Annotated in this window: 83 protein-coding genes; 78 read left to right on the top strand and 5 right to left on the bottom strand. The window is 35.8% G+C overall.

Annotated features, from left to right (window positions below):
* Positions 1-424 precede the first annotated feature (424 nt).
* From M0051_RS07315 to M0051_RS07285, 7 genes are all read left to right on the top strand, one after another.
* Positions 425-1,513 (top strand): hypothetical protein, encoded by a 1,089-nt coding sequence (locus M0051_RS07315; RefSeq protein WP_306740880.1) that lies wholly within the window; start codon positions 425-427, stop codon positions 1,511-1,513.
* Entirely contained in the window at positions 1,510-2,712 is a 1,203-nt protein-coding gene (locus M0051_RS07310) for a hypothetical protein (RefSeq protein ID WP_306740879.1), read from the top strand. Before M0051_RS07315 ends, M0051_RS07310 begins: the two co-directional genes overlap by 4 nt.
* The gene (locus M0051_RS07305; protein WP_306740878.1) at positions 2,675-3,427 is read left to right on the top strand and encodes a WecB/TagA/CpsF family glycosyltransferase; all 753 of its coding nucleotides are present in this window, start codon (positions 2,675-2,677) and stop codon (positions 3,425-3,427) included. The genes M0051_RS07310 and M0051_RS07305 overlap by 38 nt, the downstream gene beginning before the upstream one ends.
* A 282-nt stretch (positions 3,428-3,709) precedes the next feature.
* Positions 3,710-5,113 (top strand): sugar transferase, encoded by a 1,404-nt coding sequence (locus M0051_RS07300; protein WP_306740877.1) that lies wholly within the window; start codon positions 3,710-3,712, stop codon positions 5,111-5,113.
* A gap of 226 nt (positions 5,114-5,339) precedes the next feature.
* Positions 5,340-6,131 carry a polysaccharide biosynthesis/export family protein gene (locus M0051_RS07295; protein WP_306740876.1) on the top strand — a complete coding sequence of 264 codons (792 nt, stop codon included), beginning with the start codon at positions 5,340-5,342 and terminating at the stop codon, positions 6,129-6,131.
* Positions 6,132-6,248: 117 nt separating this feature from the next.
* Positions 6,249-8,627: a tyrosine-protein kinase gene (locus M0051_RS07290; protein ID WP_306740875.1), complete on the top strand. Its 2,379-nt coding sequence runs from the start codon at positions 6,249-6,251 to the stop codon at positions 8,625-8,627.
* A 394-nt stretch (positions 8,628-9,021) separates the two neighbouring features.
* Positions 9,022-9,432, top strand: coding sequence for a BT0820 family HAD-type phosphatase (locus M0051_RS07285; RefSeq protein ID WP_306740874.1), 411 nt, complete (start codon positions 9,022-9,024; stop codon positions 9,430-9,432).
* Between the two features lie 118 nt (positions 9,433-9,550).
* Here M0051_RS07285 and M0051_RS07280 read toward each other — a convergent pair whose 3' ends face one another.
* A complete protein-coding gene (locus M0051_RS07280) occupies positions 9,551-10,864 on the bottom strand; it encodes a DEAD/DEAH box helicase (RefSeq protein ID WP_306740873.1) in 1,314 nt (437 codons plus the stop codon).
* 210 nt (positions 10,865-11,074) lie between these two features.
* On the opposite strand from M0051_RS07280, the gene M0051_RS07275 reads away from it, so the two are divergent.
* The 26 genes from M0051_RS07275 to M0051_RS07155 all read left to right on the top strand — a co-directional run bounded on the left by M0051_RS07275 (position 11,075) and on the right by M0051_RS07155 (position 47,397).
* Positions 11,075-11,275, top strand: a complete 201-nt coding sequence (locus tag M0051_RS07275) for a hypothetical protein (RefSeq protein WP_306740872.1) — start codon at positions 11,075-11,077, stop codon at positions 11,273-11,275.
* Between the two features lie 78 nt (positions 11,276-11,353).
* Entirely contained in the window at positions 11,354-12,799 is a 1,446-nt protein-coding gene (locus M0051_RS07270; RefSeq protein ID WP_306740871.1) for a site-specific DNA-methyltransferase, read from the top strand.
* Positions 12,800-13,027: 228 nt separating this feature from the next.
* Positions 13,028-14,050, top strand: coding sequence for an L-threonine 3-dehydrogenase (tdh, locus tag M0051_RS07265; RefSeq protein WP_373568306.1), 1,023 nt, complete (start codon positions 13,028-13,030; stop codon positions 14,048-14,050).
* A 315-nt stretch (positions 14,051-14,365) separates the two neighbouring features.
* A complete protein-coding gene (locus tag M0051_RS07260; protein WP_306740869.1) occupies positions 14,366-14,899 on the top strand; it encodes an RNA polymerase sigma-70 factor in 534 nt (177 codons plus the stop codon).
* An 84-nt stretch (positions 14,900-14,983) separates the two neighbouring features.
* Complete coding sequence (locus M0051_RS07255; RefSeq protein ID WP_306740868.1) at positions 14,984-16,159, top strand: FecR family protein; 1,176 nt, start codon at positions 14,984-14,986, stop codon at positions 16,157-16,159.
* A gap of 198 nt (positions 16,160-16,357) precedes the next feature.
* Complete coding sequence (locus M0051_RS07250; RefSeq protein ID WP_306740867.1) at positions 16,358-19,864, top strand: SusC/RagA family TonB-linked outer membrane protein; 3,507 nt, start codon at positions 16,358-16,360, stop codon at positions 19,862-19,864.
* Positions 19,865-19,887: 23 nt separating this feature from the next.
* Positions 19,888-21,396, top strand: a complete 1,509-nt coding sequence (locus tag M0051_RS07245) for a RagB/SusD family nutrient uptake outer membrane protein (protein ID WP_306740866.1) — start codon at positions 19,888-19,890, stop codon at positions 21,394-21,396.
* A 38-nt stretch (positions 21,397-21,434) separates the two neighbouring features.
* Positions 21,435-22,361 carry a hypothetical protein gene (locus M0051_RS07240; RefSeq protein ID WP_306740865.1) on the top strand — a complete coding sequence of 309 codons (927 nt, stop codon included), beginning with the start codon at positions 21,435-21,437 and terminating at the stop codon, positions 22,359-22,361.
* Between the two features lie 104 nt (positions 22,362-22,465).
* Positions 22,466-23,560, top strand: coding sequence for a TlpA disulfide reductase family protein (locus tag M0051_RS07235; protein WP_306740864.1), 1,095 nt, complete (start codon positions 22,466-22,468; stop codon positions 23,558-23,560).
* A gap of 319 nt (positions 23,561-23,879) precedes the next feature.
* Positions 23,880-24,767, top strand: a complete 888-nt coding sequence (locus M0051_RS07230; protein WP_306740863.1) for a serine protease — start codon at positions 23,880-23,882, stop codon at positions 24,765-24,767.
* Between the two features lie 27 nt (positions 24,768-24,794).
* Complete coding sequence (locus M0051_RS07225; RefSeq protein WP_306740862.1) at positions 24,795-26,129, top strand: TlpA disulfide reductase family protein; 1,335 nt, start codon at positions 24,795-24,797, stop codon at positions 26,127-26,129.
* Positions 26,130-26,632: 503 nt separating this feature from the next.
* The gene (locus M0051_RS07220; protein WP_306740861.1) at positions 26,633-27,181 is read left to right on the top strand and encodes an RNA polymerase sigma factor; all 549 of its coding nucleotides are present in this window, start codon (positions 26,633-26,635) and stop codon (positions 27,179-27,181) included.
* A gap of 233 nt (positions 27,182-27,414) precedes the next feature.
* On the top strand, positions 27,415-28,593 hold the full coding sequence (locus M0051_RS07215; protein WP_306740860.1) for a FecR family protein: 1,179 nt from the start codon (positions 27,415-27,417) through the stop codon (positions 28,591-28,593).
* Between the two features lie 121 nt (positions 28,594-28,714).
* The gene (locus M0051_RS07210) at positions 28,715-32,146 is read left to right on the top strand and encodes a SusC/RagA family TonB-linked outer membrane protein (protein WP_306740859.1); all 3,432 of its coding nucleotides are present in this window, start codon (positions 28,715-28,717) and stop codon (positions 32,144-32,146) included.
* 11 nt (positions 32,147-32,157) lie between these two features.
* Entirely contained in the window at positions 32,158-32,940 is a 783-nt protein-coding gene (locus tag M0051_RS07205; RefSeq protein ID WP_306740858.1) for a RagB/SusD family nutrient uptake outer membrane protein, read from the top strand.
* A 92-nt stretch (positions 32,941-33,032) separates the two neighbouring features.
* Positions 33,033-33,578, top strand: coding sequence for a RagB/SusD family nutrient uptake outer membrane protein (locus tag M0051_RS07200; protein WP_306740857.1), 546 nt, complete (start codon positions 33,033-33,035; stop codon positions 33,576-33,578).
* An 18-nt stretch (positions 33,579-33,596) separates the two neighbouring features.
* Positions 33,597-34,295: a DUF4843 domain-containing protein gene (locus M0051_RS07195; RefSeq protein ID WP_306740856.1), complete on the top strand. Its 699-nt coding sequence runs from the start codon at positions 33,597-33,599 to the stop codon at positions 34,293-34,295.
* Positions 34,296-34,393: 98 nt separating this feature from the next.
* Entirely contained in the window at positions 34,394-35,869 is a 1,476-nt protein-coding gene (locus M0051_RS07190) for a PKD-like family lipoprotein (protein ID WP_306740855.1), read from the top strand.
* A 138-nt stretch (positions 35,870-36,007) separates the two neighbouring features.
* Positions 36,008-37,180, top strand: coding sequence for a thioredoxin family protein (locus M0051_RS07185; RefSeq protein WP_306740854.1), 1,173 nt, complete (start codon positions 36,008-36,010; stop codon positions 37,178-37,180).
* Between the two features lie 381 nt (positions 37,181-37,561).
* Positions 37,562-38,176 (top strand): sigma-70 family RNA polymerase sigma factor, encoded by a 615-nt coding sequence (locus tag M0051_RS07180; RefSeq protein ID WP_306740853.1) that lies wholly within the window; start codon positions 37,562-37,564, stop codon positions 38,174-38,176.
* 71 nt (positions 38,177-38,247) lie between these two features.
* Positions 38,248-39,405, top strand: a complete 1,158-nt coding sequence (locus M0051_RS07175; RefSeq protein ID WP_306740852.1) for a FecR family protein — start codon at positions 38,248-38,250, stop codon at positions 39,403-39,405.
* A gap of 278 nt (positions 39,406-39,683) precedes the next feature.
* Positions 39,684-43,112, top strand: coding sequence for a SusC/RagA family TonB-linked outer membrane protein (locus M0051_RS07170; RefSeq protein WP_306740851.1), 3,429 nt, complete (start codon positions 39,684-39,686; stop codon positions 43,110-43,112).
* A gap of 145 nt (positions 43,113-43,257) precedes the next feature.
* On the top strand, positions 43,258-44,694 hold the full coding sequence (locus M0051_RS07165; protein WP_306740850.1) for a RagB/SusD family nutrient uptake outer membrane protein: 1,437 nt from the start codon (positions 43,258-43,260) through the stop codon (positions 44,692-44,694).
* Positions 44,695-44,706: 12 nt separating this feature from the next.
* Entirely contained in the window at positions 44,707-45,936 is a 1,230-nt protein-coding gene (locus M0051_RS07160; protein ID WP_306740849.1) for a hypothetical protein, read from the top strand.
* Positions 45,937-46,009: 73 nt separating this feature from the next.
* On the top strand, positions 46,010-46,186 hold the full coding sequence (locus M0051_RS19755; RefSeq protein WP_373568304.1) for a PLDc N-terminal domain-containing protein: 177 nt from the start codon (positions 46,010-46,012) through the stop codon (positions 46,184-46,186).
* A 2-nt stretch (positions 46,187-46,188) separates the two neighbouring features.
* Entirely contained in the window at positions 46,189-47,397 is a 1,209-nt protein-coding gene (locus M0051_RS07155) for a thioredoxin fold domain-containing protein (RefSeq protein ID WP_306740848.1), read from the top strand.
* A 293-nt stretch (positions 47,398-47,690) separates the two neighbouring features.
* On the opposite strand, the gene M0051_RS07150 is transcribed toward M0051_RS07155, so the two are convergent.
* Together M0051_RS07150 and M0051_RS07145 are read right to left on the bottom strand one after the other, a co-directional pair.
* Positions 47,691-48,080, bottom strand: coding sequence for a hypothetical protein (locus tag M0051_RS07150; RefSeq protein ID WP_306740847.1), 390 nt, complete (start codon positions 48,078-48,080; stop codon positions 47,691-47,693).
* A 197-nt stretch (positions 48,081-48,277) separates the two neighbouring features.
* Positions 48,278-48,775 carry a rhodanese-like domain-containing protein gene (locus tag M0051_RS07145; RefSeq protein WP_306740846.1) on the bottom strand — a complete coding sequence of 166 codons (498 nt, stop codon included), beginning with the start codon at positions 48,773-48,775 and terminating at the stop codon, positions 48,278-48,280.
* 240 nt (positions 48,776-49,015) lie between these two features.
* On the opposite strand from M0051_RS07145, the gene M0051_RS07140 reads away from it, so the two are divergent.
* The 41 genes from M0051_RS07140 (at position 49,016) to M0051_RS06945 (ending at position 108,152) form a co-directional block, all read left to right on the top strand.
* Positions 49,016-49,594 (top strand): RNA polymerase sigma-70 factor, encoded by a 579-nt coding sequence (locus tag M0051_RS07140; RefSeq protein WP_306740845.1) that lies wholly within the window; start codon positions 49,016-49,018, stop codon positions 49,592-49,594.
* Positions 49,595-49,741: 147 nt separating this feature from the next.
* A complete protein-coding gene (locus M0051_RS07135) occupies positions 49,742-50,914 on the top strand; it encodes a FecR family protein (RefSeq protein WP_306740844.1) in 1,173 nt (390 codons plus the stop codon).
* Between the two features lie 154 nt (positions 50,915-51,068).
* On the top strand, positions 51,069-54,668 hold the full coding sequence (locus M0051_RS07130; protein ID WP_306740843.1) for a SusC/RagA family TonB-linked outer membrane protein: 3,600 nt from the start codon (positions 51,069-51,071) through the stop codon (positions 54,666-54,668).
* A gap of 20 nt (positions 54,669-54,688) precedes the next feature.
* Positions 54,689-56,236 carry a RagB/SusD family nutrient uptake outer membrane protein gene (locus tag M0051_RS07125; RefSeq protein WP_306740842.1) on the top strand — a complete coding sequence of 516 codons (1,548 nt, stop codon included), beginning with the start codon at positions 54,689-54,691 and terminating at the stop codon, positions 56,234-56,236.
* 25 nt (positions 56,237-56,261) lie between these two features.
* Positions 56,262-57,146 carry a putative zinc-binding metallopeptidase gene (locus M0051_RS07120; RefSeq protein WP_306740841.1) on the top strand — a complete coding sequence of 295 codons (885 nt, stop codon included), beginning with the start codon at positions 56,262-56,264 and terminating at the stop codon, positions 57,144-57,146.
* Between the two features lie 5 nt (positions 57,147-57,151).
* Positions 57,152-58,378 (top strand): DUF4302 domain-containing protein, encoded by a 1,227-nt coding sequence (locus M0051_RS07115; RefSeq protein ID WP_306740840.1) that lies wholly within the window; start codon positions 57,152-57,154, stop codon positions 58,376-58,378.
* Positions 58,379-58,454: 76 nt separating this feature from the next.
* Positions 58,455-58,832 (top strand): hypothetical protein, encoded by a 378-nt coding sequence (locus M0051_RS07110; protein ID WP_306740839.1) that lies wholly within the window; start codon positions 58,455-58,457, stop codon positions 58,830-58,832.
* 83 nt (positions 58,833-58,915) lie between these two features.
* On the top strand, positions 58,916-59,323 hold the full coding sequence (locus M0051_RS07105) for a hypothetical protein (protein ID WP_306740838.1): 408 nt from the start codon (positions 58,916-58,918) through the stop codon (positions 59,321-59,323).
* Positions 59,324-59,607: 284 nt separating this feature from the next.
* Positions 59,608-60,165, top strand: a complete 558-nt coding sequence (locus M0051_RS07100) for an RNA polymerase sigma factor (protein ID WP_306740837.1) — start codon at positions 59,608-59,610, stop codon at positions 60,163-60,165.
* A gap of 243 nt (positions 60,166-60,408) precedes the next feature.
* On the top strand, positions 60,409-61,596 hold the full coding sequence (locus tag M0051_RS07095; protein WP_306740836.1) for a FecR family protein: 1,188 nt from the start codon (positions 60,409-60,411) through the stop codon (positions 61,594-61,596).
* A gap of 294 nt (positions 61,597-61,890) precedes the next feature.
* Positions 61,891-65,355, top strand: coding sequence for a TonB-dependent receptor (locus M0051_RS07090; protein WP_306740835.1), 3,465 nt, complete (start codon positions 61,891-61,893; stop codon positions 65,353-65,355).
* A gap of 12 nt (positions 65,356-65,367) precedes the next feature.
* Entirely contained in the window at positions 65,368-66,867 is a 1,500-nt protein-coding gene (locus tag M0051_RS07085) for a RagB/SusD family nutrient uptake outer membrane protein (protein ID WP_306740834.1), read from the top strand.
* A 168-nt stretch (positions 66,868-67,035) separates the two neighbouring features.
* On the top strand, positions 67,036-68,175 hold the full coding sequence (locus M0051_RS07080) for a TlpA disulfide reductase family protein (protein ID WP_306740833.1): 1,140 nt from the start codon (positions 67,036-67,038) through the stop codon (positions 68,173-68,175).
* A gap of 9 nt (positions 68,176-68,184) precedes the next feature.
* Complete coding sequence (locus tag M0051_RS19750) at positions 68,185-68,418, top strand: peroxiredoxin family protein (RefSeq protein WP_373568305.1); 234 nt, start codon at positions 68,185-68,187, stop codon at positions 68,416-68,418.
* A gap of 35 nt (positions 68,419-68,453) precedes the next feature.
* Positions 68,454-68,585 carry a hypothetical protein gene (locus M0051_RS07075; RefSeq protein ID WP_306740832.1) on the top strand — a complete coding sequence of 44 codons (132 nt, stop codon included), beginning with the start codon at positions 68,454-68,456 and terminating at the stop codon, positions 68,583-68,585.
* 203 nt (positions 68,586-68,788) lie between these two features.
* Positions 68,789-70,000, top strand: a complete 1,212-nt coding sequence (locus M0051_RS07070) for a thioredoxin domain-containing protein (RefSeq protein ID WP_306740831.1) — start codon at positions 68,789-68,791, stop codon at positions 69,998-70,000.
* A gap of 212 nt (positions 70,001-70,212) precedes the next feature.
* A complete protein-coding gene (locus M0051_RS07065; RefSeq protein WP_306740830.1) occupies positions 70,213-71,796 on the top strand; it encodes a DUF4369 domain-containing protein in 1,584 nt (527 codons plus the stop codon).
* Positions 71,797-71,925: 129 nt separating this feature from the next.
* Positions 71,926-72,300 (top strand): hypothetical protein, encoded by a 375-nt coding sequence (locus M0051_RS07060; RefSeq protein WP_306740829.1) that lies wholly within the window; start codon positions 71,926-71,928, stop codon positions 72,298-72,300.
* A gap of 471 nt (positions 72,301-72,771) precedes the next feature.
* On the top strand, positions 72,772-74,397 hold the full coding sequence (gene glpA, locus M0051_RS07055; protein WP_306740828.1) for an anaerobic glycerol-3-phosphate dehydrogenase subunit A: 1,626 nt from the start codon (positions 72,772-72,774) through the stop codon (positions 74,395-74,397).
* 7 nt (positions 74,398-74,404) lie between these two features.
* Positions 74,405-75,646 (top strand): glycerol-3-phosphate dehydrogenase subunit GlpB, encoded by a 1,242-nt coding sequence (glpB, locus tag M0051_RS07050; RefSeq protein ID WP_306740827.1) that lies wholly within the window; start codon positions 74,405-74,407, stop codon positions 75,644-75,646.
* A gap of 7 nt (positions 75,647-75,653) precedes the next feature.
* Positions 75,654-76,913 carry an anaerobic glycerol-3-phosphate dehydrogenase subunit GlpC gene (gene glpC / locus M0051_RS07045; protein WP_306740826.1) on the top strand — a complete coding sequence of 420 codons (1,260 nt, stop codon included), beginning with the start codon at positions 75,654-75,656 and terminating at the stop codon, positions 76,911-76,913.
* Positions 76,914-77,163: 250 nt separating this feature from the next.
* Positions 77,164-78,561 (top strand): MFS transporter, encoded by a 1,398-nt coding sequence (locus M0051_RS07040; protein ID WP_306740825.1) that lies wholly within the window; start codon positions 77,164-77,166, stop codon positions 78,559-78,561.
* A gap of 310 nt (positions 78,562-78,871) precedes the next feature.
* Positions 78,872-79,444 carry an RNA polymerase sigma-70 factor gene (locus tag M0051_RS07035; RefSeq protein WP_306740824.1) on the top strand — a complete coding sequence of 191 codons (573 nt, stop codon included), beginning with the start codon at positions 78,872-78,874 and terminating at the stop codon, positions 79,442-79,444.
* Between the two features lie 77 nt (positions 79,445-79,521).
* Positions 79,522-80,532: a FecR domain-containing protein gene (locus M0051_RS07030; protein WP_306740823.1), complete on the top strand. Its 1,011-nt coding sequence runs from the start codon at positions 79,522-79,524 to the stop codon at positions 80,530-80,532.
* A 236-nt stretch (positions 80,533-80,768) separates the two neighbouring features.
* Entirely contained in the window at positions 80,769-84,122 is a 3,354-nt protein-coding gene (locus M0051_RS07025) for a SusC/RagA family TonB-linked outer membrane protein (RefSeq protein WP_306740822.1), read from the top strand.
* A 323-nt stretch (positions 84,123-84,445) separates the two neighbouring features.
* Positions 84,446-85,828, top strand: a complete 1,383-nt coding sequence (locus M0051_RS07020) for a DUF6242 domain-containing protein (RefSeq protein ID WP_306740821.1) — start codon at positions 84,446-84,448, stop codon at positions 85,826-85,828.
* Positions 85,829-86,003: 175 nt separating this feature from the next.
* Positions 86,004-89,111, top strand: a complete 3,108-nt coding sequence (locus tag M0051_RS07015) for a TonB-dependent receptor (RefSeq protein ID WP_306740820.1) — start codon at positions 86,004-86,006, stop codon at positions 89,109-89,111.
* A gap of 8 nt (positions 89,112-89,119) precedes the next feature.
* Complete coding sequence (locus M0051_RS07010) at positions 89,120-90,550, top strand: RagB/SusD family nutrient uptake outer membrane protein (RefSeq protein ID WP_306740819.1); 1,431 nt, start codon at positions 89,120-89,122, stop codon at positions 90,548-90,550.
* Positions 90,551-90,684: 134 nt separating this feature from the next.
* Positions 90,685-91,836, top strand: a complete 1,152-nt coding sequence (locus M0051_RS07005) for a thioredoxin domain-containing protein (protein ID WP_306740818.1) — start codon at positions 90,685-90,687, stop codon at positions 91,834-91,836.
* A 39-nt stretch (positions 91,837-91,875) separates the two neighbouring features.
* Positions 91,876-93,135 (top strand): thioredoxin family protein, encoded by a 1,260-nt coding sequence (locus M0051_RS07000; RefSeq protein ID WP_306740817.1) that lies wholly within the window; start codon positions 91,876-91,878, stop codon positions 93,133-93,135.
* Between the two features lie 87 nt (positions 93,136-93,222).
* Complete coding sequence (locus M0051_RS06995; protein WP_306740816.1) at positions 93,223-94,359, top strand: TlpA disulfide reductase family protein; 1,137 nt, start codon at positions 93,223-93,225, stop codon at positions 94,357-94,359.
* Positions 94,360-94,433: 74 nt separating this feature from the next.
* A complete protein-coding gene (locus tag M0051_RS06990; protein WP_306740815.1) occupies positions 94,434-94,952 on the top strand; it encodes an SRPBCC family protein in 519 nt (172 codons plus the stop codon).
* Between the two features lie 208 nt (positions 94,953-95,160).
* Positions 95,161-95,634: a protein-disulfide reductase DsbD domain-containing protein gene (locus tag M0051_RS06985; RefSeq protein ID WP_306740814.1), complete on the top strand. Its 474-nt coding sequence runs from the start codon at positions 95,161-95,163 to the stop codon at positions 95,632-95,634.
* 523 nt (positions 95,635-96,157) lie between these two features.
* Positions 96,158-97,096, top strand: a complete 939-nt coding sequence (locus M0051_RS06980; RefSeq protein ID WP_306740813.1) for a phosphate/phosphite/phosphonate ABC transporter substrate-binding protein — start codon at positions 96,158-96,160, stop codon at positions 97,094-97,096.
* Positions 97,097-97,104: 8 nt separating this feature from the next.
* Positions 97,105-97,740 carry a 4Fe-4S dicluster domain-containing protein gene (locus M0051_RS06975; protein ID WP_306740812.1) on the top strand — a complete coding sequence of 212 codons (636 nt, stop codon included), beginning with the start codon at positions 97,105-97,107 and terminating at the stop codon, positions 97,738-97,740.
* 16 nt (positions 97,741-97,756) lie between these two features.
* Positions 97,757-98,773, top strand: coding sequence for a 4Fe-4S binding protein (locus M0051_RS06970; RefSeq protein WP_306740811.1), 1,017 nt, complete (start codon positions 97,757-97,759; stop codon positions 98,771-98,773).
* Between the two features lie 471 nt (positions 98,774-99,244).
* Positions 99,245-101,242, top strand: a complete 1,998-nt coding sequence (locus tag M0051_RS06965) for a thioredoxin family protein (protein WP_306740810.1) — start codon at positions 99,245-99,247, stop codon at positions 101,240-101,242.
* A 376-nt stretch (positions 101,243-101,618) separates the two neighbouring features.
* The gene (locus tag M0051_RS06960; RefSeq protein ID WP_306740809.1) at positions 101,619-104,420 is read left to right on the top strand and encodes a pitrilysin family protein; all 2,802 of its coding nucleotides are present in this window, start codon (positions 101,619-101,621) and stop codon (positions 104,418-104,420) included.
* A gap of 131 nt (positions 104,421-104,551) precedes the next feature.
* A complete protein-coding gene (locus M0051_RS06955) occupies positions 104,552-105,832 on the top strand; it encodes a serine dehydratase subunit alpha family protein (protein WP_306740808.1) in 1,281 nt (426 codons plus the stop codon).
* Positions 105,833-105,883: 51 nt separating this feature from the next.
* Positions 105,884-106,840 (top strand): thioredoxin-disulfide reductase, encoded by a 957-nt coding sequence (trxB, locus tag M0051_RS06950; protein WP_306740807.1) that lies wholly within the window; start codon positions 105,884-105,886, stop codon positions 106,838-106,840.
* A 196-nt stretch (positions 106,841-107,036) separates the two neighbouring features.
* On the top strand, positions 107,037-108,152 hold the full coding sequence (locus M0051_RS06945; RefSeq protein WP_306740806.1) for a PLP-dependent cysteine synthase family protein: 1,116 nt from the start codon (positions 107,037-107,039) through the stop codon (positions 108,150-108,152).
* Positions 108,153-108,740: 588 nt separating this feature from the next.
* Here the strand turns inward: M0051_RS06945 and yccS are convergent.
* Positions 108,741-110,888, bottom strand: coding sequence for a YccS family putative transporter (yccS, locus tag M0051_RS06940; protein ID WP_306740805.1), 2,148 nt, complete (start codon positions 110,886-110,888; stop codon positions 108,741-108,743).
* A gap of 69 nt (positions 110,889-110,957) precedes the next feature.
* Between yccS and M0051_RS06935 the strand changes: the two genes are divergently transcribed.
* Positions 110,958-111,179, top strand: coding sequence for a hypothetical protein (locus tag M0051_RS06935; protein WP_306740804.1), 222 nt, complete (start codon positions 110,958-110,960; stop codon positions 111,177-111,179).
* 32 nt (positions 111,180-111,211) lie between these two features.
* Positions 111,212-111,886 (top strand): putative quinol monooxygenase, encoded by a 675-nt coding sequence (locus tag M0051_RS06930; protein WP_306740803.1) that lies wholly within the window; start codon positions 111,212-111,214, stop codon positions 111,884-111,886.
* A 460-nt stretch (positions 111,887-112,346) separates the two neighbouring features.
* Here the strand turns inward: M0051_RS06930 and M0051_RS06925 are convergent, their stop codons facing one another.
* Positions 112,347-112,985 (bottom strand): hypothetical protein, encoded by a 639-nt coding sequence (locus M0051_RS06925; RefSeq protein ID WP_306740802.1) that lies wholly within the window; start codon positions 112,983-112,985, stop codon positions 112,347-112,349.
* A 481-nt stretch (positions 112,986-113,466) separates the two neighbouring features.
* Between M0051_RS06925 and M0051_RS06920 the strand changes: the two genes are divergently transcribed.
* Together M0051_RS06920 and M0051_RS06915 are read left to right on the top strand one after the other, a co-directional pair.
* Complete coding sequence (locus M0051_RS06920; RefSeq protein ID WP_306740801.1) at positions 113,467-113,610, top strand: hypothetical protein; 144 nt, start codon at positions 113,467-113,469, stop codon at positions 113,608-113,610.
* Positions 113,611-114,287: 677 nt separating this feature from the next.
* Positions 114,288-115,172 (top strand): hypothetical protein, encoded by an 885-nt coding sequence (locus M0051_RS06915; protein WP_306740800.1) that lies wholly within the window; start codon positions 114,288-114,290, stop codon positions 115,170-115,172.
* Positions 115,173-115,343: the final 171 nt, after the last annotated feature.

The following is a 115,343-nucleotide window of genomic DNA, read 5'->3' as shown; positions in this document are numbered from 1 at the left end:
AGAGTTGTTGTGTTGTAGGAGTTTAATGTAAAAAATGACTGTGTAAATGGGCAAAACATGCATGTAAATGCATTTGGAGTGAATGTAAGTGTATCTGTAGTAGCATTAACAGGACTTGTTGGCAGATGAAGTATATTTGTAGCGCATGCACGATAACAAAGTAGTAGTGTCTCTTAATAAAACAGCAATGTCATTAGGCAAATCACGAATGTCTTAGTACAAATCAACAATGTTTTTGCGTAAAACAAGCGTGTTACTTTACAAAACAGCAATGTCTTTGTATAAAACAAGCATGTCGTTTCATAAAACAGGGATATCATTAAGCAAAACATGAATGTAATTGAGTAAAACCGCAAGAATGTTTCATAAAGCAGAACAATAAATGCTTTAGAGAACATGTAAAACCAGAAAAAAACTTCAGAGAATGATATCATTATGCCTTACGTTGGATTATGAACTGTTTGGATCGGGAAGAGGTGATGTGTTTACGCATATAATAGAGCCTACCAACCGCTTGTTGGCCATTTGTTCTAAGTATGGAATGAAACTCACCATATTCTTCGAGGTGGTAGAGTATTGGAAACTGAAGGAAGTATATGAGAGCGGTGAGTCGATGGGATACGAAAGAAATCCTGCCGAAGCCATGGCCAATCAGATTAAGAAAGCATATCAGTTAGGGCATGATATTCAACTGCACATTCATCCGCAATGGGTTGATGCCAAATACGAAAACAGAGAGTGGAAATTAAATATGAAGTTTTGGCGTTTGCCAGAGGTTCCCGATCATGCTAATGAGGAGATTAGCATGGGATTGGACGACTTAATCCGAAAAGGCAAAGAGGAGTTGGAAAATATGCTGCACCCCATTAATCCATCATACAGGTGCAATGTGTTGCGGGCAGGAGGTTACAATATCGATCCATCGGAACGATTGTTGAAAGCATTAAAAGAGAATGAATTTATAGCCGATAGCTCGGTTTATTATGGTGGCAAAGCCGAGAGTGAGCTGTCGAAATACGACTATACCCGTGTAAAGAAGGAAATTCCTTATTGGTTTACCAATGGCTCTTTGCTAACTGCCAGCAAGAATGAAAAGGAGTTTATGGAGTTGCCTGTTTTTGCAAAAAAAATCAGAAGAATTTCAAAGTATGATTTGGTGAGGATTTGTTCTGCTTTAAAGAACAAGGCGAATTCTATTGAAAAGTTTAAGAACAACAGCACAAAAAAAACGAAATGGGAAACCATACAATTTTTAATGGATAAAGAAGCCGTTACATGGGACTTTTGCCTGTTTTCGAAATCGAAAATGCGGAAGTTCCTTAATGCAGCCTTCAAGATCAAGAAAAGCTCCAGTTCAGTGTTTCATCCTTTTGTATTGGTGGGACATCCGAAAGATTTCTACTACTCCGATGCTATTGATTTTTTGGCAAAGAAAGCATCAGGGGGTAAGTTAAAGTTTTTCACCATTGGTGAAGCCATTGCTCAAATCAAAGAAACACACACGCAGAAATGATAGCAGAAAGTCTCGAAAAACTACGAGCATATATAGAAGACCAAGAATACAAAGGTTGGGATCCTTACGATGGATTAAACTCCAAACTTTTTCAGTCGATTCCTTTTTTGAACAAGAGTAGACTAATGAGGTTGATATGGATCCAGGCCTTTAAAAGAAATCCAGTGAATTTCCGGGATCTTGCAGGGATTAAGAAAGCTTATAATCCTAAAGGTCTTGGTTTATTTCTTAGTGGTTATTGTAAGCTTTATCAGCTTGATCGCACACAGGAGGTAAGATCCCGGATCCTTTTATTAAGTAAGAAGGTATTGGAATTGCAATCGACAGGATGGTCGGGGGCGTGTTGGGGATACAACTTCGATTGGCAGGCCAGGGCTTTTTTTCAGCCCAAAGGAACACCTTCGGTTGTAGTTACTTCATATGTTACCAACGCTTTGCTGGATGCCTACGAAATATTGGGCGATAAAGAGTTGTTGGAAACAGCCATTAGCGCAAAAGATTTTATTCTGAACGATTTGCATCGTACTTACGATGGGAATGGGGATTTCTGTTTTTCCTATTCACCTCTGGATGATACAAAGGTGTTTAATGCTTCATTACTGGGAAGTAAAACTTTAGCTCGAATTTATTCTATTACAAACGATGAGTTGTTGGCTGAAGAAGCTAAAAAGTCGGTTCAGTTTAGTATTAATTATCAACATGCAGATGGATCGTGGGCATACGGAACCTTACCGTATCATCAGTGGGTTGATAATTTCCATACTGGATTTAACCTGGAGGCCTTAGCCGATTATCAGAAGTATACCAAGGATGAATCATTCCATAAGAATATAGAAAAAGGATTGGAATATTACCTGAATCATTTCTTTACGGAAGAGGGGATTCCTAAATACTTTAACAATTCAACTTACCCTGTAGATATACATTGCCCGGCACAGTTGCCAATTACCTTAAGCAAGATTGGTGCTTTTCAATCACAGAAGGAATTGATTGATCGGGTATTGAATTGGACCATATCAAACCTGCAAAGTCCTGAAGGATATTTCTATTTCAGAGCAGGAAAAAACTTTAAAACCAAAATACCATACATCCGCTGGGCTCAAGCCTGGATGTTTTTGGCTTTATCAACTTATATGTTATCAACTTTAAAAACACCGGAATATGAGAAAACGAGTTACAATAATGAATTCGCCGGTTGATGTTTTAACAATGCGCGAAACCATTGATCTTATCGATGATTCCATTCGTGAAAGAAAATCAATTCAACACATTGTAGTTAATGCAGCCAAGCTGGTTAATATGCAAGAAGATAAGGAATTGTATCAGTCGGTAGTTGATAGTGATATTATTAATGCTGATGGAATGGCAGTGGTATGGGCTGCGAGTTTGTTGGGTAAACCATTGCCCGAGCGTGTGGCAGGAGTTGATTTAATGCAAGAATTGGTAATTCTTGCTTCCGAGAAAAAGTATAAGATTTTCTTTTTTGGCGGAAGGGAAGAAGTAGTTTCCGAGGTAGTTAGGAAATATACTACGGTATTTGGAAAGGAAATTATTGCAGGATATCGCAATGGATATTTTAAAAAAGATCAGGAAGCCAATATCGCAGCACAAATTGCAGAATCGAAAGCTGATATTTTGTTTGTAGCCATTAGCTCTCCAACCAAAGAGATTTTTTTAAACACCTATAAAGAAAGATTGAAAGTACCTTTCATTATGGGTGTAGGTGGATCGTTTGATGTAGTTGCAGGTAAAGTAAAAAGAGCACCTGTTTGGATGCAAAAAACAGGTTTGGAATGGTTCTACAGGTTTTTGCAAGAACCCGGTAGAATGTGGAAACGATATCTGGTAACCAATTCGTTATTTATTTACTATGTGCTGAGGGAGAGGGTGAGAACAATTTTCAGTGATCAGTAAACAGTGAACAGTTATCAGTTGTGCGATTAAATAGATATACAAACCATTAATTTTCAAATTCACCCCTTCTAGGGGAGATGGCGATAGCCAGAGGGATGTGTTTTTATGCGATAACTTATCGTTACACCCTTTAGTCTGTCGACAGTTTCCCTAAAAGGGAAACACTCATCTAGAAACGCAGAAGCTTAAATTGAAATGGAGTCAAGCTATCCTTTTGTTAAGCGTAAAACAATATAAAACAACCATAAATAAATTCACTTTAAAACCTTAAATAAACCAAGAATGATTAAAGGAAGAGAAAAAACACTGGCAAGGATAAGCACCATAGTTCAGGTTGCTTTATCCTTAGGCTGCTATTGGTTTGTTGCTTGGGCAACAAACAATTATTTGCGGCCAGTTGAAATTGCTACTCACGATACCAATATTGTTTATTTAATGATTATTGCAATATGGTACACTCTTATTAAGGAATTCAATTTGGGAAAAATGCTTAGGGTAAAAACCTACTCCGAATTGTTTGCCGAGTATTTTGCCATGGTGTTCATCAGTTCAGGCTTGTTGTATTTGGGAAGTTTGTTTCTAACCGATACCGTTCCTGTATTAATTCTTGCATTGTTTGCCTGTTTGAATATGGTAGTCTTGTTCAGCTTCAGGATGATGAGTTATACCATTTTCAAGAAAATTAGAGGAAAAGGATACAATACACGCAATGTATTAATTGTAGCTGATGATGAATCATACCTGCACTTTATTGATAGAATGCTTTTTATTCGCGATTGGGGATATCGTGTATGGGCAATCATGTCGGATGGGAAGCACATTAAAAACAAATACGATTCTCACGTAAGAGTATTGCATGAACATTTTCAATTGAATGAGATTATTGATGCCAATGTAGTGGATGAGGTAATTTACTGTAAGGGAAAGTTTAATAACGACGAAGTGCGAGCATTAATCTATGCCTGTTCGGAAGTTGGAGTAACCTTTAGGGTATATTCCGAGCTTTTAAGTGTGGTTAGTATGCGTTCTCATTTGACTTACTTTAAAGAACTTCCGTTTTTGACATTTGCTAACAATACCAAAAACTACTTTGCTTTAAAAGTGAAGGAGATTCTCGATTTTGTATTCTCATTCTTCATTGTTGTTTTAATTTCTCCTGTTTTAATGGGCATAGCCATTGCAATTAAAATTGAGGATGGCGGTTCCATCTTTTTCAAACAGGAAAGAGTTGGCTTAAACGGACGATTGTTCAAGTGTTTAAAGTTTAGAACAATGGTCGAGAATGCAGAAGCTCTTCGAGTGAAACTGGAAAATATGAATGAACAATCGGGACCTGTTTTTAAGATTAAAAACGACCCTAGGGTTACCCGTGTCGGAAGGTTTCTGCGTAAAACTTCATTGGATGAACTCCCACAATTCTTTAATGTGTTAAAGGGTGAGATGTCAATTGTAGGGCCTCGTCCACCAATTCCTTCTGAGGTAAAGCAGTATCAACGCTGGCAAAGACGCCGATTGAGCATGAAGCCAGGAATTACATGTATCTGGCAAGTTTCAGGAAGAAACAACATTCCATTCGACGAATGGATGCGATTAGACATGATGTACATAGATACTTGGTCGTTAAAGCTTGACTTAATGCTTTTCCTTAGCACCATTAAAGTGGTTCTAACAGGGGATGGGCAGTAAATAGCGAACAGTTATTAGTTACTTTATTAATAGTAAGCTACCCAAGTTTTCTTTTTAGGGTAGTCTTTCAGCACGCAGAGAGAATTAAATAAGATCTCCTGTAATTTACTCTCTCCAATCTTTTTGTAAGGCATTCTTTCTTACAAGTATGAGCAGGTATTTCCTGATTCATAATTTATTCCCGATAGTTATCGGGACCGAAATGAATAAATAAAAAACCAAGACCATGAATAGAAAATTAATAACCCTTATGAGCCTTGTTATAGTAATGAGTCTCATTTCCTGTCGATCGAATAAAGATCTTGTGTATTTGCAAGATGTTGATGCTGAAGTTTTGGCTCCTGAATTTGTAATGAAGGTGCCTGAATACAAAATTAAAACCAACGACAATTTGTTTGTTAGTATAAAGTCGATGAATCCAGAGATTAGTCAGCTTTACAATCCTGCGCAGGCCATAGGAAGTCAACAAGGAACTCAAAATCTTTATAGCCAATTGCCCGATCAGTATTTGAATGGATATCAGGTAGATTCCAATGGGAATATATCATTGCCCATAATTGGAAGCATTGGTGTTGCAGGATTAACACAAAAAGAAGCTCAGGCAAAAGTGCAAGAACATGCCGATGAGTATTTGAAAGATGCAAGTGTAAAGGTGAAGCTTCTGAATTTTAGAGTGACTGTTATGGGAGAAGTAACCACTCCCGGAGTTTATTACAATTATAACAGCAGCTTAAGTATTCTGGAAGCACTAAGTATGGCCAATGGAATTACTGATCACGCCAGAATAAACAGGGTATTGGTAATTAGAAGCAATAATGAGGAAAGTAAAACTTACCGATTGGATTTATCGAGTAAGAATTTTCTAAAATCGGAAGCTTTCTTTATTCAGCCCAACGATGTGATTTACGTTGAGCCTCATAAGATTAAAAATACTAACATGAACTCTAATGTATACAGCTTGTTGCTTTCAACAGTATCAACCGCTGTACTGATTACCAGTTTAATAATTTCCAATTAAGATAAAATTGTTATGAAACGAGCCATAAGAAATATTTCTCGCACAGAGGAATGACAAAATTGGCGAGTTCCTCCCGATAGTTATCGGGATGGCAATTGAAATGTAAATTCAAGACATATGAAATACGTAGATGAAGTAATGGACTATTTCGACAAGAAGGACGGTCCTGACGTAAAAGATTTCCTCTACAGAATTTTATCTAAGTGGAAGATATTTTTAATCTGTGGAGTAATGGGAATTTGTATTGCCTATTTGGTAAGCAAATATTCAACCCCTGTTTATATGATGCGAAGTAGCTTATTGGTGCATGTAGATCCTGATGAAACGAGTGCAAAGCAAATGTTCGAAGGGTATCAACTGCGAGATAAAGCAAATATTCAAAATCATGTGGAAATTCTAAAGTCCTTTACCATAAACCGAAAAGCAATGGAGAACCTGGGGTGGACACAATCCTGGTACAAAAAAACATGGTTTATGAACAAAGGATTGTATCGAGATGAGCCTTTTGAGGTTATTCAACACGAAGGTACAAACCTTACTGATATTCCTATATTTATTGAACAGGTTGATGGACATACCTATAAAATAAGAGTTGATGGCGAAGCTGAATACAATGGTGATGTGGTAAAGGTGAAGTTTGAAAAGGAAGGGTTTTTTAATCAAGCTTTTAAGAACAAGTTCTTTCATTTCACGATCAAGCCTAAGAAAAGGAAAGTAGACCAGGAAGCAAATCATTACTTTGTGTTTAATGATTTGGATAAGCTTACGTTGAAATACATGGAGAGCATGGTAATTACAGTTGCCGAGAAGAAAGCCGAATTGATTCACCTGAGAATAGATGATTCAGAACCAGCCCGTGGTGTGGATTTCCTGAACGAACTGAATTGGGTTTACCTGCAGTTTAGGCTAATTGAGAAAAACAAAAAATCAGAAAATACAGTTCGATTTATCGATTCACGATTAGAAGGGATTGTGGATTCATTGCAATTGGCAGGTCAGAGTTTTACCAATTTCCGTTCCAGAAACAGGATTGTAGACCTGGGACAAGAAGCAGGAGTGGTAGTGGCTAAGATGGAAGAGTTGGAAACCCAACTTTCTCAAGCACAGATCTCATTGGAGTATTATAAAAATTTACTTCGAAACTTGGGCGATGCCAACCAGATGAAGCAAGTTGTAGCTCCTTCGGTTGCAGGAATAACCGATCCAACATTGGATGCTTTGGTTACTAAATTGACGGATCTTTATGGAAAGCGTGAAGTGCTTTCCTATAGTGTTCAGGCAAAAAATCCAAGTTTGGTTATTCTAAACAAGGAGATAGATGTGATTCGTCAAAGTTTGGATGAAAACCTAAAATCTTTGGTAGCCAATTCTCAAATTGAGGTTACCAGCCTTAGCGAACGAATGTCGAAGGTGAGAGATCAGTTGGCGCGTATGCCTAAAAATGAGCAAAAGTTTATCAATATGAAGCGCAACTTCGATTTGAACAATGAGTTGTATACATTCTTGCTCAAGAAGAGAGCTGAAGCTGCTATTGCAAAAGCTTCAAATGTTTCTGATGCTCAAATTATTGATCCTGCGCGATTGGCCACAATTATCAAGATTAAACCAAAACTTGCCATAAACCTGTTAATCGGGATGATTTTGGGTTTAGGATTTCCTTTTCTGATTATTATCCTACAAGAGTTTTTTAACGATAATATCCAAAGTAAGGAAGAGTTGGTCAAGAAAACACATTTGCCTGTTTTGGGAACTATTGCTCATAATCGTTATCCTAACAATTTGCCTGTTTTCCACCAACCACGATCGGCAATTTCGGAGTCCTTCAGGTCACTTCGAACCAATTTAAACTATGTTCTTCCCGATCAGCCAACAAAAATAATTGGAGTTCATTCAACCATTCCTTCGGAGGGTAAATCATTTGCTACGGTTAATCTTGCCAGTATTGTTGCTATGAACAACAAGAAAGTTCTTTTGATAGGAGCAGATATGAGAAAGCCTAAGGTGGAGAAAATGTTTGATTTAGAGAATAAAGTTGGCTTAAGTACTTATTTGATTCGATACAATAAGTGGCAAGAAGTGGTGCAAAATACACACATTAAGAATTTGTATTGCGTGACTTCGGGTCCTGTTCCTCCAAATCCTGCAGAATTGCTTGAAAATGGACGTTTGGAGATGTTTTTGAATGCGGTAAAAGGTAAGTTTGATTATGTGTTTATTGACAATGCGCCAATATCAATGGTTACTGATGGGTTCATTACAGGAAAGTTGGCAGATGCCAACCTGTTTGTATTACGACAAGGATTCAGTCATAAAGAGCAAATCAATTTTGTGAATCAAATTGCAGAAAGAGGAACTTTGGATAATGTATCTTTGATTCTAAATGATGTAACATCAAATGGAGCTTATGGGAACTATATCAATGGAGAAGGATATTATTATGAGGAACCGTCGCCAGGAATTGTTCGCAAGCTTTGGGAAAAGGTAAGTAATAATTAAAAATAAACTAAGGTTCGATATTCATCGGACCTTTTTTTAGTTATAAGAATTGAGAGTAACTGTGTATTCAATCCTATAGTTTGATTATCTTGTTTAGTCCTCTAGCTGGAAGGTTTTTTACTTTTCTCATTAGAAGAGAAAAGTAGACAAAAGAATCAAGTTAATAGGGTGTTGCTCGCCTTTCTAAATGAGCTTTATTTTTCGAATCGCGTCCGATTGACGGCTCCCGATCGAAATTAACTGCAATTATATTTTATACCCAAAACTTTGTAAGTGTATCGTAGAATCTTCATTACTTAAAACTCCTGTAAAAATTTTTTCTTGTAATTACTCTTAGAAAGCTAAGATTAATTCTATAAATTTAGAGGAGTATTATTCCCTAATTAAGAAATTTATGATTATTGCTGTTGATTTTGATGGAACCATAGTGCAACATAAATACCCTCAAATTGGAGCTGAAATTCCTTTTGCAATAGAAAGTTTACTTGAATTGCAAAAAGAAGGACATCAGCTAATTCTTTGGACTTACCGAACAGGAGCTTTACTGTATGAAGCTGTGGATTATTGCGAAAGCAAAGGCTTAGAATTTTATGCTGTTAATAAGAACTATCCTGAAGAGGAATTTGATGAAAGTGTAAGTCGTAAAATTTATGCCGATTTGTATATTGACGATAGAAATATTGGGGGCATTCCTGATTGGGGAAATATCTATAAGATGATTTCAACAAAAGAGGAGGAATACCCACCAGAGAAAAAATCAGGTAGTTCGTTTACCCGATTTCTTGATAATTTATTTGGAGAATAAAAGGTCAAATAGTCAAAAGGTAAAAAAGTGAAATCGTAGATCCCCGACTTATCTCGATAGTTTTCAAATGACAAATGTTTTTGCTGATGGCTGTAAGCTGTCTGCTGAAGGCTATAATTTATCTTGAAACTTGAATTTTAATCTTCTTTTTCTTTACTCTTTCATTCTTCAATTTGTTCACTAGCTTTTTTCCTAGGCCTCTCTTTACAGCGACGAAAGAAGTATGATCCAGTACATCAATTTTTCCAAGTTCGTTTTTTTGTAAGTTTCCTTTTTTAAAGAAAAAGCCAACCAAATCTACTTTATTGATTTTCTCTTTCTTTCCTAAGCCAATATAAAGGGTTTCCCAAATGGGAGCGTTGGGGATTTGAACTTCACTTTTAATAGAAAAAACCGGAATATCATCAGAAATAAATTCAGGAACTTTTTCTTCTTCGGCCAATACTATAAAAGAATTTCCTTTTGCATGCATTCGGGCAGTTCTACCATTTCTGTGAATAAATGCTTCCTCTACTTTTGGCAGTTGGTAATGAATTACATTTTGAATTTCAGGGATGTCCAAACCTCTTGATGCCAAATCGGTGGTAATTAACAAGTGGTTGCTACCATTTCTGAATTTGATTAAAGCACGCTCCCTGTCAGCTTGCTCAAGCCCTCCATGAAAAATATCGCAACTGATATTTTGTTCCTTTAACAAATCAGCAATCCGTTCAACCGCATCTCTATGATTGCAGAAAACCAAGCCAGGTTGATCTCCAATAGTACAGATTAATCTGTACAAAGCATCCAATTTGTCTTTGTCATCAGCCATGACCTTACGTTGTGTTAAGGCAATGGCTTTTTGCTTTGGCAGAAAATTAATTTCCTTAGGAGAGTTCATTCGTGCAAATTCAGGAATTTCAATTCCCTGTGTAGCCGATGTAAGAACCTTCTTCACATTTCGAGGCAATGATTTAATTACCTCAGTCATTTCTTTTTGGAATCCCAATTCGAGAGCCTTATCGAATTCATCAAGAATCAGAAATTTAATTCCTGAGGTATCAAAGTTCTCTCTGCGAATGTGATCGGCAACTCTACCAGGAGTTCCAATTAATACAGAGGGTGGATTTTGCAAATTGTTTTTTTCAATTCGCATGGAGTGACCACCATAGCAGCAATTCACCTTGTAGGAAGTTCCCATATCCTTGAAAACTGATTCAATCTGCAAAGACAATTCCCGGGCAGGAGAAAGAATAAGTGCTTGAACCCCTTCTTGATCGGCATCTAAATCTTTCAACATCGGCAAAAGAAATGCCAATGTTTTCCCTGAACCCGTAGGGGATAATAGGATTAAATCATTTGATTTTACCCACGATTTGGCACAAACATTTTGCATCTCATTCAATTTCTGAATGCCCAGTCTCTTTAAAATATCTTCAGTTTTTATTTGCATGGCGCAAAGGTAATAACAATTGGCAGTTATCAATTAACAGTTATCAGTAAACAATGAATTACAAAAAACATTAGACCTTCTCACTCTTCAAGACTCTTTGACTGTTCGACTTTGTATGTAACAATTAAATCAATATTAATTAACCTCTGTGAAACATCTCCTAGGAATGCCTTTCGTAGATTAGTATTAACGAAAATACAATGTAAAATCATGGAAGTGTATAAAGAAGGAATGTACAGAATTGAGGTAATTAATCTTGAAGGTGATGTTGTTTACTTGAGTCTTGACTCTTTGAATCGATTTTGTGAAGAATCTTTGCCGGGAAATTTACCGGAAGATGCTTATACGATAAGAATTACTGGTAATGATGATTATTTGTATGAGAAGCTAACGGTAGCCGAGGACTGTTAAAATACGATATAATCAAATTTTTTTACCAATGGGAAATGTATTAGGTTTGCGTTACAGATTATCGCTTACCTAAAAACCATGACCAATAAAACATCACTTTTAAGTTCATATAAAAAGCAAAAACAACTGAGGGAATTGAAAGGAATTTTGCCAGAGGTTTTTGAAGGAGGTGTATTGGATATTCAAAAGTTGAAAGCTTTTGTTGGTGAAGATGGTTTTATTGATCACGCAAACTATGAACTTTCATGGTACGATAAGAAATTAGCACTGGACTCTGCCAAAGCAAATTGCAATGCAAAGCTTGTTTTCATAGAAGAAAAGTCGATTTTACCGAATAAATCCAAAAACCTATTTATTGAAGGGGATAACCTGGATGCTCTCAAACTCCTTAAAGAGGATTATCAAGAAAAAATAAAATTGATTTATATTGATCCTCCTTACAATACCGGTAAAAACTTTGCTTTTAGCGATAATTACCACTTGGCAGCAGATGATTATCTTGAATATTTAAATCAATTTAATATTGGTAGGGTTGATAAACTTACCCGACACAGAATTGAAAGTGGTGAAATTCACACCCAATGGTTGAATATGATTTTTCCTCGTTTGATACTTACCAAAGATCTTTTGACTGAGGATGGAGCTGTGGTAATCTCGATTGATGAGTCGGAGAAAAACAATTTACAGTTGATTTGTAATGAGGTATATGGGGAAGAGAATTTTGTGGGTTGCTTTATTTGGGAAAACCGAAGTATTAGCAATGATTCGGCCAATTTGTTCTCAACAATTCATGAGTACATTCTTGTTTATGCCAAGGATAAATCAAAGCTAAAGTTTAAGGGAGAAGAAAAGGATTTTTCGAATTACTCCAATCCCGATTGTGATGCAAATGGAGAATGGATTCCTGATAACCCAAGCGCTGCAAGTGGCAATGAAAATTCAAGATTTCCGATTGTGAATCCCATTACAAAGGAAGAATATTTGCCACCCAATGGCAGGTATTGGGCTTTTTCAAAGGCAAGAGTTGAAGAGTGGATCAAAATAGGGAAAATGGTATTCCCAAAGGAAAGAGGGAAGCGATTTTTACTCAAGAAATATCGAAGTGAATTAAAAAGTGAGCAAAAGCCACTCTCATCAATCATTACAGATATTCCAGGTTTAAAGGGAACAAAGGAGTTGAAAGAATTGTATCCAGAAGGCATTCCATTTAAACATCCAAAACCTACTGACTTATTAAAATTACTTTTCGATCAGTTATCGGGTAAGGAAGATACTGTATTGGATATTTTTGCGGGTTCGGCAACCACGGCTCATGCTGTTTATAAAATCAACCAGGCTCAGGATTCAAATCGAAAGTTCATCTGTATTCAAAAGCATGAAAAGCTTGCGGTGAATTCTGCAGGCTACAAATTGGGATTTTCTTCGATTAGTGATATTGCAATCGACAGAATTGGAAGAGCAGGAAAATTGCAGTCTGTGAATAATTCTGGTGTAAATTATTTTAAAATTGAATATTCAAAGTAAATATTACTGTAATATTTAAACTTTCTCCGCGATTTCAACTAAATCTTAAGCTGCAATTCAGAACATTCAGTTTTATTTACTTAATAGATAATGCAAGGCTTGAATTTAAGGTCAAGTTTTTTTACTTTGTGTGAGGCTTTTTTACAGATATCGATTAATTAAATCTGTAGAAAAGAACAATTTAGATTATTAACAAAAACAACAAACACATACATCATCATGGCTAAAATGAAAGCTCTTGTAAAATCCAAGCCGGAAAAAGGTCTTTGGATGGAAGAAGTTGATATTCCTGAAGTAGGAGTAAACGACGTTCTTGTAAAAATTAAAAAAACTGCAATTTGTGGTACCGATTTACATATTTATAAGTGGGATGAATGGTCGCAAAATACCATTAAACCAGGAATGATTATTGGTCACGAATATGTTGGTGAAGTTGCGCAAGTTGGAGCTGGTGTTACTGGTTTCGAAATTGGCGATCGTGTAACAGGTGAAGGTCACATTGCTTGTGGACACTGTCGTAACTGTAGAAGAGGTCGTAAGCATGTTTGTGAAAATACAGTAGGTATTGGTGTGAACATCGATGGTATTTTTGCAGAGTATGCTTCTATTCCAGCATCGAATTTGATGAAAATGAGCGATAAGATTCCTGATGAGATGTTGGCCATTATGGATCCATTCGGAAATGCTACTCACACAGCTCTTTCATTCCCTTTGATTGGAGAAGATGTATTGGTAACTGGTGCTGGATTAATTGGTAGCATGTGTGTTGCTGTAGCAAAATTTGCAGGTGCAAGATATGTTGTTGCTACAGAAACTAATCCTTTCAGAATTGAGTTGGCTAAGAAAATGGGTGCCGATCGCGTTATCAATCCAATGGAAGAAAGTTTGGATGATGTTATCAAGGAACTAGGTATGATTGGTTTCGATATAGGTTTGGAATGTTCTGGTGCTCCAGCTGCTTTCAACGATATGGTTGGACACATGTACAACTCAGGTAAGATTTCATTATTAGGAATTTTACCATCACAAACCACTGTAAACTGGACTGATATTATTTTTAAGAGTCTTCAGTTGAAAGGGATCTATGGTCGTGAAATGTACGAAACATGGTATCAAATGGAACAAATGCTTATGAGTGGTTTGGATCTATCACCTATGATCACACACCGTTTTAAAGCTGATGAATTCCAGAAAGGTTTCGAAATCATGGAAAAAGGAGATTGCGGAAAAGTAATCCTGGATTGGGAATAAGAAAAATCGTTATATGAAATAAAGGAGCCCGGACAAAATGTCCGGGCTTTTTTTGTGCTATAAAATCAGTATTGATTTCTACTGAGAGCTGATTTAAGAATACATTCTAAAAATTTACTATGGGTAATTTCAGAAATGTACTAGAGTAAAATTTCAATTAAAGCAATCAGCTGACATCCTAATCGTTTTATTTGGATAATGCTTGAATTTGCTGCCTACTTTCAAGAAAATTTACTCTTTTTTTTTTCACCCATTTCTAATTTTGCTTGTGTTAGTCCTCAAATGATTATAAATACAACCTAAACCTAAACCGACTTGGCACGATCACTTATAACTCAACCAATTTTTGAAGAATTGTTCAAAGAGCATTATCGAAGTTTATACTATCATGCATACAGCATATTAAACGACACCGAGCAATCAAGAGACTTGGTGAATGATGCCTTTGAAGAGATCTGGATACGGAGAAATAAATTAGATATATCTTATTCGCTAAAGTCTTTTCTCTACAATACAGTTAGAAATAAATGTATTAATTATCTAAGAAAACAGGAAGTAGAAAAAAAATACATCAACAGAAAAAAACACGACATAGATGAGGAAGAGGAGTATAAAGATTATGACTCTGCTTTATTGGAAATCATGAAAGCCGTTGAACAACTCCCAAGGCAAAGTAGAAATGTGTTTAAAAAGTGTTTTATCGAAAATTTAACTTACAAAGAAGCTGCCGATGAATTAAATGTTTCTGTTAATACCATAAAAACACACGTTACAAATTCATTAAAGCGTTTAAGAAGAGAATTAAATAGAGAAATGTTAATGTTATTCTTCTTTTTTCAAAAAAAATGAAAATAACTCACCCTATTTTAATTTTTATTGTGATAGTGTATAAAACAAGTCATAGAAAGAGTGATAAGATTGTAGATAACAAGGATGAAACACGATCATAAAAGAATAGAAGAAGTTTTTCAGATTCTAAGAAATCCCAAAGAAATGCAGGTGGATTTTTTAATGAAGTATAAGGATAATCCACAAATGATTGAATTGTACGAAGAATTAAGAAAATATAAAGAAGCTGGATTTCTATTGGAGCAGACAGATGAACCGAACGTAGGTTTAGAATGGCAAAAGCTGAAAAATAAACTTCAAAACAAAAAAAAGTATAGAATCAACCTGACAATTGCAGCAAGTATTGCAGTGCTGATTGCCTGTGCATTTGCATTGTTTTTCGAAAAAACAAGTTGGGAACAAGAAGAATATATCGTGCGTTCGAATCGTATCGTAAAAGGAGGGAGTAAAGCAGTATTGATTACTTCCAATGGGAATGAGTATGAGTTGGAAAAACTTAAAGATTTAGTTATCAGTGAAAAGCAAGGAATACAGATTATTACTGACTCGGATAATTTAATTCAATATTGCGAAGATCAGAAAACTAAAGAACTGGAAAGTGAGGAGCCCATTTATAATACTTTAAAAGTACCCCGTTTAGGCGAATATGAGCTGGTACTTTCGGATGGTTCTAAAGTGCATTTAAATTCAGAATCAGAGCTAAAATATCCTGTGAAATTTAGTGGTGAAGAGCGTATTGTAGAGCTTATTGGTGAAGCGTATTTCGATGTTACATCAAATGCTGAAATACCTTTCGTTGTAAGAACCAATAGAGTTGACACGCGTGTGTTAGGTACAAAGTTTAATGTAAATGCCTATCCAGCTGAAGATATGGATGTCACACTTGTAGAAGGAAAGGTAGAGTTATATTCGAAGAAAAAATTAAACAAGATTGTACTGCAGCCAGGAGAGAATGCTCTACTACAAACGGGGGGGAGCAAAATGCAAGTTTCAAGCGTTGATGTTCGAAAATTCACAGCTTGGCGTGATGGTTATTTCTATTTCGAGAAAGAGCGATTGGAAGATATTTTCATAAAACTAGAAAGGTGGTATGATTTTAAAGTTTTCTACCAAAATCCTGGCGTGAAAGACTATGAGTTTAGAATGAGAGCCGATCGTGATGCAGAATTTCAAGATATTGCAAAAAGGTTGGAGAAAACGGGTCGTATCTCAATACAGATAAGTGGTAATGCAGTTATCGTTTCTGATGTAAATCGCTAAGATATATATAAATAAGTATAAAAAAAGGGATAGTTGGAGCTATCCCTCAATAATGTTCATCGTTGGAGCGATGAACCATTGTTTAATTTCATTTACAAATTTATGAAAAAAAATCTAACCTGCTTTTCTTCTGGGTGGAAGAAAAGAAAAAATCGGCAGTTATTTATGCGTTTAGCTGTATTAAAATTAGTGTTACTGATGAGTTTAGCCACTGCCTATGGTAGAGTGAACTCACAAATGATGATTTCGAGCTTAAAGCTTAATAGTGCTGATTTATCAGAAGCTCTAGAAGAAGTTGAAAAGTTAAGTCAATACGATTTTGTATTCAATTACAATGATGTAAAGGGATATGAGGTAACAGTTGACCTTGAGGATATTTCCTTGGAAAAGTGCCTTGACGAAGTACTATGTGGTCATCCTTTCCAGTATAAAACAGAGGATGATTTGGTAATTGTTTCCTATAAAGAACCGACTCTCAGGCCTGTAGTGCAACAGAAAAAGATTTCTATAAAAGGTAAGGTGACCGATGAAGAGGGAGTGGGATTACCAGGTGTTTCCGTTGTTGTGAAAGGAACCCATGTTGGAGTTGCAACCAATATCGATGGGGAGTATAATATCAAGGTGGACAATAGAAATGTAACCTTGGTTTTCTCTTTCGTAGGTATGGAAACACAAGAATATAAACTGAAGAAAAGTAATGTTCTGGATGTGAAATTAAGTGCTGATCAGGGACAATTGGGCGAGGTTGTTATTACCGGTTATCAAAACTTAGATGGAAGAAAGAAAACCGCTTCGATTGCTAGTGTTGATATGAGTGAAATAAGAAAACGCGTTGAACCATCTGTTGATCAACTTTTACAAGGTCAAGTGGCTGGTATGACTATTATGAATTCTTCTGGAGCTCCTGGTGCAGTCCCCCAAGTTAAAATACGTGGTACATCTACAATTTCGGGTAACACTCAGCCTCTATGGGTTGTGGATGGGATAATTTTAGATGACCCGATTAATGTTGATGTTAGTGACATTCTTGGGAATAGGAATTTGATTGCATCGGGTATTGGTGGTATCAATGTTTCTGATATTGCTTCTATTAATGTTTTGAAAGATGCATCTGCAACAGCTTTGTATGGTACTCGTGCTGCTAATGGTGTTATTGTTATTACATCGAAAAGTGGTAAAGCTGGAAAAACACAAATTAAATATTCTGGGAGTACAACATTATCGATGCGGCCAAGAATTGAAGATGCCTATATGATGAACTCTCAACAACGTATGGAAGTTAATCAAGAAATGACAGATGCTGGATATTCCTACATTAACTCAAATGATAAAGGTGAATATGGGGATGCATCCGATTTTGAAAAGTATGTAATTGATCTTCAGGATAAAACGATTACCAATGAGGAGTTCGCTTTAAAGATGAAAACGTTGGAAACTGCTAACACGGATTGGTTTAAACATTTATTTAGAAACTCGATCACTCAGAGCCATAGTCTAAGTATTTCGGGAGGTAACAAAAGAACAACTTTTTATGTTTCAGGTAGTTATAGAGATCAGCAAGCTACTGCAAAAGGAGTTGGCTTAAAATCGTATACCGGAAAAATTAAGGTAAGAACGAGAGTAAGAAAGAATATTAGATTAAATGCCCAGTTGGATATTACTTCAAGAGATAATACCAGTTTCTTTTCAGCAAACTCTAGAGAGAATCCATATGAAGCCGCTGTTAATACGACTAGAACGCAGAGACTTTATGATGAAAATGGGGATTATAATTACATGTATATTAATGATCTTAAGTTTAACTACTTAGAGAATAGAGCTGCTTCTTGGAGAAACTCAAACTCGTTTATGCTTAAAGGTCAGGTAAGTACAGAATGGGAGATGTTTAAAGATTTCCGTTGGACATCTACATTTAGTTTTTCTAAGGAAAGCACAACAGAAGAAGATGTTGCTAAAGAAAACAGTATTTATGTTAGAACTTCAAAGAAAAATTTCCTTAATCCTGAATTTGAACCCTTGTGGATTGATGGAGGCTTTTTTCAGGGAAAGAATACAAACAGACATTCTAAAACCGTAAGAAATCAAATTTCTTACAATCCTGTAATTGATGATGATCACGAGATAAATGTTATGTTGGGTACTGAAATAAATACCAATGATTATCTAGGTAATACAAATAGCATACATGGTTATACTCATGAACGTGGGCAACAAATGACACCACAGTGGGATTTTATTAAGGATATGGGAAGGCCTTATTGGTATAAATCTTCTAGCAAATCAGCCAGCATTTCTTATTATGGAGTTTTTGGCTATACTTATAAAGAAAAGTACACCTTAAACTTTAATGCAAGGAGAGACGGGTCTAATAAGTTTGGAGTTAAAAGCAATGATATATTTAAACCCTTATGGTCAGCTGGTTTTAACTATCAAATGAAAAAGGAATATTTTCTTGAAGATGTAGATTGGTTATCCTATCTAACATTAAGAGGGTCGTACGGAGTTCAGGGTAATGTTTCATCAAGTGCATACTCTAAAATAATTACAAGTATATCTCCATATAATAGACTAAAAGAACAAACTCAATTGCGAATTAATGCACCTAAGAATCAGAACTTAAAGTGGGAGCAGAATTATTCCAGTAATTTGGCTCTGGAATTTGGTTTGTTCGATAGAAGAATAAGGGGGACTTTCGAGTATTATTATAAGAGAGGTGAAGATCTATTAGGAAATAAGCAAGTTTCTCAAATTATTGGCTTTTCAAACATGACAGTGAATTGGGCTTCAATGGAAAATAGAGGTTTGGAAGGAAGTTTGTATGTGAAATTAATAGATAAAAAAGATTTTGACTGGTCGATAAATGTTAATGCAGGCTGGAATAAGAATAAAGTTCTAGATGTTTATTCAAACCCAGATTATGCAAATATCACAAATGCATCAAGAGGTTCATATGGTAATTCGGCAGTTATTGGGAAACCTATCTCTGGTCTTTATTCGTTTCGTTTTGCTGGTTTAAATGAAGAAGGTAACCCTACCTTTTACACCGGAAAATTTGATGATGAAGGAAATGAATTAACTGCTTTAAAAAGTATTGTTGATACTGATGCATTAAAATATGAAGGACCAATGGCTCCCACAATTCAAGGTGGATTTAATACAACAGTTTCTTATAAGAACCTTAGCCTATCTTGTTTGTTAATTGGTAGCTTCGGTAATGTTGTAAGAATGAGAGAGCTTCAAGGAAGTAGCCTCAATGGGTTTACGTTCCCTAATCCTGAAAGAAACTTACCTAGAGAATGGGTGAATCGTTGGAGAAAACCTGGTGATGAGAATTTTACTAACATCCCAAAATTTCAACATTTAAGAACTAACGAGCATTTGAATGGCCACCCCTCTAACACATACATGTATAATAATTCTGATTTAAGAACTGTAAAAGGTGATTTTGTTCGTTTACAAAGTTTATCTCTTTCATATAATTTATTTACCGATAGGTTAAGAGAAATGGGCATTCAAAATATACAGTTTAGTTTGATTGGGAATAATCTTCATGTATGGAAGAATTCAAAATTGAAAGGGCAGGACCCAGAAGCTAACATGGGGCTGTCGAATTATGGCAGACCTGAAAGAGGGAAAATCACTTTTGGAAATACCTACTTACCTGTTCCAAGAACTTATTCTTTCTCGGTTAATGTTAGTTTTTAATTTGAATACATAAATCATTTGATATGAAATATATAAGAAATATATTATTGGTATGTGTACTGTATTTATCACTTACTTCATGCGAACATTTGTTGGAAATAGACCCAGTAAACAGTATGGTACCCACAACTGTCAGCGATTTTGAGCAGGTACTTCTGAGTGGATACCCTGACCGTGAATTCTTTATGACAACTGAACTGTCTACTGATAATGTTGAGTTGAATTTTGCATCAACCTTGGAATTAAGTGATGTCAATTCTTTATGGTTTACATGGGCTGAATCTCATCAGGCTGAAGGTGTAATACAAGACCCAATTTGGGGAGAACTATACCGATCTATATATAATGCAAATTCGGTAATAGATGAGCTTGATTTATTGGAAATTTTACCTGAGGAAAAGGAATTATTTGATATTGTAAAAGGAGAAGCTCATGCAGTTCGTGCACTAGCCTACTTTTATTTGGCAAATTTTTATGCTGAACCCTATTCTAAGGAGAAAGAAAACATGGTTTGTGTGCCATTAATTACAACAGCTAATGGTCTTACCGACAGGATACAGAATAATACACGTGAAAGCATTGGTGTAATATGGAAGCTCATTGTTTCCGATTTGGAATTAGCCTCTAAATTGTTGAAAGGGAAATCATTTGATTCAAAATTCCGTTTCAATTACTATTCAGTGGAAGCTTTGAAATCTAGAGTGCATTTGTTTATGGGAGATTACGATAAAGCCATTAGTTCCGCAGATGTCGTAATAAATAAGTATAAGCTTTGGGATATGAATGAAATGCCTGAGCTTGCCCAACAGCAAGAAGAATCGATAGAATCTATGATTAATTATGAGTATGGATTCATTAACACTGATTACAATAAAGAAATTCTATTTTATTGGTGTTCTAATGGAGGTGCTACCGGTGCAAGAAGAAATATATTTTATTATTCACAAGGTATTGAAAAACCTTCTGATGAATTAATCGATTCATACTATATGTTGAAAGATGTATCTAATCCCGTAAGTGATACGATTCTGGATTATAGGAAATATATTTTTCTTCGAAATGTGGATAAATCAGATCCTAAGTGGAAAGAATATGGAACAAAATCGTATAAAATGTATCCAAGCCAGGGCGATAATGTTACAGCTTATATTGGTTTAAAATTAGGTGAGGTAATTTTGAATAGAGCTGAAGCTTATGCACGAAAAAATTTAAACACTGAAGCTCTTGATGATGTGAAATTGTTAATGAAAAAACGAATTCTAAGTGCTGATTACCCAATTTATGAGGCTTTTATTGATGCAGAGGAAGATGTATTAGGTAGAGTACTGCTGGAAAGAAGAAAAGAAACAGCTTTTGATGGAGGTTTAAGATGGATGGATATTAGAAGATTAGTTGATAGAAGAACTGAAATAATTCATACCGACAAAGAACAGAATGAATATATATTAAAAGTCGACGATCCACGTTACGTTTTGCAAATTCCACGTTCAGAGCAAAAGTTTAGTCCAAATATGGAATTGAATCCGAGATAATAAATTTAAAAATTACTTGTTTTAGAAAAAAAAATATTATGAAACAAAATTTTAGTTATTTATTGATATTAGCACTTTTTAGCTTATGTTTCATTTCTTGTGAAAAAGAAGACGAAATCGTTCCAACTGAAGATATAGCTATAGAACAACTTTTTAAACCTTCTGCTGATGCACATTATATGGAAGACTCATTATACAATAAGTTCAATGTGTGGGTGCGGACTAGTTTTGAAAAGGAAACAGACGTTACTAACTCTCCACTTTATAAGAATATTTCAATTAGAACTATTTTAAAGGTAGATGATGAATACCTAGAGAGTGCTTACAAGTATTATTCGACTTTACTGGAGAATTTCCCCCCATCTTTTTGTAAATTATACTTACCCTCAGAAATATTTATCGTGAAAGAGGCTTCAGGAGGATATGGACCTGAACTTAATACAAACATTGGAAGAAGTCGATTTTTAACCATGTGGCCCAATTCGCATCCTAGTGTGTGGTGGATAGAAAGAGAGGAGATCGATTTGAACGACTATGATAACCATTATTATAAAGATAAGGGACTTGCTTCCGATGTTTGGAGTAAACTTGTAGATATTAGTGGTCAGCTTCTTGAATATTCTAAGGAGGTTGAGGATGCTGGCTGGTCTTATTCTAAAATATATAGAGAAGAATTACTGGCATTGCCTTGGAGAGAAAGAGCACCTTTACGTGCAAAAATTGAAAATGAGGGGGGCTTTACTTATTGGTCAGGAAGTTTGTCTTTTAAGAGTGATATAGGTGGATGGATGAAATTAATTGCTCTCAATTCATATGAAACCATTAAGAGTCGGCATTTGGATAAGTCTGAAGCAAAAGCTAAAAAGTATAAAGCGGTTATAAAGTACTTTAATGATTTGGGCTGGGATATTCAGGCTACTGGTAACAAGTATGAAGAGTTGAATAAATTGTATCGTAATAATTAGTAAATTTTAAATAAAAACCATTAAGTCTGCCTTTTAAACGCGTTAATGTTCTAGGAGGCAGACTTTTTTCTTTTTTGCTAAAAATATCAGAAACATATAAAACTATGAGTCTTATTAAAATCTTTACAGCAGTATGCTGCATTTTATTACTTTCTTGCTCCCAAGTTAAAACAGATGGGTTTAAGATAAGTGGAAAAACAAATTATTTGGGTAAAGTTTACTTGAACGAAACCAAAGGCTACCAACTAATTCCCATTGATTCTGTTAATATAGAAATGGGAGAATTTGTTTTTACAGGTAGTGCTGAAAATTGTGAACAGTACTTTTTAACTTTTGAGAAGAAAAAGGGTGCTTTTGGATTTTTTCTATCAAATGAGAAAATAGCAATAAATATTTCTGATGAGCATCCATACTTTAGCAAGATCACAAAGTCGCCATTGAATATAGAATACCAGGGGTTTACAAATAAGATGAACGAATTGGTAAAAAAGCAGTCGGAAGAAAGGAAGAAGTATTATGCCGAAAAAGAGCAGGGGCGTCGTGATTCCTTGTTGACAATTCTTCAAAATTATGGGAAAGGACAAATCGAATTAGCCAAACAAACATTCGAGAGCAATAAAGAAAAGCCATATGCGTCAGCAATATTAGCCAATTATTTAAAGAATTATTTTTCTCATGAGCAACTGGATTCCATTGTACAAACAATGTCGGTGGAAGCAAAAAGCAACAAAATTACCAAGCAATTGATTGTTGAAATCGAGGCTCATAGAAAATCTGCCGAAGGACAGCCATATATTAATATTGCACAAAATTCTCCAGAGGGAAAGGTGGTATCACTGAAAGAAGTAGTGGCAAAAAACAAATGTGTACTAATCGATTTTTGGGCATCATGGTGCAGTCCATGTATTGCATCCCTGCCTGAAATGAAAGAAGTATATGCAAAATATAAGGACCAAGGTTTTGAAATTTATGCCGTTTCCATTGATAGCAAAAAAGAAAATTGGTTGAAAGCCATAAACAAACACGAGCTATCGTGGATTCATGTTTCTGATTTAAAAGGTTGGGATACACAAGCAAAAACCGATTATGCAGTGAATGGCGTACCAACGACAATTTTGATTAATAAAGATGGAATTATTGTAGCCAAAAACATGCATGGGAAAGAATTGGAAGATAAAATTGTAGAGTGCTTGGAGTAGCAAATTAAAAGAGATATTAATTTTATTTACTACTTCTATAAATAGGCTTCATAAATAGTATACAAATATGATAATAATCGTTATCGTAATATTGCTTGCCCTTATTCATAATACACATGCAATTGGCAGGAAGTTGGACAAAATTATAGAAGGATTAAATTCCATTAAAGACCAAAATAATAAAGTTGACGACCACTAATACATTCGAACTTGTGTATTGGTGAGAAAATAAGGGTTGGTGCAAGTCAAGAACACAAATTTTAAAGTGACTAATTTTTATAGCAGTAGTCATTAGGCTACTGCTTTTTTATAATATCATATGAAACATATAACCGTAATAATACTATTAATAGTATGTAATGGCATCTGCATAGCTGACAATTTGCATGAGCACACTACCAAAAGAAATGCAATTGAAAAAGAATTCATTAATGACAATTTTTACATTAACAGTTTAAAGCTAAAGATTGCAGAATTTGCTTCTGATAGTAGTACTGTGTCTGTAGAAACCATTGTAAGTCAATTAAAAAGAGCGAAATGCAAGATTCAGCTTGAAACTGAAAAATCTACTAGTTCATTTAGTTATAATGATTTAAAGCATAGTGTGCTTGCCATTGGAGAATTGTACAAATGCAAAAACTGTCCGGCTGGACATATCTCATCGGCTTCAGCTTTTGTTATCTCCGAAGATGGTTTATGTGTTTCAAATTATCATGTTTTCGATGTTTTATCTGAGCAAAAAGCAATGGTAATGGGCTTGGGTGTAAGTAATTTCGAAGGAAAAGTATATAAAATCCAGGAAATTTTAGCAGCCAATAAAAAAGATGACGTGCTCATTTTTAAAATTGATACACAAGGTGATAAATTAATTCCTTTACCATTGAATCGAAAGGTTTCTGTAGGCGACAAAGTAAAGGTTATATCTCACCCAAAACGAAAATTTTATGCCTACTCCGAGGGTATTCTAACAAGAAAACATCTTGCTGCAGGTATCAACTCTCCACGTTACAGTATTTCAGCAGATTATGCACAAGGTTCAAGTGGAGGACCGGTATTTGATCAAAATGGGAATGTAATTGGTGTGGTAGAATCCACCATATCAATATATTCAAGCGATAAACACATTCAAATGGTGATGAAAGATATTATTCCAATTCAGGCTGTATTTAATCTAATTGATCAAGTAGAAGAAAGAACTAATCTGTAAATTTTAACAAGTTGTATGTATTTTAGAATGTCAAAAATAATAATCGCATTGTTCTTAACCATAACGATATGGTCTTGTAATTTAGAGCAAAAAACGGTTCGATTACGAGGAGAACTTAGAAATTTTGGTACAGAAATATTTATGTCTAAAGGTACACCTGAAGGGGTTCTCTTGAAGGATGGCATTACCATAAGGCCGGAAGCCAATAATCTTTTTGAAATCACTTTTGAATTAGATAAACCAAGTTATTTTCGATTAGGTAGAAATACTCTTTATTTATCACCTGGTGATGATATACATTTGGAGTGTGATTATAATGATCCAAAGGCTGCAAAATTTGCTGGTAAAGGCGCTGATGCATGCTTTTATCTTTGTGCTAAACCATTTCCGAAAGGGGGCTCGTTTCTTAATGCAGGTGAAATGATTAAAGATGATCCAGATTTGCAAACAGTACAAAAACGCTTAAAAGATAAAATAGAGAAGCGCCTCAATGAATTGGAAGAAACACCTAATCTTAGTAAAAATTTTAAGAAGCTTGAAAAAGGGAGAATTAAGTTTGGAGCTGTAAATACTTTGTTTTCTTATGCTGGTTATGCCTCATGGATAAAAAAACTGACGGAAGAAGAGGCAGTTAAACTGGATAAGGAGGCTAAAATTTACTTTCAAAAGGATATCCACGAATATTTAACAGGTGGTGGTGATGCCTGCTATTTAAATCTGGATGTTTACAGGGACATTTGTTCCTCGGCTATTGAATTCATAGGAACAGAGAATGTTGATGAAGAAGTACTCGAATACATTAAAACAAATGGACTGATTTATTATCTGGCAAGTAAAGGTCCTGTAGAGGAGGTGAAAGAAAGAAAAAGCAAATTACTTGGTGAGTTAAAAAGTGAGGCATATAAAGAAATAGTGCATAAAGCTTTTGAAAAATATAAACCATTGCTCGCAGGGCAACCAGCACCTCAACTTGGGTTTAGAAACAAAGATGGAAAAGAATTTAAATTATCAGATTTTAAAGGAAAAAACCTTGTTATAGATATTTGGGCAACATGGTGTGGACCTTGTGTACAAGAATCTCCTTACTTCGAGAAGTTGGCGGATAAATACAAAAATCAGAATATAGAATTTATCGCCATAAGTATAGATTCCAATAAAGTTGGATGGGAAAAATATTTGGAAAAACACCCTAAAAAAACGAAGCAGTACATTACCAATCGTACAGAATTTAGTGCATATAGAATTCATGGGATACCTCGCTTTATGGTAATTGATAAAGATGGATTAATTGTAGATGTTTTTGCACCACGTCCCTCAGATAATAGACTGAGTGAAATCATAGATAGATGTTTGAATGACTAATAATCAATCAGAGACACAAATGTTTCGAAAATATAGAAGAAAATTTGTATAAAGCAATGGATTGGTGATTATTATATATAACCATAAACCCATAAAAAAATAGATTCAAGAGATCTGCAATAAGGATTTTATGAGAAATAAAAGTTTGAATGAATTATGTGGAATAAATCAAGAATATAATTAATAAAAATGCAAGCCGTCTGGCTTGCATTTTTATTGTATTTAAATTATTTAATAAGAGGGTATAATGATTGTAAACTGTATTTAGATTAAATGAAAATAATTATCATAAATAGGATAAGTACTATAGTTGGAATTTTAACAAATTTAAGTACTAGGTACTCTTAAAATATTTATTCTTTTATATACATTATTGTACATGACTCGCCAAATTGTCGGATTCGTTTTGGGTAGCTAGAACTAATCTTAAAAAGAGTAGGGACTTTTTTAATGGATGCATTGCTATTTCAATAAAATATATTTTCTATTTTTGGGAGCCCATTATGAAACATCAGGAACAAATCATTATTGAAAAAATGAAGAATGGCGACGAATCTGGATTGCGCCATATGTTTGATATCTATTATTCTCCACTATGCATTTTGGCAATGAGATATCTAGATGCTTTCGATGTGGCAGAAGATTTAGTTCAGGAGGTCTTCATAAATTTTTGGGAAAACAAGCGAATTCATTCTTTAAATTCCTCTCTTAAATCTTATCTCTTTACAGCAGTAAAGAATAATGCATTGAATTACATTCGTAAGAACAATAGGTATCGAATTGAAGAATTAGACGACGAATTCGATATTTTAATGGAAGAGCTAGATACTGATGTTTTGGAAGAGAAAAAAGCCAAGCTCTTCATGGAATTGGATCAATTGTCGGAACAGAGTCGTAAAGTTTTTGAAGCCATTGTGTTCGATAATATGAAATACAAGGAAGTGGCAGAAGAATTGGATGTTTCCCTAAACACGATCAAAACACATTTTTCCAGAGCCTTAAAGCAGTTGAGGTCTTCCCTCGATATCATTATTCTCATCATGTTATCTTAATTCAGGCAATTTTTTTGTTTGCGATGATCATGAGATCATTGCTTTGTATCACTGTTAACTTTTAACGGATGGTCTTTCTATGTCTACTTCTATTGGTTTTACAAATGCTTGCCGATATAATATACAAGGGAGTAAAAAAAAAGAAAAAATTTGTCACCCATTTTAGAAATCCTGAATCTCATTAATGAAAGTGCACACCAATTTTGTTATTAAATCGATCGGTTCAAAAAGAAATGGAAAGTAAGGAAGAAAATATTATCAATTGGGTTCGTGATTATTCCCGAGGAGAGTTGTGTGAGAATTCTAAGAAAGCGTTAGAAAGTTTCCTGAATGAAAGCAGAGAAAATAAAGCACTTTTTAATCACTATCGTCGTTTGTATGCAAATGGTCGTTCAATTGGTTTTTTGAATCAATTGAATGAAGAAAAAGCATGGAAACAGATTCAATCCAGCTTAAGCAAATCCAAAATAAAAACAAGAAAACTGCACATATGGCTTCCGTATGCTGCTGCTGTTGCCATTATTGCGATTGTGAGCACCATTTTAATCAAACAGCATAGCAGTAAAATTGACTTTAGTAAAGATTATAATTTCGAACAGTTAGCTCAACAAGGTGATATAAGTGCAACAATAACTTTGGCTGATGGTTCTCGAATAAAGCTTGTAGAAAATGAGAAGCAGTTGATTTCTGAAAAAGATGGAACGCAGATTGCCAAAGATTCATTGAATAATATTAGTTATACCCCTAATACAACTTCGAGTGAAAAGCTACTTTTTAATGCAATTGATGTGCCAAGAGGGGGCGAGTTTTCTTTAACGCTTTCAGACGGAACAAAGGTGTGGTTAAATGCTGATACAAAATTTCGATATCCAGTAAAATTTTCAAGTAGTAGGAGAGAGGTTTATCTCACTGGAGAAGCTTATTTTGAAGTGGCTCATAACAAGCAAGCGCCTTTTGTAGTTAACTCTCACGATGCCAAGGTGAAGGTGTTAGGAACCAGTTTTAATGTTTCGGCCTATGATGACCAGGAGTTTATTGCTACGACTTTGGTGGAAGGATCTGTTCAGGTTAATAATCTAGGAAATAAGAAGTTATTACAACCAGGTTACCAGTCTACAATCTATAGAGGTAGAGATGAAATTGAGATTCAAGGAGTGGATACCCACTTGTATACCTCATGGGTGAATGGAGTGTATGAGTTTGAAAATATGGAATTGGAGTACATTATGACTCAATTGGGTAGATGGTACGATGTGAAATTTTTCTTCACAGAGGAAAAGTTTAAGCACATCAGATTTACAGGCGCATTTGAGAAGGAAAATTCTTTTGAATATGCTTTGAATTTAATTGAGCGTGTGGCCGATGTGGATTTTGCAATCAAAGGGAAGCTTGTTGTTGTAGGAAGAGAATAAATATAAGATATATCGCTTTGGCGGATAAAGAAAAAACGGGAAATATTGGCGTATTCCCCGTTCAGTGATAATTAACTCCATTGTTGGCGCAATGGAAATTTAATAACCTCAATACAAATTTATGAAAATCATTGGAAATTGGAGGGTTTTACCACCTTCCATTCGAAAAATTGTACGTGTGATGAAAATAAGTGTATTCTTAGTTCTGGTCTGTACATTACAACTCTCAGCAAGTGTTATGCTTGGACAGCAAGTAAATCTTCAATCGGGAGAGATGTCTGTGAGAGAAGTTTTTAAAGAATTAAAAGCACAAACAGGCACCTATTTCATGTTTAGTGAAAAGGAGGTAGATGAGTCATTAACTGTGAATGCTAACTTTTCACAAGTAAGTTTAAAAGAAGCACTAGATGAAATGTGCAAACAGACTTCTTTAAAATATGAGATTATTGACGATTACGTTCTGATTACCAAAAGACCTCGAGTAATAGAACAAAAGCAAGAAGAGAAAAAAGAATTAAGAGGAAAGGTAACTGATGAAAAGGGGGAACCTTTGCCAGGAGCTTCAGTTGTTGTTAAAGAGACAACAATAGGCGTGAGTACGAACCTGGACGGGGAATTTAAACTCAAAATTCCAAACAATGGTAAAGTGATCATTCTTATCTCCTCTATTGGCTACAAGACAAAGGAGATTAAAGTTGGTGACAAGCTTGATTTTAAAGTAAAATTAGAGCCAGATACGGAGGTAATGTCTGAAGTGGTTGTTACCGGTTATTTTAATAAAGCCAAAGAAAGTTTCACGGGAACAACAGTTGCTGTAAGTTCTGAAGAATTGGAAAAACTTGGAAATGTTGATGTATTTACTGCAATTCAAAGTTTTGATGCCTCTTTTAAAATTGTAGAGAATGATTTAATGGGGTCCGACCCTAACTCCATGCCAAACATTCAAATCAGGGGACAGGCAAATTTTCCGGGAATATCAGAAACAGAGCTAAAAGGAAATACCAATATGCCTACGTTTATTTTAGATGGATTCGAGGTAAGCGCCCAAAAAGTTTTTGATATCGACAAAAATCGTATCGCGAGCATTACAATCTTGAAAGATGCTTCGGCAACAGCGATATACGGATCGAGAGCGGCAAATGGAGTTGTTGTGATCGAAACAAAGAAACCTTTAGCCGGGAAAATGCAGGTTACTTACAATTCAAGCATAGACATTTCTTTGCCCGACTTATCGGATTACAACCTTTTAAATGCAAAGGAGAAGCTTGAAGCAGAAAAATTGGCAGGCGTATACGATACATGGAATGGTGATTTTAATGGAATGGCGAACCAAATGGAGTTGGATGCTCTTTACAACAAGAGATTGTTGGCTGTAAAATCGGGTGTAGATACATATTGGTTAGCAAAACCCTTGCAAACATCAGTAGGACAAATGCATTCACTTTTCCTTGAAGGAGGGGATGAGTTTATGCGATATGGACTCGAAATGAGTTACAACAAAAACGTTGGAGTAATGAAGGGTTCTGGTAGAGATCGTTACAATACCGGAATTTATTTGCAATACAACACAAAGAACATTGTATTCAAAAACAAGCTTGATATTACTTATGTAAAGGCTAAAAATAGTCCGTATGGCAGTTTTAATCAATACGTTCGTTTAAATCCATATTATAGACCAACTGATGATGAGGGAAACATGGTATTTAAGCTTGGTGAAGGTGAAATAGGAAGTCACATTCAGCAATATAACCCTCTTTACGAAGCAGAAAAATTTGATAATTTTGATCGCAACGAATACATCGATGTAAGAAACAATTTATCTGTAGATTGGAAAATTACTTCGGAGTTGCGTTTGAAAGGGAATGCTTCCATATCAAAAAAGTTTGCGAATGCAGAATCTTTTGTTTCGCCAGGATCTGTTCAGTTTATTGGTTTTGAGGAAAAGGATTTTTTCCAAAGAGGTTCCTATACCATTTCAGATACTAAAACAACGAATCTGGATGCAAATGTGGTTCTTTCCTATTTTAAGAATTTTAACAATCATGTAGTCAATGCTGTTCTTGGTGGTGAAATTCAAAGTAATCACGATTTTAACGAGGGATATACAGCCGTTGGATTTTTGAATGATAAATTGAATCATATCAATTTTGCAAATCAATTTCGTCCCAATTCTAAACCTACAGGTTATGAGTCGGAAAGTAGATTGGCTGGTTCTTTCCTTTCGTTTAACTACAGTTACGACAACAGATATTTGTTTGATGCTTCAAGTCGTATTGACGGCTCTTCAAAGTTTGGAAAATTACAGCAAACAGCTCCTTTTTGGTCGCTTGGTACTGGTTGGAATTTACACAATGAGGAATTCTTGAAAGATAAGTTCTTCTTATCGTCGTTGAAGTTAACAGCCAATTTGGGAACCTCAGGAAATCAGAATTTTAATGCTTATCAGGCTATTACAACATACAAGTATTTAAGTGAAGTAAGGTATGGTTTGTTAACAGGGGCTGTATTAAAATCTTTAGGAAATGAGGATTTGAAATGGCAAAGTACATTAAGTCGAAATCTGGGCGTTGAGCTTGGATTATTGGATGAACGGATTAAAGTTGTTGGAAATTATTATTTGAATACCACTCATGATTTGTTAACAAATATTTCCATTGCCCCATCATTAGGATTTAGAAGTTTTAATGCAAACATGGGCGATGTGGATAATGAAGGATATGAGCTGCGCGTGCAAGCATTCCCTATTCGAAACAAAGAGAATGGAATGATGTTGAGCTTTTTTGCAAATCTTCGTCATAACAAAAATACCATTAAAAAAATCTCTAACTCACTAAAGGCATATAACGATAAAGTAATTGAGAATATGCGAAAAGAGATTGAATTGGATAATGATAATGATAGAACCAATGATGTAGCGCTTGATGATAGAACAACCACAGAAAGCATTTTACAGTTTAAAGAAGGACAGTCGTTGAATGCTATATATGCTGTAAAGTCAATGGGGATTGATCCTACTACAGGAGAAGAAATTTTCATAAAAAAAGACGGGAGCTTAACAAATGTATGGAGTCCGGAAGATTTGGTGGTGGTTGGAGAAGCTGCACCTAAATTTGAAGGTTTTTTTGGTGGAGCTTTCGACTACAAAGGATTTAGCTTGAACTATAATTTTAACTACCGATTGGGAGGCCAAATTTTAAACCAAACAGTTATCGATCGGGTTGAAAATGCAAAATTTTATGAGAATGCCGATAAACGTGCCCTTGAACAAAGATGGGCTCGATCAGGAGATCATACACCTTATAAAAACATTACAAATAAGAAGGTGACTAGAGCAAGTTCTCGATTTGTTGAGGATGATAATTCGCTTACCCTTACCAACGTGAATTTATCCTACCAGTTGCCTGATCATTTTGCAAATAGCTTGTCTCTGTCCAGAGTAAAATTGGGCGTACACCTTACTGATGTGTTTCGATGGTCATCTGTTGAAACAGAACGAGGGATCTATTATCCTTTCGCAAGAAAATACAGTTTCTCACTTAAAGTTAACTTTTAATTTATAGCATGATGAGTAAATTTTATATAGTAATCTGCTTTTTATTTCTTTTTACTTCTTGTTCCGACTGGTTAGATGTTAAGCCTGAATCAGAGGTTATTGAAGAGGATATGTTTGAATCAGAAGCTGGCTATAAAGATGCACTTGTAGGAGTGTATAGTCTGATGTCGGCAAGAGGAGTTTATGGGGGTAATTTAACTATGGGAACTCTTGATGTTTTGGCTCAAAACTATAATGTGAGGTTTAATCCTTCACTTACCAATCTCGCTAAATTTGATTATACAAAAGAATTGCCAGAGGGACGTATTAACCAAATCTGGGGAAGTATGTATAACGTGATCGCAAATTGTAATAGTTTAATCGGGCATATTGAACAAATGTCGAAAGAATCATTTACAGATGATAATTACAATTTGATTTATGCTGAATCATTGGGTTTAAGAGCCTATCTTCATTTCGACCTACTTCGAATGTTTAATGCGCCATATGTTTCAAATCCCGATTATGTAGGGATTCCTTATGTGACTACATTTTCTAAAGAGGTGTCCAGACAGCTGACTTCAAAGGAAACAATTGCACACATCAATGAGGATTTATCAAAGGCGATGGCTTTATTGGAGGGAATTGATCCAATTTTATTGGATGATGAAGAAAATAATTCTTCAAATCCATTTTTAATCGACAGACATAACCGAATGAATTTGTATGCCATAAAAGCATTGATGGCAAGGGTTGCATTGTATGTAGGTGATAAAGAAAAGGCATTAAGCTATGCAAAGGAGGTAATTGATTAGAACACTATTCTTTTATCAATCCTGGAAACATTATTAACAACAAAGATTACGCTTTTAACAACGAGCATATTTTTTCATTGTACACTTATAAGTTGAAAGACAATTCGGATTATTATCTTGCTCCTAAAGGAACTGACCAACTATTTATTAGTTCACCTGTAGAAAAAATGTTTGCGACAGATGATATTAGGTTCAAATACTGGTTAATCCAAAAGAAAGATGTTTATGAGATTGATCGATACTTTGTAAGAAAGTTTGAGCGTCCTGAAAAAGTTGAAGAAGCTGAAAAATACTCAGAGCCTAATGTTCCCCTTATTAAAATATCAGAAATGTACCTAATTGCAGCAGAGTGTTTGTCCGAAACAAATACCGCTGAAGCGTTAACATACCTGAATAAATTAAAATCTGAACGCGTTTCTCCGGTTGTGGAAAATGTAGCGAATAGTGCTGAATTATTAGAAATGATAAGAACAGAGTACCATCGTGAATTTTTGAGTGAAGGACAGACATTTTTCATGTACAAACGTTTAGCCCTAGATAGGATGACCAATTTTTCAGGGCTAACAGAAGAAATGGATGAAGCAAAATACATTTTTCCACTTCCCAAAGATGAAATTCAATTTGGAGGAAGAAAGTAATAATTAAACACGCATGACATGAATAAATATAGATTACAATACTTGTTCTTTTTAATTGTTTTACTTCAGCTTATTGGATGTGAAAAGAACGATAAATTATTATACGATACAGAATATAGTGCATTAAATATGCCTAGCTGGGATAGTACTACAGTAAACTTTATGTTTTTTAAGGATGATGTATTGGTCCATCCTGTTGAGATTAGATTAACTCTAACAGGACAAAGTGCTGATTACGATAGGCATTATCAAGTAGAGATAGATACAGCAAATACCACTGCTATAGAAGGTGTGGATTTTGAGAAATTGCAACCGGAATATGTGTTTGATAAAAATACATTTACATCGTATTTAGTTGTAAATGTCCTAAAAACAGATGCTCTTAAAGATAGGGTTGCAGAATTAGCGCTTAAACTTAAAGAGTCTGAAGATTTTAAAGAAGGGTTAGAAGGTGTTCAGGAGTTTAAGATTAAAATTTTGAATAATCTTAATGAACCTCCTTATTTCTGGACGAAGCAAAATTTGACTCTTTATGCTGGTGTTTATCATCCGTTAAAATGCAAGAAATTTATCGAAATCTCAGGATTAACTAATGAAGAATGGGCTCCGGAAAGTAGTGCAGAACTTCAGATTTATGCTAAAAGAACCAGGATTTGGTTTGAAGAAAATCCTACCTATGACGAGAATGGAAACAGGATATTGTTTGAAGCAAACTAGTTTCGGAATATCTGCAATATTTTGGAGTTGGAACTTTCAATAGTGAGTATAAAACTATTGTAGGAGTAAAGAATTACTTGATACTAAAAAATAAACAAATGAAGAATAAAATATATATCGTTATAATTATTGCTTCGTTCTTTATGGTTTCTTGCTTAAAGGATGAAGGAAATTATGAGTATGAAAATTTAGCTTATGTACAGGAAATAAAAGGGATTGAGGAAGCCTATAGCATTTATCAATTTGAAGAGGAGCTTGTGGTTACCCCTGAGATAACTATAGGGAATTCCGATTTCAATAAAGACGACTACGATTACAAGTGGTATTTGGTCGATTACTATCTGGATAAAAACGTAAGTGTTATTAAGCATGACACGATTTATATCTCTACGGATAAGGATTTAAAATTCACAGCAGATACCAATATACCTATTAAAAAGATGATGTGTGTATTTGAGGTTACATCAAAAGGAACCGGAATTGTCTTTAAGGAATCAACATTCTTGACTGTGAAAAACAGCTATAGCTATGGTACTTTTATTTTACATCAAAAAGGAAATAACTCTGAACTTTGTTTGATAAAAGAAAATGAGGAAATTGTAGAAGATGTTTTTGGAATTGTAACAGGAGGCAAAAATTTGTCAGGAAAGCCAAAACAAATGTGCCATTTTTATGCCAATCGGGATGAGCTTTTAAACATTTACACCGATCAATATCCCGATTACGGAGCAATATTTGATTTCAGTACGTTTGAATATTTGTTTCCGGCATCGGTGTGTTTTTTTGGTGAGATTCCGAAAAATGCCGATTTTCAATACATGGAATCGTATGGCTCAGGCTTCCATTCCCTGGTTAACAACAAGTATTTTTATCTGAATTTACTGTTGGGTGATAAATACAGACCTTATTTTGACTATAGTTTACCCGATTTTGAGGAAGATGTGGTTTTTACTGGAAAGGCAGGTTTAAATATTGTGCATGGAGCAGAAACAGGACAATTGTACTCTTCTGGTGCTTATGGATTCGGTGTAAGTTTTTTCTCTGGAGGACATGAATTAAAAATGCCGGGAAAAATGTTATGCATGATGTTGGAACCGGGAGGAAGCATGTGGTCAAATGCTAAATCTAGATTTTATGTTCGCAAAGGAGCATCCGTGACTGAATATGCTTGCAATTGTGGCTTTGATCTTTCTAAATATATGTTTGTATATGATCTTGATTCTGAAAATGAATTTGTAGCTCCGGAATTGATTGATGAAAATACCTTGTTTTCAGCTTCTGAAACAGAGAAATATCTGTTTTTCACAAAAGATAATGTTATTTACAGATACAATTACGATGACGTAACATCTAAGCCTGTTAAGTTTTACGAATATCCGGCAGGATCACATATATCATACTTTAAGCATGGATTTGATTCTGAAGGGGAAAGGCTTGAAGTTGGAATTTATGATAGCTCTAATTCCGATAAAAATGCTTCTTTATATTATTTAGATCGAACAGGTAAGGTTACTAAATCATATGAAAACATTTGTGGAAAAATAGTTGATATCGTGTATAAGAATTCTATTTAAACACCAAAGGCATAATTTATATGTTATGCCTTTTTTACACAGTTACGATACTAAATAATTTATAGGCAGGGCAAATGTATTTTAAAAATAGGTTTGCCTTGTTTTTATGCCTCTTGCGTAATACTAAAGAAATAACATATGAAACAGATACTCATATCAGTCCTAATTCTATTTTATGGGAGTAGTGTTTTTTCCCAGGGAATCAAGTTTGAAAAAACAACATTTGACGAAGCTTTGACAAAAGCAAAACAGGAAAACAAAATGGTTTTCATGGATTGTTACACAACTTGGTGCGGCCCTTGTAAAAGATTAGCCAAGGATATTTTCACCTTAGAAGAGGTTGGACGTTTTTACAATGATCACTTTATAAACCTGAAAATGGATATGGAATCGGACGAGGGGAAAATTTTAAAGGAAAAATACCAGGTAAAAGCTTATCCAACTCTTTTGTGGTTGGATTCCAAGGGTAGGATGCAACATCGGGTAGTAGGAGGAGGAAAGGCAAAAAAAATAATGGATGCCGCAGTTTTGGCTATGGACTCAACAAATAATTGGAGAGCAATTTCCCAACGCTATAAAGATGGTGAACGCAGTTTAACTTTCCTTCGAAAGTATCTTGCACAGGCATCAAAAGCAGGAGCTAATGCAAAAGAGGCTACCGAACACATCTTTAATCAATGTAAACCTGAGGAATTGATTAATGCAGATGATTATAATTTGATTACATCAGTGACTGAGACCAGTTCTAGCCCTGTTTTTCATTTTATTTTGAAAAACAAAAAAGAATTTTATGCTGTAGTAGATCAAGTAATTGTAGACCAGTATATCGAAACAGTTCTGATGAATGAGTTAACTGTAGTGTCAAGAAAAGGAACACCTGAAGAACTGGCTTTAAAGGAAAAGGAAATAGTAGAATTGGACTCTTACGTGGGTGGAAAAATTCTTGCAAGAATGGATCTGAGAAAACTAAGAGAATTGGGTGATCGGCAAAAATATATGGTTGCTTCAGTTGATTATGCATTAGAATATGAAATGAACAGTTGGATGATTTTGTACATGCATGCTGTGGGTGTTGTAATGTCGCAACAAAAGGTAAGCGAAGATTTATTAAACAAAGCGATCACCATCATCAGACGTTCGGTGGAGTTAGAAACCAAATTTTTTAACACCGATGTTTATGCTCAGTTACTCCATAAAGCAGGTCGAAGTGAAGAGGCAAAGCAAGCTGCAGCAAAATCAATAGAACTTGCTACCGAAGAAGATAGGAAAACCTTATGGTCTGTAAGCTATTTGAACGGAGAGCTAAAATAGACTTTATTTCGTAGCCCAATGCGATTTATAAATTGTAATAAAAGCTTTATCTATATTGTCTATTACTTGTAAATTTTTAAAAACTAACTCGAAATCATTCTGAGGAATAGATGAAATAGATATGTTGATTAGTAGATGGAGCAGCCACAATTGGGAGTGGCTGCTTTTTTATTTTGGACTAATATTCATCAACTGCCGCAATGCACAAATTTTATAAAGGTATTGGGTATTTATTCTTTTTGTAGCCTTTGAAAGATTGTTTGCAGCTTACCGCTAAAACACTGTATACTGTGCCAGTGTCTAAAACATTCCTTCCGTAAAAAGTTTCAGAAGTGTTCAAAAGAAGTTAAGGGATGGTTTCTAGGAGTTGAAAATTACAGCTTGCACAAAACAAAAAAAATTGCAAGCTTTGAAGCTCCTAATTCAACCATGAGAACCACCGATAAGTACATATGCGAATTGTTATCTGCTGATAATAAGCAGGGAATGAATCTACTCTTTAAAAAGTATTTTGAATCCTTAGTGATTTGGGCTGATACTTTTTTAAACGATTTGGATCAATCTCAAGACTTGGTACAGGATCTTTTTGTTGGCATATGGAGAAAAAAAACTTACCACAATTGGAATCCTGACAAATTAGCTTCCTACCTGCATGTAGCGGTTAAAAATGCCTGTTTTAATAAACTGAAAAAGGTAGATGTGCTTAAGAATGCTGCTGATATTGAGAGTTTTGATAAAATCTATAATGAGTTTGAATCCAATAAAGAGGAAATAGTAGCCAAAATTCTTGAAGAAGTTGAAAAATTACCAGAACGTGGGAGAGAAGTGATAAAGTGCATTTATCTGAAAGGGATGAAATATCAGGAAACTGCTGATGAGTTGAATATTTCAATTCAAACAGTAAAAACACACGTGGTGCGTTCACTCAAAACACTTAGAGCCAGTTCCGATAAGTTGGGAGATTTCTTTCTTTTATACTTTTTTTCAAAAAAATAGATTTTTTTGTCAACCGTTTTTCATTTTTCCTGTACTTATAATGACAGTGCACTTAATTTACGGGAAAACAAATGAATATTAGCGATCAAAAATACCAGGAAATTGTAGATTACATTTCAGGTGAACTCAAAGGGGAAGAGGAAAAATCCATAGAAACATGGATTCATTCTTCTGATGAGAACCAAAAGATCTATGAGAAGATTCTGAAAAAATCTTTGTTTGTGCGTTGGAGTTTTAAATCCAAACAAATTGATACCAACAAAGAATGGAAGAAATTTGAGAATCGTATTAACTCTAGAGTTCGTTACATTACCTGGATTGCAGCTGCAGCCAGTGTGATTCTGATATTGAGCCTTTCCATCCCTTATTTATGGAATCAGTACCAGGAAAATCAGGAAATGATTGCAGCAAACCAAGAAATTCAACCTGGAAAGAAAGGCGCTCGATTAATTTTGTCAACAGGAAGGCAAGTTGATATTGAAGATCAAAACAAAAAGATCAAAGAAAAAGATGGTTCCTTAATTCAATTGGATTCTGAAACAGGACTTGAATACACCGAGAGTGATACAAAAACAGATAAACTAATCTATAATACATTAAAAACTGAGCGCGGAAACGAGTTTAATATGCAGTTGGCAGATGGAACCAGAGTGTGGCTGAATGCTGATTCGGAATTAAGATATCCAGTTCAATTTACTGGTAATATTCGAAAAGTGTTTCTAAAGGGAGAAGCGTATTTTGATGTAGCTCATGATGAAAAGAAGGCATTTGTTGTGAATTCTTACAATCAGCAAGTTAAAGTGTATGGTACGGAGTTTTGTATCAATGCCTATAATCAGGATGAGATAAAAACAGTTTTGGTTGAAGGATCGGTTGGTGTAAGAGCGAATCCAAGAGGAGAAGAATCAAGATTAAAACCAGGAGAATTGGGATTGACAAACATGAAGTTGGGTAAAATAGATATCAAAAAAGTAAATGTTCGACCATACATTGCCTGGAAAGATGGTGACTTTGTTTTCGAGAATGAATCCTTGGAAAATATCATGCTTCGATTGGAACGATGGTACAATGTGAAGATATTTTACATGAATGAAGAATGTAAAAATTATCGATTCTCAGGTGATATGGAAAGATATGTTGACGTGAGAAGTTTGTTGTATTTTATACAGGAAACTTCGAATGCAAAATTTGAAATTAACAAGAATACCATAGTAGTGATGGCAAAATAGAACCTAATACGATTTTAATCTTATAATGCTGCACGTATTATGCCGATAGATTTCTAAAGGCGCAATGCGTGAGAAACGAAGTAATTCGGCATTTTAGGAACAAATCGGTATAAATAAAAACGGAAGGATTTGCAGATCCTCCCGTTTCGAAATCAATAATCGAATAGATACTTGGCGGTTTCTATTCAAATGTTAACTCATTTCAATACAAAATTATGAAAAAAAATCATTTGTTGGTTCATTTCCCGAAACGGAAATGGCTAAAAATCCTATTGGAAATGAAACTAGTACTCTTTTTAACATTGGCACTATCTCTAAGTGCAACGGCAGGAGTTTTTTCTCAAAACCAGCGAGTTAGTTTCGAATTTGAAGATGCTACGATATTGGAAGTTCTAAATGAAATCAAGTCTCAAACAGGTTTGAGTTTTATTTACAGTGAAGAAAAAATTCAGGAATTAAATCGTGTAAGTGTCGATGCCGCTGGTAAAACTGTAGAAGAGGTTCTAAATGAAATATTTGGCAAAAGTAGTTTAGAATGTCGCTTTCAGGATAATGTGATTATGGTAGTCGATAAGCCGTCTGAGCCAGCTACCAAAGGACAACAGGAAAAGAAAGAAATCAAAGGAACGGTAACCGACGACCAAGGAGTGCCTCTTCCAGGAGTATCGGTTGTAATTAAAGGAACTTCGGTTGGGGTTGCAACGGATATTGATGGAAAGTATGCTATCGAAGTTGAAAATGACAATGTGGTATTGGTTTTCTCTTTTGTAGGGATGTTGCCACAAGAGGTTACTTACAAAGGACAGACAGTGCAAAATGTAAAGCTTACAGCAGACTCAGAACAAATGGCTGAGGTGGTAGTGACAGGTTATCAAACCATCAATCGTGAAAGAATGACAGGTAGTGCAAAGGCCATTACCAATCAGGCTATTAAGAACGTTGGTTTTACATCTGTTGAGGATGCCTTAGAAGGAAGCGTATCTGGATTGAATGTGGTTTCAAGTGGAAGACCTGGTGAAGATGCAGATATTCAAATTCGTGGAGTAAACTCTTTTACAGGTAATACAAATCCTTTATGGATTGTTGATGGAATGCCTATGATGGGATCAGTACCAGAAGTAAGTGATGGGAATGCTTTAAGAGCTCAAGCTTTAACTTCAGGTATTGGTAATGTAGCTCCGGAAGATATCGAATCCATTACGGTATTGAAGGATGCTGCAGCATCTGCTATTTATGGAGCGCAGGCAGCTAATGGTGTAATTGTAATTACTACAAAATCGGGTCATTCTGGTAAAACATTTTTCAATATTACCTCAAATATGACAATTACCGAAAGGCCAAATCCTGAGTTGTTTATGATGAACTCAGCTGAGAAGGTTGAATTTGAGAAAGGCTATTATGAGGATTGGAGCGAGAGACCGTTTCTTGGTAGGGCTGCTGATATTTATAGAGCCATTGAAAATGAAACCATGACCTTAGCTGATGCAAATATGGCTTTAGATCAATTGCGTAATACAAATACCAATTGGTTTAAGGAGATATTTAAAACTGCTATAAGTCAGCAACACTCTTTAAGTATGAGTGGCGGAAATGAAAAAACTCAATATTACGTATCGGGGAACTATTTATCAGAAGAAGGTATCGAGCCTAATAATGAGTTTGACAAACTTGGACTAAACATGAAGATTACTCATAATCCATCAGAAAAAATACGGATCACTTTTGGTTTATCGACTAATCTTCGTAATACAACAAAAACGGCTAGTGGTATTAATCCTTTAAAATATGCTATTTACGCTAACCCATATGAAAAACCTTACAATGAGGATGGAACTTATGCATATGATTTAACCTATCCTGCTTCTATTGAAACGGTTGACGGAAAAGGTTATTTTCGTCAGTTTAATGCCCTTGAAGATTTGAAAAAAAATACTGATGATTCGCGTTATATTAGTTCAAATATGAATCTGAAATTTGAGTACGAATTTCTGCCAGGATTAACTTATACCTTACAAGGAGCTTATAATATCAATTCGAATCATAGTTCGAAAAAGATTATAGCTGGTACTTATTCCGATTATAGCACTAATGGTATTTATAGCACTAATTGGCATCCTGAAAGTAGATCTTCATTTTCCTACGACATGCTTCAGGGATCATTAAGAGAAAGTACTAGTAGAGGAAGTGAGTATACTCTGCGTAATACTTTGCAGTTTATGAAAGAATTTGAAGGTGGTCATTATGTAACTTTGTTTGGAGGTCAGGAAATTAGACAAACCAAGTCGAATACTTTTTTCAACTTTTCTCCTACTTACGATGCAGTACATGGAATCGGCGGATATCCTGATTTAGATGGATTTGAGGCTGATCGTCTTAATTTGTATGCTCTTGGTGGAACTTCAGAATATGAAGATAAATTATCATCATTCTTTACGAATATGCTATACTCTTACAAGGATAGATATATCTTAAGTGGAAGCTTGCGTTATGATGGTTCTACTTTTGTTGGGAATGCTAACCAATTTACACCTCTTTGGAATGTGTCAGGAAGATGGAATCTTCATAACGAAGCTTTTTTAGATGGCAGTATAGTTTCACTATTGGCCTTAAAAGGGGGATATGGTTACACGGGAAGTATTGATCGTAATGCTTCACCATATACTTTATTACATTTTAATAATGCTAATTACAAGTACGATGGTCAAGTTTTACCAAACAGAATTGATTATCCCAGCAAGAACTTAAAGTGGCAAACCAAGAAAGATCGTAATGTTGGAGTGGAAGTAGGACTTTGGAATAACAAATTGCAGATTGGAGTTAACTATTTCGATAATATTACTGAAGATGTGCTAAACCTTAAGAAACTTGCTGTTTCCTCAGGAAGATCAGGTATCAAAGCAAATGTTGCTTCTATTTCCAATAAAGGTTGGGAGTTTGATATGACTACTACTGTATACGATCGTAATGATTTTACATGGATTTTGCAGGCTAATTTGAATTTGTTAAATGATGAAATTGTACAGTCATTTTACCCTAATTTAGATGATGTTGCAGCTAAAGGGCAGGAGTATGTTACTGGTTACCCTGTAAAAGGCTGGTATGGATATAAATTTCATAGTATTAATCCATCTGATGGTCATGTATATGTTATTGGAGATGATGGTAAGCCTTTTGATATGAAGCTGACTCAAAATGTGACTTCAAATATTCAATTGCCAAAAGCTTCATATCTTGGAGATTATACCCCAAGCTACTATGGCGGTATATCCACAACTTTAAAGTATAAGCAATTGTCATTGCGTATTTCTGGGGATTATAAAGGAGGTCATAAAATTATGTCTTTTGGAGCCAACGATCAATTAACAACTTCTAGAAATAAGCAAGCTCATATTTTGGATTCCTGGACTCAGCCGGGTGATGTAACAAAATATCCTCGTGTTGATTATTTTTATTCAGCTTTTGATACATATATGATTGATACTGAACTAGAGGATGGTGATTATTTTAGAATTAATATGATCAGTTTGGGATATATGTTCAAGTCTGAGTTAGTTAATAGAATTGGATTGAAAAGTGCACGTCTGAACTTTAATGTTCGTAATGTGGCAACTTTCTCTAAATATAAAGGCATTGATCCATCACTATTGGGAGCACTCGATTACCCTAATACACGTAAGTATGTGATGTCTTTAAATATAGGATTCTAATCGAGTTAAAATAATTAAAATGAAACGTCTATGATTAAGTAATTATTAACTCACATACGAGAACCGAGCTTGCGAGCTAATCGGAGGTAATGATTATTTAATTCATGGTAAGTTCCATCTGATCTAAAAATAAAATTATAAACAGATGAAAAAAATAACATATATATTATTGGTTCTTGTTTGGGGGTTTAGCTCTTGTGAGGGCTATCTGGAAGTGGAACCTAAGAATCTTACTGTCGTTAAAACCTATGATGATGTAAAAACTTTGATGGGCGCATGTTTATCTGAATATACACAGGGTAGTTCAGTTAGTAATGTATCTCCCTTTTATTCTGATGAACGTTTCTTTAAAACTTTTATTTATTATTCAGGACAATTAGATGATGAGGTGTACTTGGATAATTGGTGGGGAAGAAACAATAGGGGGATTTTTTATGAATCGTTGCAATGGTATAATAAAAACTTCCATTCTAATTTATGGAATAATCTGTATTCTTCTATTGGCTATTACAACACAGTTCTAGGAGAACTTGATGCTCTTGGTGGCATCACTGAAGATGAAGCAAATATTATTCAGGCCGAAGCCAAATTCTTGCGTGCCTGGAATTTATTGAAACTAATACAATATTTTTCCCCTTATGATAGGGATGACCTTGGTATACCGGTGAATTTGAATGCAGATGATGTTTTATCCTATGACTCAGAAAGGAAAACTCAAACAGAAGTATATGCCATAATCATTAAGGAGTTAGAAGATATCTTGTCATATAAGACAGAGCCTACTGAGTTTAGCTTATTTTACGATGCACGATTGGTAAATGCACTCTTAGCCAAGGTTTATCATTTTAAAGGAGCATCTGGCGCTGGTGTTGAAGGTGATTACGACATGGCTATTGAGTATGCAACCAAGGCTATGGAAGGAAAAAAACTTGCTAGTATAGATGAGTTTGATGATATGTTTGATATTCAGGAATCTGGTATTGAAAAGGAAAATCCTACTGCATTACTTGTTTGTACACCATTTGGATATACAAATGAATATCGAGATGCTGTTTGTGGTATAGCACTTTATAATATGCCTAATTATGCAAGTGAACGAATTAGTAATCTGATGTCTGATAATGATATAAGAAATGCATGGGTTAATAATGTGGATAAAAGTATTTCTAAATTCAAGCACTTTTACAGTTATGGAATTAATCCATATTTCTTTTTTAGAATTGCAGATTTACATTTGATTATTGCTGAATCATATGCTAGAAAAGGTGATATGGCAGAAGCTAAAACTTATCTTGAAGAGTTTCAATCGAACAGAATTACAGACTATACGGAGTTTACAGGTAGCGATGTGCTACAAGAAATTTTGGATGAGCGAAAAAGAGAATTTTGTTTTGAGTTTGATATGCTATGGTTAGATATGGTAAGAACACGTAAAGGGTTTACTCGTTCTGCAATTGATAATGAAGATGTTGAATCGTATACACTTGAAGATGGAGATTATCGTTTAACACAACCAATTCCTTTTAATTCTGAATTGGAGAATAATAATATTGAACAAAATCCTGGTTGGAACCTTCATTAAAATTTTGGAAAGATGAAAAGAATATATTTATATATCACATTAATACTAGCATTATTTGCTTGTGAAAAGGAGCCTTATGATCGTTTTGAAAACGAACATAATGAGGTTGTTAAATTAGAATTGTCGGCTAGTTCAACACATTTATTTGCAAATGGAGTAGCGGAAGTAGAATTTGTATTAAGTGCTTATTACGGGATTGATATTACTGAAAAGTTTTATGGTGATGGTATGATTAAAGATACAAGCTATAGGGATACGGTAAAGTATCGTATGAGAAACTTACCTGAAGGATTAGATATTTATACTGAAAGTGGAGATAAGCTTGAGAATTTTAAGTACTCTACTGAATCGAGTGATTCAGAACTTATATTTTATGCTAAAGCGGGAGATGTGGAAAGTGAACGCGTTAGTGTCATACTTGAAGCAGAGCCAATTGAAGAATTAAAAGAATATGTTATTCCTGTTGTTTTTCATATGGTGGAAACGGATAGTCATGAAAAGGCTATCAGTAGTTTTAAAGAAGAAAAGATAAATGCTGTTATTGAAAGTTTGAATAAAGCTTTTGCTAATACGGCTAAAGCTAACGCACCACATTCAATTGATCAGAAAGTACGTTTCGAATTGGTTACAGTAGATCCAGATGGAAATAAGTTGGGTGAAACAGGTATTAATCGCGTGCATTTAGGTGATGTTGATGAAGCTGAGGCTTTGTCTTACTTAAAAGATAACTTGATGTGGGATCACAATTTGTATTTGAATATTTGGGTGTGCAAAACGAGCCCATGGGCTCAATATTATGATCCTGATATTTCGGCACCAGCTCATATTACGACTGATCCATCTATTTTACCAGGTTTGGATTTGACTCAGGTAGAGGAAGGTGATGCTATAGAAATTACTGATCCAAAAGATATAGGTCTCATTTTCGCACCTAGCCACTTTCAGGATAATAGTACTATTGTAGCTAGTATAGGTAAGTATTTTGGGCTTTTACCTACTGTTTTTTATACGGGATGGGGAGCACCAACTGTGGTCGATGGAGATGTTGATTATTGTGCTGATACGTATACTTGGAATAGGGGAGCTAGCGGCATTTGGAAAACTACCAAAGATGATAACAAAGTGATGAAATCTGTCAATATAATGGATGATTACAGCATTGGTTCTGTAGTATCCTATCATCAAGGACAAAGAGTTAGAAATGTGCTTAAGTATTGTCCTCTAAGGCAATATGATAATTAAATTTCCTATAATTGAGTAATATCAAATGATGGTATTACTCAGTTTTTTATGTGCTTATTAAACAATTTTTAATATGATGGATTATCTAGTAGTTATCTTAATTGTTCTGTCTGCTGTACTTTGGATATGGTCTTTGTATGATATCCTCTCATCACGACATAAAAATAAAACAGGACTGATTTGGCTATTAGCTATTTTTCTTCTCCCTATGATTGGACCAATTATTTATTTTCAGTTCAAAAAAAGATAAAAATGAAAAAGGTTTTAGTACTATTAGTAGCTACATTCATTTGTAGTGGCTTGTTTGCTCAAGGCATTGAGTTTGAACGTGGAACTTTTAATGAAGCTTTGGCAAAAGCCAAGAAAGAGAATAAGTTGATCTTTATGGACTGCTACACCAGTTGGTGCGGTCCGTGTAAGTACCTTGCCAAAAACATTTTTCCACAAAAGGAGGTTGGTGATTATTTTAACCAAAATTTTGTGAATGTAAAAATGGATATGGAAAAAGGAGAAGGGATTGCTTTATGCAAGAAATATGGCGTTAGTTCTTTTCCAACTCTTCTTTTTATCGATGCCAATGGTAAGGTAGTCCACAAGTTGGTAGGAGGGATGCCAGCCGAAGATTTAATCAAAGGCGCAAAGGCAGCACTGAATCCGGAGATGCGTATTGGAGTTCTAAGAACCAAGTACGAGAGCGGTAACAGAGATTTGAAATTTTTGATGACTTATCTAAATGCAGTAAAAGCTATATATGACAGGGAAACTATGTCCATTGTTGCCAAAGAAATCATCAAAAAAACTTCCATAGAGCAATACATGAACAAAGAGCAGTTCTATGTGATTTCAGCCTCTAAATTTCCATATGGATCAAAAGAATTCAGCTACTTATTGGCGAATAAGGACAAAGTAAAAGAAATTGCTGAGCCTTATGAATATGCAACATTATTTGGTTCTGCTTATTATGCGCATTTGGAGCAGTATGCTAAGGAGTGTAAGAACTTAAAAGAATTGAATGACGAAATTGATAGATGTCATAAGGAATTTCCAAATGATAATTTAGAGCATACAAAGAACAGTTTAAGGTATACCTATTATATAGCAAATAATCAATTGCAAACATGGTACGATCTTAAAATCAAAGAGGCTGAAGCATCAAAAGGCAATAAAGGAAATGTTTTTTCTTATCATAGCATATGTGATGAGATTTTACGAACGGAAAAATTGGCAGCCAAAAAAGAAATTGTAGATGATTTTATCAAAATTGCTCAAACTTTTGCCGCCGATAGAGAAAATGGCATCATCATGGGGAATTTGATGTTGGCAAAATTATATCTTCATAAGAAGGATAAAGAAAAAGCTACGGACGCTTTTGATATTTTCATCGCTGAAAATGGCAAAGCAGGAGGTAACAATACACATCCAACTGTAACGCGATTGAAAGAAGCAATTGACAAGTTGTAATAATAATAGCTTTTATCTGTGTTGTCGGTTACTTTTGAATTATTAAAAAATTACTCGAAATCATTCTGAGGAACTAGATGAAATGGATATGTTGATTAGTAAATGGAGCAGCCACATTTGGGAGTGGCTGCTTTTTTTACACCAATAAATTTGCGCCTTTTCACGTAAGCTATTTGCGTTTGTCACAGCGAACAGTTAAAAAAAACGAAGACATAAAAAAAGGAAAGACCTCTCTGTGGGAGATTTTTCCTTTTTAATTCAAACACAAAATGATTTATTGTCAATTCAATTGCCTATTTCTTTTGCGGCTTTAGTGTTTTTACTGAATCCACTTTGTGGGTTTTATGTATTTTCTTCAAACTATCAATCGAGATGTAATTGATTCCTGTAGAATCTACAATGATACGAATACCGGTTGTTTTTGAACTTACAATGGTATCGGTACTTGCACCCAGAATTAACTTACTGCCATCCGATAGAATCAGTGTAGCTTGTTTCTTTCCAGGTTTAATTTTTTCTTCCTTATTTGCCAGCACATTTTTGCTTACTGGCATGCAAAAGACTAATAGAATAAATACAACAGCAAGTCTTTTAATACCTGTTTTGCTGCTTTTACTAGCTTTCTCATTGTTGCCTTTAAAACCCATTGTATTCTTAGGTACGGCAATCTCTCTCTTCTTCATTTTTCCCCCTTAGCGATTAAGCTGTTTATTTGTTTTTACTAATTACAATACAATAACAGTTGACTGTTAGAAATGGGTGAACGAAAAGAAGAATTTATTTGTTAAAAAACCTTTAATTTTACATTTTGAAAGTAGTTTACCTTATTTAAGTAACAATTTGATAGTTGTTTGTTGTGGTTTGCACATGAACAAGAAAACTATTGCATTGATGAATATTTGTACTCATTTCCATCTGTATCTACCAAAGGAAGTCTTTTGTTTTTCCATGCTGCCAATCCACCTTTCAATTCGTATACATTGTTAAAGCCCATTTTTACCAAAGCATTAACAGCAGCAGGACTTCGAAGTTCTTTACCGCAGTAAACCATGATTTGATGATCGCGGTGCAAGCTTTGAAGTGCTTCTTTGAAATAGCTAAAATCGTAAATTAATTTGCCTCCCTTAATTCTGGGTTCCGAAATGTATACTTCTCTTGAACGGATGTCGTAAATTTTAGCACTATCGCAAGTTTGTATCAATCGATAAAATTCTTCTGCATCTACTAAACCTGTGATATCGCGGTACTGTGCGAATGCTTCGGGAGTTTCCACTGATTGTTTACTTTCAGCAACTTCAGAATTGGAGTTATTTTGATTTTTATTGTTGCTACAAGAGTAAAATATAAGGCTAAGAATTATAATTTGGATGATTCTCATTTTACTTTTGGTTGGATTAGATTTTTGGTTGAGTTGCAAAAATTTTCTGGGGGCAAAGATATAACTTCTTTTGACTTAAGTGGGTGTTGGTCAGGAGATAATACTGGCTTTGCATCGAAAGATTTTGTTTATATGGGTTAATATTTATATATTAGCACTCCCCTCCCCCCTAGCTAAAGTTTTTGACAATAGTTTGAGCCAACCTTGTTAAAAGTGTTGAGAAAAAGAAACCCATGACAAATGATTGCAGAAGAGAGATTACTATACCAAAGAATTGCTGAACGTGACAAGAATGCTTTTCGAATGTTGTTTGATACATACCATGCACAATTGTTTCGCTTTGCTGAATGTTATGTATGCTCTCCTGATATAGCAGAGGATATTGTTCAGGAAGTATTTATAAAGCTATGGGAAAATCCTAATATTAGAATCTCCAGATCACTTCGTTCTTATCTTTTTTTTATGGTTAAGAATTCGTGCATTGATCATTTACGTTCCATAAAGCTTGAAGACAAGAAAAAGTTAAAATTAGTAGAAGCTCAAATTATATCAGAATCGGTAAGCGTTAATATTGATCCTGAAGTGAGTTTAAAAATCAAGAGGGCCATTGATGAATTACCTACTCAATGCAAGGAAGTTTATCGTATGTCAGTATACAGTGGATTAAAACATGCCGAAATAGCAGAAGAAATGGATATTTCTGTAAATACTGTAAAAGTTCAGGTGTTCAGAGCTAAAAAAATTTTAAAAGAAAGGCTATATAGTTTAAAAGAATTGTTGGTGTTATTTTCCTACATAATTACAAAAAACAAAATATAGTTAAAATATATTTCACAATATCAAAGGGTTACATTTTTTTGAAATATAAATTCAAAAACTTGTTAACCCTTTTTGTTTTTCCTCGTCTTAAGAGTGACTTAACCTTACCAACCATTTGTATAGATTTTAAATCGGTAAAAATTTAAAATGAAGAATTTAGATTTAGACATTCTCCGAAAAAAGCTGGATGGCAAATTAACTTCCTTTGAAGAGGAAGAATTTCAAGAATGGTTGATGGCATCGGGAGAGAACAGCGCGTTTTTCTGTCGCATGAAAAACTATCATGAAAAATCAATGGAAGAACTAAGATTGGAATCAGTTCCGAATACAACGGATTTGTTCATGAAAAGATTGAATAAAAAGTCGCGTAAAGTATTTATTAATAAAATGCTTAAGTATGCTGCAGTTGTTCTGTTGCCGTTAACGATTGGTGTTGGACTTTGGAAATACTCCAGCAATCAAATGAATCAATCTTTTGCTGATCAAAATAATATTAAAAATGAGGATTTAAATCAAACAGTTTTAATTACCTCTAACGGGAATACATATGAATTAGAATCGGGAGTAGAGCAAGCTGTAGTGGAAGATCAGGGAGTTAAAATAAGAAAATACCTGAGAGCTGGCTTGAAGTACGAAAAGCAAGATACGATAAAAACTAAATCAGTTGCGTACAATACTCTTCATACTTCAAAAGGAGATGATTATCAGATTGAACTTTCGGATGGAACGATAGTTTATTTGAATTGTGACTCTGAATTAAAATATCCTGTAAGTTTTGGAGAGCAGGATAGAAGAGTAGAATTGCGAGGAGAGGCATTTTTTGATGTGAGTAAAACTGGTAAGAGATTTATTGTTGAAGTGGATGATATGGAAGTTGAGGTGTTAGGAACTCAATTTAATGTAATGGCATATGAGAATGAAAATTCAATACAAACCACATTAGTTAGTGGTAAAGTAAAAGTTTCAATTAACTCTAATGGTGTTGATAAAAGTCTAATGCTTGAGCCAGGAAATCAGGCTAAGTGGAATCATAAAGAAGGAACTTTGGAAAGTACAGAGGTTGATACCAATTTATATACCAGTTGGATTAATGGATATTTTAGATTTGAGAACCAACGATTGGAAGATATTCTGAGAACTATAGCCAGATGGTATGATATAAAAGTCTTTTATCAAAATCCTGATCTAAAAAACAAGAGATTAAGTGGAAGATTGAATAAGATGGAAGGATTAGAAGTGATTTCTAACATGATTGAAAAGATTTCCAATATAGAAATAGAAATGAATAAAAAAGCTGTTGTTGTAAGTATGAGGGAATAAAAGAAAAAAATCGGAAACTGCGCCAACATTTTCCGATTTTATACACAGATAATGAATACCGTGCAGGGTATTCCATGTTTAATTACCTATTGACAAATGTATGAAAAAAAACCTTTGTGAGAACGCATTTACCTTTTTTATAAGGTGGATGAGAATGTTACGTACAATGAGAAATGTGATGGTGTTAATTGTCGCATTTGCATTTCAAGCGAATGCAGGCATTTTTTCGCAAAGTCGGATTAGCGTAAGCCTAGAGAATTCCGGCATTGAAGACTTAATTAAAGCTATTGAAGAGCAAACCGAACTGGGGTTTCTGTATGATGCATCTCAGTTTGAAGGCATTAAGCCAATTTCGGTGAATGCACAAAATGAACTGGTAGAACGAGTACTTGATAAAGCACTTGAAAATACTGGTTTATCTTATGAGGTGGAACACAAAACCGTTTTGATTAGAGTGCAGGAACGAAATACAAATACTGCTGCTCAAGAGAAAAGAAAATTGAAAGGTAAAGTGGTTGATGAAAACAATGTTTCTTTACCTGGAGTTTCAGTAATTATTAAAGGATCAAATATTGGTACCACTACCAATATTGATGGTGAGTATGAAATCTCTTTGGATGATAAACCAGGTCAAGTTTTGATTTTTTCTTTTATAGGTTTGGAAGATCAAGAAATTGAGATTACCAATCAAACATCCTTAAATATTACGCTGAAAGAATCATCAGAAAAATTAGAGGAAGTTGTTGTTACTGGTATGGTTGTGACTGATAAACGCTTGTTTACTGGAGCCAGTCAAAAATTAAAAGCAGAAGATGTAAAACTTTCCGGTATCCCTGATGTAAGTCGTGGTTTAGAAGGTCGTGCTGCTGGTGTATCTGTGCAAAACGTTTCGGGTACTTTCGGTGCAGCTCCAAAAATCCGTGTTCGTGGTGCTACCTCAATTTATGGTAGTTCAAAGCCACTTTGGGTAGTTGATGGAGTTATTCTTGAAGATGTTGTTGAATTAAGTTCAGATGCTCTTTCTTCAGGGGATGTAACTACATTGATTAGTTCTGCAATTGCAGGCTTAAATGCCGATGATATTGAAAGTTTCGAAGTATTGAAGGATGGTTCTGCAACTTCTATCTATGGAGCAAGAGCAATGGCCGGGGTTATCGTTATTACAACCAAAAAAGGTAAAGCTGGTGTTAGCCGTATCAACTATACAGGGGAATATACTTATCGTTTGACACCTTCATACTCAGATTTTAACATCATGAACTCGCAGGAGCAAATGGCTGTTTATGAAGATATGCGTGAAGGTGGTTGGTTAAATTATGCAGATATGTCAAATGCACGTGAAAGTGGCGTTTATGGTAGAATGTATCAGCAATTGAACCAATTGGATGCTTCAGGAAATTTTTTGTTGGCGAATACTCCTGAAGCCAAAGCTGCATTTTTAAGAAAAGCCGAATATAGAAATACTGACTGGTTCGATGAACTTTTCAATACCAATATCATGCAAAGTCACTCTGTGAGTATGTCATCGGGTACTGAAAAGGCAACTTACTACGGATCTGTTAGTGCCTTGGTTGATCCGGGTTGGACTCAATCAAGTAAGGTAAATCGTTATACAGCGAACTTCAAATCAAACTTTAAAATTCGCGATAATCTATCATTCAATACAATCAGTAGTGCTTCTTACCGTAAGCAAAAAGCTCCGGGAACATTGGCACAAGATGTTGACGTTGTAACAGGTAAGGTAAAGCGTGATTTTGATATAAACCCTTATTCTTTTGCATTGAATTCTTCAAGAACTTTGGACCCTAGTGCAGATTACACACGTAACTATGCTCCTTTTAATATTAAGAGAGAATTAGGGGAAAATTATATTGACTTAAATGTTGTGGATGTGAAGTTCCAGACAGAGTTGAAGTGGAAACCAATTCAAAAAGTTGAATTGAGTGCTTTGGGAGCAATTAAATATTCGGCTACTTCACAGGAGCACAATATTACTGAGTTTTCGAATCAAGCTGAGGCCTACAGAGCAATGCCTAATGTAACAGTTCGCGACAATAATCCATTCCTTTATAAAGATCCGGATGATCCATATGCAATTCCTGTAAGTGTATTGCCACAGGGCGGTATTTATGAGCGTACTGATTATAGTATGTTGGGGTATGACTTTAGAGCAACAGCTTCTTATAAGGATTCATTTAACGATACTCATATCCTGAACCTTTATGGAGGTATGGAGGTTAACTCATCAGATCGTAAGAAAACTCACAATACAGGTTGGGGATTACAATATTCAATGGGTGAAATTCCATTCTATTCTTATGAATTATTCAAGAAAGGTGTTGAGAACAATAATTTGTATTACGGAGTAGAAAATACAAGATACCGTAATACGGCTTTCTTTGGTAATGCTACTTATTCATACATGGGTAAATATACCATTAACGGTACCTTGCGTTATGAGGGAACAAACAAAATGGGAAAATCCAGTTCGGCTCGTTGGTTACCAACATGGAACGTTTCAAGTGCATGGAATGCACACGAAGAAAATTTCTTCGAGTCATTAAAGCCTGCTATTTCTCATTTGTCTTTGAAAGTTTCTTATAGTTTGACTGCTGACCGTGGACCTCATTATGTAACCAACTCACTTGTCGATATCAGAAGTGGTAACCCTTGGCGACCTACTGCAGGTATGAGGGAAAGTTCATTGTATATTGAATCTCTTGAGAATAGTGAATTAACTTACGAGAAGAAACATGAGTTCAACATTGGTGCCGAAATTGGTTTCTTGAATAATAAGATTAATACTACATTCGATTATTATACTCGTGACAACTACGATTTAATTGGTATTGTAACCACTCAAGGTTTAGGTGGTGAAGTTGCAAAGTATGGAAATGTTGCTTCGATGGATTCACATGGTTTTGAATTCTCTATTTCTTCAACCAATATCAAAACACCTAACTTTTCTTGGGTAACCAACTTTGTTTATTCTAAGGTGAAGAATAAGGTTACAGATTTAGAAACCAGATCACGTGTAATCGATATGGTGAAAGGGAATGGTTTTGCTCGCGAAGGATATGCTGTTCGTTCTATTTTCTCCATTCCATTCGAAGGATTGAATAGCGAAGGTTTACCAACTTTCCGCGATCAGAATGGGAATATAACAGTTAGCGATATTTATTTCCAGGAAAGAGAAAACCTAGATTTTCTAGAATATTCTGGTTCTGCTGATCCTACGGATATTGGTAGTTTGAACAATACATTTACTTACAAAGGTTTAAGATTAAATGTATTCATGACTTACTCTTTTGGTAATGTAGTTCGTTTAGATCCTGTTTTCGCAAGCGATTATTCAGATATGGCAGCACTACCTAAAGAATTCAAAAATCGTTGGGTAAGACCAGGTGACGAGAAAATTACAGACATACCAGTAATTGCAACGGTTCGTCAGAGAGATAACATTGGTTCTTCTGATTTGGCTACTGCTTACAATGCTTACAATTATTCTTCTGCACGTATTGCAAAGGGTGATTTTATTAGAATGAAAGAAATTTCGTTGGCTTACGATTTCCCTAAACAGTTCACAAACAAATTGGGTGTAAATAATCTGTCGTTAAAAGTTCAGGCAACGAACCTATTCCTATTGTATTCTGATGATAAATTAAATGGTCAGGATCCGGAATTCTTCAATTCAGGAGGTGTGGCAACTCCAGTGCCTAAGCAGTTTACATTTACGTTAAAGTTCGGATTGTAGAAGATTAAAAACTAATTAAGATGAAAAGATTTAAAATAGTATACATTGTTCTTCTGACTATGTTTGCTGCTTCTTGCGATAGCTATCTGGATGAAACTCCTGACAATAGAGCAGAAGTAGACAGTCAGACGAAAATTAGAAAACTACTTGTTTCCGCATACCCTGCAGGAGGTTATACTTTAGTGACCGAAATTAGTTCAGATAATGTGGATGATATGGGAACTTCAAACCCAAATACATCTCGCTTTTATGAACAACTTGCCAATTGGGAGGATGTTACAGAGGTTGAGAATGATGACCCTAAACAAATTTGGGAGAGTTCATACAATGCAATTGCACACTCTAACGAAGCATTAGCAGCAATAGAAAGTCTAGGAGAGGAAAACTTGAAACCTGAAAAGGGTGAGGCATTGATTACAAGAGCCTATAACCATTTCGTTTTGGTGAATGTTTTCTGTAATCATTATAACAAATCAACCAGTAGTACAGATTTAGGAATTCCTTATATGGAGAAGTCAGAAACGACTTTGAATCCTAAATATGAGCGTGGAACGGTAGCAGATGTTTACAAGAAGATCAATGCGGATATAGAAGCTGCTCTTCCATTAATTTCTGATGATATGTATGAGATTAGTGCATATCATTTTACAAAGAAAGCGGCTTATGCATTTGCTGCTCGTTTTAATTTGTATTACGAGAATTGGGCAAAAGCTAAAGAATATGCTAGTGTGGTGGTTACAGAAGATCCTTTAACAGTCCTTAGAGATTGGGCTGCAATAGGAGCATTGCCAAGACAGCCAGATCCTGTAACGCAAGCCTACATTAATGATGCAGCAAATTTATTGGCCCTTACCGATGGATCAATCGCTGGAGTTTATTTTGGAGCATATTATCATGGTTCTCGTTTTAATCACTCTAAAAAGATTGCTGATGAGCAAACTTTATTGGCACCACTACCTTGGGGAGCTACAGCAAGAGCTGATTTTAATTTTGGTCCTTTTGTGTATGCAGGAACCAATCTTGATAAAACGTTATTCTATAAGATTCCTTATTTGTTTGAGTATACCGATCCAGTTGCTGGTATTGGATATAGTAGAAGTGTTACCATTCCTTTCACAACCGATGAATCGTTGTTAGTGAGAGCGGAAGCAGAGGTAATGTTGGGTGAAGATGATGCTGCTTTGGCTGACTTGAACGCTTGGAGTAAGAATTTCTTTAAAGGAAAAGAAGCAACTTTAGATCAGGTTAACACTTTCTATGATGCAATGGAATATTCTTCGGAAGTAGCTCCTAATCAAAAGAAGAAATTGAATCCGAACTTTGCTGTTGCTACCGGAACACAGGAGAATATGATTCATTACGTGTTGCAATGCAGAAGAATACTAACTCTACATGAAGGTTTGCGTTGGTTCGATATCAAGCGTTATGGTATTGAAGTTCCTCGTTTCCAGATTCAGGCTGATGGAACAGTAACTGTTTTAGATGTTTTAAAGGCGAATGATTTGCGAAAAGCCATTCAAATTCCTCAGGATGTGGTTTCTGCAGGTTTAACAGCTAACCCACGCTAATTACTAACTAGTAAATGAACAAAAAATGAATAGATTAAAATATTTACTAATGCTTGTTATCATGGTTTTTGTTTTCGGCGCTTGCGACGATGATGATCCAAATACAGACATTAGTGTGATCAGTCTTGAAAAAGGCGAGAAGAATGATTTCGACAAATATCTGGAGAATATATTAACAGAACCTTACAATATCCAGTTCCTATACAAATGGGAGGATGTTGAGTCGGATATGAACTATCAATTGGTACCAGCTACTTACGAGAATTCTATTAAGATGGCCAATTTGGTAAAATACCTTTGTTTGGATTCTTACGAAGAAGTCGCTCCAAGTGATTTCTTAAAGAAATATTTCCCAAAAATGTTCATGATGGTTGGTTCTGCAGCCTATCGTAACAATGGAACCATGGTATTGGGTACTGCTGAGGGCGGATTAAAAATTACATTGTACAACATCAATAACTTAGATGTGACCAATGTTGAGATGCTATATGAGATGTACTTCCGTACCATTTTCCATGAGTTCTCTCACATCTTGCATCAAACCAAAGATTATACTACTGATTTTGATAAGATTTCTTCAACTGATTATGTTGGTGGTTCGTGGAACGATGCATGGGATGGAAAATCTTCTTTGGATGCAGGCTTTATTAGTGACTATTCCAGTAAGGAGCCAAATGAAGATTTTGTAGAGCTAATTGCGCACTACATTACCAATACAGAAGCATCATGGGCTGCTAAACTTGAACCTGCTAGTGATTCCGGTAAAGCAAAACTTACTCAAAAAATGACCATTGTAAAGTCATACATGAAAGAAGTTTGGAATATTGATATGGATGAACTTCGTACAGCGATTGCAACGCGTGCTGAAAAGTTAGATGAACAAGATCTTGATAACATAACAATTGAATAAGAACTATGAAGAAAAATATATATCTAGTGCTGTTTGCTTTGTTGTTGGGAATTGGTGCTGTTTCATGTGACAATGAATCAGAGGACCTGTTCGAACAAACTGCAGCAGAAAGAAAAACCGATGCCATTAAGGAATACGATGAGGCTTTGAAATCAGCAGAAAATGGCTGGTTATTTCAGTATTTTCCTGAAGAGGAGCAGAAGTATGGAGGTTACAATTATATTGTGAAATTTAAAGAACAAGATAGTGTTATAGTATGGATGGAAGGTGAGGCTGATCCTGAAACTTCTATGTATGATGTAATTGCTTATGGTGGACCTGTTCTTACATTTAATACATATAACTCTTTGATGCATAAATATGCCACCCCTTCTGCTGATGAATACAACGCAAAAGGTGGTGACTTTGAGTTTTTGTTAATGTCTAATAATGATGATGTAATCACTCTACAAGGGAATAAAACAGGCAATGATTTGCGTCTAATTAAATTGACAGAAACACCTGAAGAATACCTGATGAAGTTAAAAAGTATCTCTAAAGTACTTAAAGGAGCTACATTTGAAGGGAATGTTGGAGGTGCTGAAGTAATGGTAATTTCCAATTACAACCGTTTAGAGTTTACCTATTCAGAAGGAGGGGAGAATAAAGTAGTAGATGAAGCATTTATTGTCACTGACAAAGGAATTGAGTTTTATAAGGAAATTTCAATTCTTGGGAATGATATTAGTGAATTAATATTGGACAAAGCTACAAACCAATTAGTGTCTGAAAATGGTGAAGTAGTTATCGATGTTATTTCAAGCCCTATTGATATGAAGAGTACTCGTTGGTATTGTAATATTGGGGCGGAAACTGATAGATCAGACGCAATTAGAACGGAATGGGAGAAGGTTTACATTGCGAATGGTCAAACCTACGGAGAAACTTTATCTCAATTCCTACAAATGGGACCTGGACAAGGAGCTACTGGTATTTATATCTACTCAGATAAATGGTTAGCTCAATACAATGTTATTTTTGGTGGGGTAAAAGGTAAAGCAGGATATTTGGATATTACCAAAGTTGGTGATGGTTTCAATTGGAGTTTTTATACCCATCTTATGCCATTGATTGACGTTGTTGCAGATAACGCTCCTTATAAAGTGGAATTAGATGATGAAGATAATCCTACTAGGGCCAAACTAACTAGTGAGAAAGATCCTGATGTCTGGTTTATTTTAAATAAGAATTAGTAAGTGGTGAATTATTAATACTTATGCCCCTGCAAAGCACCTGCTTTCTGCAGGGGCATTTTTAATATATTTCAATATGAATTTGTCTAAAATTTTAAGAATCATCCCATCAATCCTATTCTTGGCATACTCTGCTTATATCTTGTACGATGTATTGACTAACTCTTCGATGGAGTGGAAAATCTATTTTGCCTTACTTGGATTAATATTTTACTTGTTACTTTTTCTGTACATGCTTTGGGCTTTGTTTTTCAAAAGAAAGCTGGAGGTAGAAGAGAAACAAATGAAAAGAACTTCTTCTCTGGCATTTGGTCTTTTAATGGGAGCAGGAATAGGAATACTTTTGTATGTCAATCTGGAATTAAAATTTATATTATTAATTGCTCCTGTTTTTGGAATACTTTATGCTCTTATCCTTACCCGAGTCGAAAAAAGCAGAATTAACCTATATTAGTTCATCTTAAATGTGTTGTTTTAAACAAGTGCAGCCAATTGTTTAGAGTTGATATTAAATACAATAATACTAACTAAACACACATGTCTTATGGCAAATTTATAAAAGCATTAAACACGTTTATACCTAAAATAAAACTTGCAAAAACTGCAGGAATGAAACAGGTGGTAGAATTTATAGCATCCAGAACCGGATTAAACAAAGGACAAATTCAGATGGTACTCGCTGAGTTGGCCGACACTGTTATTTTCTTTAACAAGCAAGGACAAGGTGTAAAACTGGAAGGTTTGGGTACATACCTTCCAGAAATAGATACCGAAGGAGAAATTTCAGTATCGCACAGGCTCGATCGCTACATCAAGAGTGCATTAAATGTAGAGGGAGGGTTTACCGGAAATATCGAGAACAAAACAAATATTGGCAAGAGCAAAGAAGAATTTATTGCCATGTGGAACGAAGCCCATCCTGATGATCCCATATCTCTAAATTAATAAAATCAAATAAAAATTGACTTATTAGAAAATATTTGGCTGTGATACAATGCTGCTTTGGCAGCATTTTTTTTATGTCCGTATGGCTTAAAAAATATCTAGTGCGGAAATCAAACGTTTCTAGTGCGGAAACCAATCAATAACGCCTTGGAAACAGACTATTTCTAGTGCGGAAAAAAGTTGTTTTCTATCCTAGATAAACTGGCTTAGAAATTTGTTTGATTTCCTTCTTCAAAAAAAACTTCTATTTTTGCTTGCACTAACCCACTATTCTAAATAACCACATGCCTGAGTCAAAATACATTTTGGATGAACTGTTGCGTAGCGGAAGTCGTAAAGCGTACGAGGCATTCTTTAAACATTACTACCAGGATTTGTTCTTGTGGGCCAATAGCATACTAAAGGATAGCGAGGCTGCAGAGGATGTGGTTCAGGACTTTTTTATCAAATTTTGGGAAAAGAAGCGATACAAATCGGTTACTTCAAACTTACAATCATACATCTATCGTGCCGTTAAAAATGCATGTTTGAATTATTTAAAGCGCGAAAATAAATTGATTCACGACATAGAGCATTTAGAGGAAAAAGAATCAGCTCCCAAAGCCAATGAGCAGAGTATTGAAAATTCTCAGCAAATTTATTCTGCGATTAATGAACTTCCCGAAAAGTGCAGAGAGGTGTTTATGCTTTGCTGTGTAAGTGGATATACCTATAACGAAGCTGCTGAGGAATTGGGGGTAACCATGAATACCGTCAGAACTCATATGGTTCGTGCATTTAAGATGTTGCGCGAAAAACTAAAATCTCCTCATTTGTTCTATATACTTTTCTTTCATAAATAGCTATCAGCTTCAGGCCACAAGCTTTAAGCTCCCAAGATAGTTTCAACTCTTCAATACTCTTTTGACTTAACTTGGATTTTCTCAAGACTTTCTTCTATTTTTCATCTAATCAGAATTTTATATCTTATACATGACCTTTTTTTGAGAAAATCAAAAAAAAGTTCTGAATCTTTTCACATCATTTCAAAGCTGCTTTGTCATAAGGGTGTATACACGATATCTATAGATTGAAAAAAATTACAAATGGAAGAAAGAATTATTGATATTATTTCCAGGTCACTAGGGGGACAAGCCACTACCAGCGAAGAGAATAAGGAGCTGGAAGCATGGTTGAGCAATAATGGAAATAAACGATTCTACTTGGGGTTAAAGCAATTTTCGTCCGAAGCCAAAAAGTCATTAATGGCCCGTGAAGCAAATGTGGACAGAGCTTTTGAGAAGCATCTTGATAAAATGAGAGAATCTCGAAAAGAATTACGCTTAAGAACTTTTAGGAAAGTATTGCCTTATGCTGCATCCATTTTATTGATAATTGGTTTGTTTTCGGTGATGATGTACCTGGGACATGAAGATTCGGGTATTTCACAGGAAGAGCAATGGCTGACAGCCATGGAGCCAGGGTCAAATAAAGCTGAGCTGGTTTTAGCCAATGGTAAAGTGTTGGATTTAGATGCAGATCGTAAAAAGAGTGCAATCAAGGAGAATGATGGAACTGTGATCAACAAAACAGGTACAGGTTTGGTTTATGATGCTAGCAACAAGGCAAACGAGTTAATAAGTTACAACAGTTTGGTTGTGCCTCGTGGGGGAGAGTTTCAGTTGGAACTGGAAGATGGAACTAAAGTGTGGGTAAACTCAGAAACCAGGTTGCGATATCCTACAAAATTTCCCAAAGATGAGAGGGTTGTATTGTTGGAAGGAGAAGCCTATTTTGAGGTGAGCAAAGACAAGAGTCGACCATTTATCGTGAAAACACAAGGAGTGGATGTAAGAGTTTTGGGAACTCAATTCAATGTCTCTTCTTATGCTGATGATAAAGCCATTCAAACCACTTTGGTAGAAGGGAGCGTGGCAGTAATGGATAGTAAAAATCCGAAGACAAATGTATTGCTTGATCCCGGATATCAGGCTGTATTTTCGAAGGATGCCAGAGACCTAGAAAATAAGAAAGTTAACGTTGATCTGTATACTTCCTGGAAAGATGGAAAGTTTGTATTTGAGCAATCAAGTCTATGCGATATCATGAATAAGGTTTCTCGTTGGTACGATGTGAAAGTATTCTACCAAAACAACGAAGCTGGAGATATCAACTTTACGGGAACTTTAAAACGATACGAAAGTCTGGATCGATTGTTGGGAATGATTGAGAAAACCAATGAAGTGAAGTTTTTCTTTAAGGACAATACCATAATAGTTCAGAAACAATACTAAATCAATTAGGAATTACGAATTAACAATGACGAATAAAGTAGGATGTTTTCGAACTTATACCAACCAGAAAGTCTCCCTTTTAGGGGAGATTTAGAGGGGTGTTTAGAAGGAAAATAATTACAATTAAACCAAGATGATGAATTGCTAGTGGCTAGTTACTAACAAAACCCAATATATAGAAACAAAAAAACGGGTTTGCTACCAACAAACCCGAAATGATAATAATTACCGTATTCATCGCTGAGTGGAATCAATAGATGAATACATATGTGTAACTGTAATCCTTACAAATTTATGAAAAATTCATTTGGAATCACCTCCTTTTTTGAGAAAAGAAGGTGGAAGAAAACTTTAATGCGTATGAAGTTGCTTACGATGTTGATGCTGGTTGGTGTTTTACAACTATCGGCAAATGTGAAAGGGCAGAATGCGATGGTAAACATGAGTATGCATAATGCTAACCTGATCGAATTCTTTTCGGAGATCGCTGATCAGACCGATTATGAATTCCTTTACAATTATGATTTGGTTCTAAGCAAGGAATCTGTAAATCTTGAGGTAAACCACGAAGATTTAAAAGAATTATTGGAGGATGTATTGTACGAACGTGATCTTGATTACGAATTAGAAGACAATGTGATCATTATCTCAGAAAGAGAATTTGTAGCTCCAATAGCTGTTGCAACTCCTGTAAAGCAAGAGAAGAAAGTTACTGGTATGGTAACTGATAATAAAGGTCTTGGTTTACCTGGTGTTTCAGTACTTGTAAAAGGAACCTCAACAGGTACTGCTACAGATATTGATGGTAACTATACGCTCGCTATTCCAGAGGGAACAAAAATACTTGTATTTTCATTTATTGGAATGATGCCGCAAGAAGTTACATATACAGGACAAACTACAATAAATGTAACTCTTACTCCTGATACAGAACAAATGGAAGAGGTTGTTGTTGTTGGATATGGTAAGGTTGATAAGAAAGACCTTACAGGTACGGTTGCAACAGTAAAATCAGAAGAATTACAATTGGTAAAAACTCAAACAATTGATGCTGCACTTGCTGGTCAGATGACTGGTGTTCATGTTTCGTCAAGTGGTGGTGCACCTGGTTCAGGAAATATTGTTCACATTCGAGGTTTAAGTGGAATTACTGGAGATAACCAGCCATTGTATGTAGTTGATGGTGTACCTATTATTCAGAATCCAAACTTTGGAACACTCGGTTTGGGTACTTATGGGCAAAGAGAAAATCCATTGTTATCAATTAATCCGAATGATATTGAGCGTGTTGATGTGTTGAAAGATGCTTCTGCAGCAGCAATCTATGGATCTAGAGCCGCTAATGGTGTTATCTTGATCACAACAAAACGTGGTAAGAGAAATATGGCTCCTAAGGTTAATTTTTCCGTGAATGCTACGATTCAAAATCCTACAGACAAGTTTGATTACATGAATGCTGAGGAATTTAAGGGATTCGTGACAGAACAAGCTCAAGCAACTCTAGATAATAGTACATATCCTGAGGAATGGTGGTCGTTTGTTTATCCAACTCAAATGCAAATTGTTTCAGATCCGGATGGTTATTTTGGAGATGCAGATACTGATTGGCAAGATGAAGTAACAAATAAGAATGCGCTTTGGACGCAATACAATATGAATGTATCCGGAGGTTCGGAGTCTGTAAATTATATGGTGTCGGCCACAGTTTCAGATCAGGAAGGTTTAATGTTAGGGAACAGATTTAAGCGATATAACTTAAGTTCAAGTTTGGATGCTAATATTTCCAAGCGATTTAAAGTTGGTACATCGATAAACTACAATTATGCGGTGAATAAATCTTCTGGAATTATGGGGTTATCCGACGGAGCATTCAGGCCAGATATCGCACCGTATAATGAAGATGGTTCCTTCACAACCTATCAAGATGCCAATTTTGGGGAATTATTTAACCCTCTTGGCGATGCTGCAAAAGTGAGAAACAAAGCGATATCACAAAATATTTATGGTTCTGTGTATAGTGAATTGGAAATATTGAAAGATCTGAAATTAAGAACAGCCATTAATATTAACCTTAACAATGATCGTACTTCAAATTATACCCCTTCATATACTTCTAATGCAAAGTTTTATGAAGTATACTATTCAGAACCTGGCGGAAGATTGTACAAGCAGAGAAATGATGGATATGCAATAGCATTTGAAAATGTTTTAACATACAATAAAACATTTAATGACGTTCATAAGTTTAATGCTATGGCTGGTATTTCATGGGATAGGTCTCGCTTAGACTTGGAGTCTCAGACCTATAGAGGTTTTCCGGATGATGATATCATGACAAATATTAATTCGGCAAACATTGTGGATGATTATAGTAGTGAATCAATAGAGAATGGATTGAATTCTGTTTTTGGTCGTATCAATTACGTTTACGATAATCGCTACATGGCAACATTTACAGCAAGATATGATGGATCTACAAAGTTTGGTCCAGAGAATCAAAGAGGTTTCTTTCCTTCAGGTGCGTTAGCTTGGAATATCCATCACGAAGACTTTTTAGAAGGAGATGAGGTGATTAACAAATTAAAAGTAAGAGCAAGTTTAGGCCGTACAGGTTCTGACAACTTACCTTCTTTTTCATATTTGGCATATTACCAATCACAAGAAAATGGCTATTCTTTTTATGATGGAGTGAATGGGATTGTGGTTACAGGAGTGCCAAATACCGGAATCAAATGGGAAACAACAGATCAATTGGATTTAGGTTTAGAGTTCGGATTATTTAATAATCGTTTGTATGGTGAGTTAGTGTATTTCGAGAAGAATACAAGTGATATTATTTTAGGAGTCGCAATCCCTTCAGAAACGGGATCTTCAAGATGGCAAAATAATATTGCTGATGTTTCCAACAAAGGATGGGAGATTATGTTGGGAGGAGATATCATACGAGGCAAAAATTTCACATGGACTTCGGCTTTTAATATCTCATTTGTAGAAAATAAGGTAGATGCATTGAATGGAGGATCGACTTCTCAGTACGGTAGTTCAGGAATTATTGAAGGTGAACCTATTGGAGTTGTTAGTGGTTATGATGTAATTAAAATTGCTCAAACTCAAGAGGAAATTGATGATTTGAATGCATCCGCTGGAGGACAATATCAGTCTTCTTTAACGCAACCAGGGGATTATATATTTAGAGATGCGAATGGTGATGGTAAAATTACCAATGATGATAGAGTAGCTTTAGGGGATATTAATCCGGAATACTATGGTGGCTGGAATAATAGAATTTCTTACAAGAATTTTGAATTGGGTATGAACTGGGCTTTTGTGCAAGGTTCTGAAAGAGCTTATGATGCAATAACCAATTTAAGTTATGCTAATGTACAAAGTAATTCTAGCAGAATTGTTTTCGAGACTTGGACTCCGGAAAATACTGATGCTAAATATGCAAGATTAGGTTCTTCTTCACACGGTTATATTCCAACTTCGAAATCTGTTGTTGATGCATCATACATTAGACTTAGATCACTTTCGTTAACCTATAATTTACCAAAATCTCTATTGTCAAAAATTGGTGTGTACAATGCTAAAATTTCATTGAGTGGTAACAATTTAGTGACAATTACAGATTATCCAGGTTTAGATCCAGAAAGTGTTAATTCTCAAAGAGGTGGATCCACTGTTGATTTAACATCGGATGGAGGGTATGCCTATCCTCAAGCAAAAACATATACTGTAGGATTAAACGTAACTTTTTAAATCTGAAAGACCATGAAACTATTAAAAAAAATATATATAGCTGTATTAGGGGTAGGATTGCTTAGTATGGTAGCTTGTGATGATATTACTAAAGAATTGGATGATTTTGATCCATTGTATTCTGTTCCTGCAGAAACAGCAATTGTAGATGAGGCTTCTGCAGAACTTGCACTTACTGGTGTGTATGCCACATTTCGTCAGGCAAATTACGGACCTGAGATACATTTATTTCCTGATGTTTTAAGCGGGTATGGACAAAATTCATTCTATAATAGCACAAGACCTGAAAATATGGGTTGGGCTAATAATGAGCCAATATCAGTAGGAGCTAGCAGTCAATTAGGTGCTTACTCAAAAATGTATGAATTGGTAAGTAGAGCCAATTGGTTATTGCAGAATCTGAATAAACTAGGCGAAGAAGATTTTGATAATCCTGCCAGAAAAACTGAAATGGAAGGAGAAGCATATACGCTAAGAGCAATGGGGCATTTTTATTTGCTAAGGTTGTTCGGTCAGTTTTATGATTCAGATTCAAAATACGGTGTAAATCTAAGAACAGAACCAGCTACCAATTCTGAAGCTTTTCCTAGACATACTGTTTCGGAAACATACGATTTAATAATTGAAGATTTAGACAAAGGTATTGCTCAAGCTCCAGAGTTAAGAGCTAAATGGTATGTAAACAAAACATTTGCAAAAGCTTTAAAGGCTAAGGTATACCTTTACAAAGGTGATTATGCTAATGCTTCAGTTGTTGCAAAAGATGTAATTGATAATTCGGGAGCTGATTTTGATTTAGCGGCCAATTATGCTGATCAATTTCAGCCTCATACCTCAGATGCCTTATTTCAAAATCCAGAAATTATTTTTGGTTCAAGGGGAGAGTCGAATGCTGGATTAGGAATTGGTAATTTCTACAGTGGCTTCTCTATAGCAATTTCTCAAAAATATGTTGATGCAGTAGCAGATTCACTATTAATAGGAACTCAGAAAATTGCAGTGGATGGTGGTAGAACAGCATCTGTCTTAAATGTGAATACATCTTATGGTGGTTATTGGACCAGCAAGTATACTTCTTACTTTTCTGAAGGGACCTACGAAATGATTTATCATATGAGAATGGCGGAAGTCTATACTATTCTAGCGGAAGCAAGTGCAAGATCAGCCAATAGCGTTACCACTGAGGCTTTAGATGCTTTAAATACACTAAGAGCTCAACGTGGAGCTACAAACACAGGAGTTGATGGATTTGAGATTTATCCAGTAAGTATCAGCTTTGATGAATTCTTGACAGCCATTCGTATGGAAAAATTAGTAGAGCTTCAGGCTGAAGGTGGTGAATCATGGTTCGACTTGGTGCGTTTTGATCATGCTGATGGTTTTGGAACAGGATTCCAGGTTTCGGATGTTAAGGCGAGTGCAACTAATTCCGATAAGTTTATCTTACCAATACCTTTTGAATCAATTCAGGCAGGTGGATTTATAGTAGAACAAAATCCATCCTACGAATAAAATATAAAATCCAGACTCTCATACCTAGAGAGTCTGGTACTCTTTTATTACAAAATCTACTTCCGTTCCATTTTTTTCGGAGAAGTTCAATTCTTTCTTCTCTTACAGAATCACTTTTCAGTTTGGATGACTTAGTTTAACTGTGCATTGCACAAAAATGATTTTAACATGAAATACTTAATTACATTAGTTGGTATGCTTGCACTTTTTTCGTGCAGTAATAAAAATCAGTTTACTCTTGATGGAAATATTAAAGGAGTAACAAAGGATAAAATAGTATTGGGGACTTTCCAGGGAAGAGACATGCTGGGTATTGATACAGTTGATGTTTTAAATGGTAAATTTCGATTTGAGATAGAAAGTTTGCCAACCTCAACCTATGCGCTTCGTTTGTTGAAGAAGAATGTGAGTATGAGTGCCATATTAGAAAATGGAAACATTACGCTAAATGCTGATATTAAGGATGCGGAAAGAGGATACATTCAACAGATTGAAATGATAGGTGGTAAAAATCAAGAATTGATTACACGTTTTCATAATATGAAGTTCGAGATCCTGAGACATGAAAGATATGCCAATGCAACAGAAATTGTTGCCAAAATAAAGAAGACTAAGGATCACGATGAATTTATAGAACTGAATAAAAAGCTACAAGCTTTGGCTCCAAATTTAGAAGAAGAGGTAAAAACTGCTCAATTGAAACTGATTCGTGATAATTTAGATCAATACTTCGTATCACAAATATTTTGGGTAGTTCAAAAAATTACGACAGCTGAAGAAGTGAAAGAGATCTATGATTTACTTCCAGCCGAATCCCAGAAGAATGAAAGAGTTGTGAATGTAATGAACGATATCAGAATAAAGGAGAGCATTCAACCAGGAAAACCTGCTCCTGATTTTACATTGAAAACCCCTGAAGGAGAGGATTTAAGTTTGATAGACTTAAGAGGAAAAATAGTGTTGGTTGATTTTTGGGCATCTTGGTGCAAGCCCTGTCGTGCCTCTTTTCCACATATGAAGGAATTATATGGGAAATATCATGCTAAAGGATTTGAAATTTTAGGAGTAACCAATGATAGTAATCACAAAGCCTGGAAGAAAGCTATTAAAGATGATGAACTTCCTTGGTTGAATGTAGCCGATGAATTCCCAACCGAAGGACCCGTAAGAACTGCTAAAGTGATCACTTCATATGGAATGGATTATCTGCCTTCTACTGTTTTAATAGATAAACAAGGAATTATCATTGCCAAACTACTTCATGGCGAGGAGTTGGATAAAAAATTAGAAGAATTATTCGGGCTGTAATAATACAATATCAATAATAAGGACTTAAACTTGGATGAATTCAAAGGTCAATATGTACTGCTTGACTTTTGGGCGTCATGGTGTAGTCCATGTCGCAAGGGAAACCAACGCTTAATTTCTTTGTCCAACAATAATCACAAAATGGATGTTGATTTATTGGAATTGCTAGCGATGACAATAATATTCCAGCTTGGCATAAAGCGGTTAAATAGGATCAAATCTGAATCTGGCGTCATATATTAAGAGGAACTAAAGAAAAAGGAAATGATATTGGTGACTTGTATGCAATTTATACCTTATCTACAAAAGTTTTAATTGATCCGGAAGGTGAAATTATCGGTCGTTTTGGCGCTGATGGTGATAATGATGAAACAATGTATAAAATGTTTCAGAATATATTTGGTGAGTAAAACGGATTGGTTTTATGATTTGGACAGAATGCTGGCAGTAAAAACTGCTGGCATTTTTTATGCAGTTGATTAAACGATTCTGGTTGTATAAAGTTAATTAAGGTTAAAAATTCAATCCTCCATTCACACGTTTTGCCTTTTGATATGTCCTAAGAGTATAAATGAAATTTAATATTGGTAATTACCATAAAATTTAACTCAAAATGAAGAAGTTATTAGGAGTAATGCTAGCTATATTTATGAGCAGTAGCATTTTTGCACAGGGAATTGAATTCGAGCACGGAACTTTTGCTGAAGCTTTGGCAAAAGCAAAGAAAGAAAACAAAATGGTTTTCATGGATTGTTATACAACTTGGTGTGGTCCATGTAAAATGCTGGCAAAGAATATTTTTCCTCAGAAAGAGGTAGGTGACTATTTTAATGCACATTTTGTGAATGTTAAAATGGATATGGAAAAGGGAGAAGGTATTGAACTTCAGAAAAAGTATGGAGTGAAAGCTTATCCGACCTTATTGTTTATGGATGCAAATGGTAAAGTTCTGCATACCAAAGTTGGTGGTTCGGATGCTGCTGGTTTAATCGAAGAGGCAAAGATTGCCGGTGATCCTTCAAGACAAATTGGAGCATTAGAGAAAAAATATGCTGAAGGCAATCGTGATCCTAAATTTGTTGCACAGTATATAAAGGCCTTGTATTCGGCTTACAAGAAAGAGGAGGTGTTAGCTGTTGGGAAAGATTTTATTGCAAATTGTCCGAAAGAAAAACTAGCTAATGTTGATGCCTTTACTGTAATTGGCTATTCGGAAGCACTGGAATTTGGAAGTGAAGCTTACAAATACATTATTGCAAATCACGACAAACTTATTGCTATTGAAGGAATTGGTCAGGAAGATTATGATGGGATTGTTGGAGCTGCAGTGAACAAATACGTATCTGGTATTGCTACAACAGGAACAATTGAAGAATTAAAATCAGCAATTGAAGTAGCTAAGAAAGATTTCACAGCTCCTCAGCAAAAAAAAATGGAAGACAACTGGTACTCTACCTACTATTTGGCGCACAAAGAGTATGATACCTGGTTCAACAAAAAGATCTCATCGGCGAAGGAAACCTTGAAGACTGACAAGAGAATGGGTGCAGGTATTTTAATTAATACCACTTACCGAGTTGCTATGGATCCTGCATTTGAAGGTTCTGGTCTTTATGGAAAAGCAATTACAGCAGTAGAAGATTATATGAAAGAGGATAGTGAAATGTTAGCTTGTTACTATTGCCTGGCAAGTTTATATAAAAAATCAAATAACAAAGATAAAGCATTGGAAAACATCAATGCATTTATCTCTAAAAATGCCGAGAAAGGAGGCAAAAACGACAAGCGTGTAATGGCATTAAAAGAAGAAATTGAAAAAATGTAATTAGTCAATAATTTATTGATTATATTTAACAACTTAATAAGTGGTTTGACAAAACTTTATAGGGAAGTCAGACCACTTATACCAAATCAAAAAAACAAATTTATAAACTGATCCGATGAAACGAGCAGAATTAAAATAATATTAAATACATACGACAGTTATTATTTTGATCTTGTGACTTACATCCGACAAAAAAATGAAACTTTAAACGGATGAAATTTAAATTAAACCTACTAGTTGTCCTGGCTGCCATGCTGGGAATGTTTGCATGTAACAATGCCAAGAAAGAAACAAAATCAGGAATGATTTTAACAGGTACTATTGCAGGTGTTGCCGATGGTTCGAAATTGGAACTAGCTCATTATACTGCTGGCGGTATGCAAAAAGATACTGCAATTATCAAAGAGGGTAAGTTTGAAATCAAAGGAGATTACCCAATTCCAACCTTGTGTTACTTTGCAATTGCAGAAACAAATAATTATGCACAAATCTATGTGGAAAATGCGCCGATTACCGTTACTGCCGATATTAAGGATTTCTCAAACATGAAAGTAACAGGTAGTAAAGAGCATGATACTTATGCGATTTACCAGAAGGAAAGCAATGAAATTCGAGCAAAGTATAAAGATATCATGGCTCAGCTTTATAAGCCTGGTAACACTAAAGAGCAAGCTGATGAATTAATGAAGAAATTAGAGCCTCAGCAAAAAGAAATGGAAGCTTTAAATGAGAAGTTCATTATGGAATATCCAGCTTCAGCTCATGCTGCTAGCCTTGTAGTAAGAGAACTTTCCGGTAAGAATTATAAGGAAGCTCAGAAAATGGTAGCTGCAATGGATGCTCAACTTCAGAAGAATCCAACCATTGTGAATACCCTTGCAGAAATGGCTAAGAAAAGTGAGAAAGATGTTACCATTGATGAGTTAATGGCCAATGTAAAGAATGTTTCATACAAAGTTGATACAAAATATGCAGGTAAGGAACTAAAAGATATTATTTACCTGGGAACATTTAAGAATGGAAATCTATGTGCATTAAAGAAAGATGGAACAGTTCAAGTAATTAATGCTAAGGGGAAAGTTGCTAAGGAGTTTAAAGCCAATTTAAGTGGTCAGGCTTCGTCGTTGGCTGTTGATGCAGATGATAGCATCTATTTGCTATGTACCATTCAGGAAGAAGTAGAGAAAAAAGTCAGAGGTAGAAAAATTAAAAGGATGATGCCTAAAGCAGTTGAGTGTGTAGTTCTTGATGTAAATGGGAAGGAAAAAGCAAAGTATGTTTTGAAAGATGTAATTACAGCAACTGGAGCAAGAATAATTGGCAGCAAGATTGTGGTTGCTGATTATAGAGGTGCTAAACTTGCCATGTTTGATAAAACTAACGGAGAAGCTGGCCCTGTAATGAAAGATATGCGTCCATGTTGTGGTATACTTGATTTCTCGGTAAATGCGAAAAATGAAATTTTGGTTGCTAACCTTGGTGCTTTCCGTGTTCAAGGATTTAACTTTTCTGGTGAAAGTATTTTGACATTTGGTCAGAGAGGTAAAACATTGAATGATTTCCACGGGTGTTGTAATCCTGTTTCAGTAGCTTCATTAAATAGTGGTGCTATTGTAACGGTTGAGAAAGACCCTACACGTATTAAGGTATACAGCAGTACTGGAGCAAAACAAATTGCTGGTATCGAAGAATTGGTGAAAGGATGTTCCTACATTCCAATGATCGTTGATGGTAAGGATAATCTTTATCTTGCTTCAGCTGAAAAAGGAATTGTTAAGTGTGTATCAGTGAATTAAAAATTGATAAGAAAATTTAAACAGAGAGAGTCATTTTTTTTTAATGGCTCTTTTTTTTTGCTTTTCTTTCACCCGATTTCCTCAATTAATTGTCTATAAGGTAGAAGTGAAAAAAAGGGAGAGTGTGTCATGATAAATGTAGAATACAGACCAGAGAGTGATTTATTGGATGTAGTGTTGACTGGAAAGATACAATTTGCTCAGATGAAGGAGTATTGTTTAAACCTTTTAAAGGGAATAACTACACCCAATTGTGTTAGAATTCTAGAAGATGCAAGTTCAGCAGAACTACTATATGATATTGATGATGCTGAAAGTTTGGGATCGATTATAGAATCTGAATTGGGACAACAATTAACTGTTAGGCATGCCCTGATTAGAAGAAATCCTCTTGATACTGCATTTGGGATGATTCGAATTCAAAATAATACTTCTGATCGTTATCAGTTAAAAGTGTTTTCTATTCCTGAAAATGGAAGACATTGGTTAATGAATGAGAATTAAAATTTATAACTATTAACACCTATATAAAATTACTTTTTACAAAGTGAATGTTTGCAGGTATTTTTGTCAGATTTAAGGCCTGTATCACAGTAAATGGCAAAATCATTTTAATGATTTTGCCATTTTTTATATTGATTTTATGTGTAAATGCTTCATGTTTTTTATTTAGATGCAATCTACCTAAACTGTTTTTGTTCTAATTTATTTTTCGGAAAATCTATTTGGTAATAACGCTTTTGTGTTGTGTAAATGCTGGATATATAATTGTTTATGAGTTTAGGATTCGTAAATAATTCTGGTGTGATAATTTTATCAACGGACACATTCTTAAGCTAAGGATTCGATAATGCAAAATATATTTTTTAAAGACATACTTTGTAATGCTATGTATGATGTATATCTTTGTATTCGAAGATTTATTAAAATCTTCGTTAAGCTGAATAATAAGATATTGAAATAAGAATACTCATCATGAATAAGAATAGATCCAAGGAATATGATGTAATTATCATCGGAGGGGGAGCAACAGGTGCAGGGACAGCGCGGGATTGTGCGATGAGAGGATTAAGTGTATTGCTAGTAGAGCGTCATGATTTTGCCACTGGAGCGACAGGAAGAAATCATGGTTTATTACATAGTGGAGCCAGATACGCAGTAACCGATCATGAATCGGCTGCAGAATGTATTGAGGAAAACATGATTCTCCGAAAAATTGCAAACCATTGCATCGAAGAAAACAATGGACTATTTCTTACTCTACCAGAAGATGATATTGCATTTCAGTCTCAATTTGTAGATGCTTGTTCAAGTGCAGGGATTTCAACGGAAATTATAGATCCTAAGTTGGCACTTCGCATGGAACCATCAGCTAATCCTGATATAATTGGAGCAGTTAAAGTGCCTGATGGATCGGTTGATCCTTTCCGTTTGACCATGTCAAATGCATTGGATGCCAAATTGAATGGCGCCGATATTTTAACTCAGCATGAGGTTGTTGATATTTTGAAAGATCAAGATCGTGTGAATGGTGTAGAATTATTCGATCATGCGAAAAAGGAAAAAGTAAAATATTACGGAAAAGTTGTTTGCAATGCGGCTGGGATTTGGGGACATAATATTGCCCAGTTTGCAGGAGTAAACATCAATATGTTTCCTGCAAAAGGTTCTCTTCTGATTTTTGGTCATCGTGTAAATAAAATGGTTTTGAACAGGTGTAGAAAACCTGCCAATGCGGATATTCTTGTTCCGGGAGATACCATTTGTTTGATTGGAACCACTTCGGAACGAATTCCAATTGAAGAGATAGACAATATGTATGTTTCCAAGGATGATGTGGATGTGTTGATAAGAGAAGGAGTAAAACTTTCTCCATCCTTGGCCACTACACGTATTCTTCGTGCTTATGCAGGAGTTCGTCCATTGGTTGCCGCCGATAATGATCCAAGTGGAAGAAGTATTAGTCGTGGTATTGTATTGATGGATCACAAGGAGAGAGATGGCCTGGAAGGTTTCATCACTATTACAGGAGGTAAGCTGATGACTTATCGCTTAATGGCGGAAGAAGCAACAGATCTAATCTGTAAAAAATTAGATATCGATAAAAAATGTGAAACGGCCAACATTCCATTACCAGGATCTGCAAAAAGTGATGAAACTTTAAATAATGTAAGCCAGAAGGTTTATTCAGCCAATGGTATTACTCAAAAATCAGCAAAGGATAGACATGGATCATTGGCTCATAAAATAGCAAAAGGTGATGAGAATGAAGATTCCATGGTTTGTGAGTGCGAAGGTGTTTCGATTGGGGAAGTAAAGTATGCAATTAATGAATTGCATGTAAATAACTTGATTGATTTGCGCCGTAGAACTCGTGTTGGAATGGGAACTTGTCAAGGCGAGTTGTGTGCTTGTCGTGCAGCCGGTTTGCTTTGTGAATCGATGGAAGAACCAGGAAAAGCAAAAGATGATTTGGCCAACTTTCTTCAGGAGAGATGGAAAGGAATGTCGCCAATTGCTTGGGGTGAAACGATTAATGAAATTCAATTTACATCTTGGATTTACGAAGGGATATATGGATTGAAACCAGAAAACAATTAAGCAGAGTATGAAATTCGATAACATTATAATAGGTGGTGGGTTAAGCGGACTCACATGTGGAATTAAATTGGCGGAGCAGGGAAAAAAATGTGCGATTGTTTCATCTGGTCAAAGTGCAATTCATTTCTTTTCGGGTTCCTTCGATCTATTGGGTAAGGTAAATGGTGAAGAGGTTGCAAATCCTTTGGAAAGCATGAAAACCTTATCTGAGACTCATCCTTATAAAAGGGTAGGTTTGGATAAAATAGAACGGTTAACAAATGATGCTTTGCATTTGCTGGTTCGTTCCGGTTTGAATTTAACTGGTCAAGCTGATAGAAATCACTTCACATTAACACCTATGGGTGTTATGAAACCAACTTGGTTGACATTAAGTGATTTTACCAGCTTCGATAATAAGGACAGTTTCCCTTGGAAGAAAGCGGTTATCTTAAATTTTAGTGGATTTCTCGATTTTCATACACTCTTTATTAAAGATGGATTGAAAAAGTTTGATGTTCAAGCACAAATTAAGAATATCTCGATGAAACAGTTTGAAGCAATTCGTAAAAACCCTAGCGAAATGCGTTCAACCAATATTGCCAAAGAATTTGATAAGGTAAATGCTATTGATGAATTTGCACAGAAAGCAAATGTTCTTAGTGATGGATTTGATGTGGTGATACTTCCTGCCGTATTTGGATTATTTAATAAGACAATTGCAGATAAGCTAAAAGAGAAAATTGAAAAGCCAGTTCTTTTGTTACCAGCCATACCTCCGTCAGTTCCTGGTATTCGCACACAGATTACATTGCGTGAAAGATTTCAGGAATTAGGAGGAACATACTTGTTGGGAGACAATGTTGAAGGGGGAGTTTTTGAAAATGGCAGATTGTTGGAAATCAGAACCAATAATCATGGAGATATAAAATTTGAGGCAGATCAATTCATTTTGGCAAGCGGAAGTTTTTATAGCAAAGGAATTGTGGCAACTCACGATAAATTATATGAACCAATTTTTGGTTTAGATATCGATGGCGACAGCAATCGTGAAAAATGGTTTGATGAAAAGATATTTAACGATCAGGCATTTATGCATTATGGTGTAAAAACCGATCAGAATTTTAGAGCATTGATGAATGGTGAACCTGTAGAAAATTTATATGTGGCAGGTTCAGTGTTGGGAGGAGCAAATCCTCTTAAAGAAGGAAGTGGAGCAGGTATAAGTTTACTTACATCTCTTCATGCGGCTGAACAAATTTTAAAATAGCAGGACAATGAAAAAGGAAATATTTGAACCATATAACGTTAGTGAGAATAACTTTGAGCAATGTGTCAAATGTACAATTTGTACCGTTTATTGTCCGGTATTGGAAGTAAATCCTGATTATCCAGGCCCAAAGCAATCTGGCCCAGATGGCGAACGAATGCGATTAAAAGATCCTGAGTTTTATGATGAGGCCTTGAAGTTGTGCTTAAATTGTAAGCGTTGCGAAGTTGCCTGTCCATCGGGAGTTAAAATTGGTGACATTATTCAATCTGCTCGCATAAAGTATAGTAAAAGCAGGCCAAAACTTCGCGATATGATTCTTGCGAATACCGATATTGTGGGAACCATGGCAAGTACATTTGCTCCAATTGTGAATACAGCAGTTGCACTTAAGCCTGTCCGAAAAGTAATGGATAGTGTGCTAAAGATCGATCATCATCGTATGTTTCCAAAATATACAGGCTTGCGTTTTGAAACCTGGTATCGCAGGTATGCTGAAAAAAAACAGCAGAAGTTCAAAAAGCATGTTAGTTATTTCCATGGTTGCTATGTGAATTATAACTTCCCTCAGCAGGGTAAAGACCTGATTAAGGTAATGAATGCTGCAGGTTATGGTGTACACCTTTTGGAGAAGGAAAAATGTTGTGGTGTTGCATTAATTTCTAATGGATTAATCAAGCAGGCAACCAAACAAGCCAAACACAATGTTGAGGCATTCAAGAAATCAATTGTAGATAAAAAGATGCCAGTGATTTCAACTTCATCAACTTGTATATTTACCATTCGCGATGAATACCCTCATTTATTAGGAGTAAAAAATGAGGAAATAAGAAATGATAGTGAATTGGCAACACGTTTCTTATTCCGATTGATTGATGAAGGAAAATTGAATTTGGTATTTAAAAAGAATTACAAAAAAAGAATCGCATATCATACTCCTTGTCATATGGAGAAGTTAGGTTGGTCTATTTATTCAATTTCGCTTCTTAGAATGATACCTAGTGTTGAATTGGTTCAGCTTGAATCACAATGTTGTGGGATAGCAGGAACCTATGGATTTAAGAAAGAGAATTATCAAACATCTCAGGAAGTTGGTAAACCTTTATTCGATCAGATAGAAAACTCTAAGGTTGATTTTGTTGCCACAGATTGTGAAACCTGTAAATGGCAAATAGAAATGTCAACATCTAGCAAAGTTCAGCATCCAATATCTATTCTGGCAGAAGCAATAGATGTTGATGCTACAATGAAACTATGGCAAAAATAAGCGTGTAGTAGAGCAAAATATTTTATTTTTAAGTTAGGTTAATGCCGCGATTATTGGATCATTTCAATCCATTGATTGCGGCATCTTTTTTGCAAGTAAATATTCTTTTAAAATTTATTCTGATATACAGGCTCGATTTGGGTAAAAAATAGGAGAATCCCTACTTGTGAAATTCAATGGGGTAATCTATTTTTAACGCCCAATATTACGGACAACTATACCTTAAAATAAAACTAAATAAAGAATTAAAATGAGTGCAGAACAAGTGAGTACGGGAAAAGAAAAGTTCTCAAGAGCTTTTTGGGTGGCCAATTCTGTTGAGCTTTTAGAAAGAGCAGCATACTATGGAGTTTTCATTGTAATAACAATATATCTTTCAAGAATATTAGGCTTTACTGATATTGAAGCAGCAATGATATCAGGTTTGTTTTCAGCTGGTTTGTATCTATTACCAACCTTTAGTGGAGCCTTAGCGGATAAAATGGGTTTTAGAAAAGCATTGTTGTTGGCTTTCACATTACTAAGTATTGGTTATGCTGGTTTAGCAATTTTACCAACCATGTTGGAAGCTGCTGGTTTGGTTGAATATACCGAAGTAACCAAATTTACAGGACTGGAGAAAACAAGTTGGAAATGGATGATTGTACCAATTGTGATTGTGATAATGATTGGTGGATCATTTATTAAATCAGTAATTACAGGTACTGTTGCTAAAGAGACAACAGAATCGAATCGTGCAAAAGGATTTTCTATCTTTTACATGATGGTAAATATCGGATCATTCTCAGGAAAAACCATTGTGAAACCATTGCGTGAAGCTATGGGGAACGAAGGATTGGTAAACCTAAACTTCTTTTCTGCAGCAATGACCTTGGCAGCAGTTTTTGCAGTATTCTTCTTCTTTAAGACTTCAAAAACAGATGGTGAAGGAAAATCATTAAGTGAGATTTGGCAAGCATTAACAAGGGTAATTGCGAATGGTCGTTTGGTAGCATTAATTTTAATTGTTACCGGATTCTGGATGGTACAACATCAATTGTATGCAACCATGCCTAAATATGTTTTGCGTATGGCAGGTGAAGGAGCATCTCCATCATGGTATGCCAATGTAAACCCATTGGTAGTTGTTCTATTTGTTGGTTTAATTACTCAAATTATGGCAAAACGTACAGCACTTTTGTCTATGACCATAGGGATGTTTATTATGCCGATTTCTGCACTATGTATGGCAGCGGGTAACTTGCTTAATGTAGAGTCAATTGATTTAGGATTGTTCAGCATGCATCCTGTAGCATTTATGATGATTGTTGGTATTGTATTCCAAGGGTTGGCAGAATCGTTTATTTCACCTCGATTCTTAGAGTATTTTTCATTGCAAGCTCCAAAGGGTGAGGAAGGATTGTATTTAGGATTTAGTCACTTACATTCATTTGTATCTTCTATTTTAGGTTTCGGATTATCCGGAGTTCTTCTTACAAAATACTGTCCTGATCCAATACTATTTGATAGTAGAGCAGAATGGGAAGTAGCATCAGCAAATGCACATTACATTTGGTATTATTTTGTTGGAATTGCTGCAGTATCGGCAATTGCTTTAATTGTTTACGGTAGAGTAACAAAAAAATTAGATGCACAGAAAGCTGCATAACTATAATTCAAAACAATGAAGTTAAAAGCCGTCTCAATTGAGGCGGTTTTTTTGTTTCGTAACATTTATGGATGCATTCTTTGATGTGATTGGAGTTGTTAGTGAATTGGAAAAACCAACATTGAAGTGAATAAGATTTTAGAAAAGTTGAATTGGGTTTAAATGACTGAATACTAGCGGAACAATGATAAGGATGTTATCTTGATTGTTTGGATGTAATTATCCAGTCTTTTTAATTTGAAATTTTCACTTTATAAGATTTTTTGCATCTTTGACCAACCTATATTAACCACCTAAGAAAACTAAACCCTTGAAAAATCATACCAAAAATATTGATTTTCTGATTAAAAGATTATCGCTTGATTCCGATGAACGTGCTTTAGATGAACTCTTTCATATTTATTACGACAGGCTTTTAACAGCATCCTTTGTATTAGTAAAAAGCAAAGATTTGGCAGAGGAAGTTGTAGCTGATGTATTTTATCAAGTTTGGCAGAATAGAGAGAAATTGCAAGATGTTAAGAATCTCGATAATTATCTATTCGTAAGTATAAAGAATCGTTCTTTGAATTATATCAATAAAGAACAGAGAGTTGGTAAGGATTCTATTGATGAGGTGGTTTCAAATAAAATAAGCGAGGACAATACAGCCGAGGATGTAATTATAGCAAAAGAATTACAAGATAAAATTATCCATAGCATTGAAAGTTTACCACCCAAGTGTAGAGAGGTTTTTCTTTTGATTCGTTTTGAGGGAATGAAGTATAAAGAAGTGGCTGAAAAACTTAGTGTATCTGTAAATACTGTGGATACACAAATGGGTATTGCGATTAAGAAGCTAGCAGAAATGATAGGTTATCAGGGGAAAAACAAAAAAAAATAAACTTTTTTCATTTTTCCTTAGTGGAAAATGAAAAAAGCATTGTCTTAAAAATGAACTACTAGAATATAATGACGGAAATGAATCATATACATCAAATAATAGCAAAGTATTTTGCTGGAGAAATCTCTGAAGAAGAGATGGGCCAATTACGGGGATGGCTTGAATCTTCAGCAGAAAACCAAAAGCTATTTGATGAGTTAAAACAAGGCTGGGAAGGACTTGTTTTGCAAACTTCTTCAGAAGAAAAAAGTCGTGTTTTAAATAAAGTTAAGGGAAGAATTAAAGCTGAGCAGGCTGATGAAAGACCAGTTAGAAGATTGTTTGGTGCCAATTGGTACCGTATTGCAGCTTCTGTATTAATCGCTGTGTCTGTTGGAAGTCTTGCCTGGAACCAAATAAGTGAGCCATTTTCATGGATGAATACCATAGGCTACGAAGTAAGAGAATGTGATGCAGGAAAGCAGACAGACTTTTTTTTGGCTGATGGTTCTCACATATACATGAACGGGGATTCTCGTATGAAATTCAAATCTGATTTGGAAGGTACGGAACGAAATGTATATATGGAGGGAGAAGCATTTTTCGATGTGGCAAGAAATGAAAGTAAACCTTTTGTGATAGATCTTGATGGTGCAGAGGTAAAAGTTTTGGGAACCTCTTTTAATGTAAAAGCATATCCCGAAGATGAGCGCATGGAGACTTCTGTTATAACTGGAAATGTAGCTTTTACTCATAGCCACAAAGGGGAAGAGGAAGGTTTTCATCTGGTGCCGGGGCAAAAAGGTGTTATCAATCACAACACGGAGTCAATGAATAGACTTCAAGTGGATAATCAGCTCGATATTGCCTGGATGAAAAGAAGATTACACTTTGTAAATACGCCTTTGTCTGAATTGACAAAGACATTATATAGAACCTATGGTGTAAAATTTAAATTGACGGATAGCAGTCTGAAGGATTTAAAAATTACAGCCAGCTTTGAAAATGAAAAGTTAGAAGAAATCATGAAGATTCTTAAAATGACCAATGAATTCTCTTATAAAATTGAGAAAGATATGGTTGTTGTTGGGAATAAAAATGAGTTCTAATCTTGTAGGAGGAGTCCTGATTAGTACTCAAAAAAAATACCAAAGAGTGGCAGCTCTCCGGTATTTTAACTAACATGTAGTAAATTTACTTGTCAAGTAAAAAACTAATCGAAATAGCAGGAGCTATTTCAGCTAGCATTATGTACGACAAAATTAGGAAAAAATATTCATTCGCAGCAAACAAAAATTTAAATGTTTGTAATTCATCCCTTTTTAAGAATGGATGTAAAGAGCTAATGAAGTTAATTTTAAGCCTGATTTTTGTCCATTTTTCTATCCTTTCATTTTCACAAGCTCAGGAAATATCAACTTCCAAGCTTACTCAGGGGATGAGCTTGGAAGATTTCATTGTGGAAATTCAAGCGCAAACAGATTTCACTTTCGTATACAATCCTGAAATAATTAAAGGAGTAGCCATTACCATTCCGTCAGAGGAGAGAATAAGTTTGCAAGAGATACTGGGAATGGTTTTGAGTCCGCTTGGCTTCACTTTTATTCTCTATCGTGATAAAATCATATTAAAGAAGATGGATGGACCAATACCCATGTTGCAATTAGAAGCTTCCAATAAGATTGAGGCTGCCAGATTGATTCGTATGGGGAAGATGGTTGTGGGTAGAATCTTGTGTGATGAGGATAGTCAACCGATTGTTGGGGCCTCTATTCGAGTGAAAAATGAATTTAAGGGAACTGCAAGCGATAAGGATGGTTACTATAGTCTAAAATGTTTTGTGGGTGATACCATTGTTGTATCTGCCATTGGTTTTGTGTCCAGTGAAAACATTGTCGGACTCAAAATGATTGAAGATATTAGGCTCAATACAAATGTGATAAACTTACAAGAGGTAAACATTGTTGGATACGGCGAAGAGGCGAAGGAGGAAAAAACAGGAGCTATAAGTACCCTTTCTGCATCAATGACCGGTGAAATTCCGAATGATTTTGATGAGATATTGGCAGGAACCGCAAGTGGTGTATGGATGCAAAAAAACTCTGGTGTTCCTGGTGGAGCTTCAACCATAGCAATTAGAGGAGTTACTTCCTTGCAACCTGATGCAAACAGCCCTTTAATTGTTGTCGATGGCGTTCCTCTTTTTAATACAGAGGAAAGTTTAAATCAAATTAATATTTTATCATTTTCAGGAAGTCCCCTTTTTGGTTTGGCTGATAATTACGTCTATAATGATTTGCGTGAATCAAATTATTTTCAAAAGAATGGCCTTAACATGATCAACACAGAGGATATTGAATCTATTAGTGTGTTGAAAGATGCCTACTCAACGTCGATCTATGGATCTAGAGGTGCCGCAGGTGTTATTTTAATTACAACCAAACAGCCAAGGAAATTTGGTCTGAAAGTAAACCTTATGATGGAAACAAGTGTTTCCAAACCAGTTGGAAAGCCTAACCTGATGAATGGTGAAGAGTATGCTCAATTCTATACCAACTATTACAGTCAGTTAAAGAATAAGGAGGTAATTTTTCCAGCCAACACAAATACCAATTGGTATGATAAGGTGGTGAGGAATGCCAACAGTAATAAGCTGGCCTTCTCTATTCAGAATAAAAAGCACAATGGATACCTGTATTTTAGCTTTTCACATTTAAATCAGGAGGCTTATATAGAAGGTGCAGATTTTAAAAGATATACTGGTAGATTTAATTTCAAACAAAACATCAACAAATATTTAAAATTAGGAGCTAACATTTCAATGACATCGGAGAAAAACAATTCTATTTTGGCTCCTAAAATATATCGCGATGCCATATTAAAGGCTCCTAATATTAGTGTGTACGATGAAAGTGGGGACTTTAATTTTTCAACGGGAAACAATCCATATGGAATATATACGGAGAACCCTGTGGCAATGGCGTTAAATGATAAAGGGGAAGCTTTGGATAACTATGTGATTTCAAATATTTATGCTGATATGAAACTCACAGATTGGCTTTCTTATAAGTTAGATTTGGGCATCAATTTCATAGAGACCGATGCTTTTGCTTCCTATAGAAATAGTGATTCTCCTGATAAAAAAATTACAATCGAAACAGATGGTTATTCCAGAAAGTTTGTAATCGCCAATATGTTGAGAGGACATAAATCTTTCGGAGAGCATGTCTTTAAGTTCGTAATTGGGCAGAGTTTTGAGGAGTCAAGACAGAAGGAGAAAGAACTGGACTATGAAAGTACCTATCAGATAACCAATCGGAATGCATATAATCTCGTTGATTATTCCAGCGACAGAAGAAAGTATGCTTTGGCATCATGGTTCGGAAGGTTGAACTATAATTATAAGAAAAAACTATTTGTCGGATTGAGCTACCGGGTTGATGGTTCTTCTCGATTTAGTGATGACAATCGATATCAAATTTTCCCTGCATTTTCTACAGGATGGATTGTAGTGAATCAAAGTGACGAGGAGTTGATTAACCACCTAAAGCTTCGTGCAAGTTTTGGATATTCAGGGGTAGAACAATCTACTTATACCTATGGTGCCTTGAGGACTTATGAAACGCATCGAAATGATTTAACCTACGGGAAGAAAACCATTTATACGGAAGCAAATGGTTCAAACCTTAATCTTTCATGGGAGAAAACAGAAAATTTTGATTTTGGGGTGGACTTTAGTCTATTGAAAAACAAAGTGAATGCTTCGCTTGATTATTATTCCAAGAAGGTAAACAACTTGCTATTGTTCACCGATGTGCCTGCTGTTACGGGGTATTCACAACAGTGGATAAATGTTGGAGCCATGAAGAATACAGGTGTTGAGTTAACACTGGATTCCCGTTTAATAAACAGTACATTCAAATGGGACCTGTTTCTTACAGCTGCCTTCAATCGCAACGAAGTTTTGGAATTGAATCAAGCAGGTTATGAGGTTTGGGGACAAGATCAGGCTTACAAATATTTCAAAGAAGGCAGGGAGGCTGCTCAATTTTATCTATACGATTGGGCAGGAGTAAATCCGAATAATGGAAATCCATTGTGGAGATATGCCGATGGCAGTCTAAAGGAGACTCCGCCAACCAATATGGAAAACAGAATGACTTTTGGTTCCGGTATGCCTAAGTATTCAGGAGGTTTTAGCAATGTGTTTTCTTTTAAAGGTGTGGAATTAAGTACTTATTTTGTCTTTGCTGAAGGTAAAAAACTAATGAACGGTACCTCTGCAATTTTGCATACTTATACCACAACCGAGGTTTATAATTTATCTAAAGATGTAGCAAACTACTGGCGCAAGAGTGGGGATGTAACGAACCAGCCGGCCTTATTCAATCCATCAATTACTAGCCAGAACAATTATACTACAAGTCGAACAAGTAGTCGTTTTTTCGAAGATGCATCGTTTCTGCGAATGAAGAAACTTGTATTGGCTTACCATTTACCCAGGAAATTTGTGAAGACTTTGAAACTTGAGAGGATAAAAGTATATGCTCAGGCAACAAACCTGTTCACAATTACTGGATATTCAGGTGCTGATCCCGAAGTGAGTGCTTTTGGACCTTCATCACTATTGTCAGGTTACGATGAGGTAACCATGCCTCAAGCTAAAACATTTAGTTTGGGCCTAAGAGTTAGTTTATAGAATAAAAATTGTCAAGTAAATAAATTAAAAAAGAATGTAGTAAATGAAAACCTTACGGCGTCTGGCAGGACAATGTAAACCTTTCATTAATTAGTTACAAAACATCAGTCTGAATTAAAAATAATATCAACCATCTGGTTGGTAATAGGGGATGAAACATGCCTTTCTCTTTCAGGTAAATTCTTTTTAAGTGAATAGTAAATAGAATGATACGGATTATTTGAGCGATGCTTTGGTAAAAGGATCCATTGTCGAGGCTAAACTCAAATGGTTGTAGAATATGTTTTGAATAAACTCAATTAATAACCTAAAATTAAAATTTTATGAAAGTTTTAAGAAACCCTTGGAGTGTAGCAATGTTGTTGTTTGCAATGGTATTTAGTGGAGCATTAAGCTCATGTAGCGATGATGAAAAATTAAGCAACCTTACTGGCTTTTTGTCTTTTGAATTTAATGAGGATGTAATCAACAATTATGACTTTGTGATTGGTGCCGATGGTGTCATTACCAATGAGTCTGCATTGCCTTATGGCTTTGACTGTTCTTCTTTACAACCTGTATTTACTTCGGCACCTCTTACAACTGTTTTTGTGAATGATGTTGAGCAGGTAAGCGGTCAGTCTGAGCAGGATTTTTCTTCAGATGTAGTTTATGAAGTGGTTGCTGAAGACGGAACAACAGCGAAAACTTATACGGTAAGAGTAAATGTTGCAACTGAAATTTCAGCATGGACAAAGCAAACTGCTGATGCTGGTTTCCCAAATTACGATTACACTCACGCATTTAAAGTTGGTGGAAAGTATTTCATCTCTGGAGGAGAGTCAACAGATTATACTTATAGCTTGTATTCTTCTGAAGATGGTGCTACCTGGACCGTAGCTAATGATAATTTCCTTGCTGAAGGTATTGGCGTTGGTTATGCGGCAGTGAAATACAACGACAATATTCTATTGATCGGTGGTCACACTTTAATGGATTGGTCTGATTGGAGTACTGGTCAAGCAATGGCATCTGTTTATTCTTCAGCTGATGGTGAAAGCTGGTCTGATGTAGCTGCTGAAACTGCTGCTGACAATAAATTCTCTGCAAGAACTGAACCTATGGTTGCCAACATGAATGGCGATTTGTATTTGGTAGGTGGTTCTGCTTTGGCTTATGGAAGTCCATCAGGTCCTATCAATGATGTATGGAAATCAGTTGATGGTGGTGTTAGCTGGACTCAACTGGAAACCAACCTTGGTGATGATTTTACTCCTCGTTTTAGAGGTCAGTTATTGGTGTACAATAACGAATTGTACTTAATTGGTGGTGAGTCAAAATATCCAACTCAGTACAACAATGAAGTTTATAAGTCAGCAGACGGTGCTAACTGGACTCAGGTAGAGGTGGCTACTCCATTTACAGCTCGTTCGCAGTTTGTTGCTTATGAGTATGCAGGAAGAATCTTCGTTGTAGGTGGTAAAGTGGTTACCGGTGAAATGGATGGTAATGCTCAGCTTGCTGAAGCTGCTAATGATACTTGGGTATCAGAAGATGGCGGTGTAAACTGGACACAAATGACTGAAGGCGTAATTGATTTTGAAGCAAGATATGGACATTCATTAATTCAGGATGGAAACAACCTAATGATTGTAGGTGGTAAAGGTGCTGCTGTTGACGGTGCAATTCCTGTTTTGAAAGATGTTTGGACTGGAACTTTAAACTAAGAATTACTGAGAGTCTCGTCTTTGAGATGAGACTCTCAAATTAAACAACAAACATTAACTAACAATTGGCAGATTGTTGGTTGTAATCATGAAAATGGATGTTTGAATTCAATAGAGTGAACACGTGAATAGTGATCAGGTGAAACTCGAAGGACATGTAGTAAAACTCATGAATATGAACAAGATATTAGTCATGTTCTTGTCTTTTATAGTCTTGATGATTGGAACAAATGTACAAGCACAAACCTATAAGCCACAAGAACTAAAGACAAAACACATAACAGGAACTGTATTGTGCAGTTCAGATCAATCGCCGGCAATTGGGGCAACCGTAATTGTAAAAGGAACCACCAATGGTGCGGCTGTCGATTTCGATGGTAAATTTTCAATTCACGCCAATAAAGGAGACATCCTGTTGATTTCTTCTATTGGCTTTATCTCTCAGGAAATAAAGATTACCGACAAATTACATTATCATATTGCACTGAAAACTGACAATGTATCATTAAAAGAGATTGCTGTAATTGGTTATGGCGTTCAGGAGCGGCGAGATTTAACAGGAGCAGTTACCTCTATTGATGTACAAGCCCTGGAACAACCAGCTTTAAGTATTGATAATGCTCTGGCAGGGCAGGTTGCAGGTGTTCAGATTAATTCAAGTAGTGGAACTCCTGGTAGTGCTACTGCCATTACCATTCGTGGTATAACTTCCTTAGCTTCTGATAATAACCCACTCTTTATTATTGATGGTGTACCTGTATATGGAGCAGGAGGATACTCTTCTACATCTTATCAATCAGGTTCGGTAGCTGCAGTCTCTATTGGAGGAAATGGAGCCGCAGGACAGATTAGTTCTAATTCAGAATTTGAGCGTAATCCTTTGGCCAACTTGAATATGGATGATATTGAATCTATTGAGATCTTGAAGGATGCTTACGCTACTGCAATTTACGGATCGCGTGGAGCTGCTGGTGTAATTTTGATTACAACGAAAAAAGGGAAAAAAGGAGCTCCTAAAGTAGATTTCAATATTTCAACTTCCTTAGCTACTCCTGTTGGTGTTCCTGATGTGTTGAACGGCGATCAGTATGCCGATTTCTATAATGCCTACAAGGATAAGAATTTTACGAAAGGTATAAATACTGATTGGGCAGATGAAGCCACACGCCTAGCTAAAACCTACAATGTTTCGGCAACCGTGTCAGCAGGGACAGACAAAAGCAAGTACTTTCTATCCTTGTCCTATCTTGATCAGGATTCCTATGTGATTAATAATGACTTTAAAAGATATACGGCCCGTATTAACTATGAGTACAAATCGAGTGAAAAGTTAAGATTCGGGAACAATGTTACCATTTCATATACTGATAATAACTCTTTAAATTCAGGTCAGGTCTATAAAAATTCACTGATAGCTGCTCCTAATATAGAGGTAAGGGATGAAAATGGGAACTATAACTTCATCAATAGCAAAGGGAATTATTTTAACCCAATAGCAAAGGCGAAAGATGATATCAACTTTGTACAGGATAAGCGTGTGATCGGTAATCTGTATGCCGAATACAAAGCGTTATCATGGTTAACTTTACGATCGGAGTTTGGTGTCGACTTTATGGCTTCAAAAGCTTATAACAGAAACCTGTCTTATGATGCTTCGCCAATTTTGGAAGGTGGTAGTGCAAGCCAAACCACCATTCAAAACATGAAATATGTGATCAACAATACTGCTACCATCTACAAAGAGCATGGCGAACATGTATTTAATGGCGTTCTCGGACAAAGCTTTGAAGCTTCTAAGGAAGATTACGTAAGAGTATCGGCTTCTGATTTTCCAACCAATAACGTACTTAGTATTGGTCAGGCAAATACAACCCATGTTGATGGAGCTTCTCTGCAGGAATGGGCTATGGTTTCCTTCTTTGCCAGAATGAACTACCGCTGGAAGGATAAATACCTGGCTGGTGTTACTTATCGTATTGATGGTTCATCACGTTTCAATAAGAATGAGCGATATGTTGGTTTCCCTTCTTTTTCTGCAGGATGGAGAATCTCAAAAGAGCAATTCATGGAAGCATACACCTGGCTTGACGATATGAAACTAAGAGCAAGTCTTGGTTTTAGTGGTATTTCTGGTTCGGGAGGTTACTATGGACATCAGGGACAGTATGTTCAGAAAGATAACGCCAATATCTATGGTAAGAAGAACATCCTGGAAGTTGAACAGCCTAGTAATCCGGACTTAAAATGGGAGAAGACACAAACTTTGGACCTGGGGCTTGACATGAGTCTGTTCGAATCAAAAGTTCAGGTGTCCTTCGACTTCTATCAAAAGAAAAGTATCGATATGCTTATTCGTTCTTCTGTTCCTCTTTATACTGGATACAGCGGACAGCAGCAGAATCTGGTTGACATGACCAATAAAGGGTATGAAATTAGCCTAAGCACATTGAATGTTAACAAAGAATTTAAATGGAGTACCAACCTGAACCTGGCACGCAATACAAATGAAGTAACCAAACTGAATTTGGATGGTTATGTTGCCGGAGGTCCGGAAATTGGTTATGCCTATTATAAAGTTGGTGAATCGGCTACAGCATGGTTCCTTTACGATTGGCATTCTGTTGATCCATTAACAGGAAACCCATTGTGGAAATATGCTGATGGTACGGTCAGTACTTTGGCTCCTGAAAAATACGCAAGAGATAACAGTGACGTGGAAAACTACGAGAATAAGTTTGTTATGGGAGATAGATTACCTGAAATCACAGGAGGGATCACCAACGTATTTTCCTATAAGAATTTTGAATTGAACACTCTTCTTTCATTTTCCTATGGTGGAAAAATCATGAATGGAAGTAGAGCGGAGTTGTTAACCTATTCTGATGACAAATATCAGAATCTAAGTACTGATATTTTGGATGAATGGATTATTGCTGGTCATCAAACCGACATTCCTAAAAAGAAAAACCTTTCAAATACAGGAAAAGGCATTGATTATACAGTGAGTCGTCAGACAGATCGATTTCTGGAAGATGGATCCTTTGTTCGTTTGAAAAACGTATCTCTTTCCTATCGATTCAATCCTGAGCGTATCAGCCGCTTTGGCTTGAGAAGTTTGGTTCTGTATTTAAAAGGATCTAACTTAGCTACCTGGACAAAGTATTCGGGACCAGATCCGGAAGTGAGTAGTTTTGGTTCTTCTGCAGTATATGCCGGCAATGATGAGCTAACCATACCTCAGCAGAAATCAATTCAGATAGGAATAAAAGTTGGGCTAAAATAGTAAGAGACATGAAGAAGATAAATAATACAATATATGCATTTGCGCTTGTAGCTTCTGGCCTGGTTTTTACAGCTTGTAATAAACAGCTTGACCTGGCACCTGAAGATACAACCGTTGAAACTGAAGTTTTTCAGTCTGCAAGTTCGGCAGAGTCTGCACTAATGGATGTGTACAACAAAACATACGAAGCAAATAAAGGAGCAGCTTACACCATCGGTGATTTTACAACCGATCTGTTGGTAGTGAGCAATTCTTATTATCAAATAGTTATTAATGGTGAACTCCCCGTTGATAATTCCACCTCTAAATCGATCTGGGCAGATTGTTATTCTACAATAAACGTTGCCAATGTAATGATTGAGTCGATTCCGAAATTGGGAACTTATAATGAGGATTTGGAATTGCAACACATTGCAGAAGCTAAATTTCTTAGGGCATACAATTACTTTGTGCTGCTCAAGCTTTTTGGCGATGGTGCCTTAACGGGGAATATGAATGGATTGGGATTGCCATTACAATTGACTCCATACGAAGGAACCAGGTATGACGCAGCTAATGCCTTAACTCGTTCTTCTGTGGGCGAGGTGTACACTCAAATAATAAAAGATCTGACTGAGGCTTTGGTTGATCTTCAAGAAGTATACAAAGATGATTTGGAGACTCGTGCCCGAGCAACCCAAGGAAGTGTTCACGCACTATTGTCAAGAGTGTATCTGTATAAGGGGGATTTTGAAAAGGCTGCCAGTGAAGCAAATCTTTTGATTGACAATGTGAACTATACTTTGAATAGCAACCTTAGATCCGTTTTTCCTTTAAGTAGTGGCTATGATGTTAATTTAGATAAGGAATTTATCTATGCCATTCCTTTAACGTTTAATAATGGGGATCATCAGTTTGGAACCCACTTTTATTCATATTACAGCAAGGTTTCCTACTATGTTCCTGAAGTATTTATAAATAAATATTCCGATACCGATCAGAGAAAAACCACTTTGATATGGAAAGGATATGAAGGAGCAAACGGACAGCAACCTACAAAGTTTACAACTTCAAAATTTAATAATTCTGATGGCAGAGATAACATCCCAATGATTCGTTTGTCGGAAATGTACCTGACAAGAGCTGAAGCATTGACAAGAACTTCTGGTCTTACTCAAGAGGCTGTTGATTTGCTGAATGAGATTGCCAGTCGTGCCGATCTTAGCTTTACGGATTATACGCTTGCTGATTTTTCTACTGCAGATGAACTGATCGATCGCATTTTGCTCGAGCGCGAAAAGGAGCTTTGTTTTGAGGGCTTGCACCGTTACGACTTAATTCGAACTGGGCGTAAGCTTCAGGATAAAGATTTGCCTGAGAATCGATATGTATTGCCAATTCCTAAAAGTGAAATTGACATTACAAAAGGAAGTCTGGAGCAGAATCCAGGCTATTTGTAGAGGATAATCTGACCAAAACACTTTGGTCTCTCAAACTTATTTTATAGTCAAGTTTTATTGTGATGGGATGTTTGTAGGTTATTCCTGCAACATCTCCTGACAATAGGCTATTGTATTCCCAAATTAATATTAGAATGTATACAAAACTGATAATGGTTTTGCTCTTGATGCTGTTCTCTTTTTCGAATGGTGTAAAAGCAAATACAAGACCAGATGAAGATGGTAAAGCTGGAGTTTCTTTCAATCATGCTAGTTGGGAGGAAGTTTTAGAGGTGGCAAACAAGCAGAACAAACTCATATTTGTGGATTGCTATACCAGCTGGTGTGGCCCTTGCAAGATGATGGCTAAGACAACTTTTACAGAGAAAGAAGTGAGTGCCTTTTTCAATCAACACTTTGTAAATGTGAAGCTCGATATGGAAAAAGAGCCAGGCATTGCTTTAAAGAAAAAGTTTGGAGTGAGTGCATATCCAACTCTCTTGTTTCTTGATGCCAATCAAAAAATTGTTCACAAGAGTGTGGGTGCCTTGAATAAAGACGAGCTTTTGAAATTTGCCAACGAGACATTGGATGGTTCAGCTACCCTTTCGGGATATCACAAGAAATACCGTGAAAAGGGAGTGTCTGATCTTGATTTTGTCGTGGATTATTTAAAAAAGCTGGAAGCTGCAGGAGAGAAGAAAATCATTGTGGAAGTGGTAAATGCTTATTTCAAAGAATTGGATAAGGAAGAATTATTGAAGCAACAGAATTGGAACCTTCTGAAAAAATACGTTCACAATACCGGGAATTCTGCCTTTCAATATCTGCTAAAGAATCAAGAAAGCTTTATCGAAGTATATGGAAAGAAAGAGGTGGAAGACAAGGTGTACTTTACCTTTTTGCGCCAGGGAAATCAATTGTGCGATAAAGAGGAGGATGGGAATTATAGGCTGAGTAAGGAAAGAAAACACTCTTTCATGAACGATCTTCAGGCGAATCAGGTGCGCGATAAAGAAATGATTCGTGCCTATTCTGAAATATCTACATCCAGAACATTGGGAAATTGGGATGCTTATGTAGATGCCATTTCTAAATACCTACAAAGCGGAATAATCGATAAGGGAGCCATGTCTTTGTACAATTATGTATTGCCTGTGAATAGGGCTGTGAAAGAGAAAAGTTTGCGAAAGGCTGCTGCTGGCTGGTGCGACATGGGACTCAAAATCGATGGATTGAGTCAAGGCTATATCAATGCATTTAAAGATCTTAAAAAACAACTAAATACAGTTGGCAATGATCAGTAAACAAAGATCGTTGAAGAAACTGAAAAACAAAAGAACCAAATGAAGAAAGTACTAACAGTAATGGCAATGGCTGTAGTGGCAATTTGCCTGTCAGGAAATGTTGATGCTCAAAACCGAGAGGTGGAGTTTGAACATTCCAGTTGGAAAAAGGTTTTGAAAAAAGCCAAAAAGCAAGACAAGCTGATCTTTGTGGATTGCTACACTTCGTGGTGTGGTCCATGTAAGATGATGGCAAAGGATGTGTTTACCCAGGATCATGTGGCTGACTATTTCAATAGCAATTTTGTGAATTTCAAGGTTGATATGGAAAAAGGAGAAGGACCGGATTTAAAGGCAGGTTGGAAGATCAATGCCTATCCAACATTCTTGGTGATCAATGCCAAAGGGGAAGTGATTCACAGAGTGGTTGGAGCTTATGGTGCCGATGAGTTTATCGGATATATAAAAGAAGCACAATCGGAGGACGAGAACTTTGAGGCTCTTAACAAAGCCTATGATGCTGGTCAGCGCGATGGAGAGTTCATGTTTTCATATTTGCGTTCCTTACGTTTGGCTAACCTTGATAAGGAAGAGGCCAGAAAAGCAAAAAAATATATTGCAGAACTGAAAAAGGAAGATTTGTTGAAAAAGGAAAACTGGAACATCATTAAATATTTCATGAAAGATCCTGCAACAGATGAATTCCGTTTTATAGTGAAGAGCAGAGATCGGTTTGCGGAAGTTGTTGGAGAGGACGAGATTGATTCAAAAATTTACAATACCTACAGCAAGCAAATTGAAGCTTACAGCTACTTCTATCCTGGTAAAGGACGCACCTACGACAAGGAAGGATTTGATGCATTGATTAAGGATTTGCAAAACTCGAACTTATCAAGAGCGTCTGAGTTAATTGCTATTGCCTTAAAGAATGAGTATTCTCGTTTGAACGACTGGAACAAGTATGCATACGTTGTGGATGCTGCCTTGGATTTGGCTGTCCTTAAGCAATACGATAGTGAGTTGAGATATTTTGATTCAGCTGCTTCTACTATTGCCAAGGTGTCAAAAGACAAGGAAATGCTGCAAAGAGCACTTCGCTGGGCGAGCTATACCGCTGAAAGGGAAACTCGCTCGGAACACAAATCGGGTTACCTGGCAACCAAGGCCAAGCTTCTTGACTTGGTAGGCAAAGCCGATGAGGCCAAATCGACCATGATGGCATCGGAAAAGGAAGACAAGGCTGCAGAGGCTGCAGGAACAAAAATTATTTCTGTACCAATGATGAAGTTGGGAGGAATGAAACCGGCGAAAAAGAAATAGTGAATTTTATCCCAAGCCTGTTAAAGGCGGAATGACTCTCGCTTTATTACAAAAATATAATCAAACAAATCATACAATATTATAAAAATGAGAACAATATTAATCGCACTTATAAGTGTAATACTATTTGGTTGTGCACAACAACCTTCAAACAATGAAATCACAATTAAGGGAAAAGTAAAATTTCCTGACGACCGTTTCAAAATGCAGATCATTAAAAGAAATGGGTTTGAGAAAGAAGTCATTGACTCAGTGGAGCTGAAGGATGACAATACCTACGAGTTCAAAATGAAGGTAGATAAGCCTGGGGTTTATACTTTGGATTGTCAAAAGTGGCAATCGGTTCAGTTTTGGGCCGAGGGCGAGGATTTAGAGATCGATTTCCGTGGTCAGGACACTGCAAAAATCAAGATCAAGAACCCACCATATGTATATGTAAAGGGTGGACCAAATAATGAGGTGATGAATTTAATCGCTTACAATGGTTACCGAGCATATCAGAACATGATTGCTGCAGGGAAAGAGATCTATGCTGCATCGAAATCTGATTGCGAGGAATGGAAAGAAATGTCTGCAAATAAGTACAACCTTGTTTTTGACGACAGAAGAGAACGAACTCTTTATGTGGCTCAGCATTATGCAGATCGCAATTCAATTCTTTCAGTTCTTCCAATTTTGAATGAAACCAAAGACGCAGAATTGATTGCTAACATTCTTAAGACTTTGGAAGCTAAAAATCCTAATTACCAGCCATTGCTAGATGTGAAAAGAGAAATGGCGGAAGCAAAGGCTGCCAGAGAAAGAATGATGGAAGGTAAGGTTGCTCCTGACTTCTCATTCCCAACCAAGAATGGGGACAAGAATTATGGACCGAAGGATTTCCGTGGTAAGTATGTATTGATTGACTTCTGGGCTTCTTGGTGTGGTCCATGTCGTCAGGAGATTCCTCACTTGAAAAAAGAGTATGAGAAATATCACGACAAGGGATTGGAAATGTTGAGTGTTTCTATTGATCAGAGCAAGAATGCCTGGATGAACGCCATGCGTAAAGAGAAAATGCCTTGGCCACAGGTGCAAGCTCCTAAGGCAGGTAAGGATATTATGAAAGAATACCAATTCTCTGGGATTCCATTCATTGTACTCCTTGACAAAGAAGGTAAGATTGTAGGAAAGAATCTAAGAGGAGAGAAACTGGAAAAACTGTTAGAAACCATTTTTCACTAGGAGTATAGTATATCATAGGGAATGTCCCAATTGCCTTTCTGGTAATTGGGACGGTTATTAAATTTTATAGATAGATGAAAAGATATTTGATTTTATTAGTTGCCGTATTGGTAATAACTACCGGAACATCGCTGGCTCAAAGAGCAATGACAGCAGCAAAGAAACTTCCGCCAACACTTCAGCGAGAAGGAGTTGTTAGTGCCAGCCCAGATGAAGTATGGAGGTTAATTTCAGTCTTGGATAAGGTAGATGAATACAATTCAGAATTTGTAAAGTCTGTAGAGAAAGAGGGAGACGGTTACGAAGCATATCGCTTGGTAAAAATGACTGATGGAACAGAAAGAGGGGAAGAAGTAACGGTTTTTTCAAAAGCTGCTAAACGGATTTGTTTTAAGTCAGAAGATTCTCAGTATCCTGTAGAATACTATATAGTGAATTACTACATCGAATCATCAGGCAAATCGAAAACTAAGTTGAGATTGGAATGCTATTTCAAGGTGAATAAAGGAGCTGCTAAGACCAAAACTTACAAAGCAATTGGGAAAGAGCTTTCAATAACTTTAAAGGGGATTCAAAACTATTACAACAAGTAATTGGTATCGATTTTTGTGTGAAATTAAAGAATAGTGAAAGCCGTCTCAATTGAGGTGGCTTTTTATTTGCAGAAACATAGAAAGGTTAATTAAGCTTAAAAAATGCAGCTTAGTTTCACCCTATTTAGTAATATTATTGTCTTAAATGCAGAAAGAATAAACATTAATATTAAAGAGACGAACTCTTTTACAAGTAAAAAATAAGGATATGAAAAGTAAAATTGCAGTACTGCTAGTACTAGTGTTAAGTGTGTCAACTGGTTCATTTGCTCAAATTTTAACACCAGCAAAATGGACTGTTGAGTTATCTAAAAAGGACATTAAAGTAGGTGATGTAATCGAAGTGGTTTTTAAGGCTAAGATTGATAAAAGCTGGCATGTGTATTCAAATGATTTTGATCCGGATTTAGGCCCAATCTTAATCGAATTTGATTTTGAAAATCACGCAAGTTACGAGCGTATTGGAAAGGTAAAACCTATTAATGCTCATAAGAAATATGACAAAATCTGGGAAGGTGATGTAAGTTATTTCGAAGATACTGCAGAAATGCGTCAGAAAATTAAGGTAAAGAGTTTACCATTGCATGTTGAGGGAACTTTTGATTTCCAAACATGTTCAGACCAAACAGGACAATGTGTTATGGGGGATGATGAGTTTGATTTGAATTATCCTGCCAAGTAAATCAAGTTTATATTTCGAGTGAAAGACTGTCTTTTTAGGCAGTCTTTTTTTATATCTATTAAGAATTACTCCTGCTTCTACTGAGGCAGGAGTTTTTTATTCTAGTGCTATGGTATCAACGAACCTAGGTTAAATAAGGTGAAAAAAAAGACCTGATTTCAACTATAATGTTGCTTGCTGGTTAATTAAGGTTAAAAGAGGGCTTATTTTTAAGTATATACCTTAAACTATTAGGTAATGCTGTTATAATTGCAGAAAAATGGATCATTATTGACCCGAGAAGAGGTTTGTTATTTAGAGGAGTTATGAATAATAAAGAAAATGCAATTTCAATTCATCCATTTTTAAAGGAATAGTGTCATTTAGGCAAATACTTAAAGTGGGTGATTAAATTTCCTAGACAAAAAAGTGTTCCTTTTTTTATAAGTTTGATCAATATTAAATTAACAGTATAGGGATTTTGATCTGTTGAATGAAAACAGGTGATAGGGGAATCCGATGTAGTATATAAAAGTTAAATAACATGAAATCACTAATTAAATTATCTGCAATTGCATTGTTGGTCAGTGTGTTTGCATCGTGTAACGAGAAACCTAAGAAGGAAGAGAAAAAAGATGAAGGGTTTGAGGAAACAGCATTTATGCCTTGTTGTGGTGAGCCATCTTCTAATGAAGAGGTATTAACCATTAATCTTGCGTTAAACGATACATATTGTAAGAAAACGGCATGTGCTTGTATTCACGATATTGCAGCAAGAGAATATGAAGAATTGCAAAAGCAATTGATGGAACAATTTAATATTGATTTGCAGATTACCTATTATATGGAGCCTTACATGATGGAAGATCAGTTAAGAGCGAAAACTCATGATGGAGTAATTACAAAACCATGGAATGCTTTCATGCTAATGAAAGAGAATCACCTTCGTTATGAGAGAGTGGCTGATATTCTTGATGTGTACGATAACCAATGGCTAAAAGGTGTATACTTGGTGAGAAAAGATTCAGATATTAAAACCATGGCCGATATCAATGGAAGAACATTGGTTGCAGGTCAGGAAGATGCATATGAAAAATACCATGCTCCTTTACATCAATTGGATAGTATGAATATCAAACCTGGAAAAATCTACTACAAAGCGAGCTGTTTGGAAAGCATTAACGAGCTAATGGATAGAAAAGCAGAAGTAGCTATTGTATCTGATTATGTGATGTCGGCAAGTTGTGCTGTTGATGTTGCCAGCGAAGATGATTTTAGGGTGATTGGAGAAACCGAAAAAGTGCCATTGTGTTCTGTTATCATTGATCGTAAGAAAATCTCGAAAGAAGATGCAATGCGTTTTCAGGCAGCTTTATTGGCTTTATCAAAAGATAAAACTCCGGAAGGAATGTTAAGTGCAGGATTTGTAAAACCTGCATCATGGATCCCAAATCCATATAAAAAACCGATAGCACAAAACTAACTATTAATATGACTGAAAAGAAGAATTGGGACAGACGTAGCTTTTTGCGTAAAGCTGGTCAGGCCACTTGTGCTCTTGCACTTGGAGGGATAGCTTACCGAATTGTAGGTCAGCATTTAAATGAAGAAACCGCAGGTCCACGTTCAAGATATGTTTGGCAGATAGATCCAGACAAATGTACCAATTGTGGTAAATGCGAAACAGGATGTGTACGCACACCTTCGGCGGTAAAGGCAGTTAACGATCAGAAAAAATGTTCTTGTTGTGTAGTTTGCTATGGCCACATTAAAAACAAGCAAATTGCATCAGAGAAGATCATGAGCGACGGAGAAAGAGTTTGTCCGTATGATGCGGTAACTCGTAAGAATTTCTCTGGCGGTAAGGATGGTTACTTTATTTACGATATCGATCATGATAAATGTACAGGATGTGGTAAATGTGCAGAAGCCTGTACGGATAAAGGAACAAAATCGATGTTTTTGATTATTCGTCCAGATTTGTGTTTGAACTGTAATGCATGCGACATCGCTAGAATTTGTCCTGAGGATGCAATTGATCGTTTGTACATCGGGCCAGAAGACGATTTTAAAGGAATTTACGAGTTGGAGTACGGTGAATATGATATGAATGAATATGGAGCTTAAAAGATTTAAATTAAATATGAGAGTAATTATCGTTATTGCATTTGCTCTGGTTTCTTTAGTGGCTTCAGTAAATACAAGTATGGCTTTGCCTACTCCTCAGGAGCAGGATTGTCATAGTGTTGATGATTTAAGTAGAGGTAACATTCGAGAGTTTAAAGACAATTACATTCCGAAGGAATATTTTCCAACGCCGGAATACATGGTGTTTGTAGATTTGGGCGTGCTATTATTATTGCTTTTAATAGGTGTTTTCTTGGTTTGGAGAAAGAAATCACAAAAAGCAATGACTGTAATGGCTATTGTTACATTTGCTTACCTGGGGTTTATACGTGGAGGTTGTGTTTGTCCGGTTGGTGCCATTTCAAATACTACAATGGGATTGATTACTCCAGCCGAAGTTGGTTTGGCAAGTCTGATCATTTTTATGCTTCCCTTAATCATTGCACTAATTATCGGTCGTGTATTTTGTACATCAGGATGTCCACTGGGAGCAGTTCAGCATATGGTACAAAAGTCTAAAAAGACAATCAAGTTGCCTAAAAAACTGAATAACGCACTAAAAGTAGTACCGGCAATCATGTTAATTGCAACAGTTTATTTTGCAATTCAGAGTGCATGTTTTTTTGTTTGCGAGGTGGAGCCCTATAAGGTATTGTTCTTTACAGGACAAACCTGGTTTGAACAAGGACTGGCATTTATCTTGGGACATCCTATGGAACCTAAGTTTTTGTTGGCTTTTGGCATTGGAACCTGGTTGTACCTGATTGCAATTCTTGTTTTGGGATATTGGGTGCCGCGTCCATTCTGTCGTTTCTTATGTCCTTATGGAGTATTGTTGGGAGTGGTTTCATTCTTTTCATTTAAACCAAGAAAAATAAAAGACGATAATTGTGTGTATTGTGGTATGTGCGAAAAGGCATGTCCAACGCAAGCAATTGTTATTGATAGAAAGAACAAGTATTCTTACGTTTCGAATTACGACTGTGTACAGTGTAACAAATGTAATGATGCATGTAAGAAAGATGCTTTTTAGAACAAAGTACCACGATAAAATATATGACCATCCTTCGGGATGGTTTTTTTGTATCGGGCAATAAAATGACATCAGTTTGAAACTTCAAATGGGCTAACTATTTACAATTTTTAAGTAATAATGGCATTAAAACTACAATCAGTGAAAAAAAAGTAAAAAAAAATCATTTTTTTTTCACAGTCAATTTTTATCTAATCTGGATTGTAATTGAAATTCCTAGCTCTAGATAATCAGCGAGTTTAGAGATTTTAAAATAAACAATATAAATAATTGATTGTTTTCTAGATGCCTGCTAATGTGCTAATTATTAACGTTAATTAACGATATTTTTTACTTATTTCGTTCACCCAATTAGGGATTTTGCTTGTCTCTAAAGCGAAGGTTAAATCAAAAAATAATCAACTAATCAACCCAACAGGTTGGAATCTGATAAAAATAAGGTTGCAATCAGTTAAGACTAAAAAGAAACAGATGAAAGGTAAAATTACAATTCTAGCCATTTTAATGATGGTTTTTAGCGGACTTTCTTTCGGGCAGATGATAGAGCCTACAAAGTGGAAAGTAGAGTTTTCTAAAAAAGATGTAAAAGTAGGAGACGAATTAGATGTTGTTTTTAAAGCAACGATTGACAAAACCTGGCATGTTTACTCCAACGATTTCGATGCGGATTTAGGTCCGATCTTGATCACTTTCGAATTCGCAGAGAATTCAAGTTACGAAAGAGTAGGAGAAGTAAAGCCGATCAACTCTCACAAAAAGTACGACGAAGTTTGGGAGGGAGAAGTAAGCTACTTCGAAAATGAAGGAGAAATGCGTCAAACCATTAAGGTAAAAGAATTGCCGCTTCATGTTGCCGGTACTTTCGAATTCCAGACTTGTTCCGATGAAACCGGACAATGTGTAATGGGGGATGACGAGTTTGATTTGAAAATTGGGGAAGCAAAGGAGAAAGCTGTCGTAGCAGATGCTTCTTCAGATACCAATGATAAAGAAAGCAAAAAAGGCTTATGGGCAATTTTTATTGCAGCTTTTGTAGGTGGATTGCTTGCGATTGTTACTCCATGTGTATTCCCAATGATTCCTATGACAGTGAGTTATTTTATGCACTCAGGTGGTGGCAATAAAGCAAAAGGAAGAATGAATGCTTTCTTCTATGGTTTCTCTATTATTGCAATTTACACTGTAATTGGAACAATTCTGGCAGTAGTAATGGGACCTGATTTTGCGAACTTCCTAAGTACTCACTGGGTTCCTAATATTTTGTTCTTCTTGATATTTGTGATTTTTGCATTCTCATTCTTTGGAATGTTTGAAATTACGATGCCAAGTTGGATAGTGAACAAATCAGTGGCGAATGAGGATAAAGGTGGTTTCATGGGATCTTTCTTTATGGCATTTACTTTGGTACTTGTATCGTTCTCATGTACAGGTCCAATTGTAGGTTCAATTCTTGTAGCATCAGCAGGTGGTGAAGTATTGATGCCAATTGTTGGTATGTTAGGATTCTCATTGGCATTTGCATTGCCATTTACATTGTTTGCAATTTTCCCAGGATGGTTGAACAATCTTCCTAAATCAGGTGGATGGTTGAACTCTGTAAAAGTTGTGTTAGGTTTCTTGGAATTGGCATTGGGTTTAAAATTCTTAAGTGTTGCCGATCAAACTTATCACTGGGGAATTTTGGACAGAGAAGTATATATCGCAATCTGGATTGTAATCTTTACATTATTAGGTTTCTATTTGTTAGGAAAACTAATGTTTGCTCACGATAGCCCATTGAAAAGTATCAGCGTACCTCGATTGATGTTGGCAATTGCTTCATTCTCATTCGTTGTGTATATGATTCCAGGTATGTTTGGAGCTCCATTGAAAATGTTATCAGGTTTTACCCCACCTCAAGCTACACACGACTTTAACCTAAGTCAAATTGTACGCGATAATGCAGGAGGAGGTGCAGGGCCAGTTCATAAAGCAACTCATAAGGCAAAATACTCTGACTTTTTACATTTGCCTCATGGATTGGAAGGTTACTTCGATTATGAAGAAGCACTGGAAGCATCAAAACGTGAAGGAAAGCCAATTTTCGTAGATTTCACTGGGCACGGTTGTGTAAACTGTCGTGAAATGGAGGCCAATGTATGGTCCGATCCTGCAGTATTAAAAAGATTACAGGAAGATTTTATTATAGTTGCTCTGTACGTAGACGATAAGAAGAAATTACCAGAAGAAGAATGGTATGTGTCTGAATACGATGGAAAGAAAAAGAAAACCATTGGTAAGCAAAATGCAGATCTTCAAATTCGTAAGTATAATGTAAATGCTCAGCCATATTACGTACTTCTTGATGGAGAAGGTAATGATTTAACAACACCAACAGCTTACGATTTAGATGTAAATAAATTTGTAAAATTCCTTGATGAAGGAAAGGAGAATTTTAAAAAAAAAGTAACAGCTCAGACCGTTAAATAGAGCTATTATATAAAGATAGTTTAGATTAGTTAGTGAAGTTTTCATATAGTCAATGAAAACATGGTTAGTAAGAATAGATTTTGATAATAGGAGGAAATCTCCTCCTGTTATCAGGTCTATACAAAACTAAGGCTATCAAAATCAAAATTTACAACAACAAATACTAGTTAGTGGTTATGGGCAGGGCAGTAAAGAACTTTACCCCAATATCTGATCTATAAACTCCCTGCTCACACCCTTTTATCATTAGAAAACCAATTACCAAAAAACCGTTTTAAATTGAGATAATGCTACTTTTGCATGCTCATTTAAGATTGTTGTCTCGGACGGGCAGAACTCTCGGAATGATTTTGAGAAAAACTAAAAAAACAACAAAATGAAGAAATTCTTAACCTTACTCGTAATGAGTGTGATTTTGTTCTCTGGTAATTTTAGCCAGGCTCAAAATACTACAACAATTCCGTTGAATCCTAAGGTAAAGCATGGTAAGCTTTCTAATGGAATGACCTATTATGTGATGCACAATGAAGAGCCAAAAGACAGAGCAAGTCTTTATTTCGTGCAAAATGTAGGTGCAATTTTAGAAGAAGATGCACAAAATGGATTGGCTCACTTTTTGGAGCACATGGCTTTTAATGGTCTTAAAAACTTCCCAGGGAAAAACATGTTGAATTATCTTGAGAAGAACGGTATCAAGTTTGGTAGAGATATCAATGCTTATACAGCTCAGGATGAGACAGTATACAACATCAGTAACCTTCCTACAGGTAACGATAACTTATTGGATTCCGCTTTACTTGTCCTTCACGATTGGTCGGGTGGCTTGTTATTGGAAGCAGAAGAAATTGAATCGGAAAGAGGTGTAATTCATGAAGAGTGGAGAACCAGAAGAAATTCTCGTTTTCGTATCAGCTCTCAAACCAGACCGGTAATGTACAATCACTCGCAGTACGCTAAACGTGATGTAATTGGAGACTTGAATGTAATCGATAACTTTGAGCACAAGCAATTGCGCGATTACTACAAGAAATGGTACCGTCCGGATAACCAGGCTGTAGTGGTAGTTGGTGATTTTGATGTGGAGAAAATTGAAGCAAAAGTAAAGTCTCTTTTCTCAAAAATTCCAATGCCTAAAAGTGCTGCTGAAAGAGTATACTATCAGGTAGAAGATAGCAAAGAACCTCAATATGTATTGGCGAAAGATAAGGAAGCTAAATCAGTTTCTATCAACTGGATTTTCCGTAAGCCAGCTTATACTACACGTGATGAAAATTATATGCGTGAGAGTTTGGTTCAGGGAATGTTCAATACCATGTTCAACAACCGCTTGAAAGAGTTGATGCAAAATCCAGCATGTCCTGCTGTGGGAATGAGCGTTGGCAATTTCGGAATGTGTCGTACCAAAGAAGCAAACTACATTGGTGTTTCACCAAAAGAGAACAAAGAAATTGAAGCATTCGAAACATTCATGACTGAATTTGCCAGAGTTCAACGCTTTGGATTTACAGAGACAGAATTGGAAAGAGTAAAAACTTCGTTCTTGAGAAGTTATGAATCATATCTGCAAGGAAAAGATAAAATTTCAAACGAAGATTGGGCAAAAACTTTCCAGAAGCATTATTTAAGTGCTAATCCTGCTCCTTCAGTAGAATGGGAAGTGGAATTTGGAGAAAAAACGATTCCATCTATTACCTTAATGGAGGTAAACTCAATGTTGAAAAACTATGGAAATATCAACAACAGTGTTTTTGCTTTGAGCGGTCCAGATAAAGAAGAAATCAAATACCCTACAAAAGAGGAGTTATTTGCATCGGTTAAAAAAGTAATGACTTCAAATATTGAAGCTTATGCGGATGAAACAGGTGATGCTCCGCTTGTTACTGATGAATTAACAGACAAGAAATTTGCTTCGGAATCAGTTGTAAAAGGGACAGATGCGAAATTATATACATTAGAGAATGGTGCTCGTGTAGTTGTTCTTCCTACTGATTACAGCAAGGATGAAATTTTATTTAGCTCATATAGCTTTGGTGGTAGTTCACTACTTGAAAGAGAAGATTTAGAGTCTGGAGATGTTGCAACCATGTTAGCAAAAATTTCAGGAGTAGGAGAATTCAATGCCATTCAGTTAAGAAAGAAATTGACAGGTAAGATTGCAGGTGTGCAACCCGCATTGGGTTCATATACTGAAACATTCTCGGGATCAGCTTCTCCAAAGGATTTCGAAACCATGTTACAGTTATTGTATCAGTATTTCGAGCATCCAAGATTCGATGAAAATGTATTCCAGGCACAAATGGGAGCAATTAAGAACAATCTTCAAAATGTGAAAGCTGACAATGGCAAAGCATTGAAGGATACAATTGGACAGATGATGGCTAACCACCACGAACGTGCATTGATGTTCAATGAAGAGTTCGTTAATAATATCGATTTTGAAAAGGCCAAGAAAATTTATTTGGACAGATTTAAAGATGCAAGCGACTTTACCTTCCTGTTTGTAGGTAATATCGATGAGGAAAAGCATTTGCCTTTAATCCGCAAATACATTGGAAGCATTTCTTCTGAGAATCGCAAGGAAAACTGGGTTGACAGAAAAGTGCGTATGGCAGAAGGAAAATCTCAAAATATTTTTGAAAGAGAAATGCAAGTACCAAAAACAACAGTATTCCTTTCAGTTAAAAATGAAATGAAATACAATCTTGAAACAAGAATGTATGCAAGAGTTGTTGCAGAATTACTTTCGAAAAGATATATGGAAACCATACGTGAGCAAGAAGGTGGAACTTACGGTGTTAGCGTTCGTCCATCAATCAGCAAGCGTCCATACGAAAATGTTGGTATCACAATCAGTTTCGATTGTGGTCCTGAAAAGCAAGAAAGATTAAGAGAATTGGTATATCAGGAAATTGATGCCATTGTAAAAACAGTTAATGAAACTGATCTTGAAGAAATCAAGAAAAATTACATTAAGAACAGAGCTGAAGCAGTAAAAGAAAACAGTTTCTGGTTAAGTGTAATTCAGGGATCATTAATGAACAATGAACCTATTACTGATACTGAATCTTACAATAATCTTGTAAATAGTATTAGTGCTAAGAAAGTAAAAGAATTTGCTAAAAAATTATTTAGGAAATACGATTCTGTAGAGGTAGTGATGAACCCTAAGAAATCGTAAAACAAAATCAATAGTCTGTTTTGGTTTAGTTTTGGATCGGTCGGAGGTAAGGGGCCGGCCGGTCCGTTCTTTCATCTAACAACAATTAACCACCCAAAAAAACAACAAACATTTAATTTTATCTCTAACTAATGAAAGAAGTATTCTTGCAAAAGCTGAAGGAGGAATTCGTTCCAGCTCTTGGATGTACAGAACCGGTAGCAGTTGCTTATGCAGCAGCTAAAGCTCGCGAAGTGTTAACATTACAACCAGAACGCATAGAGTTCTTTGTAAGTGGAAACATTTTAAAAAATGGAATGGGCGTAGGAATACCTGGTTCGGGTATGGTTGGATTAACCATTGCCGGAGCATTAGGTGCTTTAGGTGGTGATCCAACAGCGGGACTTGAAGTATTGGATGGCATCAGTGAGGATGTTATGGACATGGCAAAATCTTTTGTCGATGAAGGAAAGGTTTCAGTTGATGTAAAGTATGATGTACCTAAATTGTACATTGAGTGTATTTGCCACAATGGAGACAATACTGGTAGAGTAATTATTCAAGATCGTCATACAAATATTGTAGCTGTTGAAAGAAATGGAGAGGTGATATACAGCAATGCACGTGATTCCGGTGATAAAGGAGGAACAGACTTCTCCCAATGGAGCTTTGAAAATATTTACAATTTTATCAATACGGTAGATATTTCAGAGATCAGCTTCATCGAAAAAGGAATCAAATTGAACAAATCGATTGCTGAGGAAGGCTTAAGAGGAAATTATGGTCTTCAGGTTGGTAAATCGATGATGTTGAACATCAAGAAAGGTTTATTGTCTTCTGATGTCATGAACCGATCAATCATGTTAACTGCTGCTGCTTCTGATGCTCGTATGGCAGGTAGTACCATGCCGGTGATGTCGAATTGTGGTAGTGGTAACCAGGGAATTAGTGTTACCCTTCCTGTAGTGGTTGCAGCGGAAGAATTGGAAGTAGAGCACGAAAAATTATTACGTGGTTTGGCTTTGGCATTGCTAACTACAATTTACATGAAATCATTTGTAGGGCAATTGTCGGCATTATGCGGAGTGTTGCTTTCTACTGCTGGTGCAGGATGTGGAATTACTTACATTATGGGAGGAGATTTCCAACAGCTGGGCATGACCTTGAAAAACATGACTGGTAGTGTAACGGGTATGATTTGCGATGGTGCAAAATACGGTTGTTCTCATAAGATTTCGGCAAGTGTTAGTGCTGCAATTCAATCCTCTTTATTGGCAATGAACCACAATGTGCTAAATGGAATGAATGGTATTATTGATGATGACGTTGAAGCAACAATTAGAAATATTGGACGTCTTGCCAATGAAGGAATGGAAGTAACCGATGAGGTGATTCTAAAGACCATGTTGGAGAAAATGAAAAAGATATCATAAGCTAACCTGAAGGATTTTAATCAAATTCAGGTGATAAAATATTGATTTAAGATGGATGTGAAAGAGAATAATATTGAAAAAGTAAAGTGTTTGATTATTGGTTCAGGCCCTGCGGGTTATACCGCTGGTATTTATGCTTCCAGAGCGAATTTGAACCCTGTGGTTTATGAAGGATTGCAACCAGGTGGTCAGTTAACAACAACTACTGAGATTGATAACTTTCCTGGATACCCGGAAGGAATTAGTGGTCCTGTAATGATGGGAGAGCTAAAAAAGCAAGCTGAAAGATTTGGTTGTGATTGCCGTTGGGGAATTGTTACTGATGTTGATTTTGAGCAAAGACCATACAAAGTAACTGTGGATGGTAAAACTGAAATAGAAGCTGAATCGGTAATTATTGCAACAGGAGCAACTGCCAAGTATTTAGGACTTGAAAGTGAAGAGAAATATAAAGGTTCTGGTGTTTCGGCATGTGCTACTTGTGATGGATTTTTCTATAGAGGAAAAGATGTTGCCGTAGTGGGTGGTGGTGATACTGCTTGCGAAGAGGCATCATATCTTGCCGGACTTTGTAACAAAGTGTATTTGGTGGTACGTAAGGATCATTTGCGTGCTTCGAAAGCAATGCAGGAGAGAGTTTTCAAAACAGAAAATATCGAAATATTATTCGAACACAATACCAAAGAATTAACTGGAGATATGGGAGTTGAAGGATGCACTTTGATTAAAAAAGCTGGTACTCCTGAAGAAGAGGAAGTGAAAATTGCTATTGATGGATTTTTCCTGGCAATTGGACACCATCCAAACTCTGATGTCTTCTCAAAATATGTGAAAACTGACGATCAGGGATACATTTTAACTGAAGCAGGAACTCCTAAAACAAATGTTAAAGGTGTATTTGCTTGTGGTGATGTTCAGGATCCGGTGTATCGTCAGGCAATTACTTCTGCAGCTTCTGGATGTCAGGCAGCTATGGAAGCTGAAAGATATTTAGCTGAATTGAACTAATACCGTCTTTCATAATTTAAGTGTAAGTTTCAGCAAAGCAGGCAAGCTCGCCAATTTATTCAGACATGTTAAACGAGCTTGCCTCTTTTTTAAGAAACATAAAGGATAAAGAGATCTTATAAGATTGAATATGTTTAACTACTATACGTGAGATCGATTTTTACATTGAGCTCTCGTTAAATAACAACCTAACAAAATGATTACAAATCCCCTAAGCAAAAGAATTGTAGGCATTTCCAGTTTAATCGGAAATACGCCTTTATTAGCGATAGAGTTTACTTACAAAGGAAAAACTCGTACCATTTATGCCAAGGCTGAATACCTGAACATGACAGGTAGTATTAAGGATAGAATGGCATTTCATATTTTGCAAAAAGCCTATAAGAGCGGAGCTTTAAAAGAAGGTGATCGTATTATCGAGGCAACCAGCGGTAATACAGGAATTGCATTCTCAGGAATTGGTCGTGCCATGGGACATCCTGTTACCATTTATATGCCCGATTGGATGAGTCAGGAAAGAATTAACCTGATGAAAAGCTACGGTGCAGACATTCAGTTGGTAAGCAAAGTGGAGGGTGGATTCCTTGGAAGTATCGAAATGGCGAACAAATTAGCCGAAGAAGACGAGCATACCTTTTTGCCACGTCAGTTTTCCAACTGGGACAATTGTGAAGCACATTACAACACAACTGCTCAGGAATTGTGGTGGCAATTGAAATATAGAAATCTGGTGCCTGACGCATTTGTTGCAGGTGTTGGAACGGGAGGAACTGTGATGGGAGTTGGTAAATTCCTAAAAGAGCAGAATCCTGAAATTAAAATTCATCCTCTTGAACCATCTAACTCACCTACCATGTCAACTGGATACAAAGTTGGAAAGCATAGAATTCAGGGAATTTCCGATGAGTTTATTCCTTCTATTGTAGAGTTGGGTAAACTGGATGAAATTGTAAGTGTTGATGATGGTGATGCAATTGTTATGGCACAAAAACTTTCTTCTGTTTTGGGAATCGGAATAGGGATTTCATCGGGAGCAAACTTTTTGGGAGCACTTAAAATTCAGGAGGAATTAGGTGCTGATGCAGTCGTGGTAACTGTATTTGCCGATGATAACAAAAAATACCTAAGTACAGATTTGATGCGCGAAGAACCCGTGAAAGAAGACTTTATGGCTCCAGGTGTTGAGCTTCATAAATTCAGAGCGTTCAAACGAGTTTGTCACACTTGTTGCGATCCTACCGATTGTGTAGAAGGAAATTATCATGACGCTTACGAAATGGTAAAATTGCCATATTGTCCAAGAAGAAATTAATCAATCTAATTTCCATATCTTAAGCCTCTGTCCTAAAAGACAGAGGTTTTCTTTTTTTATTTATCCTCAAGCCGGATGGGCTGTTCTTTTATTCATACATAATTTTCACGGGCATTCATGAGCTCGCAAAGCTCGGTTATCATTGCTATAAAAGATCCAAAAGATCTAGACGTCAAAAATTTCGTTACCCATTACGACTCAAAGTCTAAACAACCGAACGAAGTGAGCTCATGAACACCTTATAGATATAATTATTCTGTGAATAAAATAATATTCTCTCGTACCTCGTTCATGGAATTCTGTTCTTAACGACTTTTTCATCTATGGGGCCCAACAAATTTTTGAATGTCACATTTTCTGCAGGGTTTTAACTTAAAATCCTTGGGTTAAAACCCAAGGCAAATTGATTTATTCTGCACAAAGCATTTCATATGTCATCTGCTTTTGCTGAGGACTTTAATGTCTACATTTGTTTGGTTTCAGATGTCAGGGCTGTTTTTGTCATTCATTACTCATGTAATCATGAATTTTCAATAATACTTTGCGCTCTATTCTGTTTTAATGCTTTGCATCCTTTGCGTGAAATATTTATTCAACTTCAATTTGAGATGCCTTTTGTGCCAATTGCTGTGTTACTTCTGCAATATTGTATAGCAATACCAACTTTTGTCGGTGTGTTCCCCTTTCTGTATTTTCCAGGGTATTGCCCAATTTCTCAAGAACAGTCTCAAGATCTTCATAGGGACAATTCGAATCATTTCTTCTCAATGATTCCGCTACCACTAGAAGTTCTTTTTCCACTTCCTGGTACATCAATTGCAATTCCTCGTTCATGTAATCAGGAATGTTACGGTGTGCACCCAAAGCAGATAGATAGGAGAGCAATGCATGGTTGAGGTAGGTAATGGAAAAAGCCCTTTTTTGCATTTTCTGATGGCGTTTGGGCTCCAGTTTCATTCCCCTCCAAGCCATGGACAACGCATTATCAGCCTGATGAGCTTGATACCTTGATATTCTATAAGTCAGCAAATCATCTTCACTTGGTGCTTTGTGCTCCATTAAAATCTGATTAAAGTAGGTATGATTTTTTTCTACGGCAGTTGCCAGTAGGTTCGGAAGTTGTTTGTATTGCCAATCGGGCCACATGAAACGAACCACGATAATGGACAGAAGTGCTCCAATTACCGTATCTATAATTCTGGGAATCATTACTACAACTCCTTTATCGGCAAGCAGATTAAAAGCAGCAATCACAAATATGGTAACAAAGATTACCGAAACTGCATAATTGTTTTTCAGCCACGCAAAGAAAAGAAAGGCGGCAATTAATAACAGAACCACTTGTCCTCCAACGGTAGGAAGTATTTGAACAATGCTAACCCCAAGGACCACACCTGTTATGGTTCCCAGAATTCTCTGAAACAGCCTTTGTCTGGTTTCGCTATAGCTGGGCTGACACACAAACAGACTGGTCAATAAAATCCAATAACCTTTTTCGATATCAAAAGCCAGCATCAAAAGATATCCGATAAGGAAACAGGTAGACAATCGAATGGCATATTTGAATTTAGGATGATTCCAGTTCAGCTGATTGGTAAAGCGTTTCCACAAACTACTCGAATCCTTGTCGACTCTTGGCAATAAGCCGGAATCCACGTTAAAATTCATGTTTTGTAAGGAAAGATGCGACTGATTAAGGTTCTGCAGCAGCAAACCCAAATCATTTTTGTTCTCATTCTTCCTGATCGCTTTCAGTTGAGCCTGAATGGCATTGATGGTCCATTTTATGGAAACAGGATGATGATATTCAGTTCCCATCAATAGGCTTTTCGATACTTCGTGTGCAGCAAGAGATAATTGCAGCATCAACTGACCTAAACCTTCCAAAATCTCTCGGTTGTCTGCATCAGCACTCAATAAATCGTAACGCTCATGACTCGAAGCCGCTCTTTCGTGAAGACTTTGCAATAGAATAAACTTGTGAAGGTAGGGACGAAGTGGATTCTCATCATTCATCGCATCGCTGTAACTGTTCAATACATTCTTACATCTGCCTATGGAGTTTACTACTTTAACATTTAAAGAAGCCAGTCTTTGCCTGGTCTTTTTCTGTATGGATTTATCGCTGGGAAATAATTTTGATTTCTCTTTTAGATACAAAGAAAGATTCTCGAAACCATCGGCCAATTGCTCCTCCAGCAATCGTGCCGGATGCAAATACAGCAATACCAATGACAATAATCCGTAGCAAAGTGCTCCTGTTGGCAATAAAATGATTTGAGCATACCAATTCGGAGAAATTTCGGCTCCCAACATGGTGTAAATGGCTACAAGCAGGGCTCCAAATGTAATTCCCCGGTATCGCTCACCCAGGCCACCAACCAGAATAAAGGTGATGGTAGATCCTACCAGGCCTATGCCAAACAGAATGGGGTAGGGCAATAAAATCTCGACAGAAGCAGAGGAAATTACAAAACTAAGAATGGTAAGCAGCAATGCTTTTATTCTTCCCTTAGGGTGGTCATCGGTTTCGGATAAAGCACCTGCCAATGCGCCCAAGGCCAAGGTTACCCCAATAAAAGCCATGTCGAAAATCACAAAGGGAATCAACAAAGCCCCCATGGCAATGGCAGCCTTAAGGGCCAACAACCTGTTGGGATATCGCCATAGGTTCTGTATCCAGAATTCGTACCATTGTTTGCCTTGAAATCGCGTAACTCTTAATTTGTTTTGCATGCATCGAAATTTTAAGGCTGTAAAGATACGAACTCAGATTCGTAATAAAATCTAAAATTTCAGAAGTCTTTGAATAAGTTAGGATTACAATCGATTGCGAGAAAAAATAATGAAGATATTGTCGCTATGGGAACTTTTTCAAAGCATACGATTCATCGAACTCAGGTTTATAGATTGGATAGCCTGCTCGCTGATTTCTTAAATGATATGGCAGGCTGTTTTTTTATCGAATGGATAGGTGAGAATAATAGCGATCTGAGTTGCCCCTTGATTCAAATCGTTGTAAATTAATGAGAACAAAAATCAATTAAAAAGAATCAAGGATGACTGATGAATATGCTAATCCCAATGACCTGGTGTTCTATGTGAAATATCATATCAAGCCAGAATTTATAAACGAGTTTAAGGAACGATTAATGGGTGTTGTTAAAAACATGACTCAGGAAGATAGTTTTGTGAGTGCTTTTGTGCACCAGTATGCAGAAGGTGAGGGGCGTTTTTCCATGTATGAACGATGGACGGATGCTTCGAAGGATGCTTTTATGAGCTATCAAATGGAAGGGAAAACCTATCGAAAGGAATATGAGAAGCGACTACCCCAGATAAGTGAAACTCCCCGAAAGATTCACCTGTTAAAACCATTGGCCTATTGGATAAGTGCAACTGTAAAGCCATCGGAAAATGATTTGATCTTCTATGTGAATTTCCACATTAAACCAGATAAGCTTGAGGACTGGAAGAAAGCTGCTTTGCAGGTACTCAATAAAATGGCCGAAGAAGACGCCTTCGTAAGCACTTTTCTGCATCAGGATGCAGAAGATCCTTCCCGCTTTACCATTTATGAAAGGTGGAACGAACCAAGTATGGAGGCCTTTGAAAAGAACCACCTGAATGCAAAAGAATATCGGCAGGTCTATAAAAACATGCTGCCAGATATGATGCAAAGTATGCGAACTTTTAGAGTACTGGAACCTTTGGGAAGCTGGATAGGGAAATAGCTTTGAGTCGATTAAAAATTGAAGAATGCCGATTCTGAAAATCAGAATCGGTATTCTTTCTTATATAAGATTTAACAGAAAAATATACTTGTTTGCTTTATATGTAAAATGTTTTAGTAATTTTGAAGGAGTACTAGCTGAAGAAACTTGAAACCCCTATTATATGAATAAGAAAATACTAAAGGCCATAGGAATTATTGTATCGATTGTAGTGATAATTGTCTTTTTGGACGCTGTTTTAGGAGAGTTTTTAACAGGATGGAATAATCCAAAATAAACGCATAGCTCGCACTAGCAAGAGATTGACTAGTGTGTCATTTACAAAGGATAAAGAAAACGACAAAAAGAGGCTGTCCGAAAAGTAAAGTTTACTGCTTATATGTTGAATGTGCAGAGATATTACTTTTTGAACAGCCTCTCGGCATTTGAAGCGAAAACACCTAATCGCCAGATAAATATTTTATTTTAGTGCCTCCAGGGTAATGCTTTCCACATTTGATTTTTGCCCAACAATTTGTCCTTTGTATAGGAAATAGGCGTAATAACTCCTGGTTTCTGGTTTTTTAGGATCCATACGAGCTTTGGGATCTTGCCAATTATGGCGGGTAAGGGTTTCCTCGTATTCTCTTACTTCATCGCCATAGCTAACTTTACAGAACAGACGAATACCATCAAATACCGATTTTTTGTACTTAATTTGAGGAGCACCCGATACCAGGTCAATTTCCAATTCAGGTCGCTGTGTATCGGTATCGATAATACGTTGAATAGGATTAAGTCCCAAATCCTCAAGAATGGCAGGAGTACAAATTGGATTGTTCACCAATTCTTTTCTAAAGTCACGAACTACACTTATGCAAGAAGGATGTTTGATTTCATACTCTTTGTTGGTAGAACGCGATTGAGCTTTGATAATGTTCTTCTTCTCGCTCAATGCCTTGTCATCCTGAAGTACCTTTATAATTTCGGCAACTCTTTCAGCAGAAAGACCTAGGACCTCTTGATAAACAGGAAGCTTGGCAATGAGGTTTTCGCCTTGGGAATTAAAATCCTCCTCAGCTTTAAAAATGTAATCGCTGTTTACTTTGACTTGTGTCATGACATTGTTTTTTGGTTTTTGATTTATATTTTGTTTCTTAACTCTTGTTTAATAAAATTGGTATGTATTTTTATAAATGTCAATATTTTTCGCATAAAAAATTTCATTAATCATGAAAAAAGGTTCGTAAGACCAGTAAAAACCGCCTTTAGAGTAAATTAAAATCACATGAAATATTTTTAAAAAAGAAGGGGAAAACATTTTTCCGAGCTTAAAAACATATTTTTTAAAACTCTGCGAAAAACATATGATAATAAAATTATCAGTAATTAATCTGTTTTTGCTTCGTTTAAATTTTTAAGAATAGCGGAAATGTCAATAAATACATAACATGTACACTTTTAGTAGAGGAATGTCCATTTTAGGAAGAATTTTTGAATTTAGATATGGTTTTATACAGATGTTGGTAAATTCTTCTACAAGTTCAATAAAAATAGGAGGTGTGTGTAGTGTGGTGTATTGATGTAAATTCATTAAGTTCATGAAAAAAATCATTGGGCAAGTGCTTTTTTTCTCTGAAAAAGACAAAATGGCTTCTGAAAACAGATTTTCGAAGGCTAAAAAAAGACTTCTGGAGTTTAGGAAAAGCTGTCTGGAAAAATGGTTAGAGCTAGCGGAAGTTTAAAACAGCATAACCAGTGTTCGGAAAAGTTCCCTGTACTTAAAAAAATGCCTGGCGGAAGTTCAGAAAAGCTGTTTGGAAGCTCCCTTGGCCTTCGCGGAAGTTCAAAAAAGCATAACGAAAGTTCCGGAAACCTGTTTCTAAAGTCCGTTGGCTCTAATAAATGTTTCGTAGGACTTAAAATGTTTTATGAAGTACTTGTCCAACTTCCCTTAGATTGTTTTAATTTTTCGGATAGCTAGTGTCTTGAGTTTTGTGTAATGGAGGAAAGACGAAATTAATTAAGTCTTTAATGACGAAACAAGAACCATTAGTAATTAGGGAGATTAGATTCTCTTAAAATTTATTACTGTAAAATATTTGCTTTAAAAATGATTGTTTATAAATTTGATTTTCATTACACATGAAAATGATGTTGTTGATTTGATTGGAACAAGGAAAAGATTAACGTTACATATATAATATTTTAGGCCATGGTTTGAGTAAAACAACAGAGCGTTATACTCATGTTGCAAAAAACAAGATATCTAAGTTTAAAAATCCAATAGATATTTTTAATAACTCTACCTAAAGGTTGGGTTAGCCACCCAAATTTAATAGATAAACAAAATGATATAATCAAAATAAACCAACTAAGTTGGGTTAGCCCAACGTTAGCCATAATATTAAATCCTACAAATATGAAAACTATTAAGAGAATTTTATCAATCTGTTTAATCACACTAACCTTTATTAGTTGTGGAAAAAATGAAAAGTTAATTCAATCCGAAGAAACGGTAAATAATTTTTTCAGTTCAGTTAATAAAGAAAATGCAGAATTAATGAAAAAATACTATCCTGGAATATCAACCTTTGATAGTTATTTTAAGTCTGACTCAATCTTGATAAGAAAATCAGATTTTTTAAATGATTCAACAATTAATATTTCAGTAACGAATTTCTTCACAAATGGATTTGGCAAAAAAAACAATAATGAAATTGAATTATTTCTTACTCCTGACTCGTTAGGAAACTATTTGTCCATATTGGATAGTAAAGGAATGACCAACCATAATGAAAACGAGATTTATCAATTTGCAAGGAACACAGGTTGTTTATTAGAATCAGACACAACCGACATTCAGATGAACAGGAAATTCATAAACGCCCAACTATTAGCTTATCAATATACTATTGAAAATTTACTTGATTTTACGAAAAATGTAAACGTGGTTGATTGGAGTTGGGAATCTGGGTATGGCAATTCTGCATCAGGGAAAGGAATTGTTCGAAATAATACTACTTTCAACATACCCAATGTAAAATATGAAATTAAATATAAAGACAGATATGGCAATGTCATTACATCAGATGATGGTTATGTAACACACGACATGTTAAGAGCAGGCGAATCTAAATCGTTTACTTTCTACTCAAGCTATGTCGGAAATGCATCGAGAGCAAGTATTTCATTAGAATTCGACGAAGAAATGATTTCTGAGTATGTTCTAGATAATGAATATAGTGGTAATGAATATGAACTATATTTGGCAGAATTAGAAGAAGATGCAGGAAAAACTGAATAAATACTATGGCTAACAATGGCTTATAATGCATAGGCCTGCCGCAGGCGCAACACAGGCCAACGCATCATAGCTTGGCCGTTGAACAAAAACCGCCTACAGCGGTAGCTTAGAGATAAGGTTGTAACTTGATTAAGTATTTATTCATTAAACTATTTAGTCATGAAAAAAAAG

Origin of the sequence: Marinifilum sp. D714 (assembly GCF_030851345.1) — a bacterium.
Lineage (GTDB): Bacteria > Bacteroidota > Bacteroidia > Bacteroidales > Marinifilaceae > Marinifilum.
This window is presented reverse-complemented; position numbering and strand designations above follow the sequence as displayed.

Coding starts and splice junctions, on each gene's coding strand:
- M0051_RS06915 (WP_306740800.1), top strand. CDS start 114,288: ATGAAAACTATTAAGAGAATTTTATCAATCTGTTTAATCACACTAACC.
- M0051_RS07125 (WP_306740842.1), top strand. CDS start 54,689: ATGAAAAGATTTAAAATAGTATACATTGTTCTTCTGACTATGTTTGCT.
- M0051_RS07255 (WP_306740868.1), top strand. CDS start 14,984: ATGAAACACGATCATAAAAGAATAGAAGAAGTTTTTCAGATTCTAAGA.
- M0051_RS07085 (WP_306740834.1), top strand. CDS start 65,368: ATGAAACTATTAAAAAAAATATATATAGCTGTATTAGGGGTAGGATTG.
- M0051_RS07245 (WP_306740866.1), top strand. CDS start 19,888: ATGAAATATATAAGAAATATATTATTGGTATGTGTACTGTATTTATCA.
- M0051_RS07225 (WP_306740862.1), top strand. CDS start 24,795: ATGTCAAAAATAATAATCGCATTGTTCTTAACCATAACGATATGGTCT.
- tdh (WP_373568306.1), top strand. CDS start 13,028: ATGAAAGCTCTTGTAAAATCCAAGCCGGAAAAAGGTCTTTGGATGGAA.
- M0051_RS06985 (WP_306740814.1), top strand. CDS start 95,161: ATGAAAAGTAAAATTGCAGTACTGCTAGTACTAGTGTTAAGTGTGTCA.
- M0051_RS07230 (WP_306740863.1), top strand. CDS start 23,880: ATGAAACATATAACCGTAATAATACTATTAATAGTATGTAATGGCATC.
- M0051_RS07310 (WP_306740879.1), top strand. CDS start 1,510: ATGATAGCAGAAAGTCTCGAAAAACTACGAGCATATATAGAAGACCAA.
- M0051_RS07170 (WP_306740851.1), top strand. CDS start 39,684: ATGAAACTAGTACTCTTTTTAACATTGGCACTATCTCTAAGTGCAACG.
- M0051_RS07090 (WP_306740835.1), top strand. CDS start 61,891: ATGAAAAATTCATTTGGAATCACCTCCTTTTTTGAGAAAAGAAGGTGG.
- M0051_RS07160 (WP_306740849.1), top strand. CDS start 44,707: ATGAAAAGAATATATTTATATATCACATTAATACTAGCATTATTTGCT.
- M0051_RS07130 (WP_306740843.1), top strand. CDS start 51,069: ATGTTACGTACAATGAGAAATGTGATGGTGTTAATTGTCGCATTTGCA.
- M0051_RS07040 (WP_306740825.1), top strand. CDS start 77,164: ATGAGTGCAGAACAAGTGAGTACGGGAAAAGAAAAGTTCTCAAGAGCT.
- M0051_RS07270 (WP_306740871.1), top strand. CDS start 11,354: ATGACCAATAAAACATCACTTTTAAGTTCATATAAAAAGCAAAAACAA.
- M0051_RS07190 (WP_306740855.1), top strand. CDS start 34,394: ATGAAGAATAAAATATATATCGTTATAATTATTGCTTCGTTCTTTATG.
- M0051_RS07135 (WP_306740844.1), top strand. CDS start 49,742: ATGAAGAATTTAGATTTAGACATTCTCCGAAAAAAGCTGGATGGCAAA.
- M0051_RS07145 (WP_306740846.1), bottom strand. CDS start 48,775: ATGAGAATCATCCAAATTATAATTCTTAGCCTTATATTTTACTCTTGT.
- M0051_RS07020 (WP_306740821.1), top strand. CDS start 84,446: ATGAAAGTTTTAAGAAACCCTTGGAGTGTAGCAATGTTGTTGTTTGCA.
- M0051_RS07240 (WP_306740865.1), top strand. CDS start 21,435: ATGAAACAAAATTTTAGTTATTTATTGATATTAGCACTTTTTAGCTTA.
- M0051_RS06920 (WP_306740801.1), top strand. CDS start 113,467: ATGAAAAAAATCATTGGGCAAGTGCTTTTTTTCTCTGAAAAAGACAAA.
- M0051_RS07175 (WP_306740852.1), top strand. CDS start 38,248: ATGAATATTAGCGATCAAAAATACCAGGAAATTGTAGATTACATTTCA.
- glpA (WP_306740828.1), top strand. CDS start 72,772: ATGAATAAGAATAGATCCAAGGAATATGATGTAATTATCATCGGAGGG.
- M0051_RS07100 (WP_306740837.1), top strand. CDS start 59,608: ATGCCTGAGTCAAAATACATTTTGGATGAACTGTTGCGTAGCGGAAGT.
- M0051_RS07115 (WP_306740840.1), top strand. CDS start 57,152: ATGAAGAAAAATATATATCTAGTGCTGTTTGCTTTGTTGTTGGGAATT.
- M0051_RS07080 (WP_306740833.1), top strand. CDS start 67,036: ATGAAATACTTAATTACATTAGTTGGTATGCTTGCACTTTTTTCGTGC.
- trxB (WP_306740807.1), top strand. CDS start 105,884: ATGGATGTGAAAGAGAATAATATTGAAAAAGTAAAGTGTTTGATTATT.
- M0051_RS07140 (WP_306740845.1), top strand. CDS start 49,016: ATGATTGCAGAAGAGAGATTACTATACCAAAGAATTGCTGAACGTGAC.
- glpC (WP_306740826.1), top strand. CDS start 75,654: ATGAAAAAGGAAATATTTGAACCATATAACGTTAGTGAGAATAACTTT.
- M0051_RS07070 (WP_306740831.1), top strand. CDS start 68,789: ATGAAGAAGTTATTAGGAGTAATGCTAGCTATATTTATGAGCAGTAGC.
- M0051_RS07025 (WP_306740822.1), top strand. CDS start 80,769: ATGAAGTTAATTTTAAGCCTGATTTTTGTCCATTTTTCTATCCTTTCA.
- M0051_RS07235 (WP_306740864.1), top strand. CDS start 22,466: ATGAGTCTTATTAAAATCTTTACAGCAGTATGCTGCATTTTATTACTT.
- M0051_RS07015 (WP_306740820.1), top strand. CDS start 86,004: ATGAACAAGATATTAGTCATGTTCTTGTCTTTTATAGTCTTGATGATT.
- M0051_RS07165 (WP_306740850.1), top strand. CDS start 43,258: ATGAAAAAAATAACATATATATTATTGGTTCTTGTTTGGGGGTTTAGC.
- M0051_RS07305 (WP_306740878.1), top strand. CDS start 2,675: ATGAGAAAACGAGTTACAATAATGAATTCGCCGGTTGATGTTTTAACA.
- M0051_RS06945 (WP_306740806.1), top strand. CDS start 107,037: ATGATTACAAATCCCCTAAGCAAAAGAATTGTAGGCATTTCCAGTTTA.
- M0051_RS06965 (WP_306740810.1), top strand. CDS start 99,245: ATGAAAGGTAAAATTACAATTCTAGCCATTTTAATGATGGTTTTTAGC.
- M0051_RS06995 (WP_306740816.1), top strand. CDS start 93,223: ATGAGAACAATATTAATCGCACTTATAAGTGTAATACTATTTGGTTGT.
- yccS (WP_306740805.1), bottom strand. CDS start 110,888: ATGCAAAACAAATTAAGAGTTACGCGATTTCAAGGCAAACAATGGTAC.
- glpB (WP_306740827.1), top strand. CDS start 74,405: ATGAAATTCGATAACATTATAATAGGTGGTGGGTTAAGCGGACTCACA.
- M0051_RS07110 (WP_306740839.1), top strand. CDS start 58,455: ATGAATTTGTCTAAAATTTTAAGAATCATCCCATCAATCCTATTCTTG.
- M0051_RS06930 (WP_306740803.1), top strand. CDS start 111,212: ATGACTGATGAATATGCTAATCCCAATGACCTGGTGTTCTATGTGAAA.
- M0051_RS07295 (WP_306740876.1), top strand. CDS start 5,340: ATGAATAGAAAATTAATAACCCTTATGAGCCTTGTTATAGTAATGAGT.
- M0051_RS06970 (WP_306740811.1), top strand. CDS start 97,757: ATGAGAGTAATTATCGTTATTGCATTTGCTCTGGTTTCTTTAGTGGCT.
- M0051_RS07150 (WP_306740847.1), bottom strand. CDS start 48,080: ATGAAGAAGAGAGAGATTGCCGTACCTAAGAATACAATGGGTTTTAAA.
- M0051_RS06975 (WP_306740812.1), top strand. CDS start 97,105: ATGACTGAAAAGAAGAATTGGGACAGACGTAGCTTTTTGCGTAAAGCT.
- M0051_RS07000 (WP_306740817.1), top strand. CDS start 91,876: ATGAAGAAAGTACTAACAGTAATGGCAATGGCTGTAGTGGCAATTTGC.
- M0051_RS07205 (WP_306740858.1), top strand. CDS start 32,158: ATGAGTAAATTTTATATAGTAATCTGCTTTTTATTTCTTTTTACTTCT.
- M0051_RS06960 (WP_306740809.1), top strand. CDS start 101,619: ATGAAGAAATTCTTAACCTTACTCGTAATGAGTGTGATTTTGTTCTCT.
- M0051_RS07010 (WP_306740819.1), top strand. CDS start 89,120: ATGAAGAAGATAAATAATACAATATATGCATTTGCGCTTGTAGCTTCT.
- M0051_RS07300 (WP_306740877.1), top strand. CDS start 3,710: ATGATTAAAGGAAGAGAAAAAACACTGGCAAGGATAAGCACCATAGTT.
- M0051_RS07120 (WP_306740841.1), top strand. CDS start 56,262: ATGAATAGATTAAAATATTTACTAATGCTTGTTATCATGGTTTTTGTT.
- M0051_RS07215 (WP_306740860.1), top strand. CDS start 27,415: ATGGAAAGTAAGGAAGAAAATATTATCAATTGGGTTCGTGATTATTCC.
- M0051_RS19755 (WP_373568304.1), top strand. CDS start 46,010: ATGATGGATTATCTAGTAGTTATCTTAATTGTTCTGTCTGCTGTACTT.
- M0051_RS07275 (WP_306740872.1), top strand. CDS start 11,075: ATGGAAGTGTATAAAGAAGGAATGTACAGAATTGAGGTAATTAATCTT.
- M0051_RS07005 (WP_306740818.1), top strand. CDS start 90,685: ATGTATACAAAACTGATAATGGTTTTGCTCTTGATGCTGTTCTCTTTT.
- M0051_RS07060 (WP_306740829.1), top strand. CDS start 71,926: ATGATAAATGTAGAATACAGACCAGAGAGTGATTTATTGGATGTAGTG.
- M0051_RS06980 (WP_306740813.1), top strand. CDS start 96,158: ATGAAATCACTAATTAAATTATCTGCAATTGCATTGTTGGTCAGTGTG.
- M0051_RS07095 (WP_306740836.1), top strand. CDS start 60,409: ATGGAAGAAAGAATTATTGATATTATTTCCAGGTCACTAGGGGGACAA.
- M0051_RS06955 (WP_306740808.1), top strand. CDS start 104,552: ATGAAAGAAGTATTCTTGCAAAAGCTGAAGGAGGAATTCGTTCCAGCT.
- M0051_RS07155 (WP_306740848.1), top strand. CDS start 46,189: ATGAAAAAGGTTTTAGTACTATTAGTAGCTACATTCATTTGTAGTGGC.
- M0051_RS07105 (WP_306740838.1), top strand. CDS start 58,916: ATGTCTTATGGCAAATTTATAAAAGCATTAAACACGTTTATACCTAAA.
- M0051_RS07285 (WP_306740874.1), top strand. CDS start 9,022: ATGATTATTGCTGTTGATTTTGATGGAACCATAGTGCAACATAAATAC.
- M0051_RS07315 (WP_306740880.1), top strand. CDS start 425: ATGATATCATTATGCCTTACGTTGGATTATGAACTGTTTGGATCGGGA.
- M0051_RS07290 (WP_306740875.1), top strand. CDS start 6,249: ATGAAATACGTAGATGAAGTAATGGACTATTTCGACAAGAAGGACGGT.
- M0051_RS07065 (WP_306740830.1), top strand. CDS start 70,213: ATGAAATTTAAATTAAACCTACTAGTTGTCCTGGCTGCCATGCTGGGA.
- M0051_RS06925 (WP_306740802.1), bottom strand. CDS start 112,985: ATGACACAAGTCAAAGTAAACAGCGATTACATTTTTAAAGCTGAGGAG.
- M0051_RS07250 (WP_306740867.1), top strand. CDS start 16,358: ATGAGTTTAGCCACTGCCTATGGTAGAGTGAACTCACAAATGATGATT.
- M0051_RS07030 (WP_306740823.1), top strand. CDS start 79,522: ATGAATCATATACATCAAATAATAGCAAAGTATTTTGCTGGAGAAATC.
- M0051_RS07195 (WP_306740856.1), top strand. CDS start 33,597: ATGAATAAATATAGATTACAATACTTGTTCTTTTTAATTGTTTTACTT.
- M0051_RS07280 (WP_306740873.1), bottom strand. CDS start 10,864: ATGCAAATAAAAACTGAAGATATTTTAAAGAGACTGGGCATTCAGAAA.
- M0051_RS06990 (WP_306740815.1), top strand. CDS start 94,434: ATGAAAAGATATTTGATTTTATTAGTTGCCGTATTGGTAATAACTACC.
- M0051_RS07210 (WP_306740859.1), top strand. CDS start 28,715: ATGAAAATCATTGGAAATTGGAGGGTTTTACCACCTTCCATTCGAAAA.
- M0051_RS07220 (WP_306740861.1), top strand. CDS start 26,633: ATGAAACATCAGGAACAAATCATTATTGAAAAAATGAAGAATGGCGAC.
- M0051_RS07185 (WP_306740854.1), top strand. CDS start 36,008: ATGAAACAGATACTCATATCAGTCCTAATTCTATTTTATGGGAGTAGT.